Source organism: Salinicola socius, from assembly GCF_001937195.1.
Taxonomy (GTDB): Bacteria; Pseudomonadota; Gammaproteobacteria; order Pseudomonadales; family Halomonadaceae; genus Salinicola; species Salinicola socius.
On record NZ_MSDO01000022.1, the window covers coordinates 1 to 111,787 of the forward strand.

118 protein-coding genes are annotated in these 111,787 nt (G+C 60.4%); 56 read left to right on the forward strand and 62 right to left on the reverse strand.

All coding sequences use genetic code 11. The features are described from left to right. Window positions 1-373: 373 nt before the first annotated feature. From tig to BTW07_RS14460, 6 genes are all read left to right on the forward strand, one after another. A complete protein-coding gene (tig, locus tag BTW07_RS14435) occupies window positions 374-1,729 on the forward strand; it encodes a trigger factor (protein ID WP_075570884.1) in 1,356 nt (451 codons plus the stop codon). Window positions 1,730-1,814: 85 nt separating this feature from the next. Continuing rightward, window positions 1,815-2,435 (forward strand): ATP-dependent Clp endopeptidase proteolytic subunit ClpP, encoded by a 621-nt coding sequence (clpP, locus tag BTW07_RS14440; protein ID WP_075570885.1) that lies wholly within the window; start codon window positions 1,815-1,817, stop codon window positions 2,433-2,435. Between the two features lie 63 nt (window positions 2,436-2,498). Beyond that, window positions 2,499-3,788 carry an ATP-dependent Clp protease ATP-binding subunit ClpX gene (gene clpX / locus BTW07_RS14445; RefSeq protein WP_075570886.1) on the forward strand — a complete coding sequence of 430 codons (1,290 nt, stop codon included), beginning with the start codon at window positions 2,499-2,501 and terminating at the stop codon, window positions 3,786-3,788. A 202-nt stretch (window positions 3,789-3,990) separates the two neighbouring features. Then, window positions 3,991-6,393 (forward strand): endopeptidase La, encoded by a 2,403-nt coding sequence (lon, locus tag BTW07_RS14450; RefSeq protein WP_075570887.1) that lies wholly within the window; start codon window positions 3,991-3,993, stop codon window positions 6,391-6,393. Window positions 6,394-6,570: 177 nt separating this feature from the next. After that, window positions 6,571-6,843 (forward strand): nucleoid-associated protein HU-beta, encoded by a 273-nt coding sequence (gene hupB, locus BTW07_RS14455; RefSeq protein ID WP_075562051.1) that lies wholly within the window; start codon window positions 6,571-6,573, stop codon window positions 6,841-6,843. Between the two features lie 240 nt (window positions 6,844-7,083). After that, window positions 7,084-8,907, forward strand: a complete 1,824-nt coding sequence (locus tag BTW07_RS14460) for a SurA N-terminal domain-containing protein (RefSeq protein ID WP_075570888.1) — start codon at window positions 7,084-7,086, stop codon at window positions 8,905-8,907. A gap of 176 nt (window positions 8,908-9,083) precedes the next feature. On the opposite strand, the gene BTW07_RS14465 is transcribed toward BTW07_RS14460, so the two are convergent. The 7 genes from BTW07_RS14465 to BTW07_RS14495 form a co-directional block, all read right to left on the reverse strand. Beyond that, window positions 9,084-9,335 (reverse strand): YkgJ family cysteine cluster protein, encoded by a 252-nt coding sequence (locus BTW07_RS14465; protein ID WP_075570889.1) that lies wholly within the window; start codon window positions 9,333-9,335, stop codon window positions 9,084-9,086. Next, window positions 9,335-10,198 (reverse strand): 6-carboxytetrahydropterin synthase, encoded by an 864-nt coding sequence (locus tag BTW07_RS14470; RefSeq protein WP_075570890.1) that lies wholly within the window; start codon window positions 10,196-10,198, stop codon window positions 9,335-9,337. Before BTW07_RS14470 ends, BTW07_RS14465 begins: the two co-directional genes overlap by 1 nt. Then, window positions 10,198-10,851 (reverse strand): 7-carboxy-7-deazaguanine synthase, encoded by a 654-nt coding sequence (gene queE, locus BTW07_RS14475; RefSeq protein ID WP_075570891.1) that lies wholly within the window; start codon window positions 10,849-10,851, stop codon window positions 10,198-10,200. Before queE ends, BTW07_RS14470 begins: the two co-directional genes overlap by 1 nt. A 99-nt stretch (window positions 10,852-10,950) precedes the next feature. Further along, a complete protein-coding gene (gene queC, locus BTW07_RS14480) occupies window positions 10,951-11,640 on the reverse strand; it encodes a 7-cyano-7-deazaguanine synthase QueC (protein ID WP_075570892.1) in 690 nt (229 codons plus the stop codon). Window positions 11,641-11,715: 75 nt separating this feature from the next. Next, window positions 11,716-12,768, reverse strand: a complete 1,053-nt coding sequence (locus BTW07_RS14485) for an asparaginase (protein WP_110641656.1) — start codon at window positions 12,766-12,768, stop codon at window positions 11,716-11,718. A gap of 7 nt (window positions 12,769-12,775) precedes the next feature. Continuing rightward, on the reverse strand, window positions 12,776-13,399 hold the full coding sequence (locus BTW07_RS14490; RefSeq protein WP_075570893.1) for a CBS domain-containing protein: 624 nt from the start codon (window positions 13,397-13,399) through the stop codon (window positions 12,776-12,778). 69 nt (window positions 13,400-13,468) lie between these two features. Continuing rightward, complete coding sequence (locus BTW07_RS14495; protein ID WP_075570894.1) at window positions 13,469-13,969, reverse strand: hypothetical protein; 501 nt, start codon at window positions 13,967-13,969, stop codon at window positions 13,469-13,471. Window positions 13,970-14,204: 235 nt separating this feature from the next. Here BTW07_RS14495 and fliD point away from each other — a divergent pair, with 235 nt between their 5' ends. The 10 genes from fliD to BTW07_RS14545 all read left to right on the forward strand — a co-directional run bounded on the left by fliD (window position 14,205) and on the right by BTW07_RS14545 (window position 22,633). Next, complete coding sequence (fliD, locus tag BTW07_RS14500) at window positions 14,205-15,593, forward strand: flagellar filament capping protein FliD (RefSeq protein ID WP_075570895.1); 1,389 nt, start codon at window positions 14,205-14,207, stop codon at window positions 15,591-15,593. Between the two features lie 18 nt (window positions 15,594-15,611). Continuing rightward, window positions 15,612-16,013 carry a flagellar export chaperone FliS gene (gene fliS / locus BTW07_RS14505; RefSeq protein WP_075571031.1) on the forward strand — a complete coding sequence of 134 codons (402 nt, stop codon included), beginning with the start codon at window positions 15,612-15,614 and terminating at the stop codon, window positions 16,011-16,013. Window positions 16,014-16,026: 13 nt separating this feature from the next. Beyond that, on the forward strand, window positions 16,027-16,407 hold the full coding sequence (gene fliT / locus BTW07_RS14510) for a flagellar protein FliT (RefSeq protein WP_075570896.1): 381 nt from the start codon (window positions 16,027-16,029) through the stop codon (window positions 16,405-16,407). Then, the gene (fliK, locus tag BTW07_RS14515) at window positions 16,404-17,639 is read left to right on the forward strand and encodes a flagellar hook-length control protein FliK (RefSeq protein ID WP_075570897.1); all 1,236 of its coding nucleotides are present in this window, start codon (window positions 16,404-16,406) and stop codon (window positions 17,637-17,639) included. The genes fliT and fliK overlap by 4 nt, the downstream gene beginning before the upstream one ends. Then, a complete protein-coding gene (locus BTW07_RS14520) occupies window positions 17,632-17,937 on the forward strand; it encodes an EscU/YscU/HrcU family type III secretion system export apparatus switch protein (protein ID WP_075570898.1) in 306 nt (101 codons plus the stop codon). The genes fliK and BTW07_RS14520 overlap by 8 nt, the downstream gene beginning before the upstream one ends. A 320-nt stretch (window positions 17,938-18,257) precedes the next feature. Next, window positions 18,258-18,590 (forward strand): flagellar transcriptional regulator FlhD, encoded by a 333-nt coding sequence (flhD, locus tag BTW07_RS14525; RefSeq protein ID WP_075570899.1) that lies wholly within the window; start codon window positions 18,258-18,260, stop codon window positions 18,588-18,590. 3 nt (window positions 18,591-18,593) lie between these two features. Continuing rightward, window positions 18,594-19,181 (forward strand): flagellar transcriptional regulator FlhC, encoded by a 588-nt coding sequence (gene flhC / locus BTW07_RS14530; protein ID WP_075570900.1) that lies wholly within the window; start codon window positions 18,594-18,596, stop codon window positions 19,179-19,181. A gap of 207 nt (window positions 19,182-19,388) precedes the next feature. After that, window positions 19,389-20,276, forward strand: coding sequence for a flagellar motor stator protein MotA (gene motA / locus BTW07_RS14535; RefSeq protein WP_075570901.1), 888 nt, complete (start codon window positions 19,389-19,391; stop codon window positions 20,274-20,276). After that, entirely contained in the window at window positions 20,273-21,202 is a 930-nt protein-coding gene (gene motB, locus BTW07_RS14540) for a flagellar motor protein MotB (RefSeq protein WP_083941901.1), read from the forward strand. Before motA ends, motB begins: the two co-directional genes overlap by 4 nt. Before the next feature lie 246 nt (window positions 21,203-21,448). After that, window positions 21,449-22,633, forward strand: a complete 1,185-nt coding sequence (locus BTW07_RS14545) for a tyrosine-type recombinase/integrase (protein WP_075570902.1) — start codon at window positions 21,449-21,451, stop codon at window positions 22,631-22,633. Here BTW07_RS14545 and BTW07_RS20340 read toward each other — a convergent pair. The 12 genes from BTW07_RS20340 to BTW07_RS14610 all read right to left on the reverse strand — a co-directional run bounded on the left by BTW07_RS20340 (window position 22,630) and on the right by BTW07_RS14610 (window position 28,535). Continuing rightward, complete coding sequence (locus BTW07_RS20340; protein ID WP_425272040.1) at window positions 22,630-22,896, reverse strand: helix-turn-helix transcriptional regulator; 267 nt, start codon at window positions 22,894-22,896, stop codon at window positions 22,630-22,632. The two genes, BTW07_RS14545 and BTW07_RS20340, sit on opposite strands and share 4 nt — an antisense overlap. Beyond that, window positions 22,872-23,135, reverse strand: a complete 264-nt coding sequence (locus tag BTW07_RS14555) for a hypothetical protein (protein WP_075570904.1) — start codon at window positions 23,133-23,135, stop codon at window positions 22,872-22,874. Before BTW07_RS14555 ends, BTW07_RS20340 begins: the two co-directional genes overlap by 25 nt. Then, on the reverse strand, window positions 23,132-23,362 hold the full coding sequence (locus BTW07_RS14560; RefSeq protein WP_075570905.1) for a hypothetical protein: 231 nt from the start codon (window positions 23,360-23,362) through the stop codon (window positions 23,132-23,134). The genes BTW07_RS14555 and BTW07_RS14560 overlap by 4 nt, the downstream gene beginning before the upstream one ends. Continuing rightward, the gene (locus tag BTW07_RS14565; RefSeq protein WP_075570906.1) at window positions 23,359-23,577 is read right to left on the reverse strand and encodes a TraR/DksA C4-type zinc finger protein; all 219 of its coding nucleotides are present in this window, start codon (window positions 23,575-23,577) and stop codon (window positions 23,359-23,361) included. The genes BTW07_RS14560 and BTW07_RS14565 overlap by 4 nt, the downstream gene beginning before the upstream one ends. Continuing rightward, the gene (locus BTW07_RS14570; protein WP_075570907.1) at window positions 23,570-23,812 is read right to left on the reverse strand and encodes a hypothetical protein; all 243 of its coding nucleotides are present in this window, start codon (window positions 23,810-23,812) and stop codon (window positions 23,570-23,572) included. The genes BTW07_RS14565 and BTW07_RS14570 overlap by 8 nt, the downstream gene beginning before the upstream one ends. A gap of 17 nt (window positions 23,813-23,829) precedes the next feature. Next, complete coding sequence (locus BTW07_RS14575) at window positions 23,830-26,175, reverse strand: replication endonuclease (protein ID WP_075570908.1); 2,346 nt, start codon at window positions 26,173-26,175, stop codon at window positions 23,830-23,832. After that, window positions 26,172-26,594 (reverse strand): hypothetical protein, encoded by a 423-nt coding sequence (locus BTW07_RS14580; protein WP_075570909.1) that lies wholly within the window; start codon window positions 26,592-26,594, stop codon window positions 26,172-26,174. The genes BTW07_RS14575 and BTW07_RS14580 overlap by 4 nt, the downstream gene beginning before the upstream one ends. A 14-nt stretch (window positions 26,595-26,608) precedes the next feature. Next, window positions 26,609-26,995, reverse strand: a complete 387-nt coding sequence (locus tag BTW07_RS14585; RefSeq protein ID WP_075570910.1) for a hypothetical protein — start codon at window positions 26,993-26,995, stop codon at window positions 26,609-26,611. 459 nt (window positions 26,996-27,454) lie between these two features. Then, the gene (locus BTW07_RS14590) at window positions 27,455-27,640 is read right to left on the reverse strand and encodes a hypothetical protein (protein WP_075570911.1); all 186 of its coding nucleotides are present in this window, start codon (window positions 27,638-27,640) and stop codon (window positions 27,455-27,457) included. A 30-nt stretch (window positions 27,641-27,670) separates the two neighbouring features. Next, window positions 27,671-27,898: a hypothetical protein gene (locus tag BTW07_RS14595; protein WP_075570912.1), complete on the reverse strand. Its 228-nt coding sequence runs from the start codon at window positions 27,896-27,898 to the stop codon at window positions 27,671-27,673. A 19-nt stretch (window positions 27,899-27,917) separates the two neighbouring features. Further along, window positions 27,918-28,106 (reverse strand): hypothetical protein, encoded by a 189-nt coding sequence (locus BTW07_RS14600; protein ID WP_075570913.1) that lies wholly within the window; start codon window positions 28,104-28,106, stop codon window positions 27,918-27,920. A 219-nt stretch (window positions 28,107-28,325) separates the two neighbouring features. After that, on the reverse strand, window positions 28,326-28,535 hold the full coding sequence (locus BTW07_RS14610) for a hypothetical protein (RefSeq protein ID WP_075570915.1): 210 nt from the start codon (window positions 28,533-28,535) through the stop codon (window positions 28,326-28,328). A gap of 71 nt (window positions 28,536-28,606) precedes the next feature. On the opposite strand from BTW07_RS14610, the gene BTW07_RS14615 reads away from it, so the two are divergent. From BTW07_RS14615 to BTW07_RS14635, 5 genes are all read left to right on the forward strand, one after another. Next, entirely contained in the window at window positions 28,607-29,275 is a 669-nt protein-coding gene (locus BTW07_RS14615; RefSeq protein WP_279626542.1) for an XRE family transcriptional regulator, read from the forward strand. A 104-nt stretch (window positions 29,276-29,379) separates the two neighbouring features. Beyond that, a complete protein-coding gene (locus tag BTW07_RS14620) occupies window positions 29,380-30,480 on the forward strand; it encodes a nucleoid-associated protein (protein WP_075570917.1) in 1,101 nt (366 codons plus the stop codon). A 6-nt stretch (window positions 30,481-30,486) separates the two neighbouring features. Beyond that, window positions 30,487-31,713 (forward strand): hypothetical protein, encoded by a 1,227-nt coding sequence (locus BTW07_RS14625; RefSeq protein WP_144076915.1) that lies wholly within the window; start codon window positions 30,487-30,489, stop codon window positions 31,711-31,713. 28 nt (window positions 31,714-31,741) lie between these two features. Beyond that, window positions 31,742-32,398: an SOS response-associated peptidase gene (locus BTW07_RS14630; protein WP_075570919.1), complete on the forward strand. Its 657-nt coding sequence runs from the start codon at window positions 31,742-31,744 to the stop codon at window positions 32,396-32,398. A gap of 168 nt (window positions 32,399-32,566) precedes the next feature. Further along, window positions 32,567-33,040, forward strand: a complete 474-nt coding sequence (locus tag BTW07_RS14635) for a phosphatidylglycerophosphatase A family protein (protein WP_075570920.1) — start codon at window positions 32,567-32,569, stop codon at window positions 33,038-33,040. Between the two features lie 32 nt (window positions 33,041-33,072). Here BTW07_RS14635 and BTW07_RS14640 read toward each other — a convergent pair whose 3' ends face one another. Both BTW07_RS14640 and BTW07_RS14645 read right to left on the reverse strand, forming a co-directional pair. Next, window positions 33,073-34,350, reverse strand: a complete 1,278-nt coding sequence (locus tag BTW07_RS14640) for a Y-family DNA polymerase (protein WP_075570921.1) — start codon at window positions 34,348-34,350, stop codon at window positions 33,073-33,075. Further along, window positions 34,347-34,790 (reverse strand): LexA family protein, encoded by a 444-nt coding sequence (locus BTW07_RS14645; protein WP_083941905.1) that lies wholly within the window; start codon window positions 34,788-34,790, stop codon window positions 34,347-34,349. Before BTW07_RS14645 ends, BTW07_RS14640 begins: the two co-directional genes overlap by 4 nt. A 164-nt stretch (window positions 34,791-34,954) precedes the next feature. Between BTW07_RS14645 and BTW07_RS14650 the strand changes: the two genes are divergently transcribed. After that, window positions 34,955-35,305 (forward strand): LexA family transcriptional regulator, encoded by a 351-nt coding sequence (locus BTW07_RS14650; RefSeq protein ID WP_144076917.1) that lies wholly within the window; start codon window positions 34,955-34,957, stop codon window positions 35,303-35,305. Between the two features lie 27 nt (window positions 35,306-35,332). Here the strand turns inward: BTW07_RS14650 and BTW07_RS14655 are convergent, their stop codons facing one another. Beyond that, window positions 35,333-35,725, reverse strand: coding sequence for a type II toxin-antitoxin system HicB family antitoxin (locus BTW07_RS14655; protein ID WP_075570923.1), 393 nt, complete (start codon window positions 35,723-35,725; stop codon window positions 35,333-35,335). A 3-nt stretch (window positions 35,726-35,728) separates the two neighbouring features. After that, complete coding sequence (locus tag BTW07_RS14660) at window positions 35,729-35,917, reverse strand: type II toxin-antitoxin system HicA family toxin (protein ID WP_075570924.1); 189 nt, start codon at window positions 35,915-35,917, stop codon at window positions 35,729-35,731. Window positions 35,918-36,286: 369 nt separating this feature from the next. Between BTW07_RS14660 and BTW07_RS14665 the strand changes: the two genes are divergently transcribed. Beyond that, entirely contained in the window at window positions 36,287-37,963 is a 1,677-nt protein-coding gene (locus tag BTW07_RS14665; RefSeq protein WP_075570925.1) for a methyl-accepting chemotaxis protein, read from the forward strand. A gap of 51 nt (window positions 37,964-38,014) precedes the next feature. On the opposite strand, the gene BTW07_RS14670 is transcribed toward BTW07_RS14665, so the two are convergent. Together BTW07_RS14670 and BTW07_RS14675 are read right to left on the reverse strand one after the other, a co-directional pair. Further along, the gene (locus BTW07_RS14670; protein ID WP_075570926.1) at window positions 38,015-39,013 is read right to left on the reverse strand and encodes a phage late control D family protein; all 999 of its coding nucleotides are present in this window, start codon (window positions 39,011-39,013) and stop codon (window positions 38,015-38,017) included. Next, window positions 39,010-39,453: a phage tail protein gene (locus BTW07_RS14675; RefSeq protein ID WP_075570927.1), complete on the reverse strand. Its 444-nt coding sequence runs from the start codon at window positions 39,451-39,453 to the stop codon at window positions 39,010-39,012. The genes BTW07_RS14670 and BTW07_RS14675 overlap by 4 nt, the downstream gene beginning before the upstream one ends. On the opposite strand from BTW07_RS14675, the gene BTW07_RS14680 reads away from it, so the two are divergent. Next, window positions 39,452-39,943, forward strand: a complete 492-nt coding sequence (locus tag BTW07_RS14680) for a hypothetical protein (protein WP_075570928.1) — start codon at window positions 39,452-39,454, stop codon at window positions 39,941-39,943. The two genes, BTW07_RS14675 and BTW07_RS14680, sit on opposite strands and share 2 nt — an antisense overlap. On the opposite strand, the gene BTW07_RS14685 is transcribed toward BTW07_RS14680, so the two are convergent. The 5 genes from BTW07_RS14685 to BTW07_RS14705 are packed head-to-tail and all read right to left on the reverse strand — an operon-like array spanning window position 39,940 to window position 44,829. Continuing rightward, entirely contained in the window at window positions 39,940-42,468 is a 2,529-nt protein-coding gene (locus BTW07_RS14685; protein WP_075570929.1) for a phage tail tape measure protein, read from the reverse strand. The two genes, BTW07_RS14680 and BTW07_RS14685, sit on opposite strands and share 4 nt — an antisense overlap. After that, window positions 42,422-42,586: a GpE family phage tail protein gene (locus tag BTW07_RS14690; protein WP_075570930.1), complete on the reverse strand. Its 165-nt coding sequence runs from the start codon at window positions 42,584-42,586 to the stop codon at window positions 42,422-42,424. The genes BTW07_RS14685 and BTW07_RS14690 overlap by 47 nt, the downstream gene beginning before the upstream one ends. Before the next feature lie 26 nt (window positions 42,587-42,612). After that, window positions 42,613-43,113 (reverse strand): phage tail assembly protein, encoded by a 501-nt coding sequence (locus BTW07_RS20040; protein WP_208605412.1) that lies wholly within the window; start codon window positions 43,111-43,113, stop codon window positions 42,613-42,615. Window position 43,114: 1 nt separating this feature from the next. Further along, window positions 43,115-43,627 carry a phage major tail tube protein gene (locus tag BTW07_RS14700; protein ID WP_075570931.1) on the reverse strand — a complete coding sequence of 171 codons (513 nt, stop codon included), beginning with the start codon at window positions 43,625-43,627 and terminating at the stop codon, window positions 43,115-43,117. Window positions 43,628-43,644: 17 nt separating this feature from the next. Beyond that, window positions 43,645-44,829, reverse strand: coding sequence for a phage tail sheath protein (locus tag BTW07_RS14705; protein WP_075570932.1), 1,185 nt, complete (start codon window positions 44,827-44,829; stop codon window positions 43,645-43,647). Between the two features lie 122 nt (window positions 44,830-44,951). Here BTW07_RS14705 and BTW07_RS14710 point away from each other — a divergent pair, with 122 nt between their 5' ends. Both BTW07_RS14710 and BTW07_RS14715 read left to right on the forward strand, forming a co-directional pair. Next, complete coding sequence (locus BTW07_RS14710; protein ID WP_075570933.1) at window positions 44,952-45,593, forward strand: hypothetical protein; 642 nt, start codon at window positions 44,952-44,954, stop codon at window positions 45,591-45,593. 303 nt (window positions 45,594-45,896) lie between these two features. Then, the gene (locus BTW07_RS14715; RefSeq protein ID WP_075570934.1) at window positions 45,897-46,226 is read left to right on the forward strand and encodes a YegP family protein; all 330 of its coding nucleotides are present in this window, start codon (window positions 45,897-45,899) and stop codon (window positions 46,224-46,226) included. Window positions 46,227-46,294: 68 nt separating this feature from the next. Here BTW07_RS14715 and BTW07_RS14720 read toward each other — a convergent pair whose 3' ends face one another. From BTW07_RS14720 to BTW07_RS14755, 8 genes are all read right to left on the reverse strand, one after another. Then, window positions 46,295-46,657, reverse strand: a complete 363-nt coding sequence (locus BTW07_RS14720; protein ID WP_075570935.1) for a HEPN domain-containing protein — start codon at window positions 46,655-46,657, stop codon at window positions 46,295-46,297. Continuing rightward, entirely contained in the window at window positions 46,657-47,466 is an 810-nt protein-coding gene (locus BTW07_RS14725) for a hypothetical protein (protein ID WP_075570936.1), read from the reverse strand. The genes BTW07_RS14720 and BTW07_RS14725 overlap by 1 nt, the downstream gene beginning before the upstream one ends. A 62-nt stretch (window positions 47,467-47,528) precedes the next feature. Next, window positions 47,529-48,143 (reverse strand): DUF4376 domain-containing protein, encoded by a 615-nt coding sequence (locus BTW07_RS14730; RefSeq protein ID WP_075570937.1) that lies wholly within the window; start codon window positions 48,141-48,143, stop codon window positions 47,529-47,531. Between the two features lie 3 nt (window positions 48,144-48,146). After that, window positions 48,147-50,225 carry a gp53-like domain-containing protein gene (locus BTW07_RS14735; RefSeq protein WP_075570938.1) on the reverse strand — a complete coding sequence of 693 codons (2,079 nt, stop codon included), beginning with the start codon at window positions 50,223-50,225 and terminating at the stop codon, window positions 48,147-48,149. Window positions 50,226-50,234: 9 nt separating this feature from the next. After that, window positions 50,235-50,777 (reverse strand): phage tail protein I, encoded by a 543-nt coding sequence (locus BTW07_RS14740; RefSeq protein WP_075570939.1) that lies wholly within the window; start codon window positions 50,775-50,777, stop codon window positions 50,235-50,237. Beyond that, the gene (locus BTW07_RS14745; RefSeq protein WP_075570940.1) at window positions 50,770-51,669 is read right to left on the reverse strand and encodes a baseplate assembly protein; all 900 of its coding nucleotides are present in this window, start codon (window positions 51,667-51,669) and stop codon (window positions 50,770-50,772) included. The genes BTW07_RS14740 and BTW07_RS14745 overlap by 8 nt, the downstream gene beginning before the upstream one ends. A gap of 1 nt (window position 51,670) precedes the next feature. Further along, window positions 51,671-52,012 carry a GPW/gp25 family protein gene (locus tag BTW07_RS14750; RefSeq protein ID WP_244158377.1) on the reverse strand — a complete coding sequence of 114 codons (342 nt, stop codon included), beginning with the start codon at window positions 52,010-52,012 and terminating at the stop codon, window positions 51,671-51,673. An 8-nt stretch (window positions 52,013-52,020) separates the two neighbouring features. Continuing rightward, the gene (locus BTW07_RS14755; protein WP_083941907.1) at window positions 52,021-52,659 is read right to left on the reverse strand and encodes a phage baseplate assembly protein V; all 639 of its coding nucleotides are present in this window, start codon (window positions 52,657-52,659) and stop codon (window positions 52,021-52,023) included. Window positions 52,660-52,820: 161 nt separating this feature from the next. On the opposite strand from BTW07_RS14755, the gene BTW07_RS14760 reads away from it, so the two are divergent. Continuing rightward, a complete protein-coding gene (locus tag BTW07_RS14760) occupies window positions 52,821-53,510 on the forward strand; it encodes a hypothetical protein (protein WP_075570943.1) in 690 nt (229 codons plus the stop codon). On the opposite strand, the gene BTW07_RS14765 is transcribed toward BTW07_RS14760, so the two are convergent. From BTW07_RS14765 to BTW07_RS14810, 11 genes are all read right to left on the reverse strand, one after another. After that, window positions 53,507-53,956: a phage virion morphogenesis protein gene (locus BTW07_RS14765; RefSeq protein ID WP_075570944.1), complete on the reverse strand. Its 450-nt coding sequence runs from the start codon at window positions 53,954-53,956 to the stop codon at window positions 53,507-53,509. The two genes, BTW07_RS14760 and BTW07_RS14765, sit on opposite strands and share 4 nt — an antisense overlap. Next, on the reverse strand, window positions 53,946-54,467 hold the full coding sequence (locus tag BTW07_RS14770) for a phage tail protein (RefSeq protein WP_075570945.1): 522 nt from the start codon (window positions 54,465-54,467) through the stop codon (window positions 53,946-53,948). Before BTW07_RS14770 ends, BTW07_RS14765 begins: the two co-directional genes overlap by 11 nt. Continuing rightward, window positions 54,430-54,708: an Rz1-like lysis system protein LysC gene (gene lysC, locus BTW07_RS20345; RefSeq protein ID WP_425272041.1), complete on the reverse strand. Its 279-nt coding sequence runs from the start codon at window positions 54,706-54,708 to the stop codon at window positions 54,430-54,432. Before lysC ends, BTW07_RS14770 begins: the two co-directional genes overlap by 38 nt. Beyond that, a complete protein-coding gene (locus BTW07_RS19440) occupies window positions 54,593-54,961 on the reverse strand; it encodes a hypothetical protein (RefSeq protein WP_083941909.1) in 369 nt (122 codons plus the stop codon). The genes lysC and BTW07_RS19440 overlap by 116 nt, the downstream gene beginning before the upstream one ends. Beyond that, window positions 54,958-55,461 carry a lysozyme gene (locus BTW07_RS14780; RefSeq protein ID WP_075570946.1) on the reverse strand — a complete coding sequence of 168 codons (504 nt, stop codon included), beginning with the start codon at window positions 55,459-55,461 and terminating at the stop codon, window positions 54,958-54,960. The genes BTW07_RS19440 and BTW07_RS14780 overlap by 4 nt, the downstream gene beginning before the upstream one ends. Continuing rightward, on the reverse strand, window positions 55,458-55,754 hold the full coding sequence (locus tag BTW07_RS14785) for a hypothetical protein (protein ID WP_075570947.1): 297 nt from the start codon (window positions 55,752-55,754) through the stop codon (window positions 55,458-55,460). Before BTW07_RS14785 ends, BTW07_RS14780 begins: the two co-directional genes overlap by 4 nt. A gap of 4 nt (window positions 55,755-55,758) precedes the next feature. After that, entirely contained in the window at window positions 55,759-55,971 is a 213-nt protein-coding gene (locus BTW07_RS14790; protein WP_075570948.1) for a tail protein X, read from the reverse strand. After that, entirely contained in the window at window positions 55,968-56,438 is a 471-nt protein-coding gene (locus BTW07_RS14795; RefSeq protein ID WP_075570949.1) for a head completion/stabilization protein, read from the reverse strand. Before BTW07_RS14795 ends, BTW07_RS14790 begins: the two co-directional genes overlap by 4 nt. Before the next feature lie 111 nt (window positions 56,439-56,549). Beyond that, the gene (gene gpM, locus BTW07_RS14800; protein ID WP_075570950.1) at window positions 56,550-57,278 is read right to left on the reverse strand and encodes a phage terminase small subunit; all 729 of its coding nucleotides are present in this window, start codon (window positions 57,276-57,278) and stop codon (window positions 56,550-56,552) included. Continuing rightward, window positions 57,278-58,297 (reverse strand): phage major capsid protein, P2 family, encoded by a 1,020-nt coding sequence (locus tag BTW07_RS14805; protein WP_075570951.1) that lies wholly within the window; start codon window positions 58,295-58,297, stop codon window positions 57,278-57,280. The genes gpM and BTW07_RS14805 overlap by 1 nt, the downstream gene beginning before the upstream one ends. Window positions 58,298-58,305: 8 nt before the next feature. Continuing rightward, window positions 58,306-59,127 (reverse strand): GPO family capsid scaffolding protein, encoded by an 822-nt coding sequence (locus BTW07_RS14810; protein WP_075570952.1) that lies wholly within the window; start codon window positions 59,125-59,127, stop codon window positions 58,306-58,308. 157 nt (window positions 59,128-59,284) lie between these two features. Here BTW07_RS14810 and BTW07_RS14815 point away from each other — a divergent pair, with 157 nt between their 5' ends. From BTW07_RS14815 to BTW07_RS14890, 15 genes are all read left to right on the forward strand, one after another. Then, window positions 59,285-61,126, forward strand: coding sequence for a terminase large subunit domain-containing protein (locus BTW07_RS14815; RefSeq protein WP_083941911.1), 1,842 nt, complete (start codon window positions 59,285-59,287; stop codon window positions 61,124-61,126). Further along, window positions 61,123-62,181, forward strand: a complete 1,059-nt coding sequence (locus BTW07_RS14820; RefSeq protein ID WP_075570953.1) for a phage portal protein — start codon at window positions 61,123-61,125, stop codon at window positions 62,179-62,181. Before BTW07_RS14815 ends, BTW07_RS14820 begins: the two co-directional genes overlap by 4 nt. Before the next feature lie 120 nt (window positions 62,182-62,301). Further along, entirely contained in the window at window positions 62,302-63,063 is a 762-nt protein-coding gene (locus tag BTW07_RS14825; protein WP_075570954.1) for a DNA adenine methylase, read from the forward strand. 453 nt (window positions 63,064-63,516) lie between these two features. After that, complete coding sequence (gene cheA / locus BTW07_RS14835) at window positions 63,517-65,658, forward strand: chemotaxis protein CheA (RefSeq protein ID WP_075570956.1); 2,142 nt, start codon at window positions 63,517-63,519, stop codon at window positions 65,656-65,658. Then, the gene (locus tag BTW07_RS14840; protein WP_075570957.1) at window positions 65,655-66,155 is read left to right on the forward strand and encodes a chemotaxis protein CheW; all 501 of its coding nucleotides are present in this window, start codon (window positions 65,655-65,657) and stop codon (window positions 66,153-66,155) included. Before cheA ends, BTW07_RS14840 begins: the two co-directional genes overlap by 4 nt. 213 nt (window positions 66,156-66,368) lie before the next feature. Further along, a complete protein-coding gene (locus BTW07_RS14845; protein WP_075570958.1) occupies window positions 66,369-68,003 on the forward strand; it encodes a methyl-accepting chemotaxis protein in 1,635 nt (544 codons plus the stop codon). A gap of 129 nt (window positions 68,004-68,132) precedes the next feature. Then, window positions 68,133-70,304 (forward strand): methyl-accepting chemotaxis protein, encoded by a 2,172-nt coding sequence (locus BTW07_RS20280; protein ID WP_075570959.1) that lies wholly within the window; start codon window positions 68,133-68,135, stop codon window positions 70,302-70,304. Window positions 70,305-70,318: 14 nt separating this feature from the next. Continuing rightward, a complete protein-coding gene (locus BTW07_RS14855) occupies window positions 70,319-71,215 on the forward strand; it encodes a CheR family methyltransferase (RefSeq protein WP_075570960.1) in 897 nt (298 codons plus the stop codon). Window positions 71,216-71,224: 9 nt separating this feature from the next. Continuing rightward, window positions 71,225-72,289: a protein-glutamate methylesterase/protein-glutamine glutaminase gene (locus BTW07_RS14860; protein ID WP_075570961.1), complete on the forward strand. Its 1,065-nt coding sequence runs from the start codon at window positions 71,225-71,227 to the stop codon at window positions 72,287-72,289. Between the two features lie 89 nt (window positions 72,290-72,378). Continuing rightward, the gene (cheY, locus tag BTW07_RS14865) at window positions 72,379-72,768 is read left to right on the forward strand and encodes a chemotaxis response regulator CheY (protein ID WP_071230202.1); all 390 of its coding nucleotides are present in this window, start codon (window positions 72,379-72,381) and stop codon (window positions 72,766-72,768) included. Window positions 72,769-72,787: 19 nt separating this feature from the next. Then, a complete protein-coding gene (gene cheZ / locus BTW07_RS14870; protein WP_075570962.1) occupies window positions 72,788-73,456 on the forward strand; it encodes a protein phosphatase CheZ in 669 nt (222 codons plus the stop codon). Between the two features lie 150 nt (window positions 73,457-73,606). Continuing rightward, window positions 73,607-74,770, forward strand: coding sequence for a flagellar biosynthesis protein FlhB (gene flhB / locus BTW07_RS14875; protein WP_075570963.1), 1,164 nt, complete (start codon window positions 73,607-73,609; stop codon window positions 74,768-74,770). Beyond that, window positions 74,767-76,851: a flagellar biosynthesis protein FlhA gene (flhA, locus tag BTW07_RS14880; RefSeq protein WP_075570964.1), complete on the forward strand. Its 2,085-nt coding sequence runs from the start codon at window positions 74,767-74,769 to the stop codon at window positions 76,849-76,851. Before flhB ends, flhA begins: the two co-directional genes overlap by 4 nt. A gap of 137 nt (window positions 76,852-76,988) precedes the next feature. Further along, window positions 76,989-77,354: a flagellar protein FlhE gene (locus BTW07_RS14885; protein WP_158025884.1), complete on the forward strand. Its 366-nt coding sequence runs from the start codon at window positions 76,989-76,991 to the stop codon at window positions 77,352-77,354. A 130-nt stretch (window positions 77,355-77,484) separates the two neighbouring features. Then, window positions 77,485-78,183 (forward strand): RNA polymerase sigma factor FliA, encoded by a 699-nt coding sequence (locus BTW07_RS14890; protein WP_075570966.1) that lies wholly within the window; start codon window positions 77,485-77,487, stop codon window positions 78,181-78,183. A 169-nt stretch (window positions 78,184-78,352) separates the two neighbouring features. Here the strand turns inward: BTW07_RS14890 and BTW07_RS14895 are convergent, their stop codons facing one another. From BTW07_RS14895 to BTW07_RS14905, 3 genes are read right to left on the reverse strand one after another with little or no spacing between them, the layout of a single operon-like run. Next, window positions 78,353-78,976: a PqiC family protein gene (locus BTW07_RS14895; RefSeq protein WP_075570967.1), complete on the reverse strand. Its 624-nt coding sequence runs from the start codon at window positions 78,974-78,976 to the stop codon at window positions 78,353-78,355. Beyond that, on the reverse strand, window positions 78,973-80,625 hold the full coding sequence (pqiB, locus tag BTW07_RS14900) for an intermembrane transport protein PqiB (RefSeq protein ID WP_075570968.1): 1,653 nt from the start codon (window positions 80,623-80,625) through the stop codon (window positions 78,973-78,975). The genes BTW07_RS14895 and pqiB overlap by 4 nt, the downstream gene beginning before the upstream one ends. Next, complete coding sequence (locus BTW07_RS14905) at window positions 80,618-81,985, reverse strand: paraquat-inducible protein A (RefSeq protein WP_083941915.1); 1,368 nt, start codon at window positions 81,983-81,985, stop codon at window positions 80,618-80,620. Before BTW07_RS14905 ends, pqiB begins: the two co-directional genes overlap by 8 nt. 451 nt (window positions 81,986-82,436) lie before the next feature. On the opposite strand from BTW07_RS14905, the gene BTW07_RS14910 reads away from it, so the two are divergent. Next, complete coding sequence (locus tag BTW07_RS14910) at window positions 82,437-83,399, forward strand: calcium/sodium antiporter (protein WP_208605415.1); 963 nt, start codon at window positions 82,437-82,439, stop codon at window positions 83,397-83,399. Between the two features lie 11 nt (window positions 83,400-83,410). Here BTW07_RS14910 and BTW07_RS14915 read toward each other — a convergent pair whose 3' ends face one another. After that, window positions 83,411-84,661 carry a multidrug effflux MFS transporter gene (locus BTW07_RS14915; protein WP_208605413.1) on the reverse strand — a complete coding sequence of 417 codons (1,251 nt, stop codon included), beginning with the start codon at window positions 84,659-84,661 and terminating at the stop codon, window positions 83,411-83,413. Window positions 84,662-85,183: 522 nt separating this feature from the next. Here BTW07_RS14915 and BTW07_RS14920 point away from each other — a divergent pair. The 6 genes from BTW07_RS14920 (at window position 85,184) to BTW07_RS14945 (ending at window position 93,591) form a co-directional block, all read left to right on the forward strand. Next, complete coding sequence (locus BTW07_RS14920) at window positions 85,184-86,596, forward strand: cytochrome ubiquinol oxidase subunit I (RefSeq protein ID WP_075570971.1); 1,413 nt, start codon at window positions 85,184-85,186, stop codon at window positions 86,594-86,596. A gap of 4 nt (window positions 86,597-86,600) precedes the next feature. After that, on the forward strand, window positions 86,601-87,602 hold the full coding sequence (gene cydB, locus BTW07_RS14925) for a cytochrome d ubiquinol oxidase subunit II (RefSeq protein ID WP_075570972.1): 1,002 nt from the start codon (window positions 86,601-86,603) through the stop codon (window positions 87,600-87,602). 110 nt (window positions 87,603-87,712) lie between these two features. Beyond that, on the forward strand, window positions 87,713-89,386 hold the full coding sequence (cydD, locus tag BTW07_RS14930) for a thiol reductant ABC exporter subunit CydD (protein WP_110661546.1): 1,674 nt from the start codon (window positions 87,713-87,715) through the stop codon (window positions 89,384-89,386). Then, complete coding sequence (gene cydC, locus BTW07_RS14935; RefSeq protein ID WP_075570973.1) at window positions 89,383-91,077, forward strand: thiol reductant ABC exporter subunit CydC; 1,695 nt, start codon at window positions 89,383-89,385, stop codon at window positions 91,075-91,077. Before cydD ends, cydC begins: the two co-directional genes overlap by 4 nt. Before the next feature lie 88 nt (window positions 91,078-91,165). Further along, window positions 91,166-92,344 (forward strand): acyl-CoA dehydrogenase, encoded by a 1,179-nt coding sequence (locus BTW07_RS14940; RefSeq protein ID WP_075570974.1) that lies wholly within the window; start codon window positions 91,166-91,168, stop codon window positions 92,342-92,344. A gap of 5 nt (window positions 92,345-92,349) precedes the next feature. Beyond that, window positions 92,350-93,591 carry a CaiB/BaiF CoA transferase family protein gene (locus BTW07_RS14945; RefSeq protein ID WP_075570975.1) on the forward strand — a complete coding sequence of 414 codons (1,242 nt, stop codon included), beginning with the start codon at window positions 92,350-92,352 and terminating at the stop codon, window positions 93,589-93,591. 76 nt (window positions 93,592-93,667) lie between these two features. Here BTW07_RS14945 and csiR read toward each other — a convergent pair whose 3' ends face one another. Both csiR and BTW07_RS14955 read right to left on the reverse strand, forming a co-directional pair. Further along, window positions 93,668-94,357 (reverse strand): DNA-binding transcriptional regulator CsiR, encoded by a 690-nt coding sequence (gene csiR, locus BTW07_RS14950; protein WP_075570976.1) that lies wholly within the window; start codon window positions 94,355-94,357, stop codon window positions 93,668-93,670. A 35-nt stretch (window positions 94,358-94,392) separates the two neighbouring features. Then, window positions 94,393-94,611: a hypothetical protein gene (locus BTW07_RS14955; RefSeq protein ID WP_075570977.1), complete on the reverse strand. Its 219-nt coding sequence runs from the start codon at window positions 94,609-94,611 to the stop codon at window positions 94,393-94,395. A gap of 46 nt (window positions 94,612-94,657) precedes the next feature. Here BTW07_RS14955 and BTW07_RS14960 point away from each other — a divergent pair, with 46 nt between their 5' ends. Next, window positions 94,658-95,866, forward strand: a complete 1,209-nt coding sequence (locus tag BTW07_RS14960) for an AGE family epimerase/isomerase (RefSeq protein ID WP_075570978.1) — start codon at window positions 94,658-94,660, stop codon at window positions 95,864-95,866. Here the strand turns inward: BTW07_RS14960 and BTW07_RS14965 are convergent. Beyond that, window positions 95,855-97,717 (reverse strand): SulP family inorganic anion transporter, encoded by a 1,863-nt coding sequence (locus BTW07_RS14965; protein ID WP_083941916.1) that lies wholly within the window; start codon window positions 97,715-97,717, stop codon window positions 95,855-95,857. The two genes, BTW07_RS14960 and BTW07_RS14965, sit on opposite strands and share 12 nt — an antisense overlap. Window positions 97,718-97,918: 201 nt before the next feature. On the opposite strand from BTW07_RS14965, the gene BTW07_RS14970 reads away from it, so the two are divergent. The 3 genes from BTW07_RS14970 to BTW07_RS20045 all read left to right on the forward strand — a co-directional run bounded on the left by BTW07_RS14970 (window position 97,919) and on the right by BTW07_RS20045 (window position 98,920). After that, window positions 97,919-98,173: a type II toxin-antitoxin system Phd/YefM family antitoxin gene (locus tag BTW07_RS14970; RefSeq protein ID WP_075570979.1), complete on the forward strand. Its 255-nt coding sequence runs from the start codon at window positions 97,919-97,921 to the stop codon at window positions 98,171-98,173. After that, complete coding sequence (locus BTW07_RS14975) at window positions 98,170-98,424, forward strand: Txe/YoeB family addiction module toxin (protein ID WP_075570980.1); 255 nt, start codon at window positions 98,170-98,172, stop codon at window positions 98,422-98,424. The genes BTW07_RS14970 and BTW07_RS14975 overlap by 4 nt, the downstream gene beginning before the upstream one ends. Window positions 98,425-98,554: 130 nt before the next feature. Further along, complete coding sequence (locus BTW07_RS20045) at window positions 98,555-98,920, forward strand: type II toxin-antitoxin system prevent-host-death family antitoxin (protein WP_208605414.1); 366 nt, start codon at window positions 98,555-98,557, stop codon at window positions 98,918-98,920. 63 nt (window positions 98,921-98,983) lie between these two features. Here BTW07_RS20045 and BTW07_RS14985 read toward each other — a convergent pair whose 3' ends face one another. The 3 genes from BTW07_RS14985 to BTW07_RS14995 form a co-directional block, all read right to left on the reverse strand. Continuing rightward, window positions 98,984-99,919, reverse strand: a complete 936-nt coding sequence (locus BTW07_RS14985; protein WP_075570981.1) for an alpha/beta hydrolase — start codon at window positions 99,917-99,919, stop codon at window positions 98,984-98,986. A gap of 87 nt (window positions 99,920-100,006) precedes the next feature. Next, window positions 100,007-100,378, reverse strand: a complete 372-nt coding sequence (locus BTW07_RS14990; RefSeq protein WP_157958560.1) for a flagellar protein FlaG — start codon at window positions 100,376-100,378, stop codon at window positions 100,007-100,009. 55 nt (window positions 100,379-100,433) lie between these two features. Beyond that, window positions 100,434-101,027, reverse strand: a complete 594-nt coding sequence (locus BTW07_RS14995; RefSeq protein WP_075570983.1) for a bactofilin family protein — start codon at window positions 101,025-101,027, stop codon at window positions 100,434-100,436. A 231-nt stretch (window positions 101,028-101,258) separates the two neighbouring features. Between BTW07_RS14995 and BTW07_RS15000 the strand changes: the two genes are divergently transcribed. Further along, on the forward strand, window positions 101,259-101,825 hold the full coding sequence (locus tag BTW07_RS15000; protein ID WP_075570984.1) for a bactofilin family protein: 567 nt from the start codon (window positions 101,259-101,261) through the stop codon (window positions 101,823-101,825). A 215-nt stretch (window positions 101,826-102,040) separates the two neighbouring features. Here the strand turns inward: BTW07_RS15000 and BTW07_RS15005 are convergent, their stop codons facing one another. Then, a complete protein-coding gene (locus tag BTW07_RS15005) occupies window positions 102,041-106,546 on the reverse strand; it encodes an O-linked N-acetylglucosamine transferase family protein (RefSeq protein ID WP_075570985.1) in 4,506 nt (1,501 codons plus the stop codon). Between the two features lie 162 nt (window positions 106,547-106,708). Beyond that, window positions 106,709-107,605: a flagellin N-terminal helical domain-containing protein gene (locus BTW07_RS15010; protein WP_075570986.1), complete on the reverse strand. Its 897-nt coding sequence runs from the start codon at window positions 107,603-107,605 to the stop codon at window positions 106,709-106,711. A gap of 677 nt (window positions 107,606-108,282) precedes the next feature. Here BTW07_RS15010 and BTW07_RS15015 point away from each other — a divergent pair. Together BTW07_RS15015 and BTW07_RS15020 are read left to right on the forward strand one after the other, a co-directional pair. Beyond that, the gene (locus BTW07_RS15015) at window positions 108,283-108,516 is read left to right on the forward strand and encodes a hypothetical protein (protein ID WP_075571037.1); all 234 of its coding nucleotides are present in this window, start codon (window positions 108,283-108,285) and stop codon (window positions 108,514-108,516) included. A gap of 335 nt (window positions 108,517-108,851) precedes the next feature. Further along, window positions 108,852-110,288, forward strand: coding sequence for a mannose-1-phosphate guanylyltransferase/mannose-6-phosphate isomerase (locus BTW07_RS15020; RefSeq protein WP_075570987.1), 1,437 nt, complete (start codon window positions 108,852-108,854; stop codon window positions 110,286-110,288). On the opposite strand, the gene BTW07_RS15025 is transcribed toward BTW07_RS15020, so the two are convergent. After that, entirely contained in the window at window positions 110,289-111,710 is a 1,422-nt protein-coding gene (locus BTW07_RS15025; protein ID WP_075570988.1) for a mechanosensitive ion channel family protein, read from the reverse strand. Window positions 111,711-111,787 lie beyond the last annotated feature (77 nt).

Genomic DNA, 111,787 nt, shown 5'->3' on the forward strand with positions numbered 1-111,787 from the left:
AGCTCAGTGGTAGAGCCCCGGATTGTGGCTCCGGTGGTCGTGGGTTCGATCCCCATCATCCACCCCATTTCTTCCCCGGTTGTCTCCCTTCTTTTTGACACTGCTCCTGCTATTCTGCACGTCATCTATCGCTGCCAGGCGTTTCCTGTCGACGCTTCAGCGAGATGCCGAGGTAGCCTAAAGTCGATTTTTATGGCCCTGGACTTGTATTTCGTCCCGATTAGCACCATTTACCGCGCTAGTCTGCTTGCCAGTAGGCATGGGGATTCATAAAATCGCCCCCTGTTTAGAAATGAGTGCTTTGAAATGACAGTTTTGAAGCCTGGTTTTTGAGTCGCAATCACAGAACGCCCCCGTCGGTAGAGGATCATCTATGCAAGTTTCCGTTGAGACGACATCTCAGATCGAACGTCGCATCACCGTTCAGGTTCCAGCAGCCGAGGTTGACGAGGCCGTTGCCGCTCGCCTGCAAGACACCGCCAAACGCGTTCGTCTGAATGGCTTTCGTCAAGGGAAGATCCCGATGGCGGTCGTGCGTCAGCGCTACGGTCGAGACGTGCGCAACGAAGTCGTCAGCGAATTGATGCGTCAGCACTATGTGCGGGCGATCACCGAGCAGAGCCTGAATCCGGCCGGCTACCCATCGATCGAGCCGAAGGTCGATCAGACCGGCAAGGATCTTGAGTTCGTTGCGACGCTGGAAATCTATCCCGAGATCGAGCTGAATAGCATCGATGGCACGGCTATCGAGCGTCCGCAGACGGAAATCACCGACGCCGACATCGATACCATGATCGAGACGCTGCGCGGTCAGCGAGCCGAATTCCAGCCGGTCGATCGTGCGGCGGAAAACGGTGACCAGGTCAAGATCGACTTTCAGGGCTTTCTGGGAGACGAGCCGTTTGAAGGGGGTTCTGCCGAAGGTCACGAGCTCGAGCTGGGTTCCAATCGTTTCATTCCCGGTTTCGAAGAGCAGCTGGTCGGTGCCAAGGCTGGTGATGAGAAGATCATTAGCGTGACTTTCCCGGAAGACTATCAGGCCGAGCATCTGGCAGGTCAGGAAGCGAGCTTCAAGGTGACGGTGCATGAAGTCTCCGCCAAGGCGCTGCCGGAAGTCGATGCTGACTTCATCAAGGAATTCGGCGTGGAAGACGGCGATGCCGACAAGTTCCGTGCCGAGGTCAAGAGCAACATGCAGCGCGAGGTCAAGCAGGCGGTGCAGAACCGCGTCAAGCAACAGGCCCTCGACGCGCTGCAGAAAGCCAATGACGTGACCGTGCCGCAGTCGCTGATCGAGCAGGAAACTGACGGTCTCAAGCGTCAGGCGGCGCAGCAGTTCGGTCTTGGCGAAGATTTCGATGTCAGCCAGTTGCCCAACGAGCTGTTCGCCGATCAGGCACGTACCCGCGTCAAGGTCGGGCTGCTGTTGGCCGAAGTGATCAAGAAGCACGAGCTCGACGCCAGTGATGAAGAAATCCGGGCCCGCGCCGAAGAGCTGGCGAGCCAGTATCAGCAGCCGGAACAGGCGGTCGACCAGTACATGCAGAACGACGAGCTCAAAGGGCAGATCAAGTCGGCAGTGCTGGAAGACAAGGCCGTTGACAAGCTCCTCGAGCAGGCTCAGGTTAACGACGTCAACATGAGCTACCAGCAAGTGCTCGAAGCGGCACAGCAGTCCGAAGAAGCGGCTGAAGAAGACGATGCCGAGGACAGCGATTCCAAAGCATGATGGGTGCTTGGTAAGCGAAGCGATCCGACCCAGGTCGGGTCGCTAGTCGATGGGCCTGACAATCACCAGCTGTAAGGAAATCGCGATGCGTAACGAGTTCGACATCAGTAATGCCGGTGGCCTGGTCCCGATGGTCGTGGAGCAGAGCGCTCGCGGCGAGCGGTCGTACGATATCTATTCTCGGCTGCTCAAAGAGCGTGTCATCTTCCTGGTCGGCCCGGTCGAAGACTACACGGCCAACCTGGTCGTGGCGCAGCTTCTGTTCCTTGAGTCCGAAAATCCGGACAAGGATATCCATCTCTACATCAATTCCCCGGGTGGTTCGGTGACCGCGGGCATGTCCATCTACGACACCATGCAGTTCATCAAGCCTGACGTCTCGACGGTATGCATCGGTCAGGCGGCCAGCATGGGCGCGCTGCTGTTGGCGGGTGGGGCGAAGGAGAAGCGTTTCTGCCTGCCGCACTCGCGCATGATGATCCATCAGCCGCTCGGCGGTTATCAGGGTCAGGCGGCGGATATCGAGATCCACACCCGGGAAATCCTGACCATTCGCCACAAGCTGAATCGCATTCTGGCGGATCACACGGGCCAGGATATCGACAAGATCGCCCAGGACACCGATCGCGACAACTTCATGGATGGAACTCAGGCGGTCGAATACGGCCTGATCGATGCCATGCTGGATAAGCGTCCGGTATCCTGATAGCGTTTGAGTCAAGGTTTCACACGACGGCGCATGGCGTCGTCGTCCTGACGAGGTACACGAATGGCCGACGGTAAAGGCAAAGACGACAACGGCAAGCTGCTGTACTGCTCGTTCTGTGGCAAGAATCAGAACGAAGTTCGCAAGCTCATCGCAGGCCCGTCCGTCTATATCTGTGACGAGTGTGTCGATCTCTGCAATGACATCATTCGCGAGGAGGTTCTGGAAGCCGACGCCGAAAGCGATGAAGATCGTCTTCCCGTACCCCGTGAGATTCGCAACACGCTCGACGACTACGTGATTGGCCAGGATCGCGCCAAGATGGTGCTGTCCGTTGCGGTCTACAACCACTACAAGCGCCTGCGCGGTAGTGGCAAAAGCGACATCGAGCTGGGCAAGTCCAACATTTTGCTGATCGGCCCCACGGGTAGCGGCAAGACGTTGCTGGCGGAGACGTTGGCACGTCTGCTCAATGTCCCATTCACGATTGCAGACGCCACGACGCTGACGGAAGCGGGTTACGTGGGCGAAGACGTCGAGAACATCATTCAGAAGTTGCTGCAGAAATGTGACTACGACGTCGAGAAGGCCCAGCGCGGGATCGTCTACATCGACGAGATCGACAAGATCTCTCGCAAGTCCGACAATCCTTCCATCACTCGCGACGTTTCCGGTGAGGGCGTGCAGCAGGCACTGCTCAAGCTGATCGAGGGGACGACGGCTTCCGTACCCCCGCAGGGTGGCCGCAAGCATCCTCAGCAGGAATTCCTGCAGGTGGACACCGGCAATATCCTGTTCATCGTCGGCGGTGCCTTTGCTGGACTGGACAAAGTGATCCGTGACCGCGCCGAGAAGGGTGGCATCGGTTTCAACGCGTCCGTGAAGAGCAAGGAAAGCAACAAGGGTGTCGGCGATATTCTCGCTGGCGTCGAACCCGAGGATCTCGTCAAGTTTGGCCTGATCCCCGAGTTCGTCGGGCGCTTACCGGTGATTGCGACGTTGACCGAACTGACCGAGGATGCGCTGGTCCAGATTCTGACCGAGCCCAAGAACTCGCTGGTCAAGCAGTACGCCCATCTGTTCGAGATGGAAGGGGTCGAGCTGGATTTCCGTGACGATGCCCTGCAGGCCGTGGCGCACAAGGCCATGGAGCGCAAGACAGGGGCGCGTGGTCTACGCTCGATTCTGGAGTCGGTATTGCTGGAAACGATGTACGACGTGCCGTCGCTTGATGGCGTGACCAAGGTGGTGATCGACAAATCCGTCATCGCCGGCGATAGCGAGCCTCTGCTGATCTATTCCAAACAGGAAGATAGGCAGGAAGAGGGCCGCGTTGCCAACAAGGACGGATGACGCAGGTCCAGGTCATGACCTGTCTAGCTGTCTGACGAGGGGGCCCGCTGGCCCCCTCGCTTTTATGGACCCGATTTTCACGGATTTGGTCGTTCGCCGAACGCCACTTGCATCTGAACGTTGACGCCCCCACGTACCTCCCATATTGATATTGCCGCTCTGGTGGCTCACCCATCCGAAAGTTTGTCGAGGAAATGCTGTAATGGCGCAGAGCTCTGACCAGACATTGACGCTTCCGCTCTTGCCGCTGCGTGACGTGGTGGTCTATCCGCAGATGGTCATACCATTGTTCGTAGGGCGTGAGAAATCGATCCGGGCGCTGGAAACCGCGATGGAGCACGACAAGCGCGTGCTGCTGGTCGCGCAGCGCGAGGCGGCCCATGACGACCCCGGCGTCGACGACCTTTTCAGTATCGGTACGGTCGCCGACATCATGCAGTTGCTCAAGCTTCCCGATGGCACGGTCAAGGTGCTTATCGAAGGCAGTTTCCGAGCCGACATCCAGCATGTCCTGCAGGACGAGGACGGCTTCATCAGTGCGCAGGCAGTCTTGCGTGACAGTGAGCCGTTGAGCGAGCGCGAACAGGAATCCCTGGTTCGCGTACTGCTCAATCAGTTCGAGCAGTACGTCAAGCTGTCCAAGAAGGTGCCCAGCGAAGTGCTTTCTTCGCTGCAGGAAATCGAGGATCCGAGCCGACTCGTCGATACGATCTGTGCGCACCTGTCGTTGAAGATCGACGACAAGCAGGAGCTGCTCGAAATGGATCGCGTGCGCGATCGAATCGAGCATCTGATGGCGCTGATCGAGTCCGAAATCGATCTGTTGCAGGTGGAGAAGCGCATCCGCTCGCGGGTCAAGGACCAGATGGAGAAGTCCCAGCGCGAGTACTATCTCAACGAGCAGATGAAGGCCATTCAGAAGGAGATGGGCGAGCTCGAGAACGTGCCCAACGAGGCAGAAAAGTACGAGCAGCGCATCAAGGAAGCCGGGATGCCGCAGGAGGCCGTCGACAAGGCGACTCAGGAGCTCGGCAAGTTGAAGATGATGTCGCCGACCTCGGCCGAAGCGACGGTCGTGAGGTCCTATCTGGACTGGGTGCTCTCCGTTCCCTGGAAGAAGCGCACTCGGGTGAAGCACGATCTCCCCCATGCCGCCAAGGTGCTGGACGAAGACCACCATGGTCTGGAAGAGGTCAAGGAACGTATTCTCGAGTATCTTGCCGTGCAAAAGCGGGTCAAGAAGCTCAAGGGGCCGGTGCTTTGCCTCGTCGGCCCGCCGGGCGTGGGCAAGACATCGCTTGGTCAATCGATCGCGCGTGCCACCAATCGGCGCTATGTTCGCCTGGCTCTCGGCGGCGTGCGCGATGAATCCGAGATTCGTGGTCACCGACGAACCTATATCGGTTCGCTGCCCGGCAAGCTGATTCAGCGCATGAGCAAGGCTGGCGTGCGCAACCCGCTCTTCCTGCTCGACGAAGTCGACAAGATCGGCATGGATCATCGCGGCGATCCTTCCTCGGCGCTACTGGAGGTGCTGGATCCCGAGCAGAACGACAAGTTCAACGATCACTACCTCGAGCTCGATTACGATCTCTCGGATGTGATGTTCATCTGCACAGCCAATTCGATGAACATTCCGGGGCCGTTGCTGGATCGCATGGAAGTTATCCGTCTGCCGGGTTATACCGAAGACGAGAAGCTCGCCATCGCCAAGCGCTATCTGGTGCCCAAGCAACTCAAGGCCAACGGGCTCAAGGAGGACGAGCTGACATTCAGCGACGAATCCGTTCTCGAGCTGATCCGTTATTATTCCCGCGAAGCGGGGGTGCGTGAACTCGAACGTCAGGTCGCCAAGGTGAGACGCAAGGTGCTTCGCGAACGCCTCGAGACGGAAAAGGGGCAGGGAGCGCTGGCCGGAGTGACTCTCTCCGCGGACGATATCGAACGTTATGCGGGGGTGCGTCGGTACAGCTACGGACTGGCAGATCAGGAGCACCAGGTCGGCCGTGTCACCGGATTGGCGTGGACCTCGGTCGGCGGCGAACTGCTCTATATCGAATCCGTGGTGACTCCGGGCAAGGGGCGCGTCAACAAGACGGGTTCGCTGGGCGACGTGATGAAAGAGTCCGTCAGCGCCGCTCATACCGTGGTGCGAGCGCGAGCCCGCCAGTTCGGTATTGATCCGGAGCGATTCGAGAAGGAAGACCTGCATATTCACGTTCCCGAGGGCGCCACGCCGAAAGACGGCCCCAGCGCCGGTATTGGCATGGTCACGGCCATGGTCTCGGCTTACACGGGGCGGCCCATACGTTGTGACGTCGCGATGACCGGTGAAGTCAATCTTCGTGGGGAGGTCATGCCGATCGGCGGGTTGAAGGAGAAATTGCTGGCTGCACGACGTGGTGGTATAAAGACCGTACTCATACCGGAAGAGAATCGTCGGGATCTCAAAGAGGTACCCGACAATATCAAGAATGCATTGGACATTCGTTCGGTGAAGTGGATTGATGACGTGTTGTCAACGGCATTGGTTAATCACATAGACGACGATGACAAGCTCGCCGAAGATGTCGTTTCCTCGCAGACCAACGTCAGCACACATTGATCTTGTCGATGCGCATCATTCATGCGCCAGGCCCGTTGTGACGCGGTTTTTCTGATGATCTGGATTGACAGCAGAATCACGGCATTGCTATAAAATGCCCATCTGTTGTGATCGCGATCGCGTCTCTGATTGCGCATCGATGTCCTGTTAATTTCGTATACAGTCAAGGGGTGTAGTGTGAATAAATCCGAGCTGATTGAAGCCATTGCTGCGTCTGCCGATATTCCCAAGGCAGCTGCAACGCGTGCACTCGACGCGATGATTGAGTCCGTGTCAGACAGCCTGAAGAAAGGTGATTCCGTAGCTTTGGTAGGGTTCGGGACTTTTGCGGTAAAAGAGCGCGCAGCGCGCACTGGCCGTAACCCGCAGACTGGCAAGCCGATCGACATCAGCGCTGCCAAGGTGCCGAGCTTCAAGGCAGGCAAGGCGCTCAAAGACGCGGTGAACTAAGTTTCGCTCCGTCGCGCGGGCCGACGCTCCGGCAATCTCGGATGGCATAGGCTTTCCAGTCGGTGGTAGCCCGTAAAACATAAGCGCATCGCCTCAGCGATGCGCTTTTTTATTGTCTTGCTGCAAGAGCGATACTTTTGCAGAAAGCGTAGCCAGCGTTTCGTGCATGGGTGCGCCGTCGTGACCTGGCGGTGTACGATGTGCGCGCGACACATTGGCCAATCGACATGCGAGGACAGCATGCTGCAACGAATTCGTGAGGGTTCCCAGGGGTGGGTGGCAAAAGCCATCGTGGGGGCCATCATCGTGACGTTCGCGCTTTTTGGCGCGGAATCTCTGGTGAGCTATTTTGCCTCCGGCAGCAACGACGCGGCGACGGTCAACGGCGAATCCATCAGTCGTCAGGCAGTCGAGACGCAAGTGCAGCGAGGCATTCGCTCCGGACAGGTGCCGCCCGAGCAGGAGCGGCAGTTCCGTGGTCAGGTGCTCGATCAACTGATTCGCCAGCGGACCCTGGATCAGTACGCCCGCGAGGGCGGGCTCCACATCTCCGATAGCCAGCTGGATCAGCTGATCGTCTCGCTACCCGAATTCCAGGATCAGGATGGGCATTTCTCGGACGAGTTGTTCACCAATCGTCTGGCGCAGGCGGGGTATACCCCATCATCCTTCCGTCGCGAGCTTCGCGCGGACACCTTGCGTCGCCAGATTCAGCAAGGGCTCGCGGCCTCGGCCTTCCTGCTGCCGGCGGAAAAGGCGCGGTTGGCATCGTTGCAGCAGCAGCAGAGGACGTTCCGCTATGCGCAATTGACGGCTGCGGATCTTGATCAGCCGGTCGCGCCGAGCGATGCCGATCTCCAGCAGTATTACGATCAGCATCAACAGGATTTCCGCCGCCCGGCGCAGGTCAAGGTCAACTACCTGGTGTTGAATCAGGACGACGTGGCCAAGGATGTGGAGGTTACTGACGACCAGCTGCGTCAGGCCTATGAGCAGGCTCAGGCCGAAGCGCCGCGTGAGGTATCGCATATCCTGGTGACCTTTGGCGATGACCGCACGGAACAGCAGGCGCGCGAGCGTCTGACCGAGGTGCAGTCCAAGCTCGAGCAGGGCGCGGACTTTGCCGAGCTGGCGCGTGAATATTCCGATGACTCGTCGTCTGCCGACAGGGGCGGTGATCTCGGCGCGATCCAGAAAGGATTCTTCGGGGACGAATTCGACGATGCAGCGTTCTCGCTCGAGCCGGGGCAGGTTTCCAAGATCGTGCAGACCCAGTACGGGTTTCATTTGATCAAGGTGACAGGTGTCGATATTCCCTCTTTCGAGGATGACCGCGATGCGCTCACCGAGCAGGTGAAGCTCGAGAAATCCCAGTCGCTGTTCAATGAGCGAGTCCAGAAGCTGACCGACGAAGCCTATCAGGCGGATGATCTGACGACCGTTGCCGACGAACTGGGACTGACGGTTCAGACCAGCGACTGGTTCTCGCAGGATGCCGGCGGGGAAGGCGTGCTCTCCAATCCCGATGCCGCCGCCGCCGCGTTTTCTCCGGACGTGCTCGAGGACGGCTACAATAGCGATGTCATCGAGACCGACGATCAGCAGCGTGTGGTACTGCACGTCGTCGATCATCGCGATGCCAGCACGCTACCGCTCGAGGAGGTTCGTGATCAAGTCATGGCGGCGGTCAAGACCCAGCAGACCCGTCAGCAGCTGCTGGCGCGAGCTGCCGAGGTGCGCCAGTCACTGGAGAGTGGTGAAGCCGTGTCCGGTCTCAATTGGCAGCAGGCCGACAGCGTAGGCCGTGATGCCGATGGGGTGCCGGAGGCCATTCGTCAGGAAGCTTTCCGCCTCCCTCATCCCCAGCAGAATCAAGTGAGCTGGGGGCAGACGGATAGTCAGAACGGCGTTGCCGTTGTTGGCCTCGAGTCGGTGTCCTCCGGCGAAGCCAGTGCGGACGATGCAGACTTCGTAACGCGTCTGGCACAGCGCGTACAGGCGCAGATCGCCATCCAGGGGCTGAGTCAGACGTTACAGGATGAGGCGGACATCGAACGCAACTAGGGTGCGGGTGGCGCAATGAGCGCTGCTCCGACTTGATCCCGGGCAAAACCCTCCTAGGCTGAACGGCATGCCAACCGTAAGCCAGGAGGGTTTTTTCATGGCCGCTACGCGATATTTCGTGCTGATCAGGCACATGGCGGAAGTCGGCCGGACGGTATGAAACCGTGGTGACGAGCCTACTGTGTCGCGTGTTCCCAAGCCGTCAGAACCGCTATTGCCTGTTCACGAGTCTCACCGCATAGCTCGGGATCGTAATCGAAGCGATGACAGACCGCCGGGCGACGCGGATCGCCGAACAGTCGGCACAGGTTATCGTCATCTAGCTGGACGCAGCGGACCCCGGCAGCCTTGCCCGAAGGCATGCCGGGGATGGGCGAAGTGATCGAAGGCGCGATACAGCACGCGCCACAGCCGGCTCGGCAACGCATTATATTCCCTGGTCCCCGGCCGAGATGCCGCGACTTTCGGCGAGTGCGCCTTTATCGATTCCCTCGAACGCCTGTACCCGGATATGAGCACCGGTCGACAGCGCAATCTGCCTGGCGAGCCAGGCGGCAATGTTCTCCACGGTCGTAGGGGCGGGGAGGGTATGACAGCGGGCTTTCGGAAGATGAAGCTGGAACTGCCCTTGTGCCGAGCGGTAACGAACGCGCATGATATCATCTTGGCGACGGGGACCGACGATATCGGCCTCGTCGACAAGGTAGCCATTGTCCAGGCGTTGAGCCCAGAACCCTTCGAGTTCGGAGTCGCGTTGGCCGTTGCGCCAGATTCTGAGATGCGAGCGGTGACCATGCGCAATGCGCTGACAGTTACCCTTGTGATGCTTGAGTCCGTGGCTGTAGCTATAGATCGCGCCATCGGCCAGCTCTTCACGCAGGCGAATACGGATGGCCTCGACCCGGGGGGGCGGTCTTTTGCTAAGCTCGGTGCTGAGATGAGCGCCGAGCCGCTCCGCGGTAATTTCCCCCCAGGGGAACAGAGTGAAGCCCTGGCGCGGCGCACGCAGCTCGAAGGGGAAGGGCAGCTCGGTTGCCATGTGCAAGCCTTCGCTGCACTCCTCGATCTTGACGCCTGCGGCCTGGGTCGGTACCAGCAGGGTGTGATCCAGACCGGCGTCGAGACGCGCCTTGATCCAGGGTTTCACCTCGCCGAAGTCCAACAGCATGCCATCTTCCGCCAGCTCGCCGTCGAGCTCGACATCGACGTGCCAGCTCGCGCCGCTCAGACCGCGTTGAGGGGACCAGATCGAGGCATCGATATTGGTCAGGTTGTTCACGAACAGGGTCATCAATCGATTCCTGCAATCTTGTGTGTCTGCAGCGACAAGCGCCATTGGGGATGACGCATACAGTACTCGACGGTCGCTGTCATCGGGTTGGCGTCAGTGACGATAGCGCCCGGAGCCAGGTCCATCGGCTGCAGTAGGAAGTGGGTAAAATTCAATTCGGCGAAAGCCTCTGGGTCGACACCTGGCTGGGGGTGGATCAGCTTGAGTTCGTCGCCCTGGATCTGACGCAGCGTCGTATCGCTCTTGGGACTGACGCAGATCCAGTCGATGCCCTCGGGGGCCGGAAGCGTACCATTGGTCTCGACGGCGATCTCGAATCCTCGAGCGTGCATGGCATCGATCAGAGCGGTATCCAGCTGCAGGAGCGGTTCGCCGCCGGTGAAGACGACGTAACGCCGATGTCTGCCCGGGGCCGACGCCGGCCACAGTCGCTCAAGATGCGAGGCCAGGGCGTCGGCGTCGCCGAACTGGCCGCCATTCTGGCCATCGGTGCCGACAAAGTCGGTATCGCAGAACGTGCACTGGCTGCGGGCGCGATCACGCTCCCGGCCAGACCACAGGTTGCAGCCGGTAAAACGGCAGAAAACGCTGGCGCGACCGGCTTGGGCGCCTTCTCCCTGCAGGGTGTAGAAGGCTTCTTTGACGCTATACATGCAGAATTCCGTACTGGGTTTGCCGGGCACAGGCGTCAAACGACGAGACGAGCTCTGGCGCCAGGTGTCGATGCAGGCGCTTGACGCTGGCGGCTTGTTTCAGGGCTTGGCATAGGGAAGCGGATCAGTCATTCCCAGACTGGCAAACGCGTTGAGCCGCTCGCGACAGCTGCCGCACTCGCCGCAGGCGGTTTCCTGGCCCAGGTAGCAGGTCCACGTTTGCGCGTAATCCAGCCCCATTTCGAGTCCGTCGGCGAGGATCTGCGCCTTGTCGCTGTGCAGATAGGGTGCTTCGATTCTGACCGCCTCGAAGTTGGCGATGGCGGCAACATCGTTCATGCGATCGACGAAAGCCGGACGGCAGTCAGGGTAGAGAACGTGGTCTCCTCCATGCGCGCCGTAGAAGCAGATCGGCGCATCGATGTTGACCGCATGGCCGATCGCCAGCGACAGCAGGATCATGTTGCGGTTGGGGACCACGGTGTCGGCCAGATTGTCCGCCGCGTAGTCCGCCTTCGGCATGTCCCGATCGCTATCGGTCAGCGCCGAGTTGCCGATCAACTGATGGATGGCGCGGATATCGACGACCTTGTGCGAGACGCCCAGCTCGTCGCACACATGCCGGGCAACATCGAGTTCGCGGGCATGGCGCTGGCCGTAGTGGAACGACAGGGCATGAACGTCGTAGCCCTGGCGGATGGCACGATGCAGAACCGTATAGGAGTCCATGCCGCCGGAGTAGATCACGACGGCCGGCTGGGGCGTAGTATGGGGAGTCGGGGGTGTCATGCTATCAACCTGTGGCGAGACGAACGGTCTAGATCGTGAAAATGATTCTGGCGGAGACGCCAATGGCGGTCGTGCTCACGCTGTAAAAGCGCCTCTTTCACCGACCAGCGGCGTCAGAAAGCGCTGTCTCAACGCCTGCGGGGTCAGTTCCCCTGCGAGCAGATGAGTAAGCTTGCTATGCGCGGCTTCCGGCGTCATGTCGTCCGCCGAGAGAATGCCGATATCCTGGAGTATCCGACCCGACGCGTAGGTGCCGAGATGAACCGCGCCGAACGGACACTGGCTGACCGCGGTCATTACCTTGCCTTCTGCGCTGGCACGGGCCAGAACGCCCAGCAGCGCATCGTCCTCCGGCAGGTTCCCGCTTCCCCAGCACTCGATCACGACGCCTCGTATCTGGTCGTCGTTCAACCATCGGTCCACGTCTCGAGCCCGGATGCCGGGCCATAGCACCAGACGCAGGACGACGGGAGCTGGGTCGGTGAGGCACTCGAAGCGCGGCGCACCCGATGTGTCGTGGCAGCGGGCCGCGTAGATCACCGGAGCGTGGTCCACCATCTCGCCCAGTAACGGCCAGTTCGGACTTTCGAACCCCAAAGCATCCTGAGTGTACCATTTTCGCGTCCGGCATCCCCGCATCAGGTGACCACCGAAACTCACGCAGACCTCTCTCAGTTCCGCGCGCGCCGCGAATTTCAGCGACGCCTCGAGGTTGTCGAGCGCATCGCTGCCCTCCACGCCAAGCGGCTTCTGCGAGCCCGTGACGATGACCGGCTTGGCGAGGCCTTGAAGCTGAAAGGCCAGGCTGGAGGCGCACCAGGCGAGAGTGTCGGTGCCATGGAGCACCACGAATCCGGCGTAATCCTGATGGCGTCGGGCGATCAACTCTGCCAGCGCGGCCCAATCGGCCGGTGTCGCACTGCTCGAGTCGATCGGGTGGGGAGATTCCCAGACGACGTACTCGGGCAGGCTACCCTGCCGGCCGGGCGGCAACAGCGCCAGCGCGTTCGTCATTCGCGAACCGAAATCGCCGGCCGCGACCAGCCCCCGTTCGCTGCCGCGCATGCCGATGGTGCCCCCGGTGTAAATCACCAGGATCGGGAGCTCTTGTCGATCTGTCATGCTCATGAAGGGGCTACAGATCGTGACCAAGAATGACCTGGCAGATCGACGAGAAGGTCCGAGCCTCTGGCGGATGGTTGAGATCGACCCCGAGCGCGCGACTGATGTTGGACGCAGAGATGATGCCGCGAATTCTCGAGCCGCCATTGCCGTCCGGTTCGGTAATCAACACGTGCTGATCGCCCGATGTTTTCAGGGTCTCGACCAGATCGCCGACACTGGCATGAGAAACCTTGGCGTAGGAGAGTGAATGCAGCTCGCTGCGCGGCGTCTGGATCATTTCCGCGGTGACCTCATCGCGGCCGATCTGGTGTTTCTGCATGGCCAGCGTGATACGCCGCCCACCGAACAGCTCGCGGGCATTGACCACGCCGGTGAAATCCCCGCTGGCGTTGATCAGCATCAGCAACCGCACGCCGGCCTGCTTCATCGTCTCCAGCGCTTGAGGAATGGAGCTGCCGGTCGGCAGGGTATACGGATGGCTGACGCTGAAATCGGTCAGCAGCATGGCAGCGGAGCTTTCCAGCGTCACTGACTGCGTCTGGATCACTGGCTGTACGATACCGCTGACACCATCGAGGTTCTCCAGCGCCAGTGCCGAGAAATGGACTTTTGAAGGGTGGACTGTGTTGGCCATCGAGAGATCTCCCCAGGCTGATCAAAGTGTCGGTCGCGATTCGAGCGTCATCGGATCCCGACTGAAAGGTTAAAGGTATTGGCGTAGATCACCGCGTACGCTATCCAGGAAAGTGATGAAACGGGTATCACGCTCATCGTCCTGACGATCCGTACGGCAGCCAAGCTTCATGGTCTTCTGGACAAGAAGCTCGTCGTAGATATCCAGCGTGACCTTTTTCGGGCTTTCAGCGGAAGGTGTGATGTCACCCTCTTCCAGCGTGAAGGTCTCGAAGAGCGTGGCGCGGATGCGTGTGGTCCCGCCTTCTGCCAGCACTCGGCGTACGAACAGCCAGCCCTCGCAGGCCAGATTGTCGCCGTTGTCACGCTGGCGCTGGAACAGGGTGCGATAGCTCGCGCCCTCCTTGGCGGCTCGGTCCGCCATGCTGCGGTAGGCCTCGGTCACCCGGGACGCCATTGCGCCGGTATCTGCCAGCTTGCGCAGGGCCGCCTGATGTTCGCGTCCCAGCTGCTCCTGACGCTGAAAACGTTGCCAAGAGCGATAGTTGGCGTACAGGGAGTTCGCGTCCATGTTTTCTCCGGAGTGTGGCAAATTGTCGGTGGCCTATGATCGCCCATCCGGCGGCTGTCTGACCACCCAAGGTTGATCTTTCCGGGAATTGACGCGGTCAGAAAAAGAAGATCAGTCAACGCTAAAGTTTCGTTCCTGACAGCCGATCAGGAAACTACCATATTAATGTGCGTCTAATCGGCGCCTGCCGTTGCGATCGGCGTGTTACAAATTGCGCCAGGCAAAGAGAGGTTACATGGCTACCATATCGTCACTAGGGATCGGTTCCGGCCTGGATCTGAGCGGGTTGCTCGATGACCTGGAAGATGCAGAAAAGGAAAAGCTCACACCGATCGTCTCCCAGCAGCAGAGTTACAAGACCAAGCTGTCTGCCTTCGGTGCGCTCGAGAGTTCCCTGAATGCGTTGCGTGATGCCGCGACCGCGCTGAGCGATCCCGAGACGTTCACGGCCGTCACCAGTTCGATGACCGGTGACTCCGTGACCGCGAGCACCACCGGCGATGCCGTGACGGGTCGATATCAGGTCAGCGTTTCTCAACTGGCGCAGGCGCAGTCACTAGCGTCCGGTGGTCACGCCAGCAAAGAGGACTCGCTCGCCATGGCGGGCACTTTGTCGATTTCCGTCGGTAGCGATTCCTTTGATGTGGATGTTGCTGATGGCGATTCACTGGAAGATCTACGTGATGCGATCAATGCGCAGAAGGGTGGGGTGACAGCATCCATCGTCAACGATGGTAGCGATACCCCTTATCGTCTAGTTCTCTCCTCCGATGCCACGGGAACAGATTCCCAAATCACGATCGACGGCGATAGCGATGCGCTCGACAGTGCATTCGGTTTCAACAGTACGGCGACCGGTGGGGGGGCGGGCACTGATGGCATGACGGAGACCGTTGCCGCTCAGGATGCCGAACTGGAAGTCAATGGCATCTCTATAACCAGCCAGTCCAATACGGTCGAAGGGGCGCTCGAGGGCGTCACGTTCAACCTGACCTCGACGACGGAAGGGGCGGAAACGCTCAACGTGTCCAAGGACACGGAGTCGATGACCAAGGCCGTCAAAACCTTCGTCGACGCGTATAACAGCTTCCAGAGTACATCTGACAGCCTGACGTCCTACGATTCCGAGTCGGACACGGCTGGTGTGCTGCTGGGCAACTCGACCATGCGCAGCATCGAATCCAGGTTGCGCAGCGTCCTTAGCTACAGCGATAGCGAAGGGACATTCTCGATGCTCTCGGATATGGGTATCGAACGTCAGTTGGACGGTACGCTGAAAATCGACGACGACAAGCTCAGTGACGCGATCAAGAGCGATAGCGATGCGGTCAGCAAGTTTTTCGCCGGCACCGATGGCAAAAGCGGCCTGGTTGCCAGTATCGACGACACCATGGGGGCGATTCTCGATGACGGTGGTCTGCTGCAGACGGCGATGGATGGTATCGATACCACGCTTAGCCAGCTCGGCGATCGATACACGCGGATGCAGGATTCCATCGACGCCACGGTGGCCCGCTACCGAACGCAGTTCGCCAGTCTGGATTCGTTGGTGTCGCAGATGAACTCGACCAGTAGTTATCTGACTCAGCAGTTCGATGCCCTCAGCGCGCAGACCAAAAAGTAAGAGAGCGATATAGAGATGATGAATATCAGACGTGGTGCTGGGGCGTATGCCAGAGTCGGGGTCGAGTCCGCAGTGATGTCGGCAGATCCGCATCAATTGATCGTCATGCTTTTCGATGGCGCGCAGGCGGCGATCAGCAGCGCTCGTCTGCACATGCAGGACGGCAACCGTTCGGCCAAGGGCCTAGCGATATCCAAGGCGATCGACATCGTCAACAACGGGCTGGCGGCGGCGCTGGATTATGACCGTGGTGGAGAGATCGCCGACAATCTGGGGCGCCTCTACGATTACATCGCGCGCCTGTTGTTGCAGGCCAATCTGCGTGACGATATTGCCCAGTTGGAACAGGCGGCGTCGTTGCTCGACGATATCGGTTCCGGCTGGCGTGAGCTTCGACACGTATCGGCCGAGTTGGCCTGAGGAGTATGAGCCCATGACGTCAGTCTCATCGGTCGTCGAGCAGTACCGCGATCTGCTGGAGGTCTCCGGCCAGATGCTGGCGCTGGCGCGTGAGCAACAGTGGGAGTCGCTCGTTCAGTGCGAGGCCGGTTATCTGGTCTCGTTGCAACGAGTCCGGGCATTGGATCTCGAGCACTCGCTGAGTGACGCCGAGCGTGAGGAGAAGCTCGAGCTGCTCGAGCAGATTCTGACTCAGGATGTCGAGACTCGCCGGCTACTGGATTCTCGGCGCGAGGAGTTGAGCCACCTGATCGGCAGTTCGCGCCGACAACAGGCGCTGGGGCAGGCCTATCAGGCCGGGAGGGGCAGCATAGCTTCGCGGCTGCGCTCGGTGCCGACCGACGATCGACCGTGAGCGGAATCACGCCGATACTCGACACGCTGCTGCATCAGGTTCTCGGCAAGCGGGTCGATCTGCCGGCCGTCCGGGATCAGCCGCTGCCGGTGTCGGCAGCGTCGTCGTCGGACGCTGTGCAACCCGCGCACAGCGACTCGAGGCTGAACCAGCAGGGGGGTGAGAGAATCGGCGCCGCGACTTTCGGCGTCGGGCGTCAAGGCGTATTTTCGCCACCTCCGGTTTCCGGGAGCGGCGCCGCCTCGATCCAACTGCACTTGAGCCATGCCGCGACGGACATCGCCGATATTCTCTCCCGTTTTCCTGCGACTCAGACCGCCTCGATTCGGCCAATGCTTTCGCTGCTGGTCCAATCCGGTGGTGGGGCCGACTCGTTGGCGACGGCGCTGTCGCAGAGCGTGCGCGAGAGCGGCGTCTTCTACGAATCCCATCTGCAGCGCTGGATGTCCGGTCAGTACCCGCGAGCCTCGCTGATGCGGGAGCCCCAGGCCTGGCTTAGCCTGACCTTTCGACCGTCCACGCCGACATCGTTGCTGTCGAATCCCGGATTCCCGCTTTGGATCGATGGCCGGACGGCGCCTCGTTCCGGAAGTGCACCGGGAACTGCTGGCGGGGCACCGGGGGGGCTCGGTGCAATCGCGTCGCCGACGAGCCGCGCCGCCGAAACCGCTGGGCCCATGCCTGCAGGTCGGCTCTCTTCATCCGTTCCGTCATCCGCTTCTGCAGGCAGTGGCGTCGACGGGCGGGCGCAGGCGATGATGGGGGCGGCCGAAGAGCAGCCTTTTTCGATGACCCGTGCTCATCAACTGTCCCAGTCATCCTCGGAGTCGCTCCAGTCGCTGGTACGACATCAGCTTGACCTGATCGCGGCGCCTAATCTGCGTTGGGAAGGTCAAGTGTGGCCTGGCGTACCCATGACGATGCTCCTGACCGAGCTTCCCGTGGATCGTCGCTTCGACGACGGCAGCGAAAGTGCCTTCGATCGTCCTGAGCGGGAGGGAGAAAGTCACGGCGGTGACTGGCGTGCCGAGGTTCAGCTTCGTCTTCCTTCGCTTGGGGTTATCGATATTGTCTTTCTGGCTCGTGGTGAGTCTCCACTGCAAGTGGAGGTCAATCCCGCCGATGAGGCAGCCCGAGCGCAGCTTCGCCAGGAGTTGACGCCATTGCGTGAGCGGTTGGCGCCATTGGGCGCAAACGTGGAGCTGGCGGAGGGGGTGGCGGCGCATGAGTGACGAGGAGGGGGTGTCCGATTCACGTCGCCGGGCGGTTGCCCTGGCCTACAGTGGCGAGCGTACGGACGCGCCGAGGGTGGTCGCCAAAGGGTACGGAAACCTGGCCGAGCGTATTATCGAACTCGCCGATCAGGAGGGCGTCTTCGTCCACGATTCCCCTGAGCTGGTTGCACTTCTGATGCAGGTCGATCTCGACGCTCGTATCCCGGAGTCGCTCTATCAGGTCATTGCGGAACTGCTGGTGTGGATCGGCGAGATCGATAGTTCGATAGCGGCAGAAGTCGACGAATTGCGTTGATTGGGTCCGCGACCATTCAACGATCATGTGTTTTCGTGTATCCCGCCTTGGTCACGCTTCTCGTAACCTGTGTATTCCTGTAAATGATGAAATGTCAATATTAGTAACAATATCATCACTTTAATTTGGTAATGATGGCTACAGGTTTAAAGGGATTCGTTACGGCTCTATATATTTAGTAACAAAACTTGCTTTTTTTCATCAAAAAGTCGCAAAATGCCTCCATCATAAAGTACTGATGTAGCCAGCAGGATGGCTGCAGACGACCGGAGCATTCGATTAACGGATGCCAATAAAACCATGCGCGGGGAATCCAAATCATGCACTCGAACAGTCTTTTGGACGACATCCAGGACCTCAACCTGTCCTATCTTCTGCTCGTTCAGCGTCTGCTCAACGAAGATCGCGAGTCGGCGATGTTCCGGCTGGACCTGAATGCCGACCTGGCCAATGTCATCTCTGGCCTGTCGATCAAACAGTTGACCCAGCTATCGCGGACCAACCAGCTGCTCTGCAACTTGCGCTTCACCGATGCCGACAAGTTGAACCTGCTGATTCACAATCCGCGTGCTCAGGGCCTCGAGCAGACCCATGCCTCGTTGCTGATGGCGGGTTCGAATCGCGCTCGATCTGCCGCGCAGCGGGGGAACTGAGCCATGGCGGACAAGAGCCTCGTCGCCGAAATGCTTCAAGTGCAGTTGGCGATAGAACTGATCGAGCTGGGCGCGCGCCTACAGGTGCTCGAGACAGAGACCGACCTGAGCCGCGGTCGCTTGATCAAGTTATACAAGGAAGTCAAAGGGATGTCGCCGCCCAAAGGGATGCTGCCATTCTCGGCAGACTGGTTCATCACCTGGATGCCGAATATTCATTCGTCGCTGTTCTACAACATCTACCGCCGTCTCAATGGCGAGCTGGGGTGCGCGCGGATGCCGGCATTCGTCAAGGCCTATCGCCTCTATCTAGAGCAGGTCGAACTCGATGGCGCCGAGCCCACCCTGGGTTTGACACGGGCCTGGACGCTGGTGCGCTTCTTCGAGAGCGATCTGTTGCAGCTCTCCCGGTGCAAGGGGTGCCATGGCGATTTCGTGGCCCACGCACATAGTCCTCTGCATGATTACGTCTGCGGCATCTGCCAGCCGCCGTCGCGCGCGGGCAAGACGCGCAAGGCCAAGGCGGCGGCACCTGTCAGGCGTACGTTCACGCCCGTCGAGATGCCGCTGGTACGCCGTCTGGCCGTGTAGTTCGGCGATATCTTTCGAAGCGGGCCTCCATGGCCCGCTTTTTCATGTCTGCGTTATTTTTTCTTTCCCCATCCGTGTCGCCGCATCAAGTCGGCTGTGTCGTTGTCGACGAATCACGCTTTTCTGATATTTCTACCCTCAAGGGTGATGGTCCCGCTGCCGATACAGTCATCAGGTTCGCCACGCACTGTCATCGGGAGCATTTACGTGCTGATTCTATTGGGCTACATCATCGTCTTGGGTAGTGTGTTCGGTGGCTATGTCGCCATTGGCGGCCATCTTGGCGCTCTGGTACAGCCGGCCGAGTTCGTGATGATCATCGGCGCTGCAATCGGCGCCTTCGTGTGCGCCAACAATGGCAAGGCGATCAAGGCAACATTGCGATCGTTTTCCAAGCTCAAGCGTACCAAGCGCTACAACAAGATGATGTACATGGAGCTGATGGCGCTTCAGTACAGACTGCTCACCAAGGCGCGCCGCGATGGCATGTTGGCGATCGAACGCGACATCGATTCGCCTCAGGACAGCGCCATCTTCGCCGATTATCCGACGATTCTGTCGGATCCCATGATCATGGGATTTCTGACCGATTATCTGCGCCTGATGGTCAGCGGCAACATGGATCCGTTCGAGATCGATGCCTTGATGGAGCACGAGATCGAGACCTTCCAGCATGAAGCGGAGCTGCCGGCGCACTCGCTGACGGCCGTCGGCGATGGGCTTCCCGCCTTCGGTATCGTGGCCGCCGTCATGGGTGTGGTGCACGCGCTGGGTGCGGCTGATCAGGGTGCCGGTGTGATGGGACAGATGATTGCACAGGCGCTGGTCGGCACCTTCGTCGGGATCCTGCTGGCCTACGGTTTCGTGACGCCCGTGGCACATCGCATCAATCTCCAGGTTGGAGAGGCGACCAAGATGCTGCAGTGCATCCGCGTCACGCTGATGGCCAGCCTCAACGGACTGGCGCCGCAGTTGGCAGTGGAATTCGGCCGTAAAGCCCTGTTCACCGCCATCAGGCCCTCGTTCAGCGAGCTCGAAGAACATGTGCGCTCCAGCGGACAGACGTTGCGCGGCACGGGGACGGATGGTCCATGAGTAGCGGGGGGGAGCGTCGCCCGCTGGTCATCAAGCGCAAGCGGGTCCAGGCAGCAGGGCACCACGGCGGCTCGTGGAAGATCGCCTACGCCGATTTCATGACCGCGCTGATGGCACTGTTCCTGGTGTTGTGGATCCTCTCCACGGCCACGCCAAGCCAGCTGGAGCATATCGCCGAGTACTTTCGTACCCCGCTGGCGGTGGCCCTGACCGGTGGAGACAAGTCGACGGCAAGTACCAGCGCCATACCCGGGGGCGGTGACAATCCCACCAAGACCGACGGGGAGGTACGCCGGGTGAATGTCCGCGAACAGACTCGATCGAGCGACGAGCAGCGTAATCTGCGTCAATTGCGTGATCGCCTCCAAAGTGTCATCCAGAGCGACCCGCAACTGAGGGAGCTCAGCTCGCAGCTACGGATGGACTTCTCACCGGAAGGATTGCGCGTCCAGATTGTCGATAGTGACAAACGGCCGATGTTCGAGCTCGGCAGCGATCGGCTCGAGCCCTACATGCAGAAGATTCTTCGCCGAATCGCGCCCGTGCTCAACGAGATGCCCAACCCGATCAGTATTAGCGGTCACACTGACGACCTTCCGTATGCCGGCGGAGAGAAAGGCTACAGCAACTGGGAGCTGTCAGCCGATCGTGCCAACGCCTCGAGACGTGAGCTGACGGCCGCGGGTCTGGACCCTGAAAAACTGTTGAGGGTGGCGGGCATGGGCTCGCGTATCACGCTACCGAATACCCTACCCAGCGACGACATCAACCGTCGCATCAGTATCGTGGTGCTGGATAACCGCGCGGCTCGAGCCATCGAACAGCAGGAGCAGGCGCCATTTCCCGCAGCCGATCCGGCCCCTGTCGCTGGAGTCGGCAGGGAAGGCATTGACGTCAAGGTTGCCGAACAGGATTCAGCTGGATGATGAACACAGGATCATGCCCTTCTAGCAGGGCTTCTATGGCGGGTGCTCATGGACATTTCTGATTCCTATGATCGCTGTCCCGCACTATCTCAATCCCTTCCAGTTTGACCGCTAAGCCGCTGATTCAGCGGCTTTGGTTGTTCAGGATCGTTCATTCCTGTATCGCCCAACACCCTCCAAGCCAGAGCGAAAGTGAGTAAGATAGTGAGTAACCTTTAGGCGTTACTCACGGACGGCAATCCCCCTATGGCTCTGACCGACACGAAGATCCGAAAGGCGAAACCGCGCGAGAAAGTCTACCGCATGGCGGACGCCGGCGGGCTCTGCCTGGAAGTGCGGCCCAGTGGATCGAAGATCTGGCGATATCGGTATCGCCTCTTCAACACGCCGAATATGTTCACGGTGGGCGAATACCCGGTCGTCACCCTCGCCGAGGCACGCCAAACGCTCATGTGGGCACGCGGGGTCGTCAGTGAGGGGCGTCACCCGAAAGAGCAACGCACGGCCGACATGCAGGCGCAGCGGCGGGATCGTGAATTGCTCTTCCGTCACGTAGCTGAGGAATGGTTCGAGAAGGGAGCGCGTCACTGGAGCGGTGACTACCACACGAAGATTCGTCGGCTCCTGGATAACGAGGTTCTGCCGCAGTTTGGCGATGAGCCGCTGAAATCACTGAGTGTCGATCGTATCCATGAAGTGGTCAGCGCAATCGACAACCGCGGATCACCGACAACCGCCATCCGAGTACGGCAGACCACCGGGTCCATCTTCGATCACGCGATTATCGGGCGCCTGGTCGACGTCAATCCAACGTTGCCGTTGAAGCGGTCGGTCAAACGCCCACGCGTGAAGAATGCGCGTGCCCTCGAAGCCTACGAGCTGTTCTTCTTGCTCGACGAACTCTCACGCTCACGGTCATATCGCTCGACTGTCATTGCGATGGAACTGCTGATCTACACCATGATGCGAGGCGTCGAGCTACGCCGTGGCGTCTGGTCGGAGATCGACTTCGAGGACAGGCTGTGGCGCATACCGGCCAAGAAAATGAAGATGCGTCGCCCACATCTGATTCCGCTATCGGATCAGGCGCTCGAGCTGTTGCGAGAGCAGCGGGAATATTCTGGCCACGGTAGCGTGATCTTCCCCAATGCGAAGGATCCATCCCGACCGATCAACAACACCACGATCAACGCGGCGCTCTACCGAATGGGGTTCAAGGGGAGTGGGTTTGCGACGCATGGTTTCAGATCAACGGCGTCGACGTTTCTCAACGAAGCGGGGTGGTCGGGCGATGCTGTCGAAATGCAGCTGGCCCATGAGGACGATGACGAGGTACGCGCAACCTACAATCAGGCCAAGTACCTCGACACGCGGCGGGAGATGCTGGTTTGGTGGGCAGAGTTCGTTGATTCGTTGCGGCCGGCACCTTAGCCAGCCGCGTCATTGGGGAGTGACTTACCTTCCGACCATTCACGCTGGCCAGCGATATACCGATCAATGTGTGATGCCCGCCATCGTCGGCTTCCATTGATCAGCGTGCCCGCTGGGAAGCGAGATTGCTTGATCTCGTTGTAGATCTTCGTCCTGCTGAGACTGACCCGATCTACCACGGCAGCGATTTTGATCAGCCTGTCGTTGGGTACGAGATCATCTCCACGTTGGAATGTACTCATCGTTTTCCTCTCGCTCGCCATCGGTTGAATCGGTTCTGGATCAGCCGGAACGTCGCGCCGGCTTGCTGGTTGGTATCGAGTTCCGAGCGGCTGCTAACTTGGCACGCCTTCCGGATCCAGTCGCCGGCGTCCTGCTCGGTGTGGGTGCCGTCCGGCACGTCCGCGCCAAACTTGGCGCGGGCTCGCTGGTCGAGGTAGCGCCTGAACGCTGGGTCACGGCAGAGAATGCCCGCGGCACGGGCGTGGTGCTGGCCGCTCATGATGGCTCTCCCTTGAGCCGAGCGTTTTCTATTTCTAGCGCCTGACATCTGCTGCTGAATTCCTCGCCTAGCTCCAGCGCCTCACGCAGCATGGCGTTGGACGCCTGAAGCTGATTTTCGAGTCGCGTTCCCTGGGTTCGCGCATTGTCGATGGCTCGCGCGGCGTCAGTCAGGTTTTCATGCAACAGCGCCACTTCCTGGCACAGCTCGTCGTAGCTCTTGTTCATCGCCGCATCCCCTTGGCCTTGTGGTCGCGGATGCTTTGGCAGTCGACGCACGTGGTGGCCCACGGCGCGGCCTCGCGCCGGCGCGCTGGGATCTCGACTCCGCAGTCTTCGCAGTCGGGATCGGTAGCCACGCCAGTGGGCAGGCCATACCGAACCAGTGATCGGGCCAGGTCCTGCTCGATGACGGGGCCGGCGTTGTCGGCGATATCAGCCATGGTTGAGCTCCTCGACGGTCTGACTGTCGCGGTAGGCGCAGCGGTGATTGGTGACGGCCTGGCGTAGCGCTTCTTCACTATCGAATGAGACGACCATGGCGTAGCGGTGGCGGGTCTCGCCAGCGTTCGGCGAGAGCACGGCGAGTTCGCCGGCGTCCTGAAGCGTGCCGCGCGGCGCTGCCATGTCGATGCCGTACCAGCGCGGCTTATTGGGATTGGGTAGTCGTTGAGCCATGTCGGTCTCCTTTGTTGTCAGATCCCTTCCGGGAAGTACTCTTGAACGCCTTGCCACTCGGGCAGGGCTTCGGATTTGGCGAACCGGTGAGCCATGGCGCGCACCATGCGTTCCTCGATCTCGACGGATTCCATTTCTTGGCGGACCTCTTCGCTGGCGCGCCACTCTCGATACCGCTTGAGTTGCTCGTCGAGCTCCTCCTGGGTGAGTTCTTTCGGGCTCAAAAGCCCTCTGGGAACGAGGCTTTGGCCGGCCCCCGTGTCGGGGTCCGTACAGTTATTGACACAAGTCCAAGGGTCGGCGGCTTCGCCACCTCCCGAACGGCCGGCCCCTGCAGCGCTGCGCTTGGGCCGAACGTCCCAGCGATACAAGCGGGTGAGGAATTCGGCCGTGCGGCCTTTGTGATCTTTCACTACCAGGCCCTTGGGCACCTTGATCTCGTCGCCGTAACGGCCGTGCTCGACGAAGCTGCGGTTCATCTCGCCGGTGGCGTGGCTGAAGTCGTCGTCTTTATCGCCGGTGCGGAACGCGGGGATGCTCCACGGCTTGATCGGCTGTTCTCTGCGAGGGGTGTTCGGGCCGCCCATCAGGCGGACGAACTGATCCCAGTGGCCGCCCAAAGCAGCGATGCGGATCTGGCGCAGCACGTTGGAGATGCTGGCGCGGGGCTGGGTCGCTTCCTCCCAGCGCTTGAGTTCGTCTTCTTGCTGCTCGGTCAGACGGCGGACTTCGCGCCAGACCGTGACGCTCGGCAGGCCGAGGAATTGGAACTGGCGAATGCCCCACGTCGCTGCCCACGCCTCGATGCGTGGCGCCACATCTGAAAGAGAGTGGCCATAGTTGTCTAGATGATCGCCATCCACGCCGTCGCGGGCGAACTGCTCGCCGTTGATGTTCTTGCTGATGTACTTCGCGACATAGCCAGCGGCCGTGCCTTTCTTACGATCAATGACTTCGAGCTTGAATCGCGCCGTGGTCCTCTGGCCGAAGCGGTCGAACAGCTCTTCCGGTGATTCCGCCTCGGCGTAACTTCGCAGCGTCTCGGTGACGGCTTCGACGTGATCCGGCTGTGCCCACACCAATAGATGCCAGTGCGGGGTGCCGTCGTGGTGCGGCTCGACGACGCGGATGCCATAGATGCCCAGTCCATCGCGAGCAAGTGAAGCGCGGGCTTGTGCCCAGAGCTTTTGTAAATGCTGCTGTGCCTCGCGGGGTGTGCTGCCGTCGTACTTAGGATTGCGCCGCGAGCTGTTCTCCAGCACCGGGTGGAAACGTGACGGCGTGGTGATGGTGTAGAACAGCCCGACATGCCCGAGGCGATCTGCCTCGGCTTCGGTATCGCTGATCCTCAGCATCAGCTCGGCGCGGCGGTGGTCCGGGTTCGCCAGCCCCAGCTCGGCCAATTCGGCGAGCGTGTAGACCTGATCGTTCTGGTTGATCGCTTCGATGGTTTCCAGCAAGGCGCGGTTGCGCACCTTCTGGGAGCGGCGACGCTCGACGGTCAGATCGCTGCAGTAGATGCCGGCGCGCTTATGCACGCGGCGTGCTTCGCGCATGATCTGCTCGATCTGGCGACCGGTGATCCGGCGCAGCTTGCGGCGCCACCACTTGTCACAGCCCAGGCGCGCGAGCTGGGCGGCGCGCTTCATCTTCGGGCTGGGCGGGGTGATGCCATGCAGGCGGGCACGTTCGCGTGCCTGCGTCAGCGCCATCTCATCGGCGACCGCAATGCTCATCACCGGCGCGCGTTTCCACTGGAAAACGGCCATCAGCGGTACGCTGGGTGTCGGCGGCGTCAACGGATTGCGCGCCTGGGCGATCAACAGGGAAAGGTGGCGCGCCTTGGCGGAAATGGTCTCGCCATTCAGACGCGGCAGGTGACGCGGCGGCGGCAACAGGCCGAGGCGCAGCCGGCGGTTATGGCTGGCGATGCTGCCGATCAGCTTGTTGCGGACATCCTCGACACCCAGCGCCTGGGCCTTGGCGTAATCGACCAGCGCGTCATCGTCATGCGTGGCGTTGAGCGACCCGACGGTCAGGCGTTTCTCGACATCGGCCAGCCAGACACACCCGGCCTTCAGGCCATCGATGGTGGTTTTGCCCTGGCGGCGGATCTCGGCAAACGCCCGGCGCAGATCGCTGGCGATGAACTGGAAGCGGCGGAAGATATGGTTCGGCTCGATCAGATCGGCGGTATGACGTGCCAGCCAACGGTTGCCGGCGGCATTGCCGTGACGGCCGGCGACGTGGACGAACCCAGCCGCCAGATCCTCAGCCAGCGACGGCAGGCGATCGAAGAACGCCTGACGCCACTTGAGGCAATCCGGCGTTCCGAACTGGAGAGATTCGTCGATCGCGCTCACTTCGCACCTCGCTCGATCAAATCCAGCCAGTGCAGCGCTTCACGCATGCGGCCAGCGTCCAGCGCCCGGCGGGCATTCGCGGCCAGATCCCGGCTCGGGTGGGCGTGGCGTTCGGTCCCCAAGCGGCTGCCCAGCTGCTGGGCGTAACGGCTCATGCGACCGATGGCGGCGCGGATGGCGTCGCGGTCGTGCTGGCTCATCTGTTCGATGCTGCGCAGGGCGTCGCGGGGTTCCATGCCGGCACTGGCCAGCACTGCTTTACGCTCGGGCGTTTTCAGCTCGGACCAGAGCACCATGAGATCCTGATCGGCCGATCGTGCATGCAGCTCGGCGCGCAGGGCGCCGAAGCCGGCGCGGCCGTCCGGCTGGACGACCGACAGATGCGCTTTCGATGGGGTGACGGACTGAGTGGCAGTCATGGCGATCTCCCGGTTCACTGCATGGGACGCGGTTGGATGACCCGCAGGGCGCCGCGGTCGCGGGCCTGTTCGCGCTGGGCAAGCAGGTCGCCGACCGTGAACGGAATCGGCGTGCCGCCGGCGGTGCGTAGCACGACGACCTGTGCCGTGCTGGCGTCGAGATCGATCCACGCCACCTGATTGAGCGATTCCAGCTCGGCGCTGGCGTGAATGGCGGCCAGCTCGGCGGCGGACTCGGTCAGGTCGTACTCGGTCATCAAAAACTGGGTGCAGTTCTCGAGCGCCGTGGCGCGATCCAGACCCCGGCCGTAGCGCAACAAATAGCCGATGGCCATGTTTTCAGAGTCGAGTCGAGGCGCCCGGCCGGCCATGCGGCCAGCGGGAAGGGTTGCAATGTTCATGGTGTTTCTCCGTCAGGAGTGGTTTGTCATTGGGAGATCAGCCGTGTTAAATCCGCCTGCTCTCTGCCTTCTCTCCGGCCCTGCCCGGTGGTTGGCTGAGCTGGTATGGAAAATCGTTTTCGTCATCCGGGCCGCGTGGTCGTCTCGCGGTTGGGACTTCAGTGCCGGCCTTGATGTGGTAGTAGCCATACCAGCGAGCGCCGCAGATCGGATTCAGACAGTCTGCGTATACCTCGGTGAATCGCTTGTGCGGGCTTTTACTCGTCCGAATCCGGCAGGGTGAGCTGCACGCTTTGCAGGTCCACACGTCTGGTTAACCTCGCTACTCCCTGGCCGATCCACGTACAGCGTGGAGCGGTGCATTTGTCGTAATAGACCTCGCCTTTTTCTTCCGGCAGGTCGCTAGGTACTCGGTGTGTTCTTGCGCCACACACCTCGCAGCGTCGGCGATGTGTCATCTCAGCGCACCGGGTAGAGGGCGCGGGGGCCGCCGACCTTGCGCGTGCTGTTGCGAACGCGGCGACGTGCCAGAAACTCGGACGCCTGATCGATGGTGGCAAGCCCATGCTGCTGACGAACCGCCTCCAGCAATCGCTCATCGGTGGTGACATCAATGTCGATGCAGATCGGTCTGTGATGTGTCATTTGCACCTCGCGTGAGTCAGAGATGACGCTTCAATGAAGCTGGGCTTCGGCACCGAACCCCATCACACTGATCGCATCGAACTCGTGGATGTCGCGGACGCCCAGGCAATCCAGCGCCTCTGTCATCACGAGATAACGAAGCTGCGTTGCCACGGGTAGGCCGTTGATATTGGCGATGGCCTCGACCAGGGCGAACTCCTGTTCGCTCAGGTTCACCTGAACGCGCTTGGTCTTGTTGCCGCGATGGGATGGATACATGACGAATTTCCTTCTTCAGTCAGTGGACGGCTTCGGTGGTTGTGTCTTGCGCCAGGCCCTTGAGCATCAGCATGCGCACGGTGCCGGAAAGCGAGCGCAAATCACGCTCGGCGAGCGCCTCGACCTTGGCGCGTTCTTCCTGGGTCACGATCGTCATGATCGGGCAGTTACAACCGTGCGGAGATTGGCGGCGACGGGTTTGGGTCATGTGATAAGCTCCTAAAGACTTTGAAAGACGGACTAAATAGCGAGGCAGTGATGAGCGAGCATTCGACGAATCCGAAGAGTCACCCCGAACAGGCCGCACACGACATCGTTCTTGAGCTCTGCGGTAGCGGTGCCTTCGCTTCTGCCAACGGCAACCCAGCGTCGAGCAAGGAAGACGGCGAGCGTTTGGCCGAGGCGGTCGTTGCCGCGCATAAGCGGCTCACTGAGCACTACCAGGGGCTGAAGACTGATCAATCCGATTCAGTCCTTTAACCAACGCCTCGGCCAGTTCGGCGGCGTATTCGTCCAACGTGTTCGAGTTGACGAACTGAGGCGCTGATGAGGCCATCGCTTCGAGGAAAGCCCGCTCGGCTTGCTTACGCTGGATTGGGCCGAGCTTCGCCCCTTGAGCTTTTGTCTGGGTAGTCATGGCAGTGACTTCCTTGGCGGCTTAAAGACTGTGAAACGGATCATGGGTCACAATTGTGATCCATGTCAAGCATGGAAGGTTTTCTATTGTCGACCATAGGCGATCGGATTAGACAGGAGCGAGAACGGTTAGGCATGAGTCAGACCGCGTTCGCCACTCTTGGGGGTGTCGGAAAGACGACCCAGATCCACTACGAGAAAAACAACCGGAATCCCGACACCGGCTACCTGTCGGCACTCGAGGGTGCCGGGGTCGATACTGTCTACGTGCTGACCGGTCGCCGATTCGAGACCAGTGGAGCGGGATCGCTTGAGCTGGTAGGCATTGAGAATTCTCTCCCCGTGCCGATGTATGACATCGAAGCGGCAGCAGGGGCGGGGCGGCTGTTCGACGCCGAGACGATAGGTTCGACCTTCTACCTTCCTGCCGAGCTGTTCGAGGCGGAAGGCGTGGACCCGGCCCAGGTGGTCGGCGTGACCGCGCGTGGCGATTCCATGGGCGACACGATCCGCGATCGCGAGCAGGTGCTGGTCAATCGCGCCCAGCGCATGCCGGATGGTGTGTTCCTGCTGCGCATGGACGGTGAGTTACGGCTCAAGCGCGTGCAGCGTGTGGCCGGCGGGGCGTGGTTACTGATCAGCGATAACCCGGCCTACGAGCGGGAACTGATCAAGCCCGAGGATCTCGGCGGGGTGGAGATCATCGGGCAGGCATGGCGGAAGGTGGGAAGGGTTTTTTAATCCACCACCTTTATTTATATAAAAAACAGATTTATGGATCTGCAACGAAACGACAAACCATAAACTGATAACGGGCGAAGACCCGGTGCGTTGGGAAAAGATTTATGAGAATTAATAGCATTATTGTACATGAGTTGGTTAAGGATCAGCACGAGGCTATCCAACCATCCAACTATCGCCAAACCGTTCTGGATCCTGATAACGATTTGGTGGTCAAGCTACTTCAAGGGATCACCGCGATTTATGGATCCCGCTACAACAGTGCTCACTACGGGACTTTTGCGGAAGGGGAAGGGAGAGGGGCTTTTCCAGATACTTTGCTGGCCTATAGTGCAATTGATCAGCCTGACGAGCAACAGTTTATTGCTATAACTATGAGCGCCATGGAGCGCCTATACGACAAAGCTTCTAGCAGCCCCGCCGCTACTGGTGGGTACATGGTCTTTTCTGATTACGTAAGCGAAAATACTCGCTTTTTGTTAATTGCTATGATCAAAAAGACCCCAGGGCTCACCCTAACTGAGGAGCTAGTTCCCGAAGAGCTTGAGCGGCTAGATTTAAAAAAACTTCATCAGGCAGCCCGGATTAACTTTGAGAAGTTGGATCAATATTTGGCGGCGGATGTTGCTGAACGAGATGAGCTGAACTATCTTAGCTTCATAAGTTCGACTTCTTCTGAAAGTGCCTCAGGATATTTTGTTTCAGCTCTAGGATGCTCTGCCGGGACTGCTGCGTCAAAAGCTACAAATAATCTTATCCGAGAGTCTAAGGTTTTCTTCAAAGACAATGATCACCTCCGTGATAACAAAGACGCTTTTGTTTCTGAGCTGGTGTCATATCTATCCGAAAAACAAAGCAATGGAGAATCAGTTAAGCTGTCTGAAATTGGACAACTCGTCCATAGACACATTCCGCCACAATTGGCTGATCAAGCTGATGAAACTGTAAATAACTTCTTGACTCGATTGAATAGTGAAGAGGTTTCCGTTCCATCTGAGTTCCCAGTCAGCAAAAGCGCGCTTAAGAAACATACCCAAATCAAGGGTGATGGTGATAACTGGAAATTTTCTTTCGAGATATCTGCGCTGAGTGATGATGAAGCAGCTGAAATTTACTATGATAGGGACTGTCAGACGCTTACATTAAGCCGCCTGCCTCAAGACATGATAGATCAAATCCTATCGGTTCTCGATGATGACGAGTGATTAGTGATGTCTCTATCGCCTATAGTGTTGTTATATCGCGCTGCTGGATGCCCGCCCTACGAAAAAGGCGGGTTTCACGGAGTTTTAGACTTCGAACAACATCGGTCTTACTTCATTCAGGCCGATAGAGAGCGCGTTGCAAACTTTTTTGAGCTGGTTGTTGACGGAGTAGATTATGACGATCCACGAAGCTTACCTCCTCGCGGAGTCACAATAAGTTTTTTGGCTAAGCCTTCAACTAAAAACGTTAGTACCTTTCATGCGGACATATCTTCTCTAATAGCGCAAGACCCTAAAATAGCTAAGGGGGAAGCCCCTTCAGACTTCTACTTGCTAGAAGAAGATTATTATGATTGTGATGCTGAGCAAAATGATTCTGTAGATCGGCTAAAGAAAGTTTGTTCTTTTGTCAAAGCTTTGTCCTTTCTTGCCCACTACCATGATGAGAAAAGTAAGGGTAACTTCCTGCGTCTCGTTTTTATCCGCCCAGACGAGATTGGTGTTTCCAAGCCAGTGGTACTAGAGACTCATCTTGATTCAGAGATTTTAAGTTCTGTAGCTAAACTGAATCTTGAGCAAATGGATGGTCTCTGTAATTCGAGTGAGGTCGAAGACTCTCATTATCGAGAGCGGATCGGTATATTTGGCAATACGTTAGTCGAGTTTGTGGGGCAGCAAGTTGAGCCAAGAGAAGCTTTTGCACTGCTAGTCAAGAATTGGCGAAAATTCTTTGAGTCCTATCAAAGAAATCTAGCTGTTTATCTCAGCGGGTTTGCATTTCATAAAGCAAAACGTGAGGTCGCTCAAGCTGAAATCGATGTTTCTAGTAAGCTTTCAAAGATTGTAGGTGATATCTCGGGCAAACTATTGAGTATTCCCGTTTCACTGGCTGCGATAGTTGCGATACCGCGATCAGACAACGTTATAATTGGAGCGTTAGTAGTCATCGGTTTGTTGCTTGGCGGCTTTATTGTTTCCCACGTCATACGAAACCAGTCTTCTCAGTTGGCCCGCGTGGTGCACTCTAAGGAAATGATTTTTAGTTCAATCGAGGGGCGAAAAGATGTTTACCCAGAAGACCTGGTTGCGGACATTGATCAGATAAAAGCAGCATTGGACGAGGACGTTGAGCGACTAAAGTCTCTCCTTGTCATTTTTTCTTGGCTCTGTTGGCTACCTTTTACTGTTGCGATGTTAGTACATCTTTACTTCTGCTTTGCTTGGTTTTGTTAAATTCCGCATAATTAGGCGGTTTTGATATATGTGCAGCCGCTTCTCCCTCTACAGCACCTATCCGCGATTCGCTCACCGCATCGGTGAGCTTCGCATCGATGATCCGCCAACGCCGCGTTACAACTTGGCGCCGGGGACGTGGATCCCGTCCATTCGTCGGCAGGCGGACGATCCCCAACTGACGTTCGATTGCGTGTGGTGGGGCTACAAGCCGAAGTGGGCGGGGGAGACAGCGCCGCAGCCGATCAATGCCCGTGTCGAGACGGTGGCCACGTCGAAGTTCTACCAGGCGGCGTTTCAGCGTCACCGGTGCCTGATCCCGGCCGACGGCTGGTTCGAGTGGCTGCCCGGCACCAAACCCAAGCAGCCGCACTTTCTGTGCCGGGAGGATCGGGAGCCGTTCTTCTTCGCCGGTATTTGGACCGAGCGCGCCGACGGCAAGCCGGGTGCCGCGATACTGACCGAACCCGCCCGCGGCTCGGCGGCGGACGTTCACGACCGCATGCCGCTGATTCTTACCGATGAGAGCATCGAGCCCTGGCTCGATCCGGCGCTGACCGATCGCGACACCATCCGTCGCTTCGTGAAGCACGTGCCGGCCGTGTCGTTCACGCATTGGGCCGTCTCGACCCGCGTGAACAAGCCAGGCGAGGGCGATGATGAGGGGCTGGTGAATCCGGCCTAGTATCTCGACGGCGTATCTCTCCCTACCTCACCGCGTAACGCCTCCAGTGCTGCGCGCATCGCATATTCTCGTTACATCCGGATTGGACAGCGGCCAATGGCATTTTCATGTCGCGTTCATGGCAGCCCGATTACGCTTGGCGCCTCATTGGCTAGTTTACGAGAAACCATGGTAGAGAACGCGGTTTTGCTGGTGGCGACCGGCTTTGGGCTGGGGTGGTTACCCTGGGCGCCGGGGACCTTCGGGTCTCTGATTGGCTTGCCATTGGCCTGGTGGCTGTTGGGTTTCTCGCCTGGGCGAAGAGTCGCCATCATGGTGGCGTTGTTGGTCGTGGCCATACCGCTTTGCCACTGGGCTTCCCTGTGGTTGGGAGGCGGGGATGTACCCCAGGTCGTGGCTGACGAGTACTTGGCATTCCCCATCGTCATGATCGGGCTCGCTGCGGGGCGCCGTTGGTGGGTGATGGGGTTGTCGTTCCTGCTCTACCGATTGTTCGATATTACCAAGCTACCGCCTATCGGCCATGTCGAGGCCATCGGCGGTGGCCTGGGAATCGCGCTGGACGATGTGGTGGCCGCTCTCTATGCCTTGCTCGTACTAACCATGGTCATCGCTTTACGGCGTCGGTATCGGGTTGCGTGAACTGGTCTGACAATTTCACGTCACTGTCTATCTCATAGCCGTACCGGCGGTATCTCTTCCCACCTCGTCGTATATCGCGGTGACCGGTGCGCGCAGCGCAGATGCCATGCCGCGCCGGCACTGGGTGTGCCGATTCTGACGGTGCCGCGCCCCATTTTCTGGTTCAGTTCGTCCATCACGCCCATGAGCTTCTCGCTGCGCTGACGCTCGGCGTCACTTTGCTGCGTGCCCAGGAGTGAGAGCTGCTCGGTGCCACGCTCGCAGATATCCATCAGCATCACGCCGCCGTTCATGTAGCGCTTGTTAGGCGCGTGGAGGCGTTCGAGTACCTGGATCGCGGCGGCGACGATCTCGCGGCTGTCGTCGGTGGGGTTGTTCAGTTCGATGATCATGCTGGGGTTGTGCTGGGCGAGATCCTGCCGGTGGGGGTTGGTGCGCAGGAAGACGAGCACCGCGCGACAGAGTGAACCCTGCTTGCGCAGCTTCTCGGCGCTGCGTTGGGCGTGCTGCCGGATGGCTTCGCGGATCTCGCCTTTGTCGTTGGTGAGCCGGCCGAACGATCGGCTGGTCATGATGCGCTCGCGCGCGAAGTCCATGCCGATCATCTCTATCGCGGGCGTTTCCTGCAGCTCGAGCACGGTGCGCTCGAGGGTGACGGAGAAGCGGCGGCGGATCTCTTTGGCGTTCTGGTTGCGCAGGTCCCAGGCGGTGTTGATGCCCATGTTGCCGAGCTTCTCGGCGAGGCGGCGGCCGACGCCCCAAACGTCGCCCAATTCGAAACGCTGCAACAGGCCCTTGGTCTGGGGGCTGTCGGGGTAGAGTACGCAGACGCCGCCGAAGCCTTCGATCTTCTTCGAGGCGCGGTTGGCCACCTTGGCCAGCGTCCGAGTGGGGGCGACGCCGATCGACACGGGGATGCCGGTGTACTGCTTCACCTGCCGGCGGAGTTCCCGGGCGTGGTCCTCGAGCTGGCCGGGGGCGAAGCCGTCGAAATTCACCCAGCACTCGTCGATGGAGTAGGGGTCGATGCCGGCGCTGAATTCTTCCAGCACCGCCTGCACGCGGGTGCTGATATCGCCGTAGAGCTCGTAGTTGCTGGAGAACAGAGTGATCTCGCCGCGGGCGACCTGTTCCTTCAGGTAGTGGGCCGGTGTGCCCATCTTCACGCCGAGCGCTTTGAGCTCGTTGCTGAGCGCGATGACGCAGCCGTCGTTGTTGCTCATGACGCCGACGGGCTTGCCGTTCAGGTGCGGTTTGAACAGCCGTTCGCAACTGACGTAGAACGAGTTGCAATCGACGATCGCGATCATACCGGGAACTCGATGTGGTTCGAGCGCACCACGCCCCAGATCTGCGACTCGACGCCGTTGAGGGGAATCGGCGGGTAGCGGTTACCGCCGGAGCAGAGCAGTTGCCATTGGCCGCGCTCGATCCATTTCTTGACCGTGAACTCTCCCTCGACCAGCGCCAGTACGATATGGCCGGCGCGGGCCGTGATGGAGCGATCGACGATCAGGTAGTCGCCTTCCTGGATGCGGTATTCCTCCATCGAATCGCCCACCGCCTGGAACAGAAACGTCGCGGCCTTGTGCTTGATGAACTTCTCGTTCAGATCCAGCGCGCGGCCGGCGTAGTCCTCGGCCGGGCTGGCAAACCCGGCGATGCCGCAGCGGGCCAGAATATCGGGGCAGGGGATTTCAACACGTGGGGAATCCGGCCGCATGATGCCGATCAGTTTGACGTTGGACATGGTGCATTCGCCTTCCTTTAAAATGCTGTATGGGTATACAGTATTTATTGAAAGGCGGTCACCGGGCAAATGATTCTTTGGTATCCCGGTGGCCGAAAACGGAACGGGGCCGGCCACGACGCGGCCCCGAACGATCATGAAAAAAATGCATACGTGGGGAAACGATGCAGGTTCAGTATCTGGGGCCAGTAATGATGGGGCTGGGGCATCCAGCGTTGACGGGCTATGACCTGAGTAGCTTTCCGGCGAGCTGCTTTGCGGTCGAGCTGAAGGCGGGCGCCGGCTTCGACGGGCCACTGATCGAGGGTGACGTGCTGATCGCGGACGAGGATCGGATGATCGGCAATGAGGATCTGACGATCGCCAAGGTGGAAGGCGAGCACCTGCTGGCGAGGGCGTGGCGAATCGGCGGCCGCGTGCGGCTGATACCGCTGCACGGCCGGGAGTCGCTATTCGCGCGGGAAGAGATGCTGCTGGGCGTGGTGGTCAGCCAGGCGCGGAGGTATGTGGTGTGAGCGGGGCCATTGGCCCCGCTATGCAGGTTAGCGAGATTCGCTCATTTCGTGCTGAGCCGCCATCGCTAGAAAAGCCGATCGGCTAAGGTGGCGAGCCTTTGCCGCGTTGTCGATTTTGGCAACGAGCGATTCGGGCAGGCTGATGTTCACCCGCACGGCTCGGGTATTGACCTTGGATAGATCGATGTCGATCAGCATCCAGTAGCCATCCTGAAAATCCTCGTGGCCCTCCCAGTCTTCTGGCGTCGAGGGCGTGGGGATCGCCATATCTTCCCCATCGAAATGGACTTCGACGGCTTCCTGCGCCATGCGAGGCAGATCCGCCATTTCATCAGCTGCCGAGAAGCAGCCGGGGAAGTCGGGAAAGGTGACGCCATAGGCGGTGTCAGGGTCTTTGTGGATATAGACGGGGTAGAGCATGTGTTACCTCCAGGCCCAACCGGCTTGACGATAGATATTGCGCAGTGTGCCGGTGGCGATGTCTTTTCGGGGATGCGGGACGACAACATGGCCCGGCTTTTCGGGGTGCTTGTACTTCATGTGATCGCCCTTGCCGCCGACGTGTCGCCAGCCCTCGGCTTCCAATCGTTTGATGACGTCTGCGCTTTTCATGTTGTGTATTTTTGCGCAACATTGGTCGCCGGTCAATTCCTCCTCTCGCACTTCATGCGCGTGCCATAGCCGTTGTCATCGAGGTTGTCTTCCACTTGGATGATCGGCCAGCCGCGCCCGTCGATGTTGACCAGTGCTGGCTGCCACCGGTGTCGTTGTTGGGTGCCGGTTTGGCTGCCGCCATCGGTTGATCCCGCCGCACGGCCGGGAGTCGTTGTTTACCAGGAAGAGATGCTGCTGGGTGTGGTGGTCAGGCCGGCGCTGTGATTCTAAAGGTATCTGGTTAGAAGCATTTGCTTACTAAGTTAACTTCAGGTAGCGGCTTGCGAGCCGATATTGCGTAAGCAATTTCTTACACTGGAATACGCCATGCTCTCACGCTTAAAGATCGGTACCAGACTCGGTATCGGGTTCGGCCTCATTCTGCTGCTGTTACTGGCAACCATGGGTGCCGGTATTATCGGCTTGAAGTCAATTCAGGATACTGCCCAGGTCGCGCTCGATCGCGATGTCGCGCTGGGATTCAATGCAGCAAACGTCGAAAAGCAAGCGCTGCAACTTCGGCGTTTCGAAAAAGATACCTTGATCAACATCGCGGATGCCGATCAGGTCAAGAGCTATCGTGATCGATGGATAACGTCTTATCAAAACCTGCTGACAACGCTCGACACGGGGCGGCAGCTAGCACAGACGCCTGCCATTGAGGCGCTCTACCGCGACGGTGCGGAGGCTTTGACGAGCTATGAACGTGGCTACTCCGCGATAGTGCAGCAAATTCAGAATGGCCAACTGACATCGACAGCGAATGCCAACGAGGCACTGGGCGAGTACAAACAGTCGATCTATCAGCTGGAGAAGGTCGCGGCCAGTATCAATGAGACCGTTCAGGAGCGGGTGGCGCAAACTGACGAGACGATCGATGCCCAATACACGACTGCCTTGTGGGCTCTCATCATTTCGGCTCTGGCGGCGTTGGCCCTGGCTAGCATTCTTGCGGTAGTGATAACTCGCGGTATTGTCCTGCCGTTACGGAAGGCCGTCGAGTTGGCGAGGCGTGTGGCGGAGGGGGATTTGACCTCCAGCGTCGAGCCCAAGGGCAAGGACGAGTTGGCGATGCTGCTCGGCTCGATGAATGAGATGCAGCACAATCTCAGCGAGCTGGTGAGCTCCCTTCGTGCCAGCAGCGGGGACGTCTACACAGGTGCCAACGAAGTGGCATCGGGTAGTGTGGACTTGTCAGCGCGTACTGAAGAGCAGGCTGCGGCGCTTCAGGAAACCGCGGCGAGTATGGAGGAGATTACTTCGACGGTTCGCCAGAATGCTGAGTCGGCGACTGAAGCGGATCGGCTATCCGCGAGTGCTGCCAATACGGCGGAGATGGGGAGCAAGGACATTCAGCTCACCATAGAGCTCATGCAGACTATCGCGGGTAGCTCGAAAAAAATCGATGAGTTGGTAGAGGTCATCGATTCTATTGCCTTCCAGACAAATATTCTGGCGCTGAATGCGTCCGTCGAAGCAGCCAGGGCCGGTGAGGAAGGCCGAGGTTTCGCGGTAGTGGCCAATGAAGTCCGGTCTTTGGCAAGCCGTAGTGCGCTTTCTGCCAAGGAGATTCGCTCCACTGTCGCGCTGACTTCAACGCACATCGCTGACGGCGCAAAACAGGCTGAGCGCAGCGGTCAAACGATGGGTGAGATCGTCGAGTCGGTCCGCAAGGTTTCGGCCCTCATGAAGGATTTCTCTTCTGCAACGCGAGAGCAGACTAGCGCCATTGAGCAGGTCAATGTTGCGGTTACCGAGATGGACTCCGTCACACAACAGAATGCTTCTTTGGTTCAGCAGACTAGTACAGCCTCGGCTTCTCTCGAGATTCAAGCGAAGCACCTCGCCAGTCTGGTCGCCAAATTCAAGGTCGATGAGAAATATGGTTCCGCGCCTCCAGTGAAGGAGAATGTTGGGGGAAGTATCGCCAGGCCCAGCGTTGCCTTGCCGGTCAAAGCGCCGAAAACTGCTCGAGAAGTTGAAGAAGAGTGGACCGCGTTCTAAACGAGCCTTCCATCGATCGTTTGCTAACCCCGGTTTTCCGGGGTTTTTTTATTAAGGGCTTTTGACTTCACATCGCAATCGGGAAAGGTATCCGTTGTCATCGAGGCTGTCTTCGACTTCGGTGATCAGCCATTCGGCGGTGTCGATGTCGGCTTTCCAGCCGGTGAGGGTGAGCGGAGTTTCAGGCATGAGGTCGGCACGGCCGTGGGCCAATGTCAGTTCGAACGTGGCCTTTCCCCGCTGGACCCGGCGCAGCTCGGCTTTGGCGGCGTCCAGGGCGTCGGCTTCGGTGGCGTAGGTGTCGCGCAGATCCTTGAACTTGTCACCGGTACCGGCGATAGCCGTTTTTCGTTTGCTGCCGGCGGTGTCGTTCCAGTGAGCGCGGACGCCGGTGTAGCTGTCGCGATCGGTGCGGCTGTAGCGGTGCTGGTCGCCATCGCGTCGGGTGAGCGTAACGCGCGGCAGGGCGATACCGCTGGCCGTGAGCGCTTCGCCGGCGAGGGTGAACAGCATACGCTCGGATTTCACGGCGGCGATGGCATCGAAGCGCTGGCCCAGGCGGGTGATGAAATTGAGATCCGATTCGTCGGTCTGGTCGATGTGTCCAATGCGGATGCCGGCAAGGGTGTCGCCGATGATTGGGGTGAGGTCGTGGCGCTTGGCGATGGTGTCGACGATCTCGGCGATCGTGATGCCGTGCCAGCTTTGCGAGCGCTTGCCAGGTAGCAGGTTGCGCATGTCGGCGGCACGGGCGCGGATGGTCACGCGATCCGGAGAGCCGCTGTGCTCGACCTCGTCGACGATGAACACGCCGCGGTCGATCAGGCCCTCGTCCTGCCAGCCGATCGCCACGCTCAGCGGGGCGCCGTGGGGTGGCAGCGCCAGGCGGCCGTCATGATCGGTCAGGCTGATATCGAGCTGGTCGGCCTCGCCGCCGCGCTGGCTGGTGATGCGCAGGTTGATCAACCGGCCGTTGATGCGTGGCGTGATGTCTTGCCCGTCGAGCGTGATGCGATAGCCGGGTCGGTGGTAGCCGTTGGCGTTGCTCATGCGTAGGCCCCTGCCAGACGGGCGAGCGATGACGTGGTGAAGTCACCGAGCAGGTCGGTTCGATCATCGTCAACGTGCTCGAGCGAGAGCGTGAATTCGATCTTGCCGGCGGCGCCGTCACGAAACAGCACGCTCGAGGTTTCATCGACTTTGGTGATGACCCATAGACCGTACTGGCGCCCGGTGCCTTCGACCAGTGGCCAGGCCTTGCCTTGGTCGGCCATCTCGCGGATGTCGTCAAGATCCAGCCGGCCGCCGGTGAATTCCGGCAGCAGCGTGCCGGTCAGGGTAATGATATCCGTGCCCGGGCCGATGTACTGATACGCCGGACGGTCGCCAACGCGCGATTGCGAGGCGTGGCGCCACTCGGTCGCGCGCTGGATTTGCTGGTAGGGTACGGTTTGGGTTTCGAACACAAACATGCCGAGGGCCATGAGCATGAAAAACATCCTTCAGAAGATTCGTAGAGTCCGAAAAGAAAATATGAAAAAGCCTTTTCCAAAGACGGACTTGGCGGCCATTTTTGCGAATCAAAGTTTAATCGGACTTTTCCTCTTTGCCGCCTTGATCCAGTACTTGGCGTATAACTTTCAACCGACCGATGCCGAATTCATGAGTGCAGTTAAAGGTTTCCCTTCATGGGAGGTGTTTGGCTTGATTGCAGGTGTTGCTTCGCTCCTCGGGTTTAGAGGATCAAGGGTAAAACCGATACGTTTGATAGCCCTATTTTCTATCACCATGTTCGTCGCGGCCGTCTCGCTGCATTTTGTACCGGCAGACATGGTGATTAGTGGAGCCAGCCAAGCGCGACAAACTGCCGTTTTTGGTCCGCTGACCCTTATGATCATTGGAATTCTCGGAGCTGTGATGAACCTGGTATGGCTGGCTTTTTATCATTCTGATTCTCAAAAACAGCTTAGGCTCATCTAATCCCGATCCCACATCGACGAGCGGCCGCGGGCGGCTTGCTGACGCTGCGCATCGGCGAGGGCGCGCTGCACTTCAATGGCGACGAGGCGGGCCATTTCCTGCGCGTCTACGCCTGGGGCCGCCGGTACGTTGATGTCGCCGAGGTGAATGCTGTTGTCGATGATCTGCTGGCTGCCGCCGGTACTGATCGGGGGCCGCGTGTCGAAGCGGATCGGGTCGCCGGCGTCGATGCCTGGCATGGCCGCAGCGGGCAGGGTGGCGGCGCCCAGGGCGATACCGGCGCCGGCCTTGCTGACGCGCTTGGCGATCTCCGCGATGCGCTTCACCGGCTCATCGCGCTGGCGATCTAGGCCGACGTTCAGGCCATCGATGGTGTAGCTGCCAAGCCGCGCGAACACGCGGGACGGTGAGTGGATGTCGAGCTTGTCGGCGAACCAGCCTTTGACGTCGTCGGCGATGCCGCTGACCTTGTCTTTCAGCGCGCCGAGCTTGCCCGTCAGGCCGCCGATGAGGCCGTCGACGATGAAGCCGCCCAGGGACTTGAACTTGCCCGGGATCTCGACGCCGAGCTTTTCGAGCGCGGCGGTGATGGCACGGTAGATCAGACCGAACGGCGACCAGTTCATCAGCAGTTTGGCGATGCTGCCGATTCCGCCGCTGAAGGCGGTCTTCACGTCCTGCCAGCGCTGGGCAAACCATTCGCTGATCGATCCCCAATTGCGGTAGACGACGTAGGCGATGCCGGCAAGCGCGGCCACGGCGGCGACGATGGCCATGATGGTCAGCGATGCCGGGTTGAGCGACAGCAGGGTGAGGGCGTAGCGCACGGCGGCAATCGGGCCGAGGATCGAGGTCAGCATGACGGTCAGCGCACCGCCGACAGCCACGACGACGGCCAGCACGGCGGCGACGCGAGCGAGCACGCCGGCCAGCTCCGGGTTGGCCTTGATCCAACTACCGATGCCGCGGGTGATCGCGGTGACATTCTGAATCAGATCGCGAAGCGGGCCTTCGTTGGTGTCGGTGATCGAGATTCCGACTTCTTCCCACGCCGAACGCAGCCCTTTGAGATCGCCGCCGATATTGTCGGCCATGGTGCTGGCGACGCGGGCGCTCTCGCCGGTGGCGTCCTTGTACATCTCCACGAACTTCTCGATGCCGGCGGCGCCCTGCTGGGCGATCAGCTCGGCCATGCCGGCGCCGGGTTCCTCGCCGAAGATCTGCTTCAGATAGTTGGCGCGATCGGCGTTGCCCATGTTCTCGGTGGCCTTGGCCACGTCGGCGAGGATCTTCGGCACGTCACGCAGGTCGCCTTGTGCATCCTTGGCGCTGACGCCCAGCGTCTGGAGCGCGCCGGCGGCAGCGCCGGTGGGTGCTGCGAGTCGGGTCATCATCGCGCGGAGCGTGGTGCCGGCCTGACTGCCTTGAATCCCCACGTTGCCCAGCAGCCCGGCCATGGCGGCGGCCTGCTCGAGCGAGAGGCCCATCGCCTTGGCCTGGGGCGCGACGTACTTCATCGAGTCGCCGAGCATCTCGAGATCGACGTTGGCGCGTGTGGTCGTCGCGGTCAGCACGTCGGCGACGCGGCCCATCTGATTGGGATCGAGCCCGAAGCCCGACAGGATGTTGGAGCTGATATCGGCGGTGCGGCCGAGATCGGTGTTGTTGGCCAGCGCCAGGTTGAGCATGTCCGGAATCGCCTTGCCGATCGATTCCGGGGTGAAGCCGGCCATGGCGAGAAAGGCCTGGCCGCGACCGACATCGGAGGCGCTGAATGCGGTGCTCGCGCCGAGGGCGCGGGATTGCTCCTTGAGCGCGGCAAAGCGCGGGTCTTCCTTGTCCAGCCGCGTCAGCGCCTGCACCCGGCTCATGGTCTCGCCGTACTCGATACCCGGTTGCAAGACGTTCGCTGCGCCGTAGAGCGCGGCGCCACCGGTGGCGAGGCCCGTCATGCCGGCGCCACGGATGGCATTCGTTCGCCCGATGCCTCGGTGGAATTGGTCGCTGGCGCGCTGGGCTTTGCGCTGCGCTTCGGCGACCTGGCCCATTTTCCGCTTTTGGGCATCGAACTGGGTGTTGGCTTCCCGGATCCGGTCGGCGAGCTGGCTTTCGCTACGCCCGAGGTTATCGGTGCTGATGCCACCCTCGCGCAGGCCCGTGCGCAGTTCGCCCAGGCGACGGCGCTGATCGCCCATCTTGCCCGTCAGGCGGTCGACTTCGTCGCTGGTCTGCTTGAACTGGCGCTGAAACCTGTCGGTGGGGGCGTCTGTCTGCTTCAGCTCGCTGCGCATCTGGCGCAGCCGTTCCTGGGCGGCGGCAAGGGCTTCGCCGTTCTCGCGCGTGGCTTCGCGGAGTTTGCGGAAGGAGCCGAGGTCACGCTGCTGGCGCTCGAGCTTGCGTAGCTCGTCCTTGCTGGCGCGCAGGGCATCGGCAGTCTTGCCGCTGCCCTGGGTGATCTTCTTGAGCGGCCCGGTCGCCTTATCGACGGCGTCGAGGATGACCTGGAGTTTGAGATCGCGCGCCATGGGAGTCCTCGGAGGATGAGCGTTTGCGGGCGCGCTCGCGCCATTCCATCAGTTCGCGGAGGGTGAGCTCCGCGCAGTCGGTGGGGGTCCAGTGGAAGACGATGGCGAGATCCGCCATCGCGTCCTCGATACTTGCGGGGAGGCTTACTCGGTCTCGCCCCGTGCCCGCTTCGAGAGCAAAAAACCGGCGATCTCACCGCCGCATTGCACCAGGTCGGCCGGGTCCATCTGGCGCGCCTCGTGATCGGTGAGCGACGGACTGGAGAGGCGCGGGATCAGCTTGATCAGCGCGTCGGTCTGCATCTGCAGCACGTCGGCGAGATTGACGCCACGCAGCTCGCCGGCCTGCGGCTTGCGCAGTGTGATCGATTCGATGGTGGTCTCGCCGCGCTGGATGGGCGTGTCGAGGGGGATCGAGTCGCTGACGTTGGTTGTGGCGGTCTTGGCTTTGGCCTGGGCCATGATCTTTCTCCAGTTGGGTCTTGGCGCATTCGCGCCGCTTGCGATGAAGTAAACCAGCACCACAGGAATGCCGTTGACCCAGCCGGGCAGACCCTCGATCAGCGCGATGGGGTAAATCCACATCGCGAGGATCGTCAGGAGGGCACAGCACAGGCCGCGAACGGCATTCACGTGGTTATTCATGTCAGATGCCGAGTGCCTGGCGCCGCTTGGCAAGGCGGTCTTCGCCGTTGACCTTGAGGACGTTGTTCGGGAGATCGATCTCGATCTTGGTGGTTCCGTCGATATCCAGGCGGTAATAGCTGAGCGTGGTGGTGACCTGGTGCTCGGTGTTTTCGCCGGACTGGGCATCGCCCATGTCGATCTCGGTGTGACGACCGCGCATGACGACTTCGACGGCGGAGACTTCGTCCACGTCGTCACGCTCGTAGCTGCCGGTCATGCGCAACAGGTCAGCGTCGATGCGACTGGCGCCGAAATTGTCGAAGATGCTCTCGATCAGCCCGCCGACGGTCCACTGGCAGGTCATCAGGCCGTCCATGCCCATGTCGATGCCGACGGTGCCGTCCATACCGCCGCCACGCCATTCCTCGATCTTGCGCGTCAGCGTGGGTAGCGTGACGGACTGCACCTGGCCCTGGTACGAATCACCGTTGCCGAACAGGTTCAGACCCTTGAGTTTCTTGGGGAGTGCCATCGTTCAGAGTCTCCTGTTCAAGCCGAGGCGTTAACGCGGTCGGCAAAATCCGCCAAATACGTGTCGGTAATGCGCTGCTGAAACCCGAGATCCTCGAGCGGCGGTACCGGGGTGTAGTCGTAATCGATGCGCAGCTTGCCGGCCTTGAGACTGGTCGCGTCGTTGAGCTCTTCGTTCAGCCAGGCGATGCCATCGACGATCAGGCCCAGCGAGCGCAGCTCGGCGAACTTGGCGTTGATGCCCTCGATGATGTCTCGCGCCAGCGAGGCGTGAAGCGGCTTGTCCACGGCCCACAGGTGCGCCTCGGCGATGGTGTCGGCGAGGATCTGCGCGGTGCGGGTGTAGTTCTCGAACGGGAACAGGGATTCCGGGCCGGCGCAGGTGCGTGAGCCCCAGAAGCGATAGCCGCTCTGGTTGATGAGCGTGGTGACGTCGGCGGCGTTGAGGATGCCGGCGTCGGTATTGGGCGATTGCAGATCCCAGAAGACGTCACGGTCGATACCGGTGACGCCGTTGACGACGACGTTACTCAGGGTTTTGTGCCAGCCGACGGTTTCATCGAGCTTGGCGCGCATGCCGAGTGCCACGGCGACGGGGCTGGTCGAGACGGTCTCGGCACCATCGGTATCGAACGCCTCGAACTGGGGCCAGATCACCATCAGTTCACGGGCGCCGAACTGGTCCCGGTATTCGGTGGCGTCGGTGATAGTCTGGCAACCATTGGCGTAGACGTAGCCGAACGCTCGCAGCGACTGCAGCACCGAGACCATGGCCGTGGCCACTTCCTGGGTGTCGAGGTCCGGGCAACCGATGATGCGCGGCGTAACGCCGAGCTTTTGCTTTGCGGTCATCAGCGCCTGCAGGCCGGTGCGTTGGCCGTTTTCGAGCGTGGTGCCGATGACGTTGGCACTGGTGTCGGCGTCGTCTTCACCGTCCGCCACGCGGACCACGACGATGATCGGCTTGGCCTGGTTGCCGATCGCGGTCAGCGCGTTTTTCAGCGTGCCGGTGTCGCCGGCCTTGCCGATCGCGGTGGCCACGTTCGTCACCAGCGCGGGCTGGTTGAGCGGGAAGACGTCGGCATCAGCATCGGAGGCGGTGGCGACGATGCCGATAACGGCGGTGGAGATGGTGCGAATGACGCGCGTGCCATCGTTCACTTCGGAGACGCGCACGCCGTGGTGATTTTGGTCGAGTGCCATGATGGATCCTGATCAGGGAACGGGGCTTTTTAGGCAGTTCAGGGCGTCCATGGTGTGGCGGCTGGTAGAGTGGGGCGAGCGGTTGGCGTTGTAGAACGTGACTTGACAATAAGGAAGGGATAATGGGGCATTTAGATGCAAGGAAAGTCGACGCATCTCTCAGAGTGCAATTGAATCTTGAAGCACTCAGATGTCGTGTCGCCTTTGAGTCGTTCACTAATCTTCTAGCAGGAGAGTTTATTGCCAAAGAGACTCGAGGGGATCTGTACTGGTTCGTGCTTCAGCAGCATTGCGTTTCTTGGGTTGCTCATTTATATGAATCGCTGAAACTTTGCGTTGAGCTAGACCAGGATCTAGCCCCAGGGGGACTCAAAAAGTGGATCATTAAACAGTTCAGTATCGACCCTAAAAACAATCACTTGATCGCTGAGAAGGTTAACCAGATGGTGGGAGAGGCCGCTCAACGCGCCTTCGAGAACGATGAGCCGTCGCGAGATATCGAAGTTGATTGGTCTGATAGTTTCGTAGCGTCCCTAGTCAAGATTCGGAACAAGCACTTCGCCCACCCCGATGCTGAACGGGTGGACCTGTCAGCCATGTCTAAGTTTGGGAGAAACCACTACTACATTGCCTTTTCGTGCTACCGACAGTGTGTTTTGCCTTGGGCAAGTCTGGATTCCATGCCCAGAGATTTAAAAGTTTCAGTGGATAAATTCAAGGAAATCATATTAGAAATTCCAAAAGGTAGATTCCGATCAACTTAACTTTCAGCCCGCCACCCGGCGGGCTTTCTCGTTCTTCGGGTGCCTACCGCCCCAACTCCAACCGCGGCCCGTAGCGCTTGGCGATAAAGGCACCGTTCATCACGTTGCCGTGAAGCCTGGCCGCGGCAGGCACTGACGCGCGGTAAGGGCGTAATAGAGCGGGTGCTCGGCTCCTAGAACTATCGGCTACCTATCTCCCCACAGTGTTGCTCTATGTCACTTAAAGAGAGTATGAGTGGAACTCGGTGGGGGGCCTTATGGTGCTTCCCCGCCGATCCTGATGCCAGACAAAAGGAGTCGAGCATGGCCGGTTACTACGAACTGACCCAGAACGACAGTGGCAAGTATCACTTCAACCTGAAAGCAGGCAATCACGAGAAGATCCTGAGCAGCCAGCTTTATACGACGAAGAGCGGCGCGGAGAACGGGATAGAGTCCTGTCGCAAGAACACGCAGGAGGACGCGCGCTACGAGCGCAAGGTCGCCAAGGACGACAGCCCATATTTCGTGCTCAAGGCGGGGAACGGCGAAATTATTGGCACCAGCGAGATGTATAGCTCCGCTTCGGCGCGTGACAACGGCATCGAGTCCTGCAAGACGAATGGCAAAGGCCCGACGAAAGACAAGCCCTGATCTACTGACCGGCCCAGTGGCGGCTGTGCCGAGTGAGTTGGATACGAAAAGCCCGCCGGGAGGCGGGCTTATTCGGCAGGCGGGTTAATGAGCTGGAAAAACGCCACTAGCTCGCGACACGTCTTCAAGGTTTTCTTGGCATCGCGATGGGAGACGTCTCTATCCCAGTCGTAATCAGCTTTGTGGCGAAGCCGCTTCATGTCGTTGAGCTGGTTGCCGTACCGCGCGAGATCTCGGCGGTCGATCAGTGAGCCGATCACTTTCTCGTGGCTGGCCCCGGTGCCGGCTGGAAGCTGCTTCTGTTCGCAGTAAGCCCTTGCGGTGAGGAAAGCGGCGTAGTAAGCCCGATTGATCGCGCTGCGCAAACGGGCTTGGTCGGTAGGTGTAGCGTCGAGCTGTTCCTGAGCGATGGTGAGCAGGCGGTCCGGCATCAACAGGCCTCGGCGTCGAGACTCTGGGGGTAGTCGCGGACCAGCACGCCCACGCACTTGTTTAGCGCCGGATTCACGCGATCCGCGTCGGAGCGCAGCTCCAGCAGTGCCTCGTCGATGGCGTCGAGGGTGTCGTCGTCTAGATCGAGATCGAACATAACGAGCAGCTCTTGGTGACCGTCTTCGTAATCCTCAATGTCTACTCCCGAGACGAGCCGAACATCGGTCTTGTTCGCAACGAAGCCTCGGATCAGTTCGAAGAGACATTGCACATACTGCTGGAACGCGTCATGCGTAACTCCATGAAGTACGAGCAATTCACTGCTCTCTTGAATTAGGTCTCGCAGCTCCTCATAACTCTCTGCGTTGAGCTTGCCCAACCGGGCGGTCGCTTGGTCGCTGATCTTGATATCGCCAGCGTGCCAAGCGTTTCTCGCCACTGTTTCAACAAATACCTGGTCGCTTCGGTTGAACTGGAGTGCCCTGCGATTCAATCGCGCGCAAAGATCTGCATTGAGTGCGTAGTGACACATGAGGGCGAAGTTGACGTAGGTCGTCCCGGGTTCACTTAGGTCGTCCATATCGAGAAGCATTTCAGCGGCAGCGTCGAAAGCGGGAAAGTCTCTGTCCCACTGGGCCTGGATGGCTCTTCTCGCGACTTCGCTCTCGGAGCTTTGATCCAGGCTAGCGAGGGACCGCTGCAGACGGCGGTCACCGAGCGTATCACCACAGCCCCGCCGAGCTTCCATTCGCTGGAGCTCGCCAAGGATTTGGGTGACGGCATTGGCTCGGGTGAGCGGCTGAGGCATTGGATGACCTTAGAGAGTGTTACTTCGAAACCGCTTCATCTTCGGTACTTTCCTGCGCAGCGTCAATTTTTGGGCTGGTCAGTGGAGTCGGTGTCCCATGTGATCGCCTCGAGCGCGGCGCGATCCCCGGCCTCCAGGACCGCGCTGACGGCGTCCTTCAATTGCCATGACTTGGCCAGCAGCGCCTGTTTGAACTCTTTTGCGGCGTCGGTCAACGCGATCATCTGCTCGGGCGTGAGCGAATAGACGGTGTTCGATTTAGCGCGCAGCGACATGACCGCGCCGGTCTCGCCGGCGGTGCGCAGATCCCGGGCTTCGATCGCCAGGCCAAGCAGGTTCGCTTCGTCCTGATCGGGTCGGGTCTGGATCACGTCGTCGCTGCCGTCGGGCAGGGTGTAGGCCATGCCGGCAGCGAGGGCGGCGTCGAGCGCCTTGTCGATCATGCGGCGCTGCCGCTGGGCGATATCCGATATGGGATCGAGCGGGGAATCGACCCACACCGGCGTGCCAGCGGCATCAGCGCCGACCACCTTGCCCGCAGGCTTTTCGGTACTGACGAACTCGTCGAAAGTTTCGGCGCTGATATCGATCACGTCAGCCGGTAGCGTGCCAGCGGCGGTATAAACCGATATCAGCTCGGCGGGGAAAAACTGCTTAGTCGATGGGGAGAATTTCATAGCTCAGTATCCAATGGCGATGTAACGAACGATCCCGTTTTCATCCGTCGTTGTACTTACCTGTGTTCGGCTCCAGCCAATGCCTACGGGGTCGGGGTAAGCGTCTTCGTTATCGCAACCCACGGCGATCATGCAGTCGTTAGGAAACGGAATGGGAAAATCTGTCGTTATCGACTTTCTGCCCGATGTCGCAGAGGCGTTGCCCCACTGGATGATCAATCCATTGGGGAATACCACGTAACTGTTGGTCCTTTTCGAATGGCCGTCATGCCAGACTTTCTTATAGCCATTGGCACCAACGTAGAAGCCCGTATAAATTTCGCCGTCATCGTTGAGTTGGGTATGAGGCTTGCCGCTGTAATTTCCGTCAGCATCGACATGCAAAATATAAGCGTGCCCACCGCTCTCCACGAATCCGTAACTTGGGAGCATAAAGCCTTCACTGGTACCGTCGTCGTTGATCCGGATTTTGTTGACGCCGGTAATGTCCTTGTTGCCCATGCTGAGGTCAGTGGACACTGAAATGCCGCCCGACTTGGCGGAAAGAGCACCACTAACGACCAGCTCGTTATCGACTCGAACTGTGCTCCTCGTGACAACCATTTGACGCTGATCATTAGCCCATACCTCGATCTGGCCGTCGCCAACGCCACGCACGCCGGAGTCGTTATCCGCCAATGCCAGCGCCGTTCCGTTGTCAAAGTCCCCACTTGGATTAGCGCCGACGCCGAACGACTTGTAAGCCTTGGAGAAATCACGACCAAAGGCAAAAACATTCTCGCCATTGGTATCGTCCCGGATATATGAATAGCTGCCGCTCTCGACGAATGAGTAGGTCGGCAGCATGAAGCCTTCGCCGTAGCCGGCGTCGTTGATGGTGTAGCTATTGGCGTTGATAACGTTCTTGTTTTTCATGTCCAGCGTGCCGCCGACCGTCACGTCGCCATCCACTTCGAGAGATTCTGCCTTGACCTTTTGTTTGATTATCAGGTTGCCATTGTCGTAGAAGCGGTCTCCGGCAGCCTCGATGTAGCCAGGTCCCAACAGGATGCGCGGCGTGTCTTTGTCAGGTTGTTGATCCGCATAAAACGCGAGTGTGTTGTCGCCTTCGTCGTAGACGAGCCCATCCCAGTTCGTGTCACTGGTCGAGCCAAAGGGCACGCGGGTGTTACCGGCGTCGCTACGCAGGAACTGGCTGGCCTGAAGCCCATCGAGCTTGTCCGCGTCCAGCCCGCCACCTGCGCCCTCATTTCGAACTGCTGCTGAGCCCAGCGCCGCGAGCGCCGCCTGTACCGTTTTCGGGTTGCCGAGCGTGGCGAGCGCACCGAGCGAGATCCGGTCCGCCGCGTGCGCGCCGGTTTCCGTTCGGTGGGCATCGAGTGCGACTTTATTGCCTGCAGGCGTGACGGCTCGAGTGTTGTCAGCGCCGTCCCTGGCTTCGGCGTAGGTCGCGAGCTCGATCATGCCCTGGGCCGACGTTGTTGCGGCTGGGTGGTCGCGGCTCGCGGCGTGATCCGCGAGTTGCTTTACCGTCGCGTACGCCTTGAGCACCTTGTCGAGCAGCTCTTTCAGCGTGCGCGGGACGACGGCGCGACGGCGATCGGTACCGGCGTCCACCTCGTCCTGGGTGGCAATCTCGATCACGCCCAGGACCGTCTCGGTCGCCGGGGGATTGAGAAACGCGGCATCGCCGAAGGTGATGCTCGAGACATCGAGCGATTCGACTACCAGGTCGGTGGCGAGTAGCAGCGTGGCCGGTGCCGCTTTCTCGATGATCCAGTCGCTCTGCGAGTAGACCGCGAACAGTACGCCGGCATCGGTGAACAGGCCGATCTCGCCGACCTGGTAGGCGTCTCCGGTTTCGTCCTGAACGGTGACGTGTAGCGTGTCGTCGGAGACCGCCTGGCCGGCGATGGTGTCCACGCGCTTGATCGGCGCTTCCAACTCGGTCTGGTCCTTCGCCGGCGCGTAACGCCCGGACCCCAGCCCGACCTCGGCGATGACCACGGAGTTGGTGCCGTTGTTGTCGGGATCGATGAGCGCGGCGCGGCCGGCGTCGGTGATGGTGAAGACAATGGCCATGGGGATCCTCTATTGAGCAGTGGCCGAAAGCCGGCGGTAGATGATCGGGCGCGCGGCCCCGGCGATACCGACGCCGCCGGACGCGGTCAATCCGGCGGTGAAGGTGAAATGCGATCGGACTGGCTTGATGCGGCTGATCTCGTCGACGATGTCCTGTTGAAACTCGGCGTTATTGGGGACGTCCGAGCCGAGCGTCAGCACCACATCGAAGGTGTGGGGCTCTCCCTTGTCGGCTTTCTGCCACCACTCGCGTAGCGCCAGACTGCCGCCGAAGGAACGGACGACGTCGCGCACGCTCTTGGCGGTGCCCTTGCGGCGCTGGATCTCGATGGCGTCTCTGATGCGCTGACGCTTGATGCGTTCTGGCCAGTACGGCTGCCAGGAATCCAGCGACATTGCCCAGGCGAGCCATGGCAGCAGGTCCGCCGGGCAGGTGTCCGGGTTCCAGAGCGAGCGCAGCGGTACCGGTAGATCGCTCGCCGTCGCCGTGGTCGCCTCGAGGGCGCGCTCGGCGGCGGTGGCATTGGGCGGTAGGAGGTTTGCGCTATTCATCGAGGCCCCCATCGGTCAGGTCTATGGCCGTGCAGTAGGTCGCCTGGGTACGGTCGACGACGATGCTCGCAGTTGGCTCGACGATCTCGACGCGTTGCACGCCCGGTTGATGAAGCGCGGCGTAGAGACCGGACATCGTGACGTCGAGGCCGAGGCGGTGTTGTTGCTCGGTATATTCGCTGGCCCGTTCCCGCGCCTGGCGCATGACGACCTCGCGATCCGGCCCAGCGTAGAAGTAGAGCGTGGCATCGATGGCGTACTCGACGATCTCGGCCGACTGCACGGTGACGTGATCGGTCAGCGGCCGGACGTCCTCGGCCGAAAGGGTCGTGTCGACGGCGGCGAGCAGCGACGCTGGCGCGTTGCCGTTGTCGTTGCGGGAAAGCACGGTGACGACGACTTCACCCGGTGATGGGCTGGTCGCGCTGGCATCGAGCACTGCGCCATCGGCCGACAGCGCGTGGAACACGTAGGCGCCCTCGGGGCCGGCAGTCGAGAACCCTTCGAGCGACAGCTGGATGCGGCGGCGGTAGTCGGCGTTGCTCTCGAAAGTGGCTGGTACCGGTGGAATCGCGTCCGGGTCGCCCTCGCTGAGCGTCTGGCGCTCGACGCCGTAGAGCGCGCCAAGTTGGTCGAGATCGGCGTCGATGGCGTAGGCGAGCATGACGCCCTTGGCGGCTTCGTTGATGCGCTGGCGAAGGAGCATTTCCCGGTAGGCCGCGACCTGCAAAACCTTGTAGGCCGGGTCCGATTCGACGGTGACGTCGAAGCTGGGATCCCGCGCACGCAGGTCGGCGAGCATCGCCTCGAAGATGGCCTCGAACTCGATTTCCTCAACGACGCCTGGCGCCGGAAGACGCGACAGATCGACGGCGGTGAATCCTCCGGCCATGTCAGATGTCTCCCGTCAGCGCGACGTCGAGGGTGACGTCGTCGCCGGTGTCAGTCCGGCGTGCGGTGATGCTGAGATCGAGGCGGCCCGGGCGTGTGGTCGAAACCGTGCGAGTGATCTGGCGCACGCGGATTCGCGGTTCCCAGCGCATGAGCGCGACGACGGTGGCTGAGTAGGCACGCAGGGCCGTGGCGCCATTGAGTGGCTGGTCGATGAGTTCGGGCAGCAGTGAGCCGTAATCCCGGCGCATGACGCGGGAGCCGATCGGCGTTGTCAGGATGTCGGCGACGGATTGGCGGATGTGTTCGACGCCATCCAGCGCGGTGCCGTTTGTGCGATTCATGCCAGGCATCAAACGACCTCCCCTGATACGTCGTTGCCGCGCTGAACGTCTTCGTGCGTATGCGACGAGCTGATGTTCTTGCCGTTGCTGGTGACGGCACCGGTGAATTTGACGTCACCGGCCATGGTCGCGGTCTTACCGCTGGGCTGGCTGAGGTTGCCGTTCAACGTGACGTTGCCGTTGATGACGACATTGGCGTTGATCGTGGCGCCACCGGCCGCAGTCGCGGTGAGCGCGGCGGCGGTAGTGACGGTGACATCGGCCTGGGCGTCGACCGATGCCGACCCGGGGAGCGTGGCGCGTAGGTGGCTTGCTTCGTGGTCGTATTCGATCACGGCACCATCCGGCATCAGCCAGTGGGTCAGGTTGGGGTCGTTGACAGGCGCGGGGTTGTTGCTGGAGTTGATACCCATGAGCACGACGGCGCCGCGCATCTCGCCGCCGGGGGCGAGTAGTACGACTTGCTCGCCTTTTGTCGGCGGGTTCCAGGTGCGGGTCTGGCCGGCGCGCTGCTCACGCCACGGAATCCAGTCAGTGAGCAGATCGCCGGACTGCACGCGCACCCTAGCGGCGGCGTGATCGATCTCTTTGACCGTGCCGAGTCGAATCAGGTTGTTGAGCAGTCGGACGAGTTCGACGGAATTCATGGCGCGGCTATTCCCCAGGACTACGGACGGGCTGAGTGGCTATGTCGCTATCGTCCGCAGCCTGGCGCCGGGTGGCGAGCGGTGCGCGTTGTAGAACGGGCGGTTACAGAAAGCTCCCGATAGGCCGATGTTTCGCTGTATTGCCATAAGGAGCTGGATGGATGCTGCAGAATATCGAAGAGCTTTACAGTTTGATTCTGTCCAAATACGACCTCGCTCCACTGAAGCCTGTCGCCGCCGATTACACCGGCCTATTTCTGCCCTCGGTGCCAACCGGGAATGAGATGCCTCAGCGGCGAGTCATGGTGGTGGGCCAGGAAACACGCCAATGGAATGGCTCGCTGACGCGGTGGATAGAAGCATCGGCAGACGGGAAAGCGGTTGACTACATTGACCGTGCGATGGAGCGTTATCTCGAAACGCGGCTAATGCCACCTTCGAAGTACCGATTCCTCCAATTCCTCCGACAGTCCGAGCGGGAGTTATCCCTTCAGCCTCACACCCTGCAATGGGCAAATCTGATTGCCTGCGCCTATCGCCGGGGCTCTCCCAAGAAACGTCCAAAGGCAGAACTTGAGCAGGTGCTCGCGCTTTCCTACGACCTTCTAGCTGCTCAGATCGAGGTGGTGAAACCCCAAGCTATTCTCTTCACGACCGGTCCGGGGTACGACGGTTTCATCAAACAGTTTTCGCTTCGGTTCGGCGGCTACTCAGACTCGATAGTCCGTGAACCCCGACTGCTCTGGGAGTTCCGGCTTGGCGATATCCCGTGCTTCAGGACGACTCATCCTCGGTATGCTCCTGGTACCTCAACTCGCAACCGCGCATTGGCTTCCATCGCCGATCTCTAGCTATCCAGATAATCAAGAATGCCGTCGCTGACACGCTGGCGATCGGCATCGCTGAACCCGAGCAGCTCGCGTTCGGCGTATTTCACACGGGGTCCGTTCTCGCTGACCCGATCGCGCAGGCCATATTGGTGAGTGCGGGCGATGCTGGCGACGCGGCCGAAAAAGCCAACGGTGGCACCGTTGGGCGAGCTGCGAGTGCGCAGGTATTTGGCGGTGCGGATCTTCGAGAACATGGCATCCCGGCGGATTACGCCCTGACGATCGCGAGAGCGGCGCGGAGTAAACGGGGAGCCATCGGGGTTGTGTTGGCTCTTGATGCGTTCGCGCTGGCTGCGGCGCAGATCGGTGGCGACCAGGCGGGCAAGGCGGCGGCGTTCATGCGCCTGGAGGCGGGCGAGTAACGGAGCGAGCCAGTCGTCGAGTTGCTGGAGATCGTCAGAGGCCATCGGCGCCTTGCTCCCGTGGGCCATCCCATTCCGCAATCAGTTCATAGTCGCCGTCGATGTGGGCGTTGCGGATGAGCAGTTGCCAGTGCTCGGCGGGACACTCCTCGCGCTCGAACTTGGGCATGCGATGCTCGACGTGGATCTGGCCGCGCTTTTCACCAGGACGGCAGTTGCGCTTGGCGACGACGCGCTCGGTGAGCTGGACGCGCAGTGCCAGGTCGACGGCGCTGTTACTGAGGATCTCGGCCTCAAATGAGACGGCCTGTTTCGGGTCGAGATCGGGCTGGTAGATCGAGAGCCAGTCGAGCAGCGGAATCATGACGGCGTCGATGTCGGCGGCGTAGTCGGTCAGCACCAATTGGGCAGTGTATGTGTAGCCGTGGGAGAGGTTGGGGCCACGTGCGAATTCAATCGAGCCATCTTCGACGAACGTAAGCAGGCGATCCGGGTCGCGGCTCAGGCCGGGAACGGCGTCAATCAGGTGTTGGCGTAGAGCGTCGAGCTTTTTCATCGAGGGCGTCCGTTTCGCTTTCTGTTGCGTTCAGTGCGTCGAGGAGTCCGTTGTGCCGGATGGCGCATCGTTGGTACTGGCTGGCCCAGTCGCGCATGGTCAGCACGACATCGCGGCCGGTGCCGTCAGTCAGCGGCGGGAGCGTCTGCGGGCAGCGGGTCAGCAGCGTTTGTTGAATCGGGGGCGCGTCCGGCTGCGGCGTCGTTGAGCAAGCGGATAGCGTCATCGCCAAGGCAGACATTGCGATACATCGGCTTTTCAATCTCACGGATGATTCCCCGGTCGATGATGCGTTCGTTGGCGTCGAGCGTTGAGAGCTTGGCTTCGACGATGCCAGCGATGACGGATTCGCGGGCGAGTGCCTGGCTTGCCGTTTCGCGAGCGGCCTCGATCGCGGTCAGCCGGTGGCTGTCCTCGAGCCAGCCGCGGGTGAGCCAGCCGGCGGATGCAGCGATGCCGAGTGAGCCGATTACGAGGACGATCCGCGTTTTCACTGCTCGAGCCCAGCGAGACATAGCTCGCGTTCGGTGGCGCGGCGTTTGACCAGGCCGGCGAGTCTACGGCCGCCGGCGTAGACCCAGCGGGAGAGCTGATCGCAGGCGGCGCGGACATTGCCGGCGTTGAGTTCGCGCAGCAGCGTCGAGCGGGCGAATTTCCCTTCGCCGACGTTGAACACGAACGAGGCCAGCGCCGCACGGCGAGCCGGCGGCATGGTGGCGTTGATCTCCGGCGAGACGTCGCGGTCTATGGCGTCGAACGCTTTGCCCAGGTCGCCGGCGAGTAGCGCTTCGCATTCCTCCGGCGTTTTGGTCTGGTGGAGCTTGACGGTCGGCCCGGTGTGTCCGGTGCAGATCGTCGGGATGCCGACTGGATCCGGATAGGATTCAAGCTCGGTGCCCTCGTAGTGTTTGACGACGCCGATGGAGATCGACAGCGCGATGCCACATGCGCCGCCGATAGCACCGCCGCCGATCCAGCGACCGAGATTCTTCACGATCGATCTCCCCGAATCCGTTCCCACCAGTTGCGGAGTTTCTCCAGGTACTTGGGCACGATCAGCCCGATCTGCAGCGCCAGATACGCCAGCGTCAGAACCGTGATCCAGTCGGACGGCGTCATGCCCCCGGCATGGAGCAGCGAGACGATGGCCGGCGGCGTGGTCTTGATGGCTTCGGTGGTGATGCTGAGCTGCTGGGCCATGGTCATCCCTGCGTTTGCGATGAGTAGCGTGATCAGCACGACGATGGGGTCGGGCTGGTGATGGCGATGTCGGATCCTGTGTTTCATGGCGTCAGTCCCATAGCTGCACGATGCGTGTGCTGGGCGCCTGGGTGGCGATATCCGGCAGCGTGACGAGGGTCGCGCTGGGCAGAATCGGGCCGAGATCGGCGAGCCCCGGGTTTGCCTCAAGAACTCGCTCGGTGACGCCGGCAGTCTGGCCATAGGCGCGATAGCAGAGCTGATCGAGCGTGTCGCCCTGCAGGCTGCGGACGGTGCGGCTCATATCAGTTCCACCGTGACGTGGGAGCGGCCGAGGATCTCGCTGACCGCCCAGCGGGCGTCGCGGCGGTAGGTGTCGCTGGTCTGGTCATCGAGGTCGCCGCGGTCCCGGCTCGCCGCCGTGGCGTCGTAATCGCGGTAGCGCTCGAGTAACTGCGCATGGGCCTCGGCGAATACGGCGCGCTTGTAGAGCGCGGGATAGATGCCAGCCGGCTGCCAGATGGGTTCCGGTACCGAATCGACGACCAGGTAGCCGGTCTCCATCTGTTCTGCCTGCCAGTGGCGCAAAACGCGATTGGTGGTGGCCATCGCGGTCAACAGCACATCGGTGATTCGCTGGGGCGTTACCGTGCCGTCGATGCGGTGGGCGTTGCGGAACTCAGCGGGGTCGATGTTCGGCCAGAACGGGTTGTTGGGGATCGGGTCCGCTTGGATAGCGCTGGCGTTGCCGGTGGCGACGAAGCTGCTCATTGGCGGTCCCTCCTGAATGATTGGTCCGAAAAAGGGGGTGGACGAGGGTTTCGGGAGAGCCTGGGCTTTCCGTCACCTTCGTGCCCCCTTGCCGTCGGGGTCGACTCGGTTTCAGCTTGAGGTTTCAGGCCCGTCGCTGGTGTTGCTTTGCTGGCTGTCGCCCGATTTGGTGTCGGGCTCAGGCTCGGCTTGTTCCTGTTTCTTGAGCTCGCGCTCGAGCGTCTCGATATCGCGCTTTACGCCGACTCGATCATTGAGCTCCCGGGCGCGCTGATACTCGGCGATTGCCTCGGACAGCTCGCCGCGGGCGCGGTGTCCGTTGCCCAGTGCCTTGTGGAGCTTGGCGCGGATCTGGTCGTGCATATCCATTCCATCGGTGAGCGTGTCGATCTCGCGCAGAGCGTCGATCAGCGAGTCGTCGTCTTCGGCCAGTGCGAGCGCCTGGTCGGCGGATTCTTCGACGAGGATTGCGGCAGTAGAGCGCTGGAATTGCTCGCCGGGGTCGAGATCGTGGGCGATGGCATAGCGGGCGATGGCCAGCGCGCCGTCGATATCGCCGACGTCGATGCGCCAGAGCATGACGCGCATCAGCACTTCATCCTGCGCGCCCTGGCCGGATTCCAGCACGCCGGCAACGTACTCGGCGTAGTTGGGCAGGATCTCGCGCTTGACCTCGATCTTGCGCTCGACTGACTGGATCGACTTCAACCGGCGGTAGTCCTCGAACAACTGCGCCTGCATCAGTTCGAACGCTTCGCCGTGCATTGGCTGATCGCCGGCGTCAGCCGCCGCTTTCGCGGCGGTGACACGCTCGTAGTGTCTGCGGATTGAGCTGGTCATTACTCCCCACCTTCCGCGGTGGCGGCTTCGGCATCTTCGTGCGTGATGCCTTCCAGCAAGCAGCCGTAGCCGTAGTCCTCGATGACGTAGGCGTCATTGCTGGACTCGTAGTTGACGATGCGCTTGCGTTCGGGCTTCTCGATCAGATGGCGGCGGCGCGAGCCTTCTTGCCAGTAGATCGAGAGGTTGTCGGTGGAGGTGATGAAGATCGCGTTGTCCGGCATGAACGGCACCTGGATGGCGTTCTGCCCACCCATGCGCTTGGCAGCCATGATCAGATCGAGCGCGCGCGCCTCGGTGGGCTGCTCCCACTCGTTGATCTTCGGCAGATACTTCTCGGTCATCATCGAGCGGCCGACCAGGGCGACGAGATCGGTGTTGTCCCGGTACCACGGCTCGACCAGCGAGTTGACGGCTTCGTAGACCAGCGCGTCGAGGTTCTGGAACTCCTGGCCCTTGCCGATCTTCACGCCGTTGATGACGCGGGCGCTGGCGTTGTTGCGGTACTGCTGCAGCCAGCCGATGTTGACGTCTTCCAGCATCGGATTGGCGGTGCGATCCGTCTGCGTGGCGGCCGTCTTGCCGTGGAAACCGATCATGATCCGATCGAGCGCCTGCTGACGGATGATGGCGTCGCGCACGCGGGCCTGAAAATCGGGGAACTTGGACCAGGCATCGAGCTTGGCCCAGGTGATGAAGGTGTCGAACTCTGTCGAGTGGCACTCGTAGTCTTGCGGCTCGAGGTTGGTCGGATCGACGGGAACGCGGTCTTGCTTGCTGACATCGGTACGGCCGGCGATGGGGCCGGTGATGCCGAGGCCCAGTTTTTGCCCCTTGAGATCGCGAACACCAGTCATGTTGACGCGGCTCAGGAACTCGCTGGATTCCTGGATCTTGGTCTCGAGCGTCTGCTGGACGGTCGCCTCGACCTCGAACGCACTGAATGCGTTCTCGGCGCCACTGAGCTGAGCGAGCCGCGCGGCGTAGGCGTTGAAGAGTTTTCGGGTTTCGTTGCGCATGGTCTCTCTCAGCAGTCGGTTTCGATGGAGTCGTTACCGCCGGTGGCCGGCTGGCGTTGTTTGAATCGCGGCGTCTTGTCGAGCGTCGAATAGAGTTCCTCGAAGCGCGTCTTCAGGTCGGCGTGCGCGGTCTGCAGTTCGCTGAATGCGGTGGCGGTGGGGCGCTTGGCGAGATCGTCGGCCAGTTCGCCGTGACGCTTCACGAATAGACCCAGGGTTTCCTCCAGCTCTGAGCGGAAGGCGTCGAAACCCTTGTCGGTCTTGGCGTCGTGCTTGGCGAACAACGCCTTGACGCGGTCAGTGAGCGAGGGCCCTTTCTCCGGTTGTTCGGAGAAATCGAACTCGGTTTCCACCGCTTCGGAGAACAGGTTGTCTGGGCGCTGTTTGCGGCTGGCCAGCGGAGACTCGCCGCCATCTTTCGCTTGCTGGGCGCTGAACTGGAGCATCGAGGTGCCGAGCGAAGCGGGGGTGTCGGTGACAGCCAGGCCGACCAGGTACGCCTCGCCGGTATCGGCGAACTCGGGGTCGACCTCCATGCTGGTGTAAACCTTCTGGCGCTTCTCGTTCAGTGCCTTCAGCTCATCGGTAGGATCGATCTCGGCGAGGAGTTGCAGTTTCCCGGCGGCGTTCTTCTCGGCCTTGAGCGCGGTGACGTCCCCGTAGCTCTTGAACGGGCTATCCGGCAATACGCCCTTGATGTGCTCGAGATTGATTCGGCAGCCGTAAGTATCGGGATTGAAATTGGCGGCCATTTGTTCGAGCCAGGCGGCATCGATCTTGCGGCCGTCGGTGGTGGCGCCTTCGGTAGCGATGCGGTGCCATTTCGGCATGGTGCGGTCTCCGGGAGCGAGCGGGCATTCGGGTAAACACTGTATGGGCGTCAGGTTCCGCGTCCCGGCGGTGAGTCTCAACGGATCCGCGTTGTAGAACTACGGGTGACAAACCGTTGACCGATAACGGTTTCCGGCGCATCGGTACGCTGGCCGCATGAACCTATCTCCCCAAACAGCGCCGGAAACACCGACCCAACCCGCACCGGATTCGCCGGCCGCCGTCGACTCGACGCTCGACGTCGTCGACAGCAACCGTCTGAGCGCGCGCCATCTGTATTGGATGGGCTGGCGTATCGCTCGCATCGCCGAATTCATGGATCTACCGCGTGCCACGATCAGTAGCTGGAAACAGCGCGAACGGTGGGACGACGCGAGTCCGACGCAGCGAGTGGAGGGTGCGCTCGAGGCGCGGATGGTCAAGCTGATCAGCAAGGACGCGAAGGAAGGTCGGGACTTCAAGGAGCTCGATTTACTGGGCCGGCAGATCGAGCGCCTGGCGCGAGTTCACAAGTACGAGGGAAGCGGGAAGGAGGGCGATCTCAACCCGAACATCGAGCGGCGCAATGCCGGCGAGAAGCGCAAGCCGAAACGCAACGATGTCGGCGACGAGGGTGTCATCCAGATCGTCGAGGCGTTCGAGGCCTCGCTGTTCGAGTACCAGCGACATTGGTACCGCGCCGGGCAGCATGAGCGGATCCGCAACCTGCTCAAAAGCCGCCAGATCGGCGCGACGTGGTTTTTCGCCCGCGAGGCGATTGCCGACGCGGTTGAGACGGGCAAGAACAAGATTTTCATGAGCGCCAGCAAGGCCCAGGCGCACATTTTCCGGAACTACATCGTCCAGTTCGTCAAAGAGACGACGGGCGTCGAGCTCAAGGGCGATCCGATCGTTTTGAGCAACGGCGCCGAGCTGCACTTCCTGGGTACCAACGCCAAAACCGCCCAGGGCTACCACGGCGACACCTACCTCGATGAATATTTCTGGATCAATGGTTTCGAGCAGTTCCGCAAGGTGACGAGTGGGATGGCGATGCACAAGAAGTGGAAGCAGACCTACTTCAGCACGCCCAGCAGTGTGGCCCATGAGGCCTACCCGTTCTGGACCGGCGAGCGATTCAACAAGCGCCGAGCGAAAGCGGATCGTGTCGAGATCGATGTGAGTCATGCGGGTCTGGCCGGCGGTGCGCGGGGGGCGGATGGGCAGTGGCGCCAGATCGTGACGATCGAGGATGCCGTGGCCGGCGGCTGTGACCTGTTCGATATCGATCAGCTGCGTCTCGAGTACTCGGACGACGAGTTCGCGAACCTGTTGATGTGCGAGTTCGTCGATGACAGCCAGTCGGCGTTCCCGATGATGACCATGCAGCGATGCATGGTCGATAGCTGGGACGTTTGGCGGGATTGGAAGCCGTTCGCGATGCGGCCGTTCGGCCAGGCGCCGGTGTGGATCGGCTACGACCCGGCGGGCGATGGCGAGGGCAGCGACGGCGCGGGGTTGGTCGTGCTGGCCCCTGCGAAGAACCGCAACGACAAGCATCGAATCCTCGAGAAGCACCGCATCAAGGGGCAGGACTACGAGGCCCAGGCCGAGTTCATCCGTCAGATTACTCAGCGCTACAACGTCCAGTTCATCGGCATCGATACCAACGGCATGGGCGAGGCGGTGGCCCAGTTGGTCGCGAAGTTCTTCCCGCGCGTCACGCGGTACCGCTACACACCCGACAGCAAGGCGGCGCTCGTTCGCCAGGCACAGCACATCATCGACAAAGGGCGGCTGGAGTTCGACGCACGGGACGTGATCATCGCGCAGTCGTTCTCTTCGATACGCCGCGAGCTGACCGCGAGCGGCCGCCAATTCACCTACGCCGCGGGCCGGAACAATCAGACCGGCCACGCGGATCTGGCCTGGGCAACCATGCATGCCCTTCATAACGAACCGATCGACGTGCTGGCCGAAGGCGAGCGCGGCAAATCCATGATGGAGATCTACGGATGACAGCTACGGCCGACAAACCGCGCGTCCGCGTGCCCGCAACGCTAACCGCGTCGACGCCGGCACGGGCGGAATCTTTCACGTTCGGCGATCCGGTCCCGGTCATCGACATGCACGACTTTCTCTACACCGGCTGCTGGATGCTGGGTTCGCGATGGTTCGAACCGCCGGTGGATCTGCCAGCGCTGGCGCGGACCTATCGGGCGACGGCGCACCACGGTTCATCGCTGCAGGTGAAGCGAAACATTCTGACGCGGTCGTTCATTCCGCACCCGTTGCTGAGCCGCCGGGCGTTCCGGTCGCTGGTGAACGATTACCTGGTGTTCGGCAACGCCTACGCCGAGCGCGTTTTCGGTCGGCTGGGTCGGCTACTCGAGATCCGGCCGGCGCAGGCGAGATACGTGCGCCGAGGCGTCGAATCGGGACAGTTCTGGTGGACGTGCGACTGGCGCCAGCCGGTGGAGTTCGAGCGCGACTCGGTCATTCATCTGATGGAGCCGGACATCAACCAGGAGATCTACGGCGTGCCGGACTACCTGGGCGCCATGCAATCGATCCTGTTGAACGAGAACGCCACGCTGTTCCGTCGCAAGTATTACCTCAACGGCAGCCACGCCGGATTCATCCTCAACGTCACCGACGAGGCGATGAATCAGGAAGACATCGACGCCATGCGCGAGGCGCTGAAATCGTCGAAGGGGCCGGGCAATTTCCGGAACCTGTTCCTGTATACGCCGGGTGGCAAAAAGGACGGGGTGCAGCTGATCCCGATCAGCGAGGTGGCGGCCAAAGACGAGTTCGCCGGTATCAAGAACGTGACGCGCGACGACACGCTGGCCGGGCATCGGGTACCGCCGCAGCTGATGGGCGTGATGCCGAACAACGTCGGCGGATTCGGTGACGTGGAGAAAGCGGCACGGGTATTCGTGACCAACGAGCTCGAGCCGCTGCAGGCGGTGTTTCTCGAGATCAACGACATCGTGGATCAAGAGGTGGTGCGGTTCCGGCCGTATGAGCTGGGCGCGGCCCAGGAGGAGGAGGGAGTACCACTCGTCTAGAAAAGCGCCCGGCGGCCACCGGGCGCATCGCCTGAATCTTCCTGATTCCTGTCACTCCCTTGGACCTCACAGCGACAGCCGGATCTTAACGAAAAGCTGTATAAATAGACAGGTGTCAGGATGTCCCAGAAACCGATTCTTCCATGGATGGGCGGCAAGCGTCGCCTCGCGAAACAGATCTTGCCGCTGTTCCAACCCCACCACACGTACGTGGAGCCATTCTGTGGAGGCGCCGCGCTCTACTTCATGAAAGAGCCCAGCCGGGTGGAGGTGATCAATGATGCCCATGGCGAGTTGGTCAATCTCTATCGGATCGTCAAACATCACCTCGAGGAACTCGTTCGGCAATTTCGCTGGGCCCTGGTCAGCCGAGAGGAGTATCTCACCCAGCGCGACATCGATCCTGCGCATCTGACCGATATCCAACGCGCCGCGAGGTTCTTCTACCTGCAGAAGCTGGCGTTTGGAGGAAAGGTCTCAGGGCAGACCTTTGGCACATCGGCGGTCAGCCCGCCGCGGCTCAACCTGCTGCGAATTGAAGAGGATCTAAGCGGGGCTCACCTTCGATTGGCGCGCACGTTGATCGAGCACCTCGACTGGGCTGAGTGCCTTCGGCGATATGATCGGGACGAGACGCTTTTCTACCTGGATCCACCCTACTGGGGAACCGCTGGCTACGGCCGCGACTTCGGTCTCGAGCAGTACGACCGAATGGCGGAATTCGCCAGGAACTCAAAAGGGCAGGTGGTGATCAGCGTGAACGATATCCCCGAGATGCGAGCCGCATTCGATGGGCTCAACATCAGCACGACCCAACTCAAGTACACCGTCGGACGTCAGACGACAGAAGCGCGCGGGGAACTCATCATCTCCAATCGCTGACGGTTGCACTGGCACGAAACGGCCGCCCACTCGGGCGGCTTTTTCGTGGGCGTCGCTGAGGTCGTTGAGGGTTACCCACACGTCGCCCAGCACCGCTGCCGCGCCGTCGACTCCCCGCCCCGCCTGCGCGCTAAATGGGTCGGTTTTGTTGCAGTGATGCAGATGGTGGCAGGCCGCGCCGTTGCTGGGGCGTCCCACGGTTTTACAACGGAATTTTTCGATGCGGAGTGGTGCGTTTTGACGATGGTGGGTCGTGGGGTGAGCCTGTGGGCACCGTTAGGTCCACTGATGGTGAGCGAATTGATTAAAGGGGACCAGACCAGCTGCCGATAGTGAGGTCATCGTGAGTAGCGACCATATGCTGACTTAGACCATTGTGAGTAGGAACGTGAGTAAGCATCTTGGTTAATGCTTTTAAAGTCCATATAAATCAATGGTATAGGTTCGCCAAACATGGACATTTCTGACTTTTACGACACGTTCTTTGAAGAAGCCGAAGAATTATTGGCGGATATGGAACGCTTGCTGCTGGATCTGGATGTCGACGACCCGGATGTCGAGGAGCTCAACGCGATCTTCCGGGCTGCACATTCCATCAAAGGCGGGGCAGGCACCTTCGGGTTTACCGTCCTGCAGGAAACGACCCATCTGCTGGAAAACTTGCTGGACCATACCCGGCGTGGCGAGCTCAGTCTTCGACGGGATATCGTCGACACGTTTCTGGAAACCAAAGATATGCTTCATGACCAATTGGACGCCTACCGTAACGGCGGTGAACCCGATGCCGAGGCGTTCGAAAGGATTTCACGTGTTTTGCAACAGATGGCGCTGGATGAGCTGGGTCAGCAGCAAGCGCTGACCCAGGCGCCTCCGGTCGATAAGGCACCTGCGCCAGCGCCGGCGGTGAGCACGCCTGTTCAGTCCGAACTCGAGCCGGCCATGCAGGCGGTCGAGGAGGGCAAAGGGCAGCGGCTATCGATCACGTTGACGGGTGTCAGCGACAAGGATCGCGCCTTGCTGGTCGAGGAGCTTGAGCATTTCGGGACGATGGTGTCCCAGTCGGGCGATACCGAGCGCTATCAGGTAACGCTGGACAGCTCGGAATCGAAGGACGATATCGAAGTCGTGCTCTGCTTCATCATCGAGCCGGAACAGCTGTCGATCGAAGTCGCTGCGGCGCCTGCGGTGGCGGCCAGCGCGACGGCGGAAACGCCCGTGGCAGAAGCTCCAGCAGAGAGCGCTTCCGGGCCAGCGGAAGCATCGACGGTGCCGACGGCGGAAGCCGTTTCGGATCCGGATAGTGCTGCACCCAAAGCCGAATCTGCCCCGGCTCGCCCTGCTGGCAAGGCGGGCGGGAAAGCCGCGAAGGGCAGCGAGTCCAGCACGATTCGGGTGCCGGTCGACAAAGTGGATCAGATCATCAATCTGGTCGGCGAGCTGATCATCACCCAATCCATGCTCGAACAGACGGCCAGTGACCTGGATATCGTTTCCCATGGACCCTTGGTCAACGGGATGAATCTGTTGCAGCGCAACGCTCGGGATCTGCAGGAAGCGGTGATGTCGATCCGCATGATGCCGATGGATTATGTCTTCAGCCGCTTCCCGCGGCTGGTCCGCGACCTGGCCGCCAAGCTGGGCAAGGACGTGGAGCTGGTGACGGAAGGCAAGTCGACCGAGCTCGACAAGAGTCTGATCGAACGCATCATCGACCCGTTGACGCATCTGGTACGCAACAGTCTGGATCACGGCCTGGAACCTCGCGAGAAGCGAGAAGCTGCCGGCAAGCCGACGACCGGGCGCCTGACCCTTTCTGCCCAGCATCAGGGCGGCAATATCCTGATCGAAGTGATCGACGATGGCGCCGGGCTCAACCGCGACAAGATCCTGGCCAAGGCCAGATCGAGCGGCATCGCCGTCACCGATACCATGAGCGATGACGACGTCTGGCAGTTGATCTTCGCGCCGGGCTTCTCCACCGCCGAGCAGGTCAGCGACGTGTCCGGGCGTGGCGTCGGCATGGACGTCGTGAAACGAAACATTCAGGAGATGGGCGGTCACGTCGAGATCCTGAGCAAGACCGGACAGGGAACGACGACGCGTATCGTGCTGCCGTTGACGCTGGCGATCCTGGACGGGATGTCCATCCGCTGCGGCAGGGAAACCTTCCTGCTGCCGCTCAACGCGGTGCTGGAGTCGTTGCAGCCGCAGCCGGAGGATATCTACTCCATGGCTGGCGACGATCAGCTGCTCAAGGTGCGTGACGAGTACCTGCCGATCATCGCGTTACACCACGCGCTGGATGTGACCGACGCCAAGACCGAATTGACCGAAGCCATCGCGGTCATCGTCCAGGGCGAAGGCCGCCGCTACGCCTTGCTGGTCGATGACCTGGTCGGTCAGCAACAGGTCGTGGTCAAGAATCTCGAAACCAATTATCGCAAAGTGCCGGGGATTTCCGCCGCTACCATTCTCGGCGATGGCAGCGTTGCCCTGATTCTCGATATCGCCGATCTTCATCGTCTCGACCGACGCAAGTCGCAGCAACGACATGAGGCGAAACGCCAACACTTACATGAGGTATCGCTAGTATGAGTCCGCAAGCGAGCACAGATGCCCTCGTCAACGACGCAGCGAGCAGTGAATATCTGGTTTTCTCTCTGGGCGACGAGGAGTATGCCGTCGATATCCTCAAGGTGCAGGAGATTCGCGGCTACGAAAACGTCACCCGGATTGCCAACGTGCCTGAGTTCATCAAGGGGGTCACCAATCTGCGCGGGGTGATCGTGCCTATCATCGATCTCAGGCTGAAGTTTCATCTCGACAAGGTCGAATACGGTGGTCAGACAGTGGTCATCGTGGTCAACGTCGATGACCGGATCGTCGGCATCGTGGTCGATGGTGTTTCGGACGTCATGAGTCTGGCACCGGATCAAATCAAGCCCGCGCCGGAGTTTGGTGTCACGCTCTCGTCCGATTATCTGAGCGGTATCGGCAGCCTGGAAGACCGCATGCTGGTGCTGGTCGACATCGAGAAACTGCTGACCCACGAAGAGATGCAACTGGTCGAGCGCACCGCAGAGAGCGCCTGATTTCAGACCGGATAAAGGTATGACCAACCGCGGCTTCGGCTGCGGTTTTTTTATGGCCGGACTCGGCGCCAGTTTTTGAGACTTTGGTCTAATAAAGATAAAGGTAATCGATCTGTAAGCCGATAAGGAGAGAGTCGCGCTAGGTCAATAAGCTCATGGGAGCGGGCGTGGCGCCCATCAAGCAATCTTTCGAGCAATCCGGGTGAAAATGCCATGCTGAATTTCCGTGAGTGGACGATGCGTCGCAAGTTATGGACCACGTTGGGGTTGATGTGGGTGGGTCTGATTCTGGTGGCGGGGTGGTCGCTCTATTCGATGCGGGAAAATCTCCTGGAACAGCGCATACAAAGCCTGCAGTACTTCATCGGTAGTGCCAAGCAGCTGGTCGACAGTTACGTCAGCGATGCCGAAAGTGGCGAGTTGAGTGAAGCGGACGCCAAACAGCAGGCCCGCCATGCGCTCTCCAATATGGGATTTGGCGCCGATGGCTACATTTTCGTGTTCGACTCCAACCTCGAGGTCGTCGAGCATCCGCGACGCGCGGTGGGTGACAACATGCGGGATTATCAGGATCCCAACGGCGTCTATCTCTATCGGGAGATGTTAGCTGCCGCCCAGCAGCCCGGCGGCGGGCTCGTTCATTACGCCTCGCGGCGCAGTGAGGGTGGCGAGATGTACGACAAGCTGAGCTACGTCATGCGGGTGCCGCAGTGGGACTGGCAGATCGCCACGGGCGTCTATGTGGATGATATCGATGCCGTGCTCGCTGATGGCGCCGTCGTTTATCTCGCGCTCATCGCGGCTATCGGCACGCTGCTGTCACTGATCGTCGCCTGGGTCATCCGTAACGTGCTGAGCCGGTTGGGCGGTGACCCGGCACACGCTCGCAACAGTATCCAGAAAATTGCCGAGGGGGATTTTTCCCAGGCGCTGGTGCTCAAGTCGAAGGACACCGATAGCCTGCTTTTCGCGATAGAGAGCATGCGTCAAGGCCTCTCCCGGACGTTTGCCGATGTCCGAGCCAGCGCTGAGTGGGTCAACGTTGGTGCCGGCCAGATCGCCAGCGGTAACCAGGATCTGGCGGTACGTACCGATCAGCAATCCGCCGCCATCGTCGAAACGGCCTCCAGCATGGAGCAGCTGACCCAGACCGTTCGCCACAATGCCGACAACGCGGAAACCGCCACCAAGGCTGCAGCGCAGACCCGGCAGCGTGCGCAACAGGGCGGCGAGATGATGCGTGACATCGAGACCACCATGGCACAGATCCAGGACGGCTCACGCCAGATGGCGGAAATCGTCGACATGATCGACAACATCGCCTTCCAGACCAACATTCTGGCGTTGAACGCTTCCGTCGAAGCTGCCCGTGCCGGCTCGGCAGGGCGAGGCTTTGCCGTCGTCGCCGAAGAGGTTCGCAATCTGGCCAGTCGCAGCGCGGATGCCTCTCGAGAGATTCGCAAGTTGATCACCGGCTCGGGCGAGCAGGTGAACAGCGGCGCCACGCTGATCGAGCAGGCGGGTCGCGCCATGGAAGAGATCGTTTCTTCGGTGGCCAGCGTCAGCGGCTTGATGGAAGAGATCGCCAATGCCTCGCGCGAGCAGCGCAGCGGTATCGAACAGGTCAATCAGGCGATCACGGAGCTCGATCAGGTCACCAGCCAGAACGCCGCCCTGGTGCAGCAGACCGCCAATGCCTCGCAGTCGCTGGTGAGTCAGGCCCAGAAACTGGAGTCGGCGCTGGAGCACTACCGCGTTGCGGCAGGAGACGGGAGCAGTGAGGCAGGGCTGACGCAGTGGCGCCCCAGCGCCGATCGCGCACACCAGCGTCTGGAGCAGCCAGCCTGAGTGGATGAGGTCTCGGAGATATCAAGAGTGTGATCCAGCGGCCGATAAGTGTCCGCAGTGATGACGTTTGAACCGCCCCATGCCCGCTGGCGAATCGCGAAGGGGCATAACAACACCAGGGATGCTGCGATGCGAAACAATCAGCCTGTGAACGATCAGGAATTCGTGATAGGCGACTCGGATTACCTGATCTCGCGAACCGACCTGAAAGGCCGGATCACCTACGCCAATCCGGCCTTCGTCAGGGTCAGCGGGTTCAGTCGGGAAGAGCTGATCGGCGCGCCTCATAACCTCGTCCGTCACCCGGACATGCCGTCGGCGGCCTTCGCGAATCTGTGGCAGACGCTGGAGAACGGCGAGAACTGGTCGGGGGTCATCAAGAATCGGCGCAAGGATGGATCGCATTACTGGGTTCAGTCGACCGTCACCCCGATCGTCGAAGACGGCAAGATCGCGGGTTACACGTCGGTCAGGGTCAAGGTTGCCGACAAGCCGCGTCGGCTGGCGGAGAAGCACTATCCGCAGTTGCTGGCGGGGCGCAAGCGTGGTGTCAGGCTCGATCACGGCGTGCTGAAGCCTCGTGGTCTGTTGCCGACGATCCGGCGTGTCAGCCTGCGCTCGCTGAAAGGCCGGTTGATCTCGATGATGGTGCTGGCGCTGGTCGTGCTGGCAGGCAGTGGCGGCGTCTCGTTGTATGCCCTGCATGAAGACGGGCAGCGATTGCAGCAGTTGACGGTCAACGGTCTGGAGGATCTGGCTCGACTGCAGAAGATCGATCAGTTGATGTCCAAAGGACGAGACCTGGTCGACAAGCCGGTCAGCAATCCGATGGCGGCCGATCTGGCGCCGATCAACGAGCAGGTCGATGCCCTCATTGCCGAGCTGGATAGCACCTGGGATGCCTACTATCAGAATCGTCCGGTCAACCAGACCGCCGCGGCAGACACCTTTGCCGCCGACCTTCAGCAATACCGTGATGAAGGCCTGAAAGGTGTGATGTCCGCGCTCAATGCGGGTGATTTCTATCAGTCCTACGTGGCCTACAACGACGTGCTGGGGGCCAACAGCGACAAGATCAGCAGTGACCTGAATGTTTTGGTCGAAGCAAAACGTCAAAGCGGCGCGGACATGGCGATCAGCGCTGCGGCGTCCCAGCGCACCACGATGATCATCCTGATATCGCTGCTGGCGACAGGGGCCATTCTGCTGTTCATCGTGGGGCTGACCACGATTCGCGCCACGCTCAAGCCGGTTCGCGAAGCCCTGGACTTCTCGCTGCAGATCGCGTCGGGCAATCTCGGTGCCACACTCAAACAGCGCAGCCATGATGAAGTCGGCCGCCTGATCGGTGCGCTCAACAGCATGCGCCAGAGCCTGGGCACGATCGTCGGTGACGTCAATTCGAACGTGGCGGTGGTTGCCCCGGCGACGCGGGACATTGCCCGAGGTAACGAGGATCTCTCCTCGCGTACCGAGCAGCAGGCGGCATCGCTGGCCGAGACCGCGAGCAGCATGGAGCAGATGACCGCAACGGTGAAGCAGAATGCCGACAACGCCCGTCAGGCCAGCCAGCTTGCCGGAGGGGCGACGGATACGGTACGCCGAAGCGGTGAAGTGATGGGGCAGGTTGTCGGTACCATGGGGCGTATCACCGACAGCTCGCGCAAGGTCGCGGATATCGTCGGTGTCATCGATTCGATCGCCTTCCAGACCAATATTCTGGCGCTGAATGCCTCTGTCGAAGCAGCGAGAGCCGGCGAACAGGGCCGCGGATTTGCCGTGGTGGCCGGAGAAGTGCGCAATCTTGCCAGCCGCAGTGCCGACGCCGCCAAGGAGATCCGCAATCTCATCGACAGCTCCACGCAGGAAGTGGGACACGGTGCCGACCTGGTGCGTCAGGCCGAAGGGTCGATCAGCGAAGTCGTCAGTGCCGTGACGCGTGTCAACGACATCATCAACGAAATTTCCGCGGCCTCCGAAGAGCAGACCAGCGGTATACAGCAGATCAGCCAGGCCGTCGCGCAAATGGACCAGGTGACTCAGCAGAATGCCGAGCGGGTGCAAACCACCGCCGCCTCCGCGGCGGAGCTTCGTGCCAGTGTCGAGCACCTGACCACGTCCATTGCCGTTTTTCGTCTGGCGGGTAGCGGCGAGGAGCGAGTGGCTGGTACCGCCAGTCGCGAGTCAAAGGCGCGCATCGACGTCCAGCCCCGGCATCAGCTAGCCAAAACAGCAGCGACGTCTCCGGCCTCCGACCGTCGCGTGATAACGGATGACAACGAGGAGTGGGAGGCATTTTGAAAGCCGAGACAGCGATGTTTTCAGGTCCGGGGTCGGGCGATGGAGCCAGTGACAATGCCATGCGCTTTACCCGAGACCTCGACTTCACTCCACGTGATTTCGAACGGGTGCGGGATCTCATCTACCGTCGTGCGGGTATCGTGATGGCGGAAAACAAGCGGGAGATGGTTTATAGCCGCTTGGCCAAGCGACTGCGGCTGCATGGCATGAGTCGATTCGGAGAGTATCTGGACAGGCTCGAGACGCGCGCCGAGTCCGAGGAGTGGGAAGCGTTCACCAACGCCTTGACCACCAACCTGACGGCGTTCTTTCGCGAAGCCCACCATTTTCCGGTGCTGGCCGAGGAAATACGCCGCCGGGGTAGCGGGATCAAGATCTGGTGTGCCGGCGCATCGACGGGAGAAGAACCCTACTCGTTGGCGATGACTGTCAGGGAAACGCTGGGCGCTGCGGCGTCTCAGGTCAAGATCCTGGCCACGGACATCGATACCGAAGCGTTGAATACCGCCCGTGCCGGTGTCTATTCCCTGGAGACGGTGGAGAAGCTCGGCGAGGCGCGCTGTCGACAGTTCTTTCAGCGCGGCAGCGGTACTCGTGCCGGCAAGGCACGGATTCGTCCGGAACTGGCAGCGATGGTCGATTATAGGCAGCTCAATCTCGTCACGGGATCATGGTCGATCAACGGCCCCTTCGACATCATTTTCTGTCGTAACGTGATGATCTATTTCGATCGGGAGACGCAGACCAATATCCTGCGTCGTTTCGCATCCCAGATGAAACCGGATGGCTTGCTGTTTGCGGGCCACTCCGAGAACTTTTCCTTTCTGAGCCAGGCTTTTCGATTGAGGGGGCAGACCGTTTACACCTTGGCACCGCCTTCGTCGCTGACGGTCTCGGACGTCTCGCGCTAGGAGTGAACGGTGAACCCGAAAATCAGAGTACTTTGTGTCGACGATTCGGCCCTCATTCGTGACTTGATGACCAAGATCATCGATTCCCAGCCAGACATGACCGTGGTCGCCACGGCGCCGGACCCGCTCGTCGCTCGCGATCTGATCAAGAAGCACAACCCTGACGTGTTGACGCTCGATGTCGAGATGCCCCGCATGGACGGGCTGGATTTTCTCGAACGCTTGATGCGGCTGCGTCCGATGCCGGTCCTGATGGTCTCATCCCTGACCCGGCGCGGCTCCGAGATTACGCTGCGCGCGCTGGAGTTGGGCGCTGTCGACTTCGTGGCCAAGCCGGAAGTCGGGATCCGCGAAGGGATGATGGAATACGCCGGCATGATTGCCGACAAGGTTCGCGCTGCGGCGCAGGCGCGGCCTCGCCGTCAGGGTCTGATGGCCGAGCCGGCAGCGCCGCGTGAGGCGCTGAAGGCGCCGATGCTGTCGAGCGAAAAGATCATCATCATTGGCGCCTCGACAGGGGGAACCGAAGCGATTCGTCAGGTCATCGAACCGTTGCCGGCCAACAGTCCTGCGGTACTGATCACCCAGCACATGCCGGGAGGCTTCACGCGCTCGTTCGCCGAGCGGCTCGATCGTCTTTGCCGGGTCACCGTCAAGGAGGCGGAAGCGGGGGAGCGGGTGCTGCCGGGGCATGTCTATATCGCGCCGGGAGACTGGCACATGCGCCTGACGCGCTCGGGAGCGAACTACGTGATCGCGCTGGATGATGGACCGCCCGTCAATCGCCACCGACCTTCGGTCGATGTGCTGTTCGATTCGGCTGCCAGCTGTGCCGGCCGTAACGCGCTGGGTGTGATTCTTACCGGGATGGGACGTGATGGCGCCACCGGGCTTCTGAAGATGCGCCAGGCGGGCGCTCATACGGTGGCCCAGGACGAGGCAAGCTGTGTCGTATTCGGCATGCCCAAGGAGGCGATCGCGTTGGGTGGGGCGACAGATGTCATCGCCCTGAACGACATTGCCGGCCACCTGGTTCAGCAGATGCACCTGTCAGGGCGCGCCCAACGCGTCTAGGTCGCGGGGATCATCAGTACCTATAAAGCGAGCGAGCTGGCTGCCGATAATCTCAGCATGCTTGCCCAACGATTCGAAGAGGAAAGACGATGGCTGACAAGAACATGAGCATTCTGGTAGTGGACGATTTTCCGACCATGCGTCGGATCGTCCGCAGTCTGCTCAAGGAACTCGGATTCGAGAACGTGGAAGAGGCCGAGGACGGTCAGGAGGCCTTGACCAAACTGCGCGCCGGAGGCTTCGAATTCGTGGTGTCCGATTGGAACATGCCCAATCTCGATGGCCTGGAGATGCTCAAGGAAATCCGCCAGGATCCCAAGCTTTCGTCGCTCCCGGTGTTGATGGTGACGGCAGAGGCCAAGAAGGAAAATATCATCGCGGCGGCCCAGGCTGGCGCCAACGGCTATGTGGTCAAGCCGTTCACCGCAGCGACACTCGAAGAGAAGCTCAACAAGATTTTCGAGAAACTGGGCAAGTGACACCTATGGAGGGTAGATCATGAGTGGTGCCAACCCTCAAGGCAGCGTGATGGAAAGCGTGGCTCCGGACGATCTGATTCGCCGCATTGGCCACCTGACCCGCATGTTGCGCGAGAACATGCGTGAACTGGGGCTGGACAAGGAGGTGGAGAAAGCGGCACAGGCCATTCCCGACGCCCGCGATCGACTCAGCTACGTTGCGTCGATGACCGAGCAGGCGGCGGAACGTGCGCTCAACGCGATCGATCACGCCCAGCCGCTGCAGAATGCACTCGAGAGCGAAGCGAACGATCTCGACAAGCGCTGGGACGCGTGGTTTGCCGAGCCCATGGCGCTGGACGAAGCCAAGACGCTGGTCAAGGATACTCGCTCCTATCTGCAGGCCGTGCCGGAGCGCACCGGCGCCACCAACGCTCAGCTGCTCGAGATCATGATGGCGCAGGATTTTCAGGATCTGACGGGGCAGGTCATCAAGAAGATGATGGACGTGATCCACGAGATCGAGCAGCAGCTGGTTCAGGTGTTGATCGATAACGCCCCGGAAGGAACCGAGCGGAGAGAGCACGCCAACCTCGCGGCTGCCCAATCCAGCTCGCTGCTCAATGGTCCGCAGATCAATCCGAAAGCTGTCGATGTCGTCAGCAATCAGGATCAGGTCGACGACCTGCTGGACAGTCTAGGGTTCTGATTCGCACGAAGACGCCCCCCGCGACGCTTCCCTCTGTGTCGCCCCCCGAAATAGCAGGGTGTTCATCCTGCTATTTCTCCCTTTGATATTGCCCCTCTCCCAGCAGAATAGCGCTCAAGATTTCATCCCCGACCGTGGCGGAGTGCGCGCTTGGCCGAGCAGAACGACAGCGACCAGGAAAAGACAGAACCGGCGACGCCCAGGCGAATCGAGAAAGCGCGCGAGGAGGGGCAGGTCGCGCGGTCGCGCGAGCTCGCCACCTTTCTGCTGCTGGTCAGCGGCGTGCTGGGTCTGTGGGTCATGGGCAACAACCTCTATGACGAGTTGAGTATCGTCATGGAGCAGGCTTTTCTCTTCGATCATGGGCTGGCGTTCGACAGCGCCCGCATGCTGAGTCACGTCTGGCTGATGGGGCAACACACGCTGATCGCGCTGCTGCCGCTGTTCCTGCTGTTCACGGTCGCGGCGATTCTGGGGCCGACGATGCTGGGTGGCTGGCTGTTGTCCGCGAAATCACTGCAACCTCAGTTGAGCAAGCTGAACCCGCTCAAGGGTTTGAAACGCATGTTCTCGACCCAGGCGTTGGCGGAATTGGCCAAGGCCATTGCCAAGTCAGTGCTGGTGGGCGGCGTTGGTGTCACGTACCTATGGTCGCAACGCGACACGCTGCTCGAGCTGATGGAAATGCCGATTCAACAGGCGCTGGCTACGGCCATGCGGCTGGCGGCCATCGGCTGTGCGCTGATCGTGACATCGCTGTTGCTGGTCATACTGATCGACGTTCCCTATCAGATATGGAGCCATAACAAGAAGCTGCGGATGAGCCGCGAAGACATTCGTCAGGAACACAAGGAGAGCGAGGGCGACCCGCACGTCAAGGGCCGCATTCGTCAGCAGCAACAGGCGATGGCCAGACGGCGGATGATGAGCAAGGTGCCGACCGCCGACGTGATCGTGACCAACCCGACTCATTATGCGGTTGCGCTGAGCTACCAGCAGAACTCGATGTCCGCCCCTCTGGTCGTGGCCAAGGGGGCGGATCACGTGGCGGCCAAGATCCGCGAGCTCGGCGACGAGAACCGCGTGCCGCGGCTAGAGGCCCCGCCGCTGGCGCGCGCGCTCTATCACCACGTCGATCTAGAACAGGAAATACCCGGCGATCTCTATACCGCGGTTGCCGAAGTTCTGGCTTGGGCATTTCGCCTCAAGCAGGTCGAGACCGAAGGCGGTGACGTGCCGCAGCCCCCGCGCGACCTGCCCGTGCCGCCAGCCCTCGACGAGCCGGCATCGGATTCATCCAAGGAGAGTGAATGAACGCGCTCAGCCAGTGGTTCGGTCATCGCAAATGGCCGGCAAACAACCAGTTCAAGATCCTCGCTGGCCCTGTTCTGATCATCATGATCCTGAGCATGATGATCTTGCCGTTACCGCCATTCGCCCTCGATCTCTTTTTCACTTTCAATATCGCGCTGTCGATCATGGTCCTGCTGGTCAGCATGTTCACGGAAAAGCCGCTGGATTTCGCGGCCTTTCCGGCAGTGCTGCTGTTCTCGACCCTGCTACGCCTGTCGTTGAACGTGGCCTCGACCCGAGTGGTGCTGATGGACGGCCACGAGGGGGGCGATGCCGCGGGCAAGGTGATCGAGGCGTTCGGCGAGTTTCTGATCGGCGGCAACTTCGCCGTCGGTCTGGTGGTGTTCCTGATTCTGGTCGTCATCAACTTCATGGTCATCACCAAAGGTGCCGGGCGAATTGCCGAGGTGGGGGCGCGGTTCACCCTGGACTCCATGCCGGGCAAACAGATGGCGATCGACGCCGATCTCAATGCCGGTCTGATCGGCGAAGAAGAGGCCCGCCGGCGCCGTACCGAGATCAATCAGGAGTCGGAGTTCTTCGGCTCCATGGATGGTGCCAGCAAGTTCGTCCGCGGCGACGCCATGGCGGGTCTGTTGATCATGGTGATCAACCTGATCGGCGGATTGATGATCGGTGTGGCCCAGCACGGTCTGCCGTTTGGCGAGGCCGTGAAGACCTATACCTTGCTGACGGTAGGTGACGGCCTGGTCGCCCAGATTCCGGCGCTGGTGATCTCGACGGCGGCGGGTGTCACGGTGTCTCGCGTCAATACCGATCAGGATGTCGGGCAGCAGCTGTTGAGTCAGCTGTTCAACAATCCGCGCGTGATGTATCTCGCGGCCGGTGTGATGGGTCTGCTTGGCATGATCCCCGGTATGCCGAACGTCGTCTTTCTGCTGTTTGCCATCCTGCTTGCGGCGCTGGGCTGGTGGATCTCCCGCCGGGTGCAGGACGAAGCGGTGCGGGCAGTGGAGGACAAGGCGCCGTCGGCGGTGCAGGAAACGCCGGAGGCGAGCTGGGATGACGTGCAACTGGTCGATACTCTCGGGCTGGAAGTGGGGCATCGTCTGATCCCGCTGGTCGACCAACGCCAGAAGGGCGAGCTTCTGGGGCGAATCAAGAGCGTGCGCAAGAAGTTCGCCCAGGATGTCGGATTCCTGCCCTCGGTGGTGCACATCCGCGACAATCTCGAGCTGAGCCCCAACGTTTACGTGATCACCCTGAAGGGCGTGGAAGTCGGTCGTGCCGAGGCGTTTCCGGGGAAATGGCTGGCCATCGATCCCGGCCAGGTGTCCGGCGCGATCGACGGCACTCGGACCCAGGATCCGGCGTTCGGTCTGACCGCCTACTGGATCGAAACGACCCAGCGCGAGCGGGCGCAGATCTACGGTTATACCGTGGTGGATGCCAGTACCGTGATCGCCACCCACCTCAATCACCTGCTGCATGAAAACGCCGGCGACATGCTGGGACGCGCCGAGGTCCAGCAGCTTCTGGACAAGGTCGCCGAGCATCAGAAGTCGCTGGTAGAGGACGTGGTGCCCAAGCTGCTGCCGCTGACCTCGCTGCAACGCATTCTCCAGAATCTGCTCATCGAAGACGTGCCGATCCGCGATATGCACACGATTCTCGATGTCCTGGCGGAGTACGCGCCCCAGCAGTCGGATGCCAACGAGCTGACCGCGCTGGTACGCGTCGCGCTGGGCCGGGCGATTACCCAACAGTGGTTCCCGGGCCGCGAATCGCTGCACGTGATGGGGCTCGAACCCCGGCTGGAACAGGTTCTCGCGCAAGCGCTCAACAACGGCGGGGCACTCGAGCCTGGGCTGGCGGACACGCTGATGCAACAGACCGCTGCTGCGGTGGAACGCCAACAGAGTCGTGACGAGCCGACCGTGCTGGTCGTCCAGCATGGTCTGCGGGCTCTGTTGTCGCGTTTCCTGCGCCGTCAGATCAAGTCGCTGGTGGTGCTCTCCCAGGCGGAAATCCCGGACGATCGCAATCTGCGCGTCACCACCACCATCGGCGCGCCGTCATGAGTGCCGGCGCTGCCGCCGTGAGTGCCGGGAGCCGAACGCGATCTACACGTCGAACCCCGGGACCTCCGTCCCCGAGATCCCAAGCGTGTTCGGCGCTCTTCGGCTGGAGCTTGCTATCTGCTGTTGTTGTCATGGGCATGGCGACACCAGCCTGGGCTGCCGACGGAACCTGGGTTGGCCAGCTGCCACGTCAGACGATCGTGGTGGCCGACCATGCCCTGGAGAGCGCGCCAGTCGAGCTACCGGCGTCCATGGCTGATGCCGTCATCGAACGTGTTCGTTGGACCTTTCGGCTCGATGCCCCGGCGCTGACGCTGAAAACCTGGCTCTGTCACGGCCAGTTCTGTCTGCCGCTAGCCCGGAATCGGGGGGAAACCCAGCGCTTTGCCGATCGATCTGCCTCTTTGCCGTTCCGGCTGCGATTCCAGTGGCAGCCGGGCGAGCAGTCGGACGGGAGGCGCGTGATTTTCGGTGGTCAGCTGATCGTCGACTACCGTCATTAAGGCTGATAAACAGCCGAATTAGCCGCTGGAAAACCAGTAGTTTGTCGTCTTGGGTCGATGTCCGGGCGGCATAATGGAAAGATGAGTCATGCATCCCATGACCGTAAGCTGTTTCGCACGAGGCCATTCGATGTATACCGCACAAGGCAAAATCGATCAGAGGGCATTGATTGAGCAGTACATGCCAATGGTGAGGCGCCATGCGCTCTCTCTTCAGGTGCGCCTACCCGCCAGCGTGGAACTCGATGATCTCGTGCAGGCCGGCATGCTGGGGTTGCTGGACGCCATGGGGCGTTATGACAACTCGCACGGCGCCAGCTTTTCGACCTACGCCAACCAGCGAATTCGTGGCGCGATGATCGACGAACTGCGTAGTCGCGACTGGATGCCGCGCAGCGTGCGGCGCAATGCGCGGGCACTGGATCAGGCCGTGCGACGGCTGGAACAGCAGCTGGGCCGGGCGCCGGACGAGCGCGAAATTGCCCAGGAAATGGGGGTTTCCCGGGAGGAGTACCATCAGCTCCTGGCAGATGCCAACAACGGCTTTCTGCTGGCGTACGACGAGAGCGATAGCGAAAACGGTGTCGCCGCCGTCTCCGAAGGCGGCCCGCCGTCGCCGTTGGAAGCGCTGCTCGATGCAGACAATCGATCCAACGTGATGGCCGCGATCGATGCCTTGCCGGAACGCGAGAAGCTGCTTCTGGGACTCTACTATCAGGAAGAGCTCAACTTGAAAGAGATCGGTGCCGTACTGGGCGTCAGCGAATCCCGCGTCTGCCAGTTGCACAGCCAGGCCGTGTCGCGCCTGAGAAGCCGTCTGAATCCCTGATGGCGGTCAATTCCGTGACCGCGTCCGGCGGCGCGGTCACGGAGCCGTAACGTCAATCGATAGACAACGAGCGATCCCGAGCGCCTGCCGAGCCGATCATGACGTCGATGTCACGACCGGGTCGGCAGGCGTCTTGTCATGCGAGGCGCTCGATGATTCGTCAAACTGATCAGTCGCTGGCCCGCGAGGGCGCCGACACATGGCGGATCTCGTCGGCGATCTCGCTCGCCACCTCTTCCCACACGCCTCCCAACGTTCGCACCAGCGCCGGATAGCCGTCGTCGCTCAGCGGCCGAGAGACATCGAAATGGCGCTGGGCCAGCAGCCGATTGCCGTCATGCAGCTGCCACTCGCCGGAGGCCACGGCCTGGCCGTCGTAGCGACCCTGGAACTGATCGACGCTGAGCGTCAGCCGCTGCGCGCCGGGCTCGCCGTGGGCGGCGTTCAAGACCATGACAGCGGGCAGGTCGGCCGCCAGGGACTGGCGCAGGCGACGCGTCAGCTGCTGCCCCAGCGCTTCGGCCCACAGGTTCTGATTGGCTGCGTTGAGCTCGATATCGCTGGTCTGCATCACGATTCCCTCCTGGTCGAGGTAGCTTGCCACCTCGACCGGGACGACCGTCAGCTTGCGCGCTTGCGGGCCGGTCGTCGGCGGCTGACTGTCGGCTTCCGGCAGCGTATAGCGATTGGTCGGCGTCGATTGCGCGGCGCAGCCCGCCATTGCCACGGCGGCAAGGGTCAGCAGGGCAGTAGCGCCGATGCGGCGACACCGGGAGAGGGAAGACATCTTCATTGGGGAGCCCTCGGCACGGGATCGGTTTTGACTTCTTGGTCGAAAATCAGCGCGTTGGGCTTTTCGCTGAGCGTCTTGGCGACCGGCTGGAGATCACGCATCAGGACTTCCAGCTGCTTGAGCGTGTCGTTCAACTGACGATAGTTCGAAGAGCCGGAGGAGAAACCCTTCAGCGTGCTCTGAAGCTCCTGCAGCGTGTCGTTGAGACTGCCCGGCAACTGCTGTGTGGCGGGATCGGAAACGATACCGTTGACCGACTCGGCGATCTGACGCACCTGCTCGAGCGTCTGCTGCGAGGTTTGCATGGTGTCGTCCAGGCGGTCGAGAATCGGCTCGACCTGTAGATCGTTGAGCTTGTCGAGCAGATTGGACACCTTCTGCTCGATTTGCGCAAAGCCACCGGAAATCGTCGGGAATACCGGTTTGCCGTCGAACGTCATCGCCTTGTAGGGCGGTACGTCATCGCTGAAATTGAGATCGACGAACAGCGCGCCCGTCAGCAGGTTGCCCGCCTTGAGCGTGGCTCGCAGGCCATAGTCCTTGAACATTTTCTCGAAGCGATCCCGCACTTCCTGGTCGTCGATATCGGCGTTGACGTCCTCGTTGCTGTCCAATCGCTGCGGCTCGATCCGGATCAGCACCGGAATCGCGAACTGCGTCAACGAATCGGGCTGCGGTGCGGTGAAGTGCCAGGGAACGCTGACCACGGTTCCCACGCGCACGCCGCGATATTCGACCGGCGCTACGCGGCTGAGCCCGCGCACGGTATCGTCGACCAGCAGCGCATATTCGATGTACTGATCGTAGGTGCCCTCGCGTGCACTTTCTTCATTGTTGTAGAGCGTATAGGTCGCATCCTGCTTGGCCGCGTTGCCACGCGTGACATCCTCCGGCACCCCGAACGTCACGCCGCCGCTGATCAGCGTCTCGAAGGAGTCCAGGTTGACGTTGACGCCTTCCGAATCCAGCTGCACGTCGATGCCGGAGGAGCTCCAGAACCGGGTGGTGTCGGTGACCAGGCTATCGTAGGGCGCCTGAATGAAGATGCGGTGGCGCATCTCGCGTTTTTCGGGATCGAAATCGGTGCTCTCGACCCGACCGACGGTGTAGCCCTGGTAGGTGATTGGATCGCCCGCGCTGAGCGAATTGCCGACCTGGCTGACCAGGTTGACGCGCAGTCCCGGGGCATCGGGCGGGGCGACCGGCGGCTGTTCGAGCACATCGAAGCTATCCTGAGCCTCGTCGCTCTTGCCGGGGGCGAGCTGGATATAGGCTCCCGACAGCACCGTATTGAGGCCACTGATGCCTTCGCGACCAATCCGCGGCTTGACCACCCAGAAGCGCGTTTCGGCATTGAGCATCCGCTCTGCATCGTTGGACATGCGCGCCGTCACCACCGTATGCGACAGATCGTCCGACAGTCTCACGGCTTCTACATGGCCGACCTGAACATTGCGTGTCTTGATCAGCGTCTTGCCGGCCTCGATGCCTTCGGCGTTGTCCATGTTCAAGGTGATCAACGGCCCACGGCTGGAGATGTTGTCCCAGACCATCCAGGCCCCGATCAGGGCGGCCAGCAAGGGCACTATCCAGATCGGCGAGAGCCGCGATTGCGACACTCGTTTGGCGCGTTGCATCGAATCAGGCATCGTCGACTTCCTTGACAGGCGAATAGGGGGATTGGCGTTTGAGCGCGGCCGGCATGTGAGGCTGCATGTTGCGGGCATCCCAGATCAGGCGGGGATCGAAGCTGTTGGCCGCCAGCATGGTGATGACCACCACCGCCGAGAATGCCAGGGCCGCCGGCCCAGGCGTGATCGACAGCAACGACCCGGCATGGACCAGCGACACCAGGATCGCGACGACGAAGACGTCGATCATCGACCAGCGACCGATCAGCTCGGTAATGCGGTAAAGCTTCTGCCGCTTGTGCTTGAAGCGGGGCTCGCCGCTGCGCTTGACCGTGATGCAGAGCCACGAGAGGGCAAACACCTTGCCGATCGGCACCACCACGCTGGCGGTAAAGATGATTAGCGCGATGGGCCAGTCGCCGTGACCGAGAAAGATCAGCACGCCGCCGATGATGGTAGAGGGCGTTTCATCGCCCAGCGAGGTCGTGGTCATGATCGGATAGAGATTAGCCGGGATATAGCAGAGGGTTGCCGCAATCAGCAACGCCCAGGTCTTCTGCAGGCTATGCGAACCCCGAAAACGCAACGGCTCGCCACAGCGTTCACAGCGGCCGCGCCCGAAGTGGCTGAGCCGGCTGACGAGACCGCAGGTCGGGCAGCCGGTAAGACCCTGCTCGGCCGCCGGCTCTCCGGGGCGACAGCCTTCCGGCGCCAGCGGTTCGCCTGCCAGCGAAAACCACATCCAATCGGTGTCGATCGAGCGTGTGGTCAGCAGCAGCAGCAGGGCATAGACACAGAATGACCAGAACGACACGCCCAGATCGACAGAGGCCATGCCGGCGATCTTGATCAGACTCACCAGCGCACCGATGACGAAGACATCGGCCATCATCCACGGCCCGAGGTGAGAAAGCGCCCGCGCAATGCGGTAGCTTCGCGGCAGAGGGCGACGTTGGAGCAGGCCGAGATGCAGCCAGATGACGGCCAGCAGATAGACCGCCGGCAGCACGATCACGGTCAGTAGCACCAGAATGCCGACGAACGGCTCGTGCAGCGCCACCAGGCTGGCGGAGGTGTCCGCCAGTTGAATGGCATTGCTGACGCCGCGTGATTCGAAGCTGATGAACGGGAAACAGAGCGCTGCCAGCAGTGCGATCAGGGCACTGATGGCGAAGGCCAGACTGCGTTCGGCTGGACGAAAGTGGCGGTGGCTCAGGGTATGGTCGCAGCGCGGACAGCTGGCGCGCTGGCCCGGGTGCAGGGGCGGCAACGCGACCAGCAGATCACACTCTTGGCAGGCGCGAAGTCGCCGTCGGGTTCGACCGGGCGCGAGAAACGTCGCCTTCCTGGAGCTGTTGTCATTCGTGGCTGATGCCAAGGCAGTACCCGACGCGAAAGCGGAATGGAAAAAGCGTTACGCTGCGTAAATCCCCATGTTACTGGAATACATACGTTCGTGCATGTTTGCTGGATGCACTGCAAAACAGGGCGCTAGCGTCGCTGAAAAGTCATGGCTTATATTACTGAAAAATCATGAGGGTTCAGCCGCTTGGACACTATAGTAGGTGAATGCCATTTTATGGTAGGTGAAGATCGTTTTGCCGAGATAGTAGATGAAGATCATTTTGCCGAGGAAGTACCATCGGTGACACGGGGTTGCTTACGATCCTGTAACGGCCAGTCTGGCGCTTTCCAGCGGAACGCGAAATTGACGCCAGAGGGAGGTTCGCGGCCGCGGATCATCGACCTGAAATGTGTCGAGACGCTGCGCGCGACAAGGGTTTTCAATCGATATCGGATCAATGACGAAGGGAGAGTCTAACGTGTGGATGGCGCTTGCGGCCATTGTGGCCGGTCTTGTCGTGTTGGTCTGGAGTGCGGATCGTTTCGTGGATGGCGCCGCCGCCACGGCCCGCCATCTGGGGTTGCCTCCACTGCTGATTGGCATGGTGGTGATCGGCTTCGGCACGTCCGCGCCGGAGCTGATGGTGTCGGCGCTGGCGGCCGTGCAGGGCAACCCGGGGCTGGCGCTGGGCAATGCTTACGGCTCGAACATCACCAATATCGCCCTGATCGTGGGTCTGGTCGCATTGATCAGCCCGCTGACGGTGCATTCCCAGGTGATTCGCCAGGAATTGCCGGTGCTTGGGGTGATGACGCTGATCTCGCTCTGGTGTCTGCATGATGGTGTGATCTCGCGGGTCGATGCGGTCGTTCTGCTGGTGCTGCTCCTTGGATTTCTGGGTTACAGCATCTGGCGCTCCCAACGTCCGGGTAAAGATGCGCTTCAGACCGATGTGGAGGCGGATGTCGCGGGCCAATCCATGTCGCTCAAACGAGGCGTATTGTGGACGTTGGCCGGGCTGGCGCTGTTGATCGTCAGCTCGCGTTTTCTGGTATGGGGGGCCGTGACGATTGCCGAGGCGTTCGGCGTGAGCGACCTCGTCATCGGCCTGACGGTCGTTGCCATCGGTACTTCGCTGCCGGAGCTTGCTTCTTCCATCAGCGCGGTGCGCAAGAATCAGCACGATCTGGTGATCGGCAACGTGGTCGGGTCCAACCTGTTCAATACCCTGGCCGTGGTCGGCCTGGCCGGCGTGATTACACCGATCGACGTCGATCCCGACGTGCTGGTTCGGGATTGGCCGGTGATGGCAGCGCTGACGCTGGTACTGCTGGTGTTTGGTATCGGCCTCAAGGGTCAGGGGCGCATCAATCGTCTGGAAGGGGCGGCACTGCTGGCCAGTTTCGTCGCTTACACCGGCTGGCTGGTCTACAGCGTGGTCGGCTGAGTCGCGGTGCGCTACCTGCGATTCGGTCCTTCCTGGCGATCGAATCGCAACGCGGTTCTGAGCGCGAGCTGACCGATGACGGCGGCGATGGCGAGCACTATCGCCGCCGCCTGAGCGGGGTTGTCTCCCAACCCCGCCAGTCCGGTGCAGAGCGCACCAATTCCCATCTGTGCGAATCCGTAGAGGCCGGCAGCCGAACCCACGACCCTTGGGTTGATGCCGACGGCCAGCGTCAGCGCGGTGGGCCCGGTCATGCCCACGCCGAACGTGAACAGCAGCATCGACGCCTCGAGCGTGACGACCGACGCCCAGCCAGCGAGCACGATGACCAGCATCGAGATCCCGCCGGCCAGACTCAGAAGGCTTGCCGACAGCATCAGTCGAACCAGGCCGATGCGATGAATGGTGCGGTTGGTGATGAAGTTGCCGAGCGAGATGCTCAGGATCAGCAGCGAGAGATAGTAGGCCACGTGGCTTGCCGGCTTGCCCAGCTGTTCGACGAAGATGAACGGCGCCGAGGCCACGAAGGCGAACATCGCGGTGGTGACGCAGCCGCCACCGATGGCGTAGCCGATGAAGGCCGGGGAGCGAAGCAGGGTGCGATATTCATGGGCGAGGTTGGGCAGGTCGACACGTCCGCTGGGCTGCGCCGTCTCCGGCATCAGCCGCCACACGAACAGCAGGTTGCCGGCGCCCATCAGACAGAGCGCCAGCAACACGGTTCGCCAGCCCAGGGTGGTGGTCAGCAGGCTGCCGACCAGCGGGGCCATGGCCGGGCCGATGGCAACCACCAGGTTGAGCACGGCCAGACGCTGCACGGCGCGGTCCGGTGCCGCCGTGTCGCGGATCATGGCACGTCCCAGCGCCAGCCCGGCACATCCGCCGAAAGCCTGAAAGAACCTTGCCGTGATCAGCGTCTCGACGCTCTGTGCCTGCCAGGCGACGACCCCCGCGACGCTGTAGATCAGCATGCCCAGCATCAGCGCAGGCCGTCTGCCCAGGGCATCGGATAGCGGCCCGTAGAAGAGTTGGCCGATCGCCAGTCCCAGGATGTAAAGACTGATGGTCAGCTGCATCTCGGCGTTGTCGGCGCCGAGAGCCTCGCCGGCAATGGGCAGCGCCGGCACGAAGATATGCATGGCCAGCGTACCGGCCAGCGTGATCAGGACCAGCATCCACAGTGCCGGCACGGGTCCCGCCGGCGTGGCTTGTGCGGCAGCTGTCGAAGGCGATCTGGACGTCGAAGTGGCGGGGTCGGTCACGAAGCGCCTCGCGAGCAAGGAAATATGCGCCTGAAGGATCAAGTAGCGCGTTAGTCATTAGGAGAGTACGCGAATTGACTTTGTATGACTATTTGACCAAAGCCTGGCACAGCCGCGATCGAAAACCTGTCCAGAATGGCCTGCAAACAACGTCCCAAAGCCTCTCCAAGGCATCGAAAGCGGATGGCTACGTCGTTTCCGACGTGACGTCAGGCTGACAGATTGTCGCAGCGGGGCGTGTCGCCGCGATCTCGTAACGGCCACCTGCAAGCCATTCTCGCAGGCCAAAAACCCACGTGGTTGGCGACTTTCGGCATGATTGCCTAGGTTGACTAGAGCGCCTCAACGAGAACGTTCGTGCTGGCGTGCGACATCTGGACACGGCGGCGGTCATGAGCGCCGAGCCTATGATGGCGTCAGTCGAACGGCTGCAACGGCCGGGCGGCGGGTAAATAAAACGATGGAGCACCGGCCGTCGGGGCAGAAGGGATTCGCTGCCCGGGCGCTTTCGAGGAGTCCGCCATGGAGCTAGATCCTATCCTGCTATCACGAATGCAGTTCGCGTTCGTGGTCACATTCCATGCCATATTTCCGGTCTTCACGATCGGGTTGGCGTCCTACGTCGCCCTGCTGCAGGGGCTTTTCGTCGCGACCGGCAACTCGGTGTGGGATCGTCTGGGACTTTTCTGGACCAAGATATTTGCTGTCGTCTTCGGCATGGGCGTGGTATCCGGCATCGTCATGGCATTCCAGTTCGGCACCAACTGGAGCAATTTTTCCCAGTTCGCTTCGAACTTCATCGGGCCGATGCTGAGCTACGAAGTCATCACCGCGTTCTTCCTCGAGGCGGGATTCCTCGGCGTGCTGCTGTTCGGGCGTCATCGGGTCTCGCCGTCGGTGCATTTCTTCGCCGCGCTGATGGTCGCGATCGGCACGTTCATCTCGGCTTTCTGGATTCTGGCAACCAACAGCTGGATGCAGACACCTCAGGGCTACGAAATTCGCGAGGGTGTGGTGCACGTGACCTCGTGGATGGAGGCGATCTTCTCCCCGTCGTTCCCGTACCGGTTTGCCCATATGGCACTGGCGGCGTTCCTGACCGGTGGCTTCGTGGTGTGTGGCGTCAGCGCCTGGTTCCTGCTTCGTCGGCGTGGTGTCGAAGCACACAAACGCGCGCTGTCGATGACCATGTGGCTGCTGCTGATTCTGGCACCGCTTCAGGCGTTCGTGGGTGACGAGCACGGTCTCAATACGCTCGAGCACCAGCCGATGAAGATCGCGGCGATGGAAGGTAACTGGGAAACCCAGTCCAACGTGCCGCTGTTGCTGTTTGCGCTGCCGGACCGCGAGCTTCAGGCCAACCGCGTCGAGATCGGTATCCCCAACGGCGCAAGCCTGATCCTGCGTCACGATGTTGATGGCGTGGTGCCAGGCCTCAAGGAGATTCCCGTCGAGCAGCAGCAGCCGGTCTGGATCGTGTTCTACAGCTTCCGGGTGATGGTTGCGCTGGGACTTCTGATGATTGCCTGCGCGGTGACGGGTCTGGTACTCCGTCGGGGCGGGAAACTCTATACCCAGCGCTGGTTCCTGCACGTTCTGCAGGTCATGAGCATATCGCCGTTTCTGGCGGTGACGGCCGGCTGGTTCGTGACCGAGATCGGCCGCTCGCCGTGGCTGGTCTACGGCGTGCTTTCCTACGCCGATGCGGTGACGCCGTCGCTTACCGGGTGGATGGTGCTGGCGACGCTGATCGGCTACGTCGCGGTCTACGCGGTGATCTTCTGCGCCGGGGTCTACTACCTGTTCAAGGTCGTTCGCCAGGGCCTGGGTGAGCTCGAAGATGACGAGGAAGTTCACGATGTCGATCGCCCCTCGCGTCCGATGTCCGCCACCCACGTGCCTTTCGATGGCACCACCGCATCGTCCAGGAGCTGAGCCCATGGAAATGTACGATCTTTCGCTGATCTGGGCCGTCATTCTGGCCTTCAGCGTCATCATGTATGTGCTGATGGACGGATTCGATCTGGGGCTGGGAATCCTGTTTCCGTTCGCCCCGGACGAGGACGCTCGCGACGTGATGATGAACTCCGTCGCGCCGATCTGGGACGGCAACGAAACCTGGCTGGTTCTGGGCGGCGCCGGTCTCATCGCAGCGTTCCCGCTGGTCTATACCATTCTGCTGCCGGCGCTCTATCTGGGTGTCTTCCTGATGCTGGCCGGGCTGATCTTCCGGGGGGTCGCGTTCGAGTTCCGCTTCAAGTCCAAACGGACCCGGCGCTGGTGGAATGCGGCATTCTCCGGCGGTTCCTTCGTGGCGGCATTTGCGCAGGGCTGCGTGGTGGGCGCCTATATCCAGGGCTTCGAGACCGCCGATCGGGTCTATACCGGCGGGGCGTTCGACTGGCTGACCCCGTTCTCGATCCTGACCGGCATCGGGCTGGTAGTGGGTTATACGCTGCTGGGCGCCACCTGGCTGGTGCTGAAATCGGAAGGTCACGTCCGCGAATGGGCGCGAGGATTGATCCCCAAACTGCTGATCGGCGTGCTGGTGGTATTCGTCATCGTCAGTCTGTGGACACCATGGATCGATTCGGGCGTCTTCGATCGCTGGTTCAACCATCTGCAGGTGATCTGGCTGCTGCCGTTCGCAGCGCTGCTGTGCGCGGTAGGCATCTACATGGCGACTCGTCGGCACCGGGAAGGTCTAGCCTTTCTGCTGACGCTGGGCCTGTTCATCTTCACCTACCTGGGGCTGCTGGTGAGCCGCTGGCCCTATGTCATTCCGCCGGACTACACGCTATGGGATGCAGCTTCCGCGCCGGAATCCCAGTTCTTCATCCTGATCGGCGTGCTGTTCGTGGTGCCAATCATCCTGACCTACACCGCGTGGTCCTACTGGGTCTTCCGTGGCAAGGTTCGCGTGGGCGAGGGCTACCATTGAGCGCCGCCAGGCGAACCCAGGATCCGTCACGCATTAGTACTGCATACTCGGACACCGCCAACTCGGACGCTTCAAGCGCGAAGGCTTCGAGAACGTGGCTAAAACAGCAGGTGGCCGATATCCGGCCCTGGTATCGAGGCGCCGTCGGTTGCGGTCTGCTGGCGGGTCTCGCTACCTTGATCCAGATGGGGGCATTGGCCTGGGTCGTCGATCGCGTGGTGTCGAGCCAGGCTGAACTCGTCGAGGTCGCGGGCGGTGTCGCGCTGATGGTCGCCGCCATCGCCGTCCGTGCCCTGGCGCAGTGGGGGCAGGAGGTCTACGGTCAGGCTTGCGGCCTGCGAGTCAAGCAGCAGGTCCGCTCGCGGCTGCTGGCACGTCTGCAACAGCTGGGGCCGGTGCGCCTGGCCTCTCGCCACAGCGCCGGCCTGGCCAGCCAGCTGGTGGATCAGGTCGAGTCGCTGGAAGGTTACTATTCGCGTTTCCTGCCTCAGATGATCCTGGCGGCGTTGATTCCGTTGCTCTATCTCGTAGTGGTGTTCTGGCTCAACTGGCTGGCGGCGATCTGGCTGTTGATCGCGGCGCCGTTGATTCCGCTGTTCATGGCGCTGATCGGAATGGGCGCACAGCGACTCAACGAGGCGCAGTTTCAGGCCGTCACCCGGCTTTCCGGCCATTTCCTCGACCGCGTTCGCGGGATCACGACACTCCAGCTCTTCGGGCTGGCCGAGCGTAGCGTCGAAGAAGTCAGCGACGTCGCGCATGACTATCGGCGGCGCAGTCTCAAGACGCTACGGGTAGCATTCCTCTCCTCGGCAGTACTAGAGTTCTTCGCCGCGGTGTCGGTGGCCGTCGTCGCTATCTACATCGGTCTGGGGCTGCTGGGTTACATCCAGTATGGGCCGGCCGAGCAGCTCGATCTGTTCAGCGGGCTGTTCATTCTGCTGCTGGCGCCGGAGTTCTTCCAGCCGCTGCGCACGCTCTCCCAGCACTATCACGATCGCGCTTCCGCCCTGGGTGCCGCCCAAGGGCTGGTGGCGCTGCTCGAGCCGACGGCCGACGAGGATGTCGCTTCGGAGCGGTCGTCGCAGGAGCGAGATGCGGGTGAAGGGAAGGCGGTCGTGCCGGGCGCCGTCACGCTTGTCGATGTCGAGTTGCGGCATGCAGGTCGCGATCGAATCCTCGGGCCGCTGTCGCTGCATATCGCTGCCGGCGAGGTGGTGGCGCTGATCGGCCCTTCCGGCAGCGGCAAATCGAGCCTGTTGCAACTGGTCGCCGGATTCATCGCGCCGAGCGCGGGAACGGTTCGAGTCAAGCGCGATCCGGCCATTGCCTGGCTCGATCAGCGTCCGCTGATCATCCAGGGCACGCTGGCCGAGAACCTGCGACTGGTCGCACCGAGTGCCAGTGACGAGGCGCTCCGCAGCGCGTTGACCCAGGCAGGCTTGACGCCCTGGCTGGCCTCGGCGCCGGCGGGTCTCGACACGCCGCTGGGCGAACGGGGAATCGGCCTCTCCGGCGGCGAAGGGCAACGTCTGGCGCTGGCGCGCGTGTTCCTCTCGCCGGCGAGACTGGTGCTGCTGGACGAACCGACGGCGGCGCTGGACCCGGAAACCGAACGTCATGTGATCGCCGGGCTGACCCGGTTGGCGGCGAGCGGGCGAACGCTGATCGTTGCCACCCACCACCCGGCGATCATGGCGATGGCCGGCCGCGTGTTCGCGATAGAGCGGGGCCGCCTGTCCCGAGTCGAGCGTTCGACCTCTGCCCGGGAGATGAATTCATGAAGGCACTGATGTCACTGCGCCCGTGGCTCGGTTTACTGGCCGAGCGCCGTGGCCGTCTGCTGATCGGCGCACTGCTGATGCTCGCGACGCTGCTCAGCGCGTTGGGTCTGCTGACGCTTTCCGGCTGGTTCATTACCGCCACCGCGATCGCGGCGGCCAGCGCGTCGGGTTATCTGGACGTGTTCACGCCGGGTAGCGGGATCCGCTTCTTTGCCGTCTCGCGGACCGGCAGCCGCTATCTGGAGCGGCTCTACAATCACGATACGATACTGAGACTGCTTGCCGACCTTAGGGGGCGCGTGTTCGCGGGACTGGTCGCCCTGGACGCCCGCACGCTGGCGGGTGCCCGCGCTTCGCAGTGGCTCAATCGGCTGACGGCGGATATCGACACCCTCGATAACCTCTATCTACGGCTGCTGGCACCGCCGCTGGTGGCGTTCATCAGCATCGTGGCGTTTGCGGCTTTTGCGGCCGTGTTTCTGCCCGTCGCCGGCGTGGTGCTGCTCGCCATTCTTCTGCCGCTGGGGCTTGTCGCTACCGCCGGATGTGCCTGTTGGGGCTGGCAGGCGAGTCACCGCCGGGTCGACCGTCAGGAACGGCTGCGGGTGCGGGCGATCGAACAGGTCGAGGGGCTGGCGGAACTGAGTGCCTATCAGGCGCTGGACACTCATCGCCGGCATTGGCAACGGGAAGAACAGGCGCTCCTCGATGACCAGCGCTTGCTCGGCCGGCGCACGGCGACGGGCAATCTCGTCGTCACCCTGGGCATTCAGCTGGCGACGGTAGCGGTGCTGCTGTTGGGGCTCGAAGCCTTTCGGAGTGGCGCCGTGAGTGGCCCGGTGATGGTGATGCTGGCGCTAGGCACGCTCGCCGTAAGCGAGGGTCTGGCGAATCTGCCGATGGCTTTCACGCAACTGGGGGCGACGGTCAGGGCAGCGGAGCGACTCAACACCCAGGCCGAGCTGAAAACGCCGCTGACGGGTGCGAAGCTGCAAGACGCGCCATCGACATCGAGCGGTGCCGCACCGTCGCTGAACTACCGGAACGTCGAGGTGGTTCACGGTTCTCGAGCGGTGTTCAGCGATCTGAATCTCGCCATCGAACCGGGCCAGCGTATCGGCATCATCGGCGCCTCGGGCATTGGCAAGTCGACACTGGCGCAGTTGGCGGTGCGCGCCTTCGATCCACAGCGTGGATGCGTCGAGTTCTCGCATCAGGATCTTGCCGCTATCGCTCCCGAGTCGCTAAGGGCGCGAATCGGCTATCTCACTCAGCGCAGCGAGCTGTTCCACGACACGCTGGCCGCGAATCTGCGCATGGGCGATCCGGATGCCAGTGATCTGCAGCTCTGGGATGTGCTCGAGCGCGTCGAGCTCAAGACCTGGACTGAGGCGCTGCCGGAAGGGCTGGAGACCTGGGTCGGCGAGCAGGGGCGCCAGCTCTCCGGCGGACAGGCGCGGCGCGTGGCACTGGCCCGGGTGATGCTGCGTAACTCGCCACTGGTGATCCTGGATGAGCCGCTTAGCGGGCTGGACGCCGACACGGCGGCGACGCTCAAGGCAACGCTGGATGGCTGGCTTGCCGGCCGTACGGCCCTGTTACTGGGCCATGATCGCCTGGCGCTGCCGACCTGCGATCACTACTGGCAGCTGATGCCGGGTGAGAAGGGCAGTGTGCTGGCAAAAACGTAGACATTTTGCCAATAGTGTCGACATTATAATTGACGCTATGGTGGTTGCTCCATGACGAACGGCATCAACGATGCCAGGAGCGCCAGCCATGTCCGGCTTTCAATGGGACGATCCTTTCCTGCTCGACCAGCAGCTCAGCGACGAAGAGCGCCAGATTCAGCAGCTGGCGCGCGACTATTGCCAGGAACGCCTGCAGCCACGGGTGCTCGAGGCCTTCGAGAAGGACAACTTCGATCGCGAGATTCTGCGAGAAATGGGCGGGCTCGGCCTGCTGGGGGCGACGGTTTCCGAGGCCTACGGCGGGGCGGGTGCCAATCACGTGGCCTACGGGCTGATCGCGCGGGAAGTGGAGCGGGTCGATTCCGGTTATCGCTCGGCGATGAGCGTTCAATCCTCGCTGGTGATGTATCCGATCGAGGCCTACGGGACCGAGGCGCAGAAGCAGCGATTTCTGCCGGAGCTTGCCAGTGGCGAGATGGTGGGCTGCTTCGGCCTGACCGAACCTAACGCGGGTTCCGATCCCGGCAGCCTGCAGACGCGGGCAACAAAGGTCGATGGCGGCTATCGCTTGAGCGGCCAGAAGATGTGGATCACCAATAGCCCGATCGCCGATGTGGCCGTGGTGTGGGCCAAATCCGACGCTCATGAGGGCAAGATCAAAGGCTTTCTGGTCGAGCGCGGTGCCGAGGGTTTCTCCACGCCAACCATCAATGCCAAGGCTTCGCTGCGGGCCTCGGTGACCGGCGAGATCGTGCTGGATGATGTCTTCGTCTCGGAAGCGGCGCTGCTGCCGGGCGCGTCCGGGCTGGGCGGGCCGTTCGGTTGCCTCAACAAGGCGCGCTTCGGCATCGGCTGGGGGACCATGGGGGCTGCCGAGTTCTGCTGGCACGCTGCGCGTCGGTACACGCTGGATCGCCGCCAGTTCGGGCGGCCGCTCGCCGCCACGCAACTGGTCCAGGTCAAGCTGGCCGACATGCAAACCGAGATCGCCCTGGGCTTGCAGGCCTGCCTGCGCGTCGGACGACTGCTCGACAGTGGCCAGGCCACGCCGGAAATGATCTCGCTGATCAAGCGCAATCACTGCGGCAAGGCGCTGGATATCGCGCGCATGGCGCGAGACATGCACGGCGGCAACGGAATCTCCCTCGAATTCGGCGTGATCCGCCACATGCTCAATCTGGAGACGGTCAATACCTACGAAGGCACGCACGATGTTCACGCCCTGATTCTGGGCCGCGCCCAGACCGGCATCCAGGCCTTCGGATGACGGCGATGAACGGAATCGTCGAACCCTTGGCCGGGCTGAAGGTGCTGGATCTTTCGCGGGTGCTGGCCGGGCCCTGGTGTACGCAGCAGCTGGCGGATCTGGGCGCCGAGGTGATCAAGGTCGAAAGGCCCGGGCGAGGAGACGACACCCGCGCCTGGGGGCCGCCCTGGCTGGAACGTGCAGAGAGCCGTAAGGAATCGGAAACGAAGGAATCGGCCTATTTCCTCAGCGCCAACCGCGGCAAGCGCTCGGTCGCCATCGATCTGTCGACGCCCGATGGGCAGGCGCTGGTTCGCCAGTTGGCGACAAAGGCTGACGTCGTGATCGAGAACTTCAAGGCCGGCGGACTGGCTGGCTACGGGCTCGATCATGTCAGCCTCAAGCGATTCAATCCGGATCTGATCTACTGCTCGATTACCGGTTTCGGTCAGGATGGCCCTTACGCCGGTCGAGCGGGTTACGACTTCCTGATCCAGGGCATGGGCGGGCTAATGAGCCTGACCGGCGAGCCTGACGATCATGGCGGCGAACCGATGAAGGTGGGCGTGGCGATCACCGATATCTTCACCGGCCTCTATGCCGCCAACGCGATTCTCGCAGCGCTGCGTCGTCGGGATGCCACCGGCGAGGGCGCTTACATCGACATGGCGCTGCTGGACGTCCAGGTCGGTGTACTCGCCAACCAGGCGCTCAACTATCTCACCAGCGGGCAGACACCGCCGCGAATGGGCAATGCCCATCCCAACATCGTGCCGTACCAGGCTTTCGCTGCTGCCGACGGTCATCTCATCGTCACCGTGGGTAACGATGCCCAGTTTCGGCACCTGTGCGAAGCGCTGGGTGAGACCGAGTGGGCGGTGGATCCGCGATTCGCCACCAATTCGCAGCGGGTTGCCCATCGCGAACCGTTGGTGGCGTTGCTGAGCGAACGATTGGCGGCCCGGCCACGCGACGAATGGCTTGAACTGTTGGAAGCCCACGGCGTGCCCTGCGGGCCGATCAATACGCTGGATCAGGTCTTCGACGATCCGCAGGTACGTCACCGCGGGATGGTGGTGGAGCGCACCATGAACGATGGGCATCGGGCGCGGCTGGTCGCCAGCCCGATCACGCTGGATGGCCAACGGATGACGTCTCTAGTGTCACCCCCGCGCCTGGGTGAGCACACGGAAAGCGTACTGCACGACTGGCTGGCGTTGGACGCCGAAGCATTGGCGAATCTGCGCCGGACCGGTGCGATCTCCTGATCGATACGTGGCATCTGGCCTTGGCCCGTTGAGTATCGCGACAACTCGGCGAGCGCAGGCAGTTTGCGTAAGCGATCTAGCCCCAGCCCTGTTGCTGAAGCCTCTCCCGAATGATCGGTACCGGCGTCATCAGGTGCTCGCGCATCAGCCGGCCGGCGGCGGGGGCGTCGCGGGACAGGATCGTATCGAGAAGAGCTTGATGTTCGCGATGCTTGTTGGCGAGCGCCTGTGGGGAGAACACGGTCTGGCGTAACCACAGGTGGCGGTAGCGCTGGGCCTGGTCGAACAGCGCGGCACGTGACTGCAGCAATGGCAGGCAACCACAGCCTGCGACCATCGCATCATGCAGCGCCTGATGTCGGGTATCCCAGCGCTCGAGCATCTCGTCACCATCCTGCACCCGGGTGATCTTGGTCAGCGTATGGGCGCGGGCAAGAATCGCCGCCTCCCACTCATCGTCGCCGCGTTCGATGGCGAGCCGTATCAGCAAGCCTTCCAGCTCTGCGCGGGCGTCGTAAATCGCCGTCAGCTCGGCGATCGACATCGGCGCCACACGATAGCCGCGTTGGCTGATGCCCGTGACCAGACGCTCGCCGATCAAGCGGGTCAAGGCCTCGCGCAAGGGGCCGACGCCGGTGCCGTAGCGGGTCTTGAGTCGGCTCATCAAGAGCTTCTCCTGCGGCGCGTAGGCGCCGCGGATGACGTCCGCCTTGAGACGCTGATAGACCTCGAGGGCGGTGGGGGATCGGTCGGATATCGGGGGCATCGGCAGGCCTGTCGGTATCGAAAAATATCGCTGCCTCAATTCTGTCGATATTGATTAAAAATATCGACAGTGACGTGTCGATAAAGCCACCGTCGACACAGACGGTACTCGACGAGAGGCGCATTGTGACGCGCTGGCTCGCCGATCAGAATGGTCGGAAAGCGCCCGACGCCTTCATGGTTTTTTCGCCAGGAAAAATTCTTGGTCAAGAGCGGCTTGGTCGAGAGATGTTTGGTCGAGAGATGCTTGGTCAAGAAAGGTTCTTCATCAAGAAAGATTCAGCCCGCGAGGAGAGCCGTCATGCCGCTGACCACGCCGCACCAGATCGAGCAGCATATCGCCCGAACCATGGCGTTCTACCACCCGCGCTGCATCGACGCCCAAGCGGGGTTCTATCACTATCTCACCGACGATGGGCATCTCTACAACCGCCATCATCGGCACCTCGTTTCCAGCGCCGGTTACGTGATCCTCTACGCCCGTTCCGCGATCCACACCGGTTCGCCCGAGGCGTTGAGATGGGCGCGCCACGGGCTGAAGTTCATCGAGGACGAGCACTACCAGACCCGTACTCAGGGCTACGCCTGGACGCTGGATCATGGAAAGCCCGATGACACGACTCATCACGCTTATGGGCTGGCTTCGGTCATGCTGGCCTATGCGACCGCGTTGAAGGCGGGAGTTACCGAAGCGCGGGCCGGGCTCGACCGTGTTCATGCCCTGCAGACCCGGCGATTCTTCGAGCCCCACTGGCAGCTGTATGCCGCCGAAGCGGACGATCACTGGCAACAGAGCGGTTATCGCGGCCAGAACGTCAACCTGCGCAGCTGCGAAGCGTTGATCGCCGCCTCCGAGGCGACCGGCGATGTCGCCTTTCGGGATCGGGCTCTCGCCATCGCTCGTACCCTATGGCACAAGCTGGCCCCCATGGGCGATGGCTGGCTGTGGGAGCACTACGATCGCGACTGGCATATCGATTTCGCCTATCACCGTGACCGGCCCGACGATCTGTTTCGACCGTGGGGCTTTCAGATCGGGCATCAGATGGCGTGGGTTAGATTGATGATCGTCCTCGCGCGCCATTACCCGCTGGAAAGCTGGCTGATCGCCACGGCCAAGCGTCTGTTCATCGAAGCGATCGAGAAGGGGTGGGATATTCGACATGGCGGGCTGATCTGCGGGGTGGATTTCAACCGCCAGCCTCTCAACCGCGACAAGGTGTACTGGGTGCAGGCCGAGAGCCTGGCCGCCGCCGCGATGCTCGGCGACCTGACGGGAGAGGCGCGTTACTGGCGCTGGTACGACAAGATCGCCAACTACTGCTGGCAACACATGATCGATCATGAGCATGGCGCCTGGTACCGCATTCTGACCGCGGACAATCGCCGCTATTCCCGGGAGAAGAGCCCGGCACCGAAAACCGACTGCCAGACCCTGGGCGCCTGTTACGAGATTCTCCCGATCATGCAGCGCCAGCACGGCGAGCGTCAGGCCGCGTCAACGGTCTGACGTCTTGGTCGGGGCTTCATCCGAGGTCTCGTCCGACGATTTGCTCGAGGACTCGGCGGCTGCCAGCAGTGCGGCCCGTTCCGCGTCCAGACGATGGCGAAGCTCGGTCCAGGCCGAGAACGTGCTGAGATAGGACTCCCCTGTCAGATGTTCCAGAAAGTCGCTCTTGCCGAGTTTGTCCATGACCGGCCCCTTGACCTCGGCGAGATGAAGGGTGACCTGTGAGTCTTTCAACCGGGCGTTGATCGCCTCCAGACTTTCCAGCGCCGAGGCGTCGATCAGGTTGACCGCCGAACAGATCAGCACCAGATGCTTCATGTTGGCGCGGTCGGCCAGCAGGCCGTAGACGGTATCTTCGAGATAGCGAGCGTTGGCGAAATATAGGCTTTCGTCGATGCGCAGCAGTGCGATCTCGTCGTCGACTTCCGCTTCATGACGCCGGATGTTACGGAAATGCTCGGTGCCCGGAAGGCGGCCGACTTCCGCGGTATGGGGACGGCTGGTGCGATAGAGATAGAGCGCCAACGATACGCCCACCCCAGCCATGACGCCGGCTTCCACGCCCTCGACGAACGTCAGCAGGATCGTGATCACCATCGCCGCAAAGTCGCTGCGCGAATAGTGCCAGGTTCGCCTGAGCCCGGGCAGATCGACTAGCGTCATCGCCGACACGATGATGCTGGCGGCCAGCGTCGCGATCGGCAGATAAGCGATCAGCGAGGTCAGAAACAGGATCACCAGACCCACGCCCAGCGCCGCGAATGCCCCGGCGGCAGGGGTGCGGGCGCCGGCATCGAAGTTGATCACTGTCCGCGACAGGCTGCCCGTCACCGGCATGCCGGAGGTAAACGCCGCCGCAAGGTTGGCGGTACCCAGGCCGACCAGCTCCTGATCCGGTGATATCCGTTCACGCCGCCGCGCGGCCAGCATCTGTGCCAGCGAGACGGACTCGATGAAGCCGACCACGCTGATCAGAAACGCCGGTAACAGCAGGTCGCGCAGCAACCCCGGTTCGAATGACGGCACGCTGAGCGGCGGCAGGTGCGCGGGGATGTCTCCCACCACATTCACGCCCATGGCAGGAAGGTGCATCGTCCAGGAGGCCAGGGTGGTGATCGCAACCGCCATGACCGGCCCCAGACGCACGACGAAAGTCGCGACACCGGTTGGCAATCCCATCTTGCGCAGCAGTGGACCCGCCCGACGCATCAGCAACAGGAACACCAGGGCGAATGCGCCGAGCGCCGCCGTGGGCCAGTGAATCCCTCCGAGATGGGTCACCAGATGGGCAAGTTGGTCGATCAGCGTGAAGCCCGAGCCGCCGATACCGATCAGGCTCGCGAACTGGCTGGCGGCGATCAATACGCCGGAAGCGGTCAGCAGGCCAGAGACCACCGGGTGGCTGAGAAAGTTGGCAAAGAATCCCAGTCTCAGTAGACCCATGACGGCGAGAATCACCCCCGACAGCATGGCAAGCGTCGTGGCGGCCTGGCTGTAGGCCACACTGCCGCTGGCGAACAGCGGAGACAGCGCCGCGGCGGTCATCAGCGAAACGATCGCCATCGGCCCCACGGCCAGGGTGCGGCTGGTGCCGAAGATCGAGTAGAGGATGAGCGGCAGCATGCTGGCGTAGAGGCCGGTGATTGCCGGCAGCCCGGCCAGAATGGCGTAAGCCAGTGCCTGCGGAATCACCATCAGCGTGACGATGATCGATGCGACCAGGTCCTCGTTGAGGAGATGGCGATTGTAGTAGGGCGCCCAACTGAAGATCGGAAAATAACGTGCCAGCCGGGCACGGAAGTGAATCTGCTCTCGCGTATCGGTTCCCGTCAATCGGCGCCAAAGGCTCATGTTGTCGTCCAGCTCCCGGTAATAAGCTTATCGTTGAATAGGATATGGGCGCTAAATGGTGCGCGTAGTCGGGATCGGGTGCAAGTCGGTGGGCAACTGGAATCACGCTGCTCGCAGTCTGATTCGAGTGGCAGCACCATTGCGTACGTATTTTTGTACATGTACATTATGTCGTACGTTAAATTCTGAGAGGTAGGATCAATGGATACGCTGAGCTATTCGGCCTTTCGCAGTCATCTGGCCAAGACGCTGGATAAAGTCAACGACGATCACGCGCCAATCCTGATTACTCGCCAGAATGGTAAGCCAGCCATCGTCATGTCGGTGGAAGACTTCAAGTCCTACGAGGAAACCGCCTATCTGATGGCTAGCCCCAAAAATGCCGAGCGGTTGAGCCAGGCCATCGCCGAAATTGAAAGCGGTGGAGCCAAGGAGCACGGGCTGATCGAAGAATGATGCTCACGTGGGCCGAGAAAGCGTGGGAAGACTATCTCTATTGGCAGAGCACAGACAAAAAGACGCTGAAACGGGTCAATATGCTGATCAAGGACATTCAGCGGCAGCCGTTTACCGGCCTGGGCGATCCCGAACCGTTGAGACATGGCTGGTCCGGTTATTGGTCGAGGCGTATCGATCGCGAGCATCGCCTGGTGTACAAGCCGACCGAGCAAGCGATCATTATCGTCCAGTGCCGGTACCACTATTGATCCGGCCAGGGGCGGGTGCAAGTCGATGAGCGATCCGAAAAAATCGACCCAGCTACTTTTGCCATAGCATTCTATGTTTTCTTTCAATGTGCACACTTTGAAGTAGGCTTATGATGAAGGAAGTAGCTCCATGCAAGTGTCTACGCGAGATCTTCGGTTACGAACGCGCGAGCTGATGGCGGCGACAGCCCGAGGAGAAAAGATCGTCATCACCTATCGTGGTACGCCGAGTGCTGTCATGTCTCCTTGGGAGGGTGCTGCCACGTCGGGGGAGCAACGCAACGACAGAGCCAAGAGCCAGGGTCGCAATCCGGCCCATGGGCTATGGCGAGATGATCGAGCAATGTTTCTTGTCGAAGAATATGCCTTGAGTCACAACATGCAGATGGCAGATGCTCTTATCGCAGCCACGGCGTTGGATCGAGGGATCACTTTGATGACGGCCAATGATCGCCATTACCGCCATATCGATGGTCTTGAGATCGAGCTATTTTGACCGGGTACGTGAGAGTACTCGTCATAGCTACCTCTCATCACTCAGCTACGTCTCATCACTCTGTCACGGACTCGAATTCGAGGCCGGCATTTCCCGCGCCAGGAAATCCAGCGCCGCCGATTCGGCACTTCCCCGAAACAGGAACGTGGTGATATGCCCGCGCCCGTTCATCCAGAGCAGCTCGACATGGTTGCCCTCATTTTCGAGCGCCTGCAGGAACGCTTCGGCCTGCTCGGGCGGCACCAGATCGTCCCAGCTGCCGTGAAACAGAAAGAAGGGTGGTGCATCGGGGTGAACGTGAAAGATCGGCGAGGCCTCGGCGTAGGCGGTGGGGCGCTCGGCCTCGGTGCCGTTCATCAACTGAATCAGCAGCCGACCGCTATCCCAGAGGCGTAGATCCGCCGGCGTACCGCCGGAAACCACCGCCGCGAAGCCGCTATCGCTTCCGCCATAGGGGGCGTCCAGTTCGCTATCCGTACCTGCCACCAGCGCCAGCAGGCTGACCAGATGCGCGCCGGAGGAATAACCGAACCCAGCGATACGCTGCGGATCGACACGCCATTGATCGGCATGTGCATTGATCCAGCGTCGCGCCACCTGCAAGTCACGCAGCTGTGCCGGAAAGCGATACGCCGGCGCGAAACGATAGCTCACATTCACCACGACATAACCTCGCCGCACGAAGCGCTCGGCGATCGGCGTCATGTCATCTCGCGAGCGACCCTCCCAGCCGCCACCATGAACCATCATTACCGCCGGTCGTCGCGCTTCGCCTTCGGTATCTGGCAGATAGACATCTGCCTGCAGTGGCTTCGGCCAATCCGGTGGTGTGTAGGTCTGATCCTCGACAACCCGATAATCGAGATCGTGGGGCTGTCGGGCCGTCTCGGGCACATCGCGGTCTGGCGCATTGATATAGGTGGTGCAGCCGGAGATTAGAGCGCAAACGAGTAGCGCTGGCAGTAGACGGCCCAGTGATTTCATGACGCGGGTTGGCATTCACGCACATCCTTGATTCGTGTCCGGTAACTTCAGAGTATGAGGTCACTGGCCATTGTGCGAGTGATGGTAACCGACGACGGCATATCAGGCAGAGGCGTCGACCAATCGCCCCTGTGACTCTGCGAAAGCCTCCGCGATATGAAGCATCTCATCCGAAGGAATTTGGCGAATGATGTCTCCCGTGGCCCGATCGATAACCTGGGTGATGACTCGGCTATCAAATTCACTCAACTCGAAACGCAGACCGTATTGCGTCATGGCAGTGTTGAGTTCGTTGACTCGATCGCTCAAGTACCCGATACCTTTAGCCGGGTCGTTTGGTATCGCGGAAGAAGATCCGTGCGTAATCGGCTGAACTAGACCCGCCTGGTCCAGCAAGGTTTCCAGTCGTTGGCGGGGAGAGCGATCGGCGTTCGAGTTTAGATAGAATGAAGCCAAATCGATTGGGGTGGGCATGAGCATCTTCCTCGCAGAATCGACACTGAGATTAATCGTCTAAGTTCCGTGATCGCTACCGGAACTCGGGTTCAAGACATGATGAGGTGAGGGCGACGGGCACCGCACGGGATGCGCCCACCTTGTTTCCGCCGATGCTGAAACTTCCCAACAAACTTGCTCCGTCAAAGCAATGCAGGCTCGTTGTGGTCAAGTGACCCTCGAGGCATGCGCCCGCTTCGATGACGACACGGTCCAACACATCCAGACGGCCCGAAAATGCGCCCGCGAGATGAAGTTCACGAGATTTGAGTCGTAGGGAAACCTTGGCGTCGAGACCGATCAGAACGCGTTGCTGGTGGGCCAGGACGTCTCCTTCGACGTCACCTTCGATCCGAAGAGACTCCTGTGTTTCGAGGCGACCGTGGACGTTGACCGTTCGGCCGATCAGACTGCTCCCGGTCGATTCCGCTGCTCGTATAGACGTGTTCGATGGGGGCTCAGAGGTGACAGCCTCGAGTGATGACGCTTCGGCGGGAGACTCAATAGCGCCAGGTTTCGTCGCTCGGACGAACGACGGCCTGGGCCAGGCCGCCCGGCGATAGCCGTCCAGTAGTAGCAGGAAACAGCAGGCGAGACCGCCGAGCAGAAGCCACTCCCCCGAGTCCATATCTTCCCACTCCCAAACTGGTTCTGGCACTCACGCCAGGGTTGCCGCACCGCGACGATCGGCGTCGATTATCGATAGCTATCGGCGTCGAAGAACAAAACTGAAGATGCCGGTCGTCAGCAACGCTTCGGATGGGTAAAGATGTGTCGCCTTTCGCCGATCTACCATCACACAGGTGGCGATCTCCCGAAGAGAATCTGTCACCACCCGATAGCGACAGAGAACCGTGTCATGTTTCAGAAATCCAGTCACACCCCGCGGCAACCGACGCCTTCACCCGGCGCCACCGAAACCTCGACAGCGCCCGGCGAGAATAAAGTCTCCACCCATGGCCTTTCGAGAATTGGGGGCAAGACGACCCTACATGGCGATATCAGTGGCGATGAGGACTTGCTCATCGACGGCCGCATCATGGGTAACGTTCTGTTTCGAAAGCACAGCGTCACCGTCGGCAATGACGGCATTGTGGAAGGGCGAATGGTGGCCAGGGAGCTAACGGTCAGAGGTCGGGTGGAAGGCACCTTGATCGCCGCCGAAAAGATCACGCTGAAAGCGGGGGCAGTGGTCAACGGCGAACTCCACGCGCCCGGCTTGGTACTGGAGGACGGTGCGGCCTTTCACGGCAATATCGATATGAAGCCGGAACAGGATGAGCTCAGGGAGGCGTTCGAGACCGGAACGACGCACGCCGACTCCGCGGCTCCGGAGTCGGCTCACCCCGGCGCGGTGCCGTCACGGGTCGAAGAGGCCGATACCTTCCCGGCGGACGACCGGAGCACGCCCGTCTCGGGGAGTTAAGGCTGGATGCGTCGAATACGAGTGAGCGGAATGGCTCGTCAGTTCTTGATATTCGATTGAAACTGAAGATTATCATTTTGATCAAGATTTCAACGGCTTACATGTGAGTGTGGGCATTCTCGTTAACACGCAGCCCCCAGGCCGGCTTTACGGAGCCGGCCTGGGTTCGTCGGAATTAAATGCAGGTGGGCCCGCCAGACATAGTCTTGTCGTTGCTACGATGCTCCATAAGCCACTTTGTTGTAATTATCCAAAATCCATGCCAAGTGTTTTCTCGGTAGCGAGTTAGGCTTGAGATCAAAGCGTGCCATCCTGCCCACGGTCTCTGTTGGCTCTGCCAATCTTTCGATCTCGTGGTAGTAGTGCCGATCTGTATAGTCATCGAAAAGCACAATGGTTGGCTTCTCGATCATCAAGAAAGTCGTTATAAAGCACGCCCGCCGAAATCTGCCGTCAATCAGAACAACATCCGGGTGCACGAAGTCATCGTGATGCCATACGTGAGTGGGATCTCGATGGAAATTTCGCCATTTTGCATCATTTTTGGGTTTTGCCCAAAGACCAGTCTCGCCGACATCGACATGCATGATACTTGGACGCGACAAGAGATCGGCTGACTCGATATAGCGGTCCATGTTACGAGCCCAAGCGGCATCGTTCTCCACAGACGTGATGTGCTTGTTGAACATTTTAGCAGCGATGATCGTGGAGCCGCCGCTTCCATACTCAAGGATGACAGAGCTTTTCTGGTATATATCGGTAATGTAGTTTTCTACTTCTGGAGGTAAGGTAACCTTTGGTTCTATCAGTTCTCTCTTGCTGTCGTTCTGATGTTTTGAAATATCGCTATCGATTTTCGGAGAAGTATGGGTGTCTTCGCCGTTTGATTTGCGATTAGCAGAGTCCCGACTGATGATTCCTTGGCTCTTGGCCTCCTGAAGAAGAGAAAAGTGTCGCGCGATCTGCGAATGTAAAATATTCAATAATATCCATGAGTCCGCCTGCTTGCGGAGCTTTTCTCTAGCGTGATCCTGGCCACGAAGATATTCGTGAATCAACACCGGACCAGGGTCATAAGCCTGTTTGCGGGCAGGATATCCTGCTTGAGTCAGTCTGTATGAGATGTCCACGCCGCCATGACCGAACAGTATATAGTCTCCCCATCCCCCCACTTCGAAGAATGCTTTTGCCAGGAATGAAGCATTCCCTTCCAGCTCCGGAGGAGCCGGAAATGGCTTGTCGGAAGGATAATAATGATTGGGGGCGGTCGAGTCTGATTGCTGACGATAAACGCCTCGCAAGGAGACGATATCCCATTCTTCATGGGCCCTCATGTGGCTGCCAATGAAACCCGGTTCAGGAATACCATCATCATCGACAAATAGAAGTATGGGCGCATCGCTGTACAGTGCTCCAATGTTGCGCGCTAGATAAGCACCTGCGTTTCCAGAAGTTTTTAGCCAAGTATCGACCCAAGGCTCTATCGCTTCGAATTCCTCGTCTGGGCGACCATTATTGACAAAAATGATCTGTAAGCTATCGCCTCCATCTTTGCGAAGCCTTGAAATATTTTGTACGACTTCCGGTTTGAACCGGTTCGCTATAACAATAGCCGCCATGTCAAAGCGTTCTCGATGGTTTCGGACACTTTCCTGAGACAACCAGTAGTCATAGAGCGAATGCTTGTGCGTCCAATTTGCCTTTGCAAGACGACTTTCCAGGGATGCTGCTCTTTCTCTGTCACCTGTACTGGTTTTTCTCGCTAACAGCGCATGGGTGAGAATAAAAAATGCAGCATTATTGCCCTTTTGCCATTCAAGAAGGCTTTTGCATTTTTCAATCAAGTTGTCGATAACACTTCCGTCGAGTTGGTTTAGGTTATTTGCCAAATCGACTACGAAAGAGCCCTTTTCTTGATTCAGAGGATCCTCTTCGCTTATTAACGAGAAGATATCGATGGGAGCGAGAGAAGCGCTTTCCTCGGCGTCGGTCAATGCCCCACGATCATCGTCTTCATCGATCTTGTCATTGAATGACGACAACGAGGCCTTGAAATCTTCAATTCCATAAAAACGATAGGTAAGAAATGCCAGCTTCGTTTTTTGTGTCTCGTTTAAGGTGGATAGGCGAGAGTCGCTTGGAATCAGCAGTGCATCAGCACTGATTAACTGGGACGCCCGAAAATCTTGGGTCGATGCTTTACCCTGCTCACTGACAGCGTATGAAGCTGAATAAAAACGGTAAAATTGAAATCCGTTTGCATTGGCCCATCGAGTCAGGTCACCTAGTTCTGTCTGCTTTTTATAAATTGGATTGAATCTTATCTGGACCTGCAGGACAAGTGCATCTGCTAGTGCCTGGGCGCCATGCTTAAGGATTTTTAGACTATCATGTCGATCATCTAGCGCCAGCAAATCAATACTTTCTAAGCCTTCGATGCTGTCCAAGGAGACGCTGGCAATATCGAATGCCTCAAGACTGACGGTATCAGTGCTTCTCAATGGCTCCAGGGTTGCCGGTTCTTCCCCCGCACCATCGAGTATCACGGGGGTGGGCTGTCCATCGCCTAGCGTGACCTGAGGCAAGTGCTGGAGTTCACCGTACTGAGATAACTCACTCGCATTGTCAAGTCCACAGGCGGGATCAAACACCAGCAGTGCTACATGGCCAGTACCAAGCAATTCCTTGATGTCGTTGCGTTTTGCGATATTGCAGCCGTTATCCAAAATCGTGATCGCGCTATCCAGATCCCAATCGAACTCTTTGAGAAGCGATGTGGGCAGCTTCAAAGGCTTGGATTCGTCTTCAAACCAGGCTTGGCCGCCTTTGTTGAAAGTCAGGGCTGCCGGTACCTTGTCCCCACAGTAGCGTTGCCAGATACCCCGCAAGGCTTTATGGAGGTGGCGACCAAATTTTGGTGCATCGCAGATGGGCGACTGCTCGAGATAAGTGCGGAGCGCAGCTCGAATCACTGCCAGACTCGGTAGGTCCGAAGCGAGATCGAGCACACGCTTGCGGTAGTCGTCCCAGTCGTCCGTCACCAATTCCGGCATGCCGGCGTTGCATAGATGGGTCGCGCTATGGCGACCGGCGAAAGTGGGGCCGGTGTGGGTGACCACGGGAACGCCCATCAGCAGGGCTTCGCATGTGGTCAGACCGCCGGAGTACGGCCAGGTGTCCAGCGCGATATCAACACGGTTGTAGCTCTTTAGTAGCTCCTGGTGCTGCGACGGGCCCTCCAGCAGGACTCTCGACCGCTCGACGCCGTGGTTTTCCAGCGTCGTGAGTACGCGCTCGCACACTTCGTCGCTGCTGTACTGACCGCCTTTCAGGAATAGGCGGCTACCCGGCAGCTGTTGCAGTAGAATTGCCCACTCGGCTAGCAGAGTGTCGTTTACCTTGGCGGGGTTGTTGAAGCAGCCGAAGGTGATGTAGCCATTGGTGAGCGAGGGTAGTGCGGTTATGGCAGGCTTGTCGCTCGGTGGCTGATAGCAGATATAGTCATCCGGCAGGCGGATGAGCTTTTCGGTATAGAGGTGGTCGACGCCTGCCGGGGTTTCATGACTGTCACTCAGGAAGTAGTCAAATGCATCAATGCCCATGCTACTGATCTGCATGCCGACCCATTTGACAATGATGGGGGCCGGCTTCGTGTCGACGGTCGGCAATCGGTTGAGACCGCCATGTCCGGCGAGCTCGATCAAAATGTCGATATCGTCCTCGAAGATTCTCTCGGCGAGTTGGCGATGATTCAAGTGATAAACGGGCTTCCACTCGCAGGACTTCTTGATACGTTTGGCAATAGGATCATTGTCTCCGGTGTCGGTATCAGAGTAGGCATGGAGTTCAATATCGTCCGGTAGCTGCTCGAGGGCGCTACTGATCATCCAGCCGACCGGATGGGCACGTAGGTTTCCGGATAGCAGACCCACCCGTAATCGGCGATTGGGGGACGTGTTCTTCTCGCCATGATCAAAAGTCTGGGGCGGCTTGAAACGCGCACTCCACTTTTTCGACTTCTGAAGGATGCTCTCTGCCGAAGCTTCCGGATCATAGTGCTTGGTCAGGATCTCGTTGGAGTAGGCACCCGAATAGTCTGGTCTCAAGCGCAGGGCTTCTCGATAATGCCACTCGGCCTTTCTGAAATCCGCCATATCCTTGTGGTAGTTGCCGAGTGTGTTATGCACTGTAGGATCTTGAGGCCTCAATGCATAAAGACGATTCAGTGCCTCCAGCCCTTCCTTGAACTTGAAATGGAGCGAGAGGATCACACTGCGAATGGCCAGGACTTCTGCAGGAGAGTGGCCTAGCTCCTCGGCTCTCGACAGGAACTTTTCTGCCTCCGAATAGGATCCCATCTGATAGAGCATATGACCCATGTTAAAATGGGCTTGGGCGTTGCCAGAGTCGAGTTCGATACTGCGGGCTTGCAATGCCTGGGCACGCTGCTTCTCTCCCGCCATGAAACAGGCTCGTGCCAGTGCCGTCAGCGTTAAAGGGTCGTCGGGATCGAGCGAATAAGCTCTCTCAAGTGTCTCTTTGGCCTCATCGGGGGCAATCTGTAGCTGACAGTTGCCCAGTGCTTTCCAGGCGAAAGCATCCTCAGGATAGTTCTGGACCAGTTTCTCGGCATCTGTCATGGCGAGTTTGTGCTTACCCTGCCGATAGAGGTCCATGAACTGTTTCTGACGGGAGGCTGGGGTTTGAAGACTCTGGCTCATAAGAATCCGTATTCCGATCTGGTGCTGACGAGGATTGGGTCAGCTTCCCACACTCGGATAGATTCGAAGCGACGAAGTGATGTCACTCCAAGCCTTTTATCGTCGCGAACCTTAACGTAAAAAGGCCGGCATATGCCGGCCTCCTTTACCGCTTACTAACGCTTATCCGAGCAGTGAGAGTACGCTCTGCGGGGACTGGTTGGCCTGGGCCAGGACCGAGGTACCGGCCTGCTGCAGGATGTTAGCTCGCGTCATGTTGGAGACTTCGACCGCATAGTCGGCGTCTTCGATGCGCGAACGTGCGGCAGACAGGTTGGTTGACGTCGTGGTGATATTGTCGATGGCGGTCTCGAAACGGTTCTGGACCGCACCGAGGTTACTACGCTCGTTGTCGACGTTGTTGAGCTTGTTGTCCAGAATGGACAGTGCACCGCTGGCGAGCACGTCGAAGCCGTTGGTGCTGACAGCGCGAGCCTCACCGTTGACAGATGCTGCGGCTGCAGTTGCGCCGCTGGTGTACATGTTCCAGCCGCTGGTGGCGGTGCTGGAGGTACCAGAAGCGCTCGCGCCGCCGATGGTGATGCTGATGGTTTCGTTATCCTTCGCACCAACTTGAATGCTGAAGGAGGAACTGCTCGTGTTAGTCTTGAATACGTTGGTTCCGTTGAACGAAGTCTGCTCGGTGACGCGGTTGATCTCTTCCAGACGCTGGTTGACTTCCTTCTGGATGGAGTCGATGTCCTGAGCGCTGTTGGTGCCGTTCTGGGCCTGGACGGTCAGTTCACGAATGCGCTGGAGGTTGTCGTTGATCTGATCCAGCGAGCCTTCAGCGGTCTGAGACAGAGAGATACCGTCGTTGGCGTTACGGCTGGCCTGAGTCAGACCTGTGACGGTAGAGGTCATGCGGTTGGCGATGGCCTGACCGGCCGCATCATCCGTGGCGCTATTGATGCGCAGGCCGGAAGACAGACGCTCCATAGCGGTTTGCAGATCACCCTGAGACTTGTTCAGGTTGTTCTGACCGATCAGGGAGGTGATGTTGGTATTGATAACTGCCATTGTCGTGATTCCTTATCTCGGGTAAGAGGGCGCTTCTCTAAAGAGACCGCAACCTTAGGCCTGATCCGCTGCGCTCATGGCAGGTGTTGCCGGACCTTGCTGCAACGGCTCCGTCGCCGTTGTTCCAGTTATCGGCGCTACCCGGATTCGCTTGAGGGTGATTTCACTTTTTTTGATGTAGTTGTTTGTTACGTTAGGTAACAGCTCTGAGGTCAGGAGCAAGCGGCCAGTCGCCAGAGGTGGAGAAAAGGTGGAGGGGTAGAAGGGGGACAAAGAGAAAGGGGATAAAGAGGATAGAAGGATAGAGAGCTGGTCGTGATCGCACCTTCTGTTCGCGCGCTCCGCGGGAATCTTTCACGCACTGGCGGGTCTGAGCTTTCGAGCACTGCCGTCATTCGCAGGCGTGCAGCTCTGGCACCCTTGGGCCGGCGCTTACGGTGTGAGGACTTGGCAGAGCGTGAAGGAATGAACTGGGCTCGTGTCGGAATGTGGTATAGATGATTTTCAAGGCGAGTTTCGCTAGACTGGGTCGGTTCTCTGAAGGAGAACCGTTTTATTTCCCTCCGGCAAATTTTTTATCCTGTTTTACGCTGGTCCGGGATTCTTCATGACTCTTATTCATCGGCCCGAGTCGGGTCATTGTTCAGGATGTTTAATTACTTCTTATGCCTCGTATGATGGATGAACGTGAAAAAATTCGTAAGTTTCGTGAACTCGATGACGCTTTTGCTCAGGCGCTTCGGGATCTCGATGGTGGCCCACGAACTTCGCAGTCGGTCGAGCCAGAGCCACAAGACGTTGGCCCAGCATTCGAGGAGCGCCTGCACGGGTTAATGACGGAGTATGCGTTGAGTCAGGGCTGCGTGCATGAAATGCTGAGCACGCTGGTGCAATACAAGAAGATGGCGTGATGGGTAGCCTTCGTCGAGAGGGCGGTGTGATGGTTGCCGCCATTCCCGCCACGCTCGGTCTTGTTCGATAGATCTGTCGAACTTGTAAAATGCTGGGGTTTATAAAGAGATCAATTTTATAAACAGTTGATATCTAGAAACCGCGCTATTTGCAGTGACCCCGATTTTTATCGGGTGTTTCTGATAAAGGTTTACTATCGCAATGAGGGGACGGCGACTGATTTTCGCGATTATTGTCGGCTCCTCGTTATTCTGGTCGTTATCGTCAGCAAAGTGCCTGCCATTCACGGCCGGCTCGACGGTCTTTCGTTCCAGCAAAAGCCAAGGATGTGCGCATGCTGATTCCCGTTGTTCTGGCCGGCGGCTCCGGCACTCGTCTATGGCCGATGTCGCGGGCGAGCTACCCCAAGCAGTTCCTTCCGATCACCTCTGCGCGCAGCATGCTGCTGGAAACGCTGGCACGCATCGAATCTGTCAGCGCGGCAAACCCGATAATCGTGTGTCAGGAAGATCATCGCTTTCTGGTGGCCGAACAGCTGCGTGAAGCCGACCGGTCAGCGGACATCCTGCTCGAGCCGGCGATGCGCAATACCGCGCCGGCCATCGGGCTGGCTGCACTGCAGGCCATGAGTCGCGATCCGAATGCGGTGCTGCTGGTGTTGCCCGCCGATCATGCCATCGCCAATCCGGAGGCGTTGATGCGAGCCATTACACCTGCGCGTGAAGCCGCCGAGCGGGGCAAGCTGGTGACGTTCGGGGTGACGCCGACGCGGGCGGAGACCGGCTACGGTTATATCGAGATCGAAACCGGGATCAAGACCGGCATGGCGCCAAGCGAGCCATGCGGCCACGACAGCGCGGTGCCGATCCAGCGCTTCGTCGAAAAACCGGATGCGAAAACGGCCCAGGCGTATGTCGAAAGCGGTCGGCACCTGTGGAACAGCGGGATGTTCGTGATGCGCGCGGATCGCTATCTGGAAGCGCTCGGGCGGCAGCGACCTGCGATGCTAGAGGCGGTGACGGCGGCGTGGGAAGGGCGTCAGACCGATCTCGATTTCCTGCGGGTCGACGCCGATGCCTTCTTTGCCTGCGACGCCGAGTCGATCGACTATGCGGTGATGGAGAATGCCGCCGATGCCAGCGTCGTCGCGCTGGATGCCGGCTGGTCGGACGTCGGCTCGTGGCAGTCGCTATGGGAAATTTCCGCCAAGGGCGCGGATGGCAACGCACTGCGCGGTGACGTGATCGTCGACGACGTGAGTGGATGCTTGATTCATGGCGAAAGCCGGCTGGTGGCGGCGGTCGGCGTACGCGACTTGATGATCATCGAAACACCGGATGCGGTGATGGTCGCGCATCGGGACGCCGCACAATCGGTCAAGCACATCGCGGAGACGCTCAAGCGCCAGGAACGCCCGGAGTGGGACCAGCATCGTCGGGTGCATCGCCCCTGGGGCAGCTATGACAGCGTGCATCGTGCCGAGCGCTACCAGGTCAAGCAGATCAGCGTGACGCCCGGTGGTCGGCTGTCACTTCAGAAGCACTTTCACCGCGCCGAACACTGGATCGTGGTTCGCGGAACGGCGCGGGTGACACGCGGCGACGAGACCTTTCTGCTCGAGGAGAACCAGTCGACCTACATCCCTCTCGGCGTCGTTCACCGGCTGGAGAATCCGGGCAAGATCGAACTGGAGTTGATCGAAGTGCAGAGCGGCAGCTATCTCGGCGAAGACGACATCGAGCGATTCGATGACGTCTACCGCCGTGAATGATCACGAGGCCGGCTGCGCGCCCTCGTGTTGACCGCAGGCGCCTGCACTGGCATTCGGCGCCGTGGCAGTCGAAACCGATAGCGGCGACTGCGGCGTGTTGTCGCCGTTAGGCTGAGGCATGTCCAGCCGCACGGTCGGCAGATGTTCGGGGTAGTGGGTGCAGATGAAATCGATCAGGCCTTCACGGATTTCGCAGCGCAGATCGAAGGTGTTCGGGCCGCCGCTACTGCTGATCAGCACTCGCAACTGCTTGTTGCGTTCGGTCATCTCGAGCATCTGCACCTTGCAGACCCGGCCGGTCCAGAACGGTGAAGCCTCGGCGATCCGCTGGCACTCGGCGCGCAGCGGTGCCATCGGCAGGTGATAGTCGACGTATAGGATCACCACGCCAATGAGATCCTTGTCGCGTCGGGTCCAGTTTTCGAAAGGGTGGTCGACGAAGTAAGTGATCGGCAGTACGACTCGTCGCCAGTCCCAGGTACGCACGACGGCATAGGTCAGCGTCAGCTCCTCTACCCAGCCCCATTCATCCTCGACGATGACCGAGTCGTTCAACTGAATCGGCTGCGTCAGCGCGATCTGGATGCCGGCGATCAGGTTGCCCAGCACCTTCTGCGCCGAAAACCCGAGCACCACACCCAATATGCCCGCCGAAGCCAGGATGCTGGCGCCGAGTTGGCGCACCTTCTCGAATACCATCAGCATCGAGGCGAGAGCCAGAATGATGATGACGAAATTGATCAGCTTGCGCAGCACGGTGATCTGGGTGTGCACCTTGCGTGCCACGGCATCTTCGTCATCGAATTTGTAGCGTTCGCTGAGCGCCCGCTCGCTGATGTTGACGCCATGGATCAGCACCCCGGCGATGGCCCCGATCAGAATCAGACTGGTGAGATTGTGCAGCGCCGAGTCGAGACTGACCGACGTCACGAAGATCGGGAAGATCGAGAACAGCACGAAGATCGGGATCAGTGCGGCCAGACAGCGTGCCATGAACGGCACCAGGAAACGCTCCAGTATCGAAGTGCGCGAGTCTCCCCAACGGTCCATGGTCGCGACCAGTCGGCGACAGAGGCGGATCAGCAACCAGACGCCAAGCAGCGCTGCGGCAAAATGTGCCACGGTCATGATCAGCGAATGTCCGTCGACGTCCGCGGGAACCAGGAAGTGAGCGGCGCCGAAGAGTCCGTAGACCCAAAGCACCCCCACCAACGGCGGATGAACGGCCTTGGCTGTCGTGCCGAGTAGATGAAAGCGGGATTCATCGAGCCGTCGTAGGCGAAAGTGGACGTACTTGAGCAGTGCGTGAGCGATGATCGTCGCGCCGATGATGAACGCCGCCGTGATCCAGAACGGCAGCGCATCCAGCCACGCCTTGATCGTGGTATTGATAAACGTCGCGTTGATAACCGATGCATTCATGGATGAGCCTGTTATTGGAGTTGTCGACTCACTCGAGTTTAGGCGTTTCTACAACTTTCGTCGCATTGAGCGCTTGG

Coding starts and splice junctions, on each gene's coding strand:
- tig (WP_075570884.1), top strand. CDS start 374: ATGCAAGTTTCCGTTGAGACGACATCTCAGATCGAACGTCGCATCACC.
- clpP (WP_075570885.1), top strand. CDS start 1,815: ATGCGTAACGAGTTCGACATCAGTAATGCCGGTGGCCTGGTCCCGATG.
- clpX (WP_075570886.1), top strand. CDS start 2,499: ATGGCCGACGGTAAAGGCAAAGACGACAACGGCAAGCTGCTGTACTGC.
- lon (WP_075570887.1), top strand. CDS start 3,991: ATGGCGCAGAGCTCTGACCAGACATTGACGCTTCCGCTCTTGCCGCTG.
- BTW07_RS14460 (WP_075570888.1), top strand. CDS start 7,084: ATGCTGCAACGAATTCGTGAGGGTTCCCAGGGGTGGGTGGCAAAAGCC.
- BTW07_RS14465 (WP_075570889.1), bottom strand. CDS start 9,335: ATGCGTTGCCGAGCCGGCTGTGGCGCGTGCTGTATCGCGCCTTCGATC.
- BTW07_RS14470 (WP_075570890.1), bottom strand. CDS start 10,198: ATGACCCTGTTCGTGAACAACCTGACCAATATCGATGCCTCGATCTGG.
- queE (WP_075570891.1), bottom strand. CDS start 10,851: ATGTATAGCGTCAAAGAAGCCTTCTACACCCTGCAGGGAGAAGGCGCC.
- queC (WP_075570892.1), bottom strand. CDS start 11,640: ATGACACCCCCGACTCCCCATACTACGCCCCAGCCGGCCGTCGTGATC.
- BTW07_RS14485 (WP_110641656.1), bottom strand. CDS start 12,768: ATGAGCATGACAGATCGACAAGAGCTCCCGATCCTGGTGATTTACACC.
- BTW07_RS14490 (WP_075570893.1), bottom strand. CDS start 13,399: ATGGCCAACACAGTCCACCCTTCAAAAGTCCATTTCTCGGCACTGGCG.
- BTW07_RS14495 (WP_075570894.1), bottom strand. CDS start 13,969: ATGGACGCGAACTCCCTGTACGCCAACTATCGCTCTTGGCAACGTTTT.
- fliD (WP_075570895.1), top strand. CDS start 14,205: ATGGCTACCATATCGTCACTAGGGATCGGTTCCGGCCTGGATCTGAGC.
- fliS (WP_075571031.1), top strand. CDS start 15,612: ATGAATATCAGACGTGGTGCTGGGGCGTATGCCAGAGTCGGGGTCGAG.
- fliT (WP_075570896.1), top strand. CDS start 16,027: ATGACGTCAGTCTCATCGGTCGTCGAGCAGTACCGCGATCTGCTGGAG.
- BTW07_RS14520 (WP_075570898.1), top strand. CDS start 17,632: ATGAGTGACGAGGAGGGGGTGTCCGATTCACGTCGCCGGGCGGTTGCC.
- flhD (WP_075570899.1), top strand. CDS start 18,258: ATGCACTCGAACAGTCTTTTGGACGACATCCAGGACCTCAACCTGTCC.
- flhC (WP_075570900.1), top strand. CDS start 18,594: ATGGCGGACAAGAGCCTCGTCGCCGAAATGCTTCAAGTGCAGTTGGCG.
- motB (WP_083941901.1), top strand. CDS start 20,273: ATGAGTAGCGGGGGGGAGCGTCGCCCGCTGGTCATCAAGCGCAAGCGG.
- BTW07_RS14545 (WP_075570902.1), top strand. CDS start 21,449: ATGGCTCTGACCGACACGAAGATCCGAAAGGCGAAACCGCGCGAGAAA.
- BTW07_RS20340 (WP_425272040.1), bottom strand. CDS start 22,896: ATGGCGAGCGAGAGGAAAACGATGAGTACATTCCAACGTGGAGATGAT.
- BTW07_RS14555 (WP_075570904.1), bottom strand. CDS start 23,135: ATGAGCGGCCAGCACCACGCCCGTGCCGCGGGCATTCTCTGCCGTGAC.
- BTW07_RS14560 (WP_075570905.1), bottom strand. CDS start 23,362: ATGAACAAGAGCTACGACGAGCTGTGCCAGGAAGTGGCGCTGTTGCAT.
- BTW07_RS14565 (WP_075570906.1), bottom strand. CDS start 23,577: ATGGCTGATATCGCCGACAACGCCGGCCCCGTCATCGAGCAGGACCTG.
- BTW07_RS14570 (WP_075570907.1), bottom strand. CDS start 23,812: ATGGCTCAACGACTACCCAATCCCAATAAGCCGCGCTGGTACGGCATC.
- BTW07_RS14580 (WP_075570909.1), bottom strand. CDS start 26,594: ATGACTGCCACTCAGTCCGTCACCCCATCGAAAGCGCATCTGTCGGTC.
- BTW07_RS14585 (WP_075570910.1), bottom strand. CDS start 26,995: ATGAACATTGCAACCCTTCCCGCTGGCCGCATGGCCGGCCGGGCGCCT.
- BTW07_RS14590 (WP_075570911.1), bottom strand. CDS start 27,640: ATGACACATCACAGACCGATCTGCATCGACATTGATGTCACCACCGAT.
- BTW07_RS14595 (WP_075570912.1), bottom strand. CDS start 27,898: ATGTATCCATCCCATCGCGGCAACAAGACCAAGCGCGTTCAGGTGAAC.
- BTW07_RS14600 (WP_075570913.1), bottom strand. CDS start 28,106: ATGACCCAAACCCGTCGCCGCCAATCTCCGCACGGTTGTAACTGCCCG.
- BTW07_RS14610 (WP_075570915.1), bottom strand. CDS start 28,535: ATGACTACCCAGACAAAAGCTCAAGGGGCGAAGCTCGGCCCAATCCAG.
- BTW07_RS14615 (WP_279626542.1), top strand. CDS start 28,607: ATGGAAGGTTTTCTATTGTCGACCATAGGCGATCGGATTAGACAGGAG.
- BTW07_RS14620 (WP_075570917.1), top strand. CDS start 29,380: ATGAGAATTAATAGCATTATTGTACATGAGTTGGTTAAGGATCAGCAC.
- BTW07_RS14625 (WP_144076915.1), top strand. CDS start 30,487: ATGTCTCTATCGCCTATAGTGTTGTTATATCGCGCTGCTGGATGCCCG.
- BTW07_RS14630 (WP_075570919.1), top strand. CDS start 31,742: ATGTGCAGCCGCTTCTCCCTCTACAGCACCTATCCGCGATTCGCTCAC.
- BTW07_RS14635 (WP_075570920.1), top strand. CDS start 32,567: ATGGTAGAGAACGCGGTTTTGCTGGTGGCGACCGGCTTTGGGCTGGGG.
- BTW07_RS14640 (WP_075570921.1), bottom strand. CDS start 34,350: ATGATCGCGATCGTCGATTGCAACTCGTTCTACGTCAGTTGCGAACGG.
- BTW07_RS14645 (WP_083941905.1), bottom strand. CDS start 34,790: ATGTCCAACGTCAAACTGATCGGCATCATGCGGCCGGATTCCCCACGT.
- BTW07_RS14650 (WP_144076917.1), top strand. CDS start 34,955: ATGCAGGTTCAGTATCTGGGGCCAGTAATGATGGGGCTGGGGCATCCA.
- BTW07_RS14655 (WP_075570923.1), bottom strand. CDS start 35,725: ATGCTCTACCCCGTCTATATCCACAAAGACCCTGACACCGCCTATGGC.
- BTW07_RS14660 (WP_075570924.1), bottom strand. CDS start 35,917: ATGAAAAGCGCAGACGTCATCAAACGATTGGAAGCCGAGGGCTGGCGA.
- BTW07_RS14665 (WP_075570925.1), top strand. CDS start 36,287: ATGCTCTCACGCTTAAAGATCGGTACCAGACTCGGTATCGGGTTCGGC.
- BTW07_RS14670 (WP_075570926.1), bottom strand. CDS start 39,013: ATGAGCAACGCCAACGGCTACCACCGACCCGGCTATCGCATCACGCTC.
- BTW07_RS14680 (WP_075570928.1), top strand. CDS start 39,452: ATGAAAAACATCCTTCAGAAGATTCGTAGAGTCCGAAAAGAAAATATG.
- BTW07_RS14675 (WP_075570927.1), bottom strand. CDS start 39,453: ATGCTCATGGCCCTCGGCATGTTTGTGTTCGAAACCCAAACCGTACCC.
- BTW07_RS14685 (WP_075570929.1), bottom strand. CDS start 42,468: ATGGCGCGCGATCTCAAACTCCAGGTCATCCTCGACGCCGTCGATAAG.
- BTW07_RS14690 (WP_075570930.1), bottom strand. CDS start 42,586: ATGGCGGATCTCGCCATCGTCTTCCACTGGACCCCCACCGACTGCGCG.
- BTW07_RS20040 (WP_208605412.1), bottom strand. CDS start 43,113: ATGAATAACCACGTGAATGCCGTTCGCGGCCTGTGCTGTGCCCTCCTG.
- BTW07_RS14700 (WP_075570931.1), bottom strand. CDS start 43,627: ATGGCACTCCCCAAGAAACTCAAGGGTCTGAACCTGTTCGGCAACGGT.
- BTW07_RS14705 (WP_075570932.1), bottom strand. CDS start 44,829: ATGGCACTCGACCAAAATCACCACGGCGTGCGCGTCTCCGAAGTGAAC.
- BTW07_RS14710 (WP_075570933.1), top strand. CDS start 44,952: ATGGGGCATTTAGATGCAAGGAAAGTCGACGCATCTCTCAGAGTGCAA.
- BTW07_RS14715 (WP_075570934.1), top strand. CDS start 45,897: ATGGCCGGTTACTACGAACTGACCCAGAACGACAGTGGCAAGTATCAC.
- BTW07_RS14720 (WP_075570935.1), bottom strand. CDS start 46,657: ATGCCGGACCGCCTGCTCACCATCGCTCAGGAACAGCTCGACGCTACA.
- BTW07_RS14725 (WP_075570936.1), bottom strand. CDS start 47,466: ATGCCTCAGCCGCTCACCCGAGCCAATGCCGTCACCCAAATCCTTGGC.
- BTW07_RS14730 (WP_075570937.1), bottom strand. CDS start 48,143: ATGAAATTCTCCCCATCGACTAAGCAGTTTTTCCCCGCCGAGCTGATA.
- BTW07_RS14735 (WP_075570938.1), bottom strand. CDS start 50,225: ATGGCCATTGTCTTCACCATCACCGACGCCGGCCGCGCCGCGCTCATC.
- BTW07_RS14740 (WP_075570939.1), bottom strand. CDS start 50,777: ATGAATAGCGCAAACCTCCTACCGCCCAATGCCACCGCCGCCGAGCGC.
- BTW07_RS14745 (WP_075570940.1), bottom strand. CDS start 51,669: ATGGCCGGAGGATTCACCGCCGTCGATCTGTCGCGTCTTCCGGCGCCA.
- BTW07_RS14750 (WP_244158377.1), bottom strand. CDS start 52,012: ATGAATCGCACAAACGGCACCGCGCTGGATGGCGTCGAACACATCCGC.
- BTW07_RS14755 (WP_083941907.1), bottom strand. CDS start 52,659: ATGAATTCCGTCGAACTCGTCCGACTGCTCAACAACCTGATTCGACTC.
- BTW07_RS14760 (WP_075570943.1), top strand. CDS start 52,821: ATGCTGCAGAATATCGAAGAGCTTTACAGTTTGATTCTGTCCAAATAC.
- BTW07_RS14765 (WP_075570944.1), bottom strand. CDS start 53,956: ATGGCCTCTGACGATCTCCAGCAACTCGACGACTGGCTCGCTCCGTTA.
- BTW07_RS14770 (WP_075570945.1), bottom strand. CDS start 54,467: ATGAAAAAGCTCGACGCTCTACGCCAACACCTGATTGACGCCGTTCCC.
- lysC (WP_425272041.1), bottom strand. CDS start 54,708: ATGTCTGCCTTGGCGATGACGCTATCCGCTTGCTCAACGACGCCGCAG.
- BTW07_RS14785 (WP_075570947.1), bottom strand. CDS start 55,754: ATGAAACACAGGATCCGACATCGCCATCACCAGCCCGACCCCATCGTC.
- BTW07_RS14790 (WP_075570948.1), bottom strand. CDS start 55,971: ATGAGCCGCACCGTCCGCAGCCTGCAGGGCGACACGCTCGATCAGCTC.
- BTW07_RS14795 (WP_075570949.1), bottom strand. CDS start 56,438: ATGAGCAGCTTCGTCGCCACCGGCAACGCCAGCGCTATCCAAGCGGAC.
- gpM (WP_075570950.1), bottom strand. CDS start 57,278: ATGACCAGCTCAATCCGCAGACACTACGAGCGTGTCACCGCCGCGAAA.
- BTW07_RS14805 (WP_075570951.1), bottom strand. CDS start 58,297: ATGCGCAACGAAACCCGAAAACTCTTCAACGCCTACGCCGCGCGGCTC.
- BTW07_RS14810 (WP_075570952.1), bottom strand. CDS start 59,127: ATGCCGAAATGGCACCGCATCGCTACCGAAGGCGCCACCACCGACGGC.
- BTW07_RS14815 (WP_083941911.1), top strand. CDS start 59,285: ATGAACCTATCTCCCCAAACAGCGCCGGAAACACCGACCCAACCCGCA.
- BTW07_RS14820 (WP_075570953.1), top strand. CDS start 61,123: ATGACAGCTACGGCCGACAAACCGCGCGTCCGCGTGCCCGCAACGCTA.
- BTW07_RS14825 (WP_075570954.1), top strand. CDS start 62,302: ATGTCCCAGAAACCGATTCTTCCATGGATGGGCGGCAAGCGTCGCCTC.
- cheA (WP_075570956.1), top strand. CDS start 63,517: ATGGACATTTCTGACTTTTACGACACGTTCTTTGAAGAAGCCGAAGAA.
- BTW07_RS14840 (WP_075570957.1), top strand. CDS start 65,655: ATGAGTCCGCAAGCGAGCACAGATGCCCTCGTCAACGACGCAGCGAGC.
- BTW07_RS14845 (WP_075570958.1), top strand. CDS start 66,369: ATGCTGAATTTCCGTGAGTGGACGATGCGTCGCAAGTTATGGACCACG.
- BTW07_RS20280 (WP_075570959.1), top strand. CDS start 68,133: ATGCGAAACAATCAGCCTGTGAACGATCAGGAATTCGTGATAGGCGAC.
- BTW07_RS14855 (WP_075570960.1), top strand. CDS start 70,319: ATGTTTTCAGGTCCGGGGTCGGGCGATGGAGCCAGTGACAATGCCATG.
- cheY (WP_071230202.1), top strand. CDS start 72,379: ATGGCTGACAAGAACATGAGCATTCTGGTAGTGGACGATTTTCCGACC.
- cheZ (WP_075570962.1), top strand. CDS start 72,788: ATGAGTGGTGCCAACCCTCAAGGCAGCGTGATGGAAAGCGTGGCTCCG.
- flhA (WP_075570964.1), top strand. CDS start 74,767: ATGAACGCGCTCAGCCAGTGGTTCGGTCATCGCAAATGGCCGGCAAAC.
- BTW07_RS14885 (WP_158025884.1), top strand. CDS start 76,989: ATGGCGACACCAGCCTGGGCTGCCGACGGAACCTGGGTTGGCCAGCTG.
- BTW07_RS14890 (WP_075570966.1), top strand. CDS start 77,485: ATGTATACCGCACAAGGCAAAATCGATCAGAGGGCATTGATTGAGCAG.
- BTW07_RS14895 (WP_075570967.1), bottom strand. CDS start 78,976: ATGAAGATGTCTTCCCTCTCCCGGTGTCGCCGCATCGGCGCTACTGCC.
- pqiB (WP_075570968.1), bottom strand. CDS start 80,625: ATGCCTGATTCGATGCAACGCGCCAAACGAGTGTCGCAATCGCGGCTC.
- BTW07_RS14910 (WP_208605415.1), top strand. CDS start 82,437: ATGGCGCTTGCGGCCATTGTGGCCGGTCTTGTCGTGTTGGTCTGGAGT.
- BTW07_RS14920 (WP_075570971.1), top strand. CDS start 85,184: ATGGAGCTAGATCCTATCCTGCTATCACGAATGCAGTTCGCGTTCGTG.
- cydB (WP_075570972.1), top strand. CDS start 86,601: ATGGAAATGTACGATCTTTCGCTGATCTGGGCCGTCATTCTGGCCTTC.
- cydC (WP_075570973.1), top strand. CDS start 89,383: ATGAAGGCACTGATGTCACTGCGCCCGTGGCTCGGTTTACTGGCCGAG.
- BTW07_RS14940 (WP_075570974.1), top strand. CDS start 91,166: ATGTCCGGCTTTCAATGGGACGATCCTTTCCTGCTCGACCAGCAGCTC.
- BTW07_RS14945 (WP_075570975.1), top strand. CDS start 92,350: ATGAACGGAATCGTCGAACCCTTGGCCGGGCTGAAGGTGCTGGATCTT.
- csiR (WP_075570976.1), bottom strand. CDS start 94,357: ATGCCCCCGATATCCGACCGATCCCCCACCGCCCTCGAGGTCTATCAG.
- BTW07_RS14960 (WP_075570978.1), top strand. CDS start 94,658: ATGCCGCTGACCACGCCGCACCAGATCGAGCAGCATATCGCCCGAACC.
- BTW07_RS14965 (WP_083941916.1), bottom strand. CDS start 97,717: ATGAGCCTTTGGCGCCGATTGACGGGAACCGATACGCGAGAGCAGATT.
- BTW07_RS14970 (WP_075570979.1), top strand. CDS start 97,919: ATGGATACGCTGAGCTATTCGGCCTTTCGCAGTCATCTGGCCAAGACG.
- BTW07_RS14975 (WP_075570980.1), top strand. CDS start 98,170: ATGATGCTCACGTGGGCCGAGAAAGCGTGGGAAGACTATCTCTATTGG.
- BTW07_RS20045 (WP_208605414.1), top strand. CDS start 98,555: ATGCAAGTGTCTACGCGAGATCTTCGGTTACGAACGCGCGAGCTGATG.
- BTW07_RS14985 (WP_075570981.1), bottom strand. CDS start 99,919: ATGCCAACCCGCGTCATGAAATCACTGGGCCGTCTACTGCCAGCGCTA.
- BTW07_RS14990 (WP_157958560.1), bottom strand. CDS start 100,378: ATGCCCACCCCAATCGATTTGGCTTCATTCTATCTAAACTCGAACGCC.
- BTW07_RS14995 (WP_075570983.1), bottom strand. CDS start 101,027: ATGGACTCGGGGGAGTGGCTTCTGCTCGGCGGTCTCGCCTGCTGTTTC.
- BTW07_RS15000 (WP_075570984.1), top strand. CDS start 101,259: ATGTTTCAGAAATCCAGTCACACCCCGCGGCAACCGACGCCTTCACCC.
- BTW07_RS15005 (WP_075570985.1), bottom strand. CDS start 106,546: ATGAGCCAGAGTCTTCAAACCCCAGCCTCCCGTCAGAAACAGTTCATG.
- BTW07_RS15010 (WP_075570986.1), bottom strand. CDS start 107,605: ATGGCAGTTATCAATACCAACATCACCTCCCTGATCGGTCAGAACAAC.
- BTW07_RS15015 (WP_075571037.1), top strand. CDS start 108,283: ATGGATGAACGTGAAAAAATTCGTAAGTTTCGTGAACTCGATGACGCT.
- BTW07_RS15020 (WP_075570987.1), top strand. CDS start 108,852: ATGCTGATTCCCGTTGTTCTGGCCGGCGGCTCCGGCACTCGTCTATGG.
- BTW07_RS15025 (WP_075570988.1), bottom strand. CDS start 111,710: ATGAATGCATCGGTTATCAACGCGACGTTTATCAATACCACGATCAAG.